We start from the raw sequence: 115,343 nt of genomic DNA on the forward strand, positions 1-115,343 counted from the left end.
GAGAACGAGGCCAACCTCGGTGCGCTGGCCGAGATCCGGCTGGGCGGGAGCGACGGACGGCCGGCGCCGCCACCGGACTTCGTGCATGTGTCGGCGGAGATCGGTATCGGCGCCGCGGTGGTCGTGGACGGTCAACTGCTGCGGGGGGCACGGGGGTTCGCCGGCGAGCTGGGGCATGTGCCGGTGCGTCCCGAGGGCCCGGTGTGCGACTGCGGCGGGCGGGGCTGCCTGGAGCAGTACGCCGGGGAGGAGGCCGTGCTGCGCGCGGTCGGACTGGCCCCCGGGCAGGCGGCGGCTCATCCCGGACCGGGGGCCCGTACCGGGCTGTTGGCGCGCCGTGCCGCCGAAGGGGACACGGCCGTCGTGCGGGCGCTGCACGAGGCGGGGACGGCGCTGGGCATCGCGCTCGCCGGGGCGGTGAATCTGCTGGATCCGCGGGCGGTGGTCCTCGGGGGCGCGCTGGCCGGGCTGGCGCCCTGGGTCCTGCCGTCCCTGGAGCGGGAGTTGGCGCTGCGGACGGCCGTGGCGGCGGATCCGGAGCGGGCCGGCGGGCCGTTGGTGACGGTGTCCCGCCTGGGTGCGGACGGGCCGCTGCTCGGGGCGGCGCACGCGGCGCTCCAGGCCGTGCTGGACGATCCCCTCCGTTCCTGCACCCCGGCACACTCTCCCCGGAATTGAACCCGCTAAACCTATCCATGGAACGGGAATTCCATGCCACCCCATCGAGCGATTGTGCCGATAAAAACCACACGACTACGGTCGGTTCGGCGGGTTGCCGCGGAGCTGCCGTGAAAGGGGGTTTCGGCGGCGGTCCGCATCGCACCCTCCGAAGAGACAGGTGGCATTGTGACGATTGCCGACGAATCGCTGCACGGCAGTGCGGAAGAGGCCCAGAATTCCAGTCTGAGCACCACCGCCGCGCGGAATTTGGCGACCACCACCAAGACCGCGCCGCAGATGCAGGGCATCACTTCCCGCTGGCTGCTGCGACTGCTGCCCTGGGTGCAGGTGTCCGGTGGCACCTACCGGGTGAACCGCCGGCTGACGTACACCCTCGGCGACGGGCGCATCGATTTCGACATCAGCGGCAGCGATGTCTCGATCATCCCCGACGAGCTGCGCGAGCTGCCGGCCCTGCGGGAATTCACCGATACCGAGGTACTGGCCGCGCTCGGCGACCGGTTCACCCAACAGGACTACGCCCCCGGTGAACTGATCGCCGAGGCCGGCACGCCGGGCGACCGGCTGGTGCTGATCGCACACGGTCGGGTGGACCGCATCGGCACCGGCAAATACGGCGAGGACGCGGTGCTGGAGGCCCTGGCCGGCGGCGACCACCTCGGCGACGCCCCGCTCACCGATGCCGACGGGACCTGGGAGTTCAGCTATCGCGCGGTGACCCGGGTGACGGTGATGGCGCTGCCCCGCCAGGCCCTGGAGGAGATCCTCGACCGTTCCCCCGGGCTGCGCGAGCATCTTGCGGCGGCCGGGCAGGACGCCGTGCAAGCGACGAACACCGCGGGGGAATCGGCGGTCTCCGTCGCCTCGGGGCACCACGGCGAGCCGTCCCTGCCCGGCACCTTCGTCGACTACGACCTGACGCCGCGGGAGTACGAACTCAGCGTCGCGCAGACGGTGTTGCGCACCCACAGCCGGGTCGGCGACCTCTACAGCGACCCGATGAACCAGGTCGAGGAGCAGCTGAAGCTGACCGTCCAGGCGCTGCGCGAGCGCCAGGAACACGAGCTGGTCAACAACGCGGAGTTCGGGCTGCTGAACAACGCCGATCTCAAGCAGCGCATCCGCACCCGCACCGGCCCGCCCACCCCCGACGACCTCGACGACCTGCTGGCGACGGTGTGGAAGGACCCGGGCTTCCTGCTCGCCCACCCCCTCACCATCGCCGCGATCGGCCGGGAGTGCAGTGCCCGCGGGCTCTACCCGACCGCGGTCGATTTCATGGGGCATTCGCTGCCGTCCTGGCGCGGGGTGCCGATTTTCCCGTGCAACAAGATTCCGGTGACCAAGGAGCGGACGAGTTCGATTCTGCTGATGCGGACCGGCGAGGAAAACCAGGGCGTGGTCGGCCTGCATCAGACCGGAATTCCCGACGAATACGAGCCGAGCCTCTCGGTGCGTTATATGGGCCTCGACGACCGGGCCGTACTCAAATATCTCGTCAGCGCCTACTATTCGGCGGCCATTCTCGTGCCGGACGCGCTGGGCGTTCTCGACGACGTACAGATCGGCCACTGACCGGCCCGCGAAGCGTGCGGCGCGCCCGAAAGCGGCCCGATCCCCGCCCGGGCGCGCCGCCCGTACCCCTTGCAGGCCCCCGTACGCACCGCACCGCACGCACCGACAAGAACAGGTGAACCTTCTCCATGACCACATCGGTGGATCCGACGTCCGGCCCGCAGCAGTCCGCGATCGAGCAGAGCCGGTCCAGCCTGGACACCGCGGCCGCCCGCAAGCTGGCGACCACGACCAAGACCGTGCCGCAGATGCAGGGGATCTCCTCCCGCTGGCTGCTGCGCATCCTGCCCTGGACCCAGGTCTCCGGCGGTACGTACCGCGTCAACCGCCGCCTCACCCACACCCTCGGTGACGGCCGGGTGGAGTTCACCTCGACCGGGTCCGCGGTCCGGGTGATCCCGGCCGAGCTGCGCGAACTGGCGCCGTTGCGCGGGTACACCGACGCCGCGACGCTGGAGGCGCTGGCGGACCGCTTCGTCCAGCGGGAGTTCGCGCCCGGCGAGGTGCTGGCCCGCACCGGCGCGCCCACGGACCGCGTCATCCTGATCGCCCACGGCAAGCTCGACCGGCTCGGGGCCGGCAAGTACGGCGACGAGACGGTGCTGGGGGTGCTGGCCGACGGTGACGCCGTCGGCGCCGCGGCGCTGCTGAGCCCGGACGCGCAGTGGGAGCACTCCGTGCGGGCGGTGACCCGGGTGACCGCGCTGACCCTCTACCGCAGCGACCTCGAAGAGGTGCTGGACCGGTCGGAGTCGCTGCGCACCCACCTGGCGGAGTTCCGCGAGGCGCTGGTCCCGGCGCAGAACAAGCACGGCGAGGCGGCCATCGAACTGGCCGCGGGCCATGTCGGCGAGCCGGCCCTGCCGGGTACCTTCGTCGACTACGACCTGGCGCCGCGGGAGTACGAACTCAGCGTCGCCCAGACCGTGTTGAAGATCCATTCGCGGGTCGCCGACCTCTACAACGACCCGATGAACCAGCTGGACCAGCAGCTGCGGCTGACCGTGGAGGCGCTGCGCGAGCGCCAGGAACACGAGATGATCAACAACCCCGGGTTCGGGCTGCTGCACAACGCCGATCTCAAGCAGCGCATCCACACCCGCAGCGGCCCGCCGACCCCCGACGACCTGGACGAGCTGATCTCCCGGCGCCGCAAGACCCAGTTCCTGCTGGCCCACCCGCGCACCATCGCGGCGATCGGGCGGGAGTGGAACGCCCGGGGGATCTACCCCACCACCGCGGAGTGCGAGGGCACGGCCGTCCGGGCCTGGCGGGGCATCCCGCTGCTGCCCTGCAACAAGATCCCCATCACCCCGGAGCAGACCAGCTCGATTCTGGCGCTGCGGGTGGGCGAGGAGAACCAGGGCGTAGTGGGGCTGCACCAGACCGGCATCCCGGACGAGTACCGGCCGGGGCTGTCGGTGCGCTTCATGGGGATCAATGACCAGGCCGTCATCAATTACCTGGTCAGCGCCTACTATTCGGCGGCCGTGCTGGTGCCGGACGCGCTGGGCATCCTGGAGGACGTGGAAATCGGTCACTGACCGGCCCGTCCCCGGCCCGGGTGCCACGTCCACGAGCGGCCGTCAGGGCCGCGGACATGGCACCCGGGTGACGACCGATCAGGTATCTCCGCTCTCCTGACCTGCGCCGTTTCCGCCTTTGGTCGAGCCATTGGCGAAGCGGCCATTCCCTTGGCAGGGCGTGCCCTGTTGCGCATCATGAACGCACCGCAGGTGTGTGACATGTACGCGACCATGCCCCCACGGTCCTTGTCAGGAGTGCCCATGGAGCCCGACCACCGCCGCCCGGACCGCCGCCGTCTGCTCACCGGCGCGGCCGCGCTCGCCGCGTCCGCCGCACTCGCTCCCCTCACCACGGCCAGGGCCGGTGCCACATCGCGCCCGCAGGCTCCGCGCGGCGGCGCCTACCCCCCGCACCGGTGGGTGCCGGCCAGCCGGTCCAACTTCACCGCGGCCAACCGCCCGACGAAGTACCCGGTCGAGATGGTCGTGGTGCATGTGACCCAGGAGACCTACAAGGACACCCTCAAGCTGTTCAAGAACCCCCGGCACAAGGCGGCCGCGCACTACGTCGTACGGTCCGTCGACGGCGCGCTCGCCCAGTGCGTCCGCGAGCGGGACATCGCCTGGCACGCCGGCAACTGGGACTACAACACCCGCAGCATCGGCATCGAGCACGAGGGCTGGATCGACGACCCGACGTGGTTCACCGACGCGCTCTACGAGCGGTCCGCGCAGCTCACCGCCGCCATCTGCGACCGCTACCGGATCCCCAAGGACCGCGAGCACATCGTCGGCCATGTCGAGGTGCCCGGCACCGACCACACCGACCCCGGGGAGTTCTGGGACTGGGCCCGCTATCTGCAGCTGGTCCACGAAGCCTCCTGGGGGAGCGCCGGATGACACGACGGCCGTTCCGCGGGTGTACCGATTCATGACATCTCCGGGCCATAGTGAGCATCTTCGGCACCTGGGACAGTTGGCACGACGTCAGGGGGGATCGTGAAGCGGCGATTCGGTCGAGTACGGGCGATGCTCACGGTGCTGGTGGCGTGGGGTGCGCTGGCCGGCGGAGGACTGGCGGGCGGGCCGCAGGCCACCGCGGCGGGCACCGCCCTCCAGCGTTTCGGCGCCGGGCCGGTGGCGCCCGGCGTGGCGTACGGCGAATTCCGGATGACGGTGCCGCGCGGCATCGTGCACGGGCACCTGCTGACGGTCGACCTGGCCGATCCGCGGGTCTCGGCCGATCTGCTGTACCCCGGGGCGGTCGGCGCGCGGTCACCGGTGTCCCAACTGGCCGCCGACCGCGGCGCGGTGGGGGCCGTCAACGGCGACTTCTTCAACATCACCGAGACCCAGCACCCGGGCGTCGAGGCGACCGGTGCCTCGGTCGGCCCCGCGGTGGCCTCCGGGCGGCAGCTGAAGGGCGCGGTGCCCGACGGCCAGCGGTTCGGGCCGGTCATGCCGCCGGGCGCGACCACCGAGGACGTCATCGGCGTCGGCTACGACCGCCGGGCCCGGCTGGACCGGCTCACGCTGCGCGGCGCGGTGCTGACCCCCGAGGGGGCGCTGCCGCTGCGCGGGCTGAACCAGTACGCGCTCCCCGTCGGCGGCATCGGTGCCTACACCCCGCAGTGGGGCCCGGCATCGAGGCTGCGCGCCACCTGCGGCACCGACACCGACCGGGCGGCGCCGTGCAGCACGGACACCACGGAGGTGACCGTCCGGCGCGGCCGGGTGACGGCGGTGACGGACGCCCCGGGCGGCGGCGGGGTGCCGGCGGGCAGCGTGGTGCTGGTGGGCCGGGAGGACGGGGCGCGCCAGCTGCGGATGCTGGACATCGGCGAGCCGGTGCAGGTCGACGCGCGCCTCGCGGGCCGGGGGCCCGTGCCCCTGCGGTTCGCGGTGGGCGGCTTCCCGATCGTGCGGGACGACGCGCCGGTGGCCGGACTGGACGGCGTCGCGGTGGCGGTGCGCACGTCCGCGGGGATCGGGGACGGCGGGCGGCTGCTGTACCTCATGGCGCTGGACGGGGCCCCGGGCCAGACCGGGCTGACGGTGCGCGAACTGGCGGACCTCATGGTGGAGTTGGGTGCACGGGACGCGATGGACCTGGACGGCGGCGGGTCCTCGACACTGGTCACGGGCGACGCGTACGGGGCAACGGTCCGCAACCATCCCTCGGGCGGCGCGGAGCGGCCGGTACCCAACGCGATCGGGGTGTTCTCGTCGGGGTGAGCGGGCCGGGCGGCCGGCGGCGCGGCGCCCGGCCGCGGGCCGGCTCCGTCACGGGCGGACGCTGCTCACCACATCGGCGGCGCCGGACAGTCCCTGGTGGATGTCCGGGGCGAGGCTGCTGTTCGCCAGGTAGAAGCCGAGCAGCGCGCACACCAGGGCGTGCGAGATCTTGAGCTTGCCGCTGCGCAGGAAGATCACGGTGAGGACCACCAGCAGCAGGACGACCGAGATGGAAATGGCCATGGGACGCACACCTCCTCAGCTGCCGCCCGAACGGGCAGCAAGGGGTGGCCAGTTTGGCGTATTTCGGGGTATGTCAGGTTCTCGTCCGGGTGCTCCGATCAGGTGATCACTGCGGGTCACCGGGCGGGCGATTGCGGGACATAGCGGGTCGGCGGCCGACCTGGGGCCGGGGCCCCCGCCGAGCCGGAACGAGGAGGGCGCCTCCGCCACCGGCCGGCCGTCGCCGATCCGCCCCTCACCTGCACGCGGCCGGCCGCACGGAACGAATCACCCATATCACCGCAAGCGGCGGGCGTCGCCCCGCGACACACCCTGCGGCTCGCGGAGCCACCGCCCGATGTGGCGTGGATCACGTCACTCCCTGCAACGGAGTGTGGCGATCCGCCGTCTTAGCGGCCGACAGCGTCGCCCCCTCGCCCGTACCGCAGACGGAAGCCCCCGACATGAACCAGCCACTCCCCCGCCGCCGACGGCCCTTCCGGCCGCGGCGTGCCGTGTTCGCGCTGGTCCCGGTGATCGGTATGGGCACGCTCTCCGCGTGCGGGACGGGCGCGGATCCGGCACCCCAGGGCGAGCCCGTGAAGGTGGCACTGGACGCGGCGAGCGGGGCCCGGACCGTGCGGGCCGGCGACCGTCTCCGGGTGACCGCGCGGGGCGGGGTGCTGACCGAGGTGCGGGTCACCGACCCGCGCGGACGGCAGCTGCCCGGCGGCCTGGCCCGCGGCGGGCGGAGCTGGACATCCAGGGCGAAGGCCGCACCCGGCACCAAGTACTCCATCCTCGCCAGGACCGAGAACGCCCAGGGCGGCGCCGGCGCGGCCACGGAGTCGCTGACCACCGCGCAGACCGCCCGGCTCAACACGATGTCGCTCGATCCCCGCTCGCCGGGCGCGGCGGCCGGTGCCGGCCGGTCCCTCAGGATCGTCTTCGGCTTCCCGGTCACCGACCGGGCCGCGGTGGAGCGGCGGCTGAGCGTCAGCACCGACAGCCGGCCGGCCGGCTCGTGGGACTGGGGGGAGGGCCCCGGCGGCGGCGAGCGGGTGGACTGGCGGCCCGCACGGCCCTGGAAGCCGGGCACCGAGGTCACGCTGCGGGCGGACCTCGGCGGGGTCGACTCCGGGGGCGGCCGCTACTTCGCCGACGACTACGACCTGAACTTCACCGTCGGCCGGAGCTGCCCGGACTCGGACATGGGACGGGATTGTGGCAAGGTCCACGTGGGTGACCCCCCAGAGGTCACCGCACCCTCCGAACGAGGGGAAGACAACAGGGCCATCGGGATCGGAGACTGGAATGACGGCTGATCCCCGTGGCAGCGAACCAGCGCCCGCGCGTCGAGCAGCTGAACCCTTTCAGAGCCTAGTGTGACGGAATGAGCACCGTGCAGGACCAGGATCAACTCACGGGGTGGCAGCGCTTCCGGCGCCGCGTCCCCAACGGCTTCGCCATCATCTTCAGCCTGTTGGGGCTCTTCTGTGCCCTGATGGCGCTGATCGGGCCCCTCCGGCGCGGACTCCACCCGGTGATCTACTGGCTGGACACGCTCACCATCCCGGTGGTGCCGAACTTCGCGTACGCGGTGTTCCTCTTCCTCCTGGCCGCGGCGATGACCGCCCGCAAACGGGTGGCGCTGTGGTTCGTGGTGACCTACATGGTGCTGGTCACCCTCGCCGACGCGCTGTTCCTGGCCGGCGGGTACTGGGAGTACGCCTTCTCCCTGGTGCTGTGCGCCGGGGCGCTGGTGCTGCTGCTCGTCTCGCACCGCGAGTTCTACGCGATCACCCGGCGCGGCGCGTTCCTGCGCGCGATCCTGGTGCTGATCGGCGGGCTCGCCGCGGCGGTGCTGATCGGCTGGGGGCTGGTGTCGCTGGCCCCCGGAACGCTGGAGCCCGGCGCCGCCAACCGGCTGCTGTGGGCCGCCAACCGCGTCTGCGGCGGACTCGTCGGCGGCCGCCTGATCGAGGGCCATCCGCCGCACTGGACCAGCGCCGTCCTCGGCCTGCTCGGCGCGCTGGCGCTGCTGAACGCCGCGGCCACCCTGTTCCGTTCGCAGCGCATGGAGGCCGCGCTGCACGGCGACGAGGAGGCCCGCATCCGGGCGCTGCTGGACCGCTACGGCAGCCAGGACTCGCTCGGCTACTTCGCCTCCCGCCGCGACAAGGCCGTGGTCTTCTCCCCCAGCGGCAAGGCCGCCGTCACCTACCGCGTCGAGGCCGGCGTCTGCCTGGCCAGCGGTGATCCGGTCGGTGACCGGGAGGCGTGGACCCAGGCCATCGAGGCGTGGCTGGAGGTCGCCGGACGGTACGGCTGGCAGCCCGCCGTCATGGGCGCCAGCGAGAACGGCGCCAAGGCGTTCGCCCGCTGCGGCCTCGGCGCGCTGCAGCTCGGCGACGAGGCGATCCTGCACGTGAAGGACTTCGACCTGGACGGCCGGGAGATGCGGGTGACCCGCCAGGCCGTCAACCGCGTCGAGCGGACCGGCGCGACGTTCCGCGTACGGCGCCACTCCGCGCTCACCGACGAGGAGATGCAGGAGGTCATCCACCGGGCCGACGCCTGGCGGGACACCGAGACCGAGCGCGGCTTCTCGATGGCGCTGGACCGGCTGGGCGACCCGGAGGACGGGGACTGCCTGCTGGCCGAGGCGTTCGACGGCGACGGCAACATGATCGCCCTGCTGTCCTTCGTGCCGTGGGGCAAGGAGGGCATCTCGCTGGACGTCATGCGCCGCGACCGCACCGCGCCCAACGGCGTCATGGAGTTCATGGTGGCCCGGCTCTGCGCCCAGGCCGGGGCGATGGGCGTGCGGCGGATCTCGCTGAACTTCGCGGTGTTCCGGTCCGCGTTCGAGGAGGGCGGCCGGATCGGTGCCGGTCCGGTGCTGAAGTTCTGGCGCCGGCTGCTGCTGTTCTTCTCCAAGTGGTGGCAGCTGGAGGCCCTCTACCGCTCCAACGCCAAGTACAACCCGGAGTGGTACCCGCGGTTCCTGTGCTACGCGGACGCCGGCGCGCTGGCCCGAATCGGTCTGGCCTCCGGTATCGCCGAGGGCTTCGTGGCCGTGCCGAGCCTGGGCAAGCTGTGGGGCAAGGGCCACAAGAAGCGGGTGCTGGCCCCGGCCAGCACCGCGGGCCTGCCGTCGCTGGACGAACTCGGCCTGGTGCAGACCGGACCGGCCACCGAGGAGGAGCTGCACGAGCGGGAACTGGCCGCGCTGCCCGAGCAGGTGCGGGTGCGCCACCGGAAGCTGGAGCGGCTGCGGGAGGCGGGCACCGACCCGTATCCGGTGGGCGTGGAGCGTACCCACACCCTGGCCGAGGTCCGTGACGAGCACCCGGACCTGACGCCCGGCGCGCGCACCGGCAAGACCGTCAGCATCGCCGGGCGGGTGCTGCTCACCCGCGACCACGGCGGGGTGCTCTTCGCGGTGCTGCGGGACTGGTCGGGCGATCTGCAGATCGCGCTGACCCGGGACGGCAGCGGCAAGGAGCTGCTGGAGCGCTTCGGTACGGACATCGACCTCGGTGACCATGTCGAGGCGGAGGGCGAGGTCGGCACCAGCGACCGCGGCGAGCTGACGGTCTTCGTCACCGGGTGGCGGCTGACGGCCAAGTGCCTGCGGCCGCTGCCGGACAAGCGGCGCGGGCTGTCCGACCCGGAGGCCAAGGTCCGCCAGCGCTATGTGGACCTGGTCGTCTCGCCGGACGCGCGGGACAACGTCCGGGCGCGCAGCACGGCCGTACAGGCGCTGCGCCAGGGGCTGATCGAGCGCGGCTACCTCGAGGTCGAGACGCCGATGCTGCAGCAGATCCACGGCGGCGCCAACGCCCGCCCGTTCCAGACCCACATCAACGCCTACGACCTCGACCTGTATCTGCGCATCGCGCCGGAGCTGTACCTCAAGCGGCTGTGCGTGGGCGGTATGGAGAAGGTCTTCGAGATGGGGCGGACCTTCCGCAACGAGGGCATCTCCTACAAGCACAACCCCGAGTTCACGATGCTGGAGGCGTACCAGGCGTTCGCCGACTACGACGTGATGCTCGATCTGACCCGGGAGCTGATCCAGGGGGCGGCGATCTCCGCGTTCGGCAGCGCCACCGCCCGCAAGGCGGACGAGAAGGGCCGGCTGGTCGAGCACGACATCTCGGGGATCTGGCCGGTGAAGACCGTCTACGGCGCGATCTCCGAGGCGCTCGGCGAGGAGGTCGACGCGGACACCGGAGCGGATGCGCTGCGCCGGCTGTGCGCCGCCTCGTCGGTGCCGGTGAAGCCGGAGATGGGCCGGGGCGACATCGTGCTGGAGATGTACGAGCGGCTGGTGGAGGAGCGCACCCAGCTCCCGACGTTCTACAAGGACTTCCCCACCGATGTCTCGCCGCTGACCCGTCAGCACCGCCGGGACCCGCGGCTCGCCGAACGCTGGGACCTGGTCGCGTTCGGCACCGAGCTGGGCACCGCCTACTCGGAGCTGACCGACCCGGTGGAGCAGCGGCGCCGGCTCACCGCCCAGTCGCTGCTGGCGGCCGGCGGTGACCCGGAGGCGATGGAGCTGGACGAGGACTTCCTGCAGGCCCTGGAGTACGCGATGCCGCCGACCGGTGGTCTGGGCATCGGCGTGGACCGGCTGGTCATGTTCCTCACGGGGCTGTCGATCCGCGAGACGCTGCCGTTCCCGCTGGTGCGGCGCCGCTGACGGCACCGCGGCGCCCGCTCGCCGCGGACCGGACGGCGGAGGCCGCCCCACCGTACGGTGGGGCGGCCTCCGCCGTTGGCGGGCGACTGCCACGGTCGGCGTCCGGGATGCCGGCGGGCCGACGGGGGTTTCCCGTCCGCGGGGTCAGCCCGCTGCGCCGGCCGGGCAGCCGGCCGGGGTGGCCGCCGCCTGCCGGGAGTACTTCCACTCCGGGTCGAGCAGCTCCTTCTTGAGCTGCCCGGCCGCGGCCGGGCTCTCGACGATGTAGCCGAAGTCCTGCAGCCAGGCCGGGTAGAGGTTCTTGGAACCGATGTAGAACGCCGAGTCGTCCACCGAGACCAGCTTGTGGTGCAGTGCGTACGGCTTGCCGTCGGCCCAGGTACCGCTGTCGGAGCTGCGGAACGGGGCGAGCTGCAGGTTGCCGCACAGCGCCCGTGACGCCTTCTCGTTGTCGCCGGTGAGGGCCACGAGACGCTTGCGGAGGGTGTCGCTGATCTCGTCCAGGGACTTGATCTGCGAGTAGCCCCCGCTGCCGACGGCGCCGCGGTTGGCGGGATCACTGACGACGATGCGGACCTTCACCCCGGCGGCCAGCTTCCCCGCGAGGGTGTCGTAGGTCCGGATGTCGTAGCGCGGCAGCGGCGGGCAGGTGGCGTTGAGGTCCTGCTGGGAGATCTCGACGTGGCTGCGCGCACTGGCGATGAGCGAACGCAGGGCGTTCTCCTCGGGGTTGACCGTGTCGTAGTCGCGGTCGGCGTTGGTGTTGTCGTGCAGCCCCACGGTGCATTTGGTGTCCGGGGCCGTCGGCAGGTCCGGGTGGTACCCCGAGGAAGGGTCGGACTCCTTGATGCCCACGCCGAGACCGCCGACCGCGATGACGGGGACGTCCCCGGCCGGTTCGGCGGGGGCGGAGGCCGCGTCCTTCTCCAGCGACGGCATGCAGGAGGCGCCGTTCGACGTGGCGAGCCACACCTTGGCCGGGTCGGACGCGTTGCGGCAGGTCCAGTCCCACAGCGTGTCCAGGTACTTCCCCGCCGAGCGGGCGGCCGGCCCGCTGAGCGCCATGTCCACGTCCGACACCGGGTGGGCGGTGTCGAGGTAGTCGTCCTTCCAGCCGTTGATCCCGCCCGTGAGGGCCGTCTTCCCGTCGACCACGAGGAGCTTGGAGTGGTTCCACGAGAGCGACGTCTTGGACGTGGTCATCGACGCGACGTTGAGCGTGACCTTGCCCGCCGCCGCGCCGAGCTTGCCGATCAGCTCGTCCCGGTAGCGGGACGGCACCACATTGAGGTGGTAGATCGGGGCGGCGCCGACCAGGATGCGCACCCGCGGGGAGTGCCCCGCCTCGACGGACGCCTTGAGACCGGCGACGACGGCGTCCTCGAACCCGCCGTTGGGGAAGGGCGCCAGCGAGGAGATGTCCACGGTGTGCCGGGCGTCGGCGATGTTGCGGGTCATCTTGTCGAGCAGCCGCCGGGTGCCCGCGCGGTCCTTGCAGCCGGCGTCGCCCCAGCAGCCGGGGGTCTGCAGCAGCCAGCCGGAAGGGTCGCCGGCCGGGGCGTCCAGGCGGTTGCCGTCCGTGCGCTGCCACACCGAGCCTTCGAGGCCGGGTGAGGTGTCGCGCAGCGACCGCTCGATGGCGTCCAGATGAGGGGTGGGCGGGGTGTCCGCGGCGTACGCCGTCGAGGTCGGCAGTGCCGCGCACACGGTCGTCAGGGCTACGGACGCCGGTATCAGGCGGTGGAGTCGGTGAGGAGCCAAGAGCTTGCCTTCGTGCGTGGGGAGGCGAGCCGGGCGCTGATCACGGGTCAGGGACCACGAGCCCGGCTCCGGTTGCGACGAGAAAATACCGGCTCCCTCCTGCTTCCCCGGCGCAGAAGACGATCTTGGCTACAACTGCTGTTCCCGCGCGGCGTCCGCGGTCCCCTGCCGCGGACGCGGCGCGTCCTCAGAACCAGTCGACGGTGAGCGGGAAGGAGGCGGTCGCCGTCGCGCCCGTGGAGTCGGTGACGGTGGCGGTGACCGGGAAGGTGCCGGTCCCCCAGGGCCTGCCGCCGATCAGGCCGGCGGCGTCGGCGCTCAGGCCCAGTGGCAGGCCGGTGGCGTGGTAGGTGAGCGGGGGCGTGCCCCCGGTGGCGGTGAGCCGGACGGTGCACTCCTGGAGGAAGCGGCAGGTCTGCGGGCCGGGGGCGGTGAGCTTCAGGTCGCCGCCGGGCGGCTCGCCGCCGGTGTCGAACACCGCGGTGACGGGGGTGGCGGTGGCGGCATTGCCCGCATGGCCGGTGCCGTACATGTCCTCGACGGTCCGCAGCAGGCTGTAGTGGTTGTACGCGCCGCTGACGGTGCCCTGCCGGACGTGGGCCCCGTGGAAGACGGTCGCGATCCTGTTGGAGCCGAAGTAGTTGTCCTCGTCCCAGGTCACCATCAGCAGGCTGTTGTGGTCCTCGGCCCACCGGGCGTAGGAGTCGAGGTGGTTCCTGAGCCAGGTGTCCCCGCTGCCGACGGCGCAGTCGTGCATGTCGTTGCACATGTCGGGGACGACGAAGGACACGGTCGGCAGCCGGCTGAAGTCGTCCTGGGGGAACTGGGCGAAGGTCCGGCCGGTGTTCACGGGCACGTTGCGGAAGGCGAACCACGGGTTGTGCTTCTGGGCGTAGCGGCCGCTGGAGCAGGTCGTGGAACCCTCGTCCGGCAGGCCCTCGTTGTAGCTGGCGAAGGTCTTGCCGACAGCGATGAGTTCCTGGCCGAGGTTGGGCGCGGTCATCGACTGCGGGGTGTAGCAGCCGTCGCCGGTGATCCCCTGGGTGGCGCCGGAGAAGAGGTTGAAGTAGTTCGGCTGGCTGGGGTGGGTCAGCGCCTTCATGTCCGTCAGACTTGCCCCGCCTTGGGCGAGTTCGTTGAGGTAGGGGGCGTCGCGGTTGCCGATGATCTCGCCGTACTGCTTGTTCTCGAAGACGACGATCACCACATGGTCGTAGGTCGGCAGCACGGTGCGGGTGCCGCCCGGGTGCACGGCGGTGCCCACGGGGACGGGGCGGGCGTCGGCGGTGGTGGCGGCGAGGATCAGGCCGAACGCGCCGAGCACCGCCACGAGGGCTCTGCGCAGACGGACCGCTGTACGGGTCATCGGGTCTCCCTCCTTGCCCGGGACGCGGCGTCCTCGTCCGGGCTGCCGGGCTCCTTGCCCGGGATGCTTCGGGGTCAGCCTTCGCGGCGGGCCGCGGCCGCGAGGGTGATCCTCAGTACGCGGGGAACCGGCAGGTCCCGGCGGCGGAAGGACGCGACGGCGGCGGCCCGGACGGCTGCGCGCCGGTGCGCGGGCACCAGCAACAGCACGCTGCGGCCCGGGCGGCTGCCCGGCCACCAGGCGGACCGGGCACCGGCGCCCAGGACGGCACGGACCGCCGCGGCGAGGCCCGGGGCCCCTGCGGAGGGGGCGGCCGCGGCGGCATTACCCGCCTCCGGGTCCGTGCCCGTGGGGAGGCGGGCCGTCAGGAGCAGCAGGCAGGGGTCCGGGGCGCCGTCGAGGGCGCGCAGCGGCCGGTGGGTGCTGCCGTCGGCCGCGAGGAGGTGGCCGGCCCGGGCGAAGAGCACGGCCCGGCGCAGCCCGTCGTCACCGGGAACGGCGGCGTCCAGGAGGGCTGCCAGCCGGGTGCGGCTCGGGGCGCCCGGGCCCCGGCCGGTGTGCGCGTCCGCGACGGCCAGGGCGACCGCGCACTCCAGCGGTTCGGCGACGGGCAGCCCCACGGCCTCGGGCAGGGGCGCGTTGAGGTGAAGATCGGCGCCGCCGCGTCCGCATCCGGCGGCGGCGAGGGCGCGCAGCGCTGCATACGGGCGGGCGGCCCAGTCGGGGGCGCGGCCGGCCGGGCCGGTGAGCGGGAGCTCGGCGGCCTCGGCCGGGTGGTTGAGCGAGGCGCAGCGCAGCACCCCGTCGGCGCGCGGGGCGACGGCCACATCGACGTAGTGGCCGGCTGCCGCGCACCAGTCGGCCCGTGGCGCCGTACCGGTGGCCTCCGGGCCGGGCGGGACGGCGGGGGCGCCGGCGCGGAAGGCGTACGGGGCCCGCCACACCGCCTCGGGCGGGCGGGCGTACGTCGTCGCGAAGCCGTGGGAGAGCAGGCGCAGCAGCGGGTCCGCCGTGGTGCGGCGGGCCAGGTCCGCGCCGCTCACCCCAGCTCCTTGCGGGCGAGCAGCCGGTAGGCGTTGCCGCCGTCGGTGACCCGGGCCACGGCGGTGCGCAGGCCGTCGAGGGCGAGCGCGGCGGCGTAGCAGGGCACCGCCAGGGCCTGGACGGCGCTTCGGGCGGCGCGGCGGGCCGGGGTGTCGGGGACGGTGGCCCAGGGGGCCCGCGGGTCGGGGGCGAGGCCGTTGGCGGCGAGGGCGACGGCGCCGAGGAAGTCGCCGTTGGGCTGGTGGGCGGCGCCGTGCTCCTCGGCGAGGACGGTGAACCCCCGTGCGACCAGGGCCTGTTTGAGGTTGCCGACGGGCATGAGGTGCTGGTGCTGGGGCTGGAACCAGGGCAGCCAGTAGCGGCCGAGCAGCCGGCCGACGCGGGACTCGGGGTCGGGGAGTTCGATCAGCAGGTGGCCGCCCGGGGCCAGGACCTTGACGGCGGCGTCGAGTTCGGCGAAGGGGTCCCGGGTGTGTTCGAGGTAGTGGTGCATGCTCACCGTGTCGTAGCGGCCGGTGAGCCGGTCGGCGAGCTCGGGAAACTGGCCCTGGTGGCCGGTGTCGATCCAGCCCCGGCGTGCGGCGGCGTGCACCCCCTCGCCCATGTCCAGTCCGTCGAAGCGGGTGTCGGGCCATACGGCGCGCGCGACGTTGCAGAAGTGGGCGGCGGCGGTTCCGACGTCGAGCCAGGCCCGGGGAGTGGTGAACGGCCGGAGCATTTCGGCGCGGTCGCGGTAGGTGCCGCTCATCCGGCCCAGGACCAGGGCGGCGCCGTCGCCGCCGAGGCCTTCGTAGAAGTCGCGGTAGTAGAAGTCGAGTCCTTCCGGGGTGAGCCGGGGGTTTTGGAAGATGTGGCCGCAGTGGCGGCACTCCTCCAGGGTGAACCGGCCGGGCTTGCCCTGGAGCAGGTCGGGGGTGCGGATCCGGACGGCGGGGCCGGGAGCCGAGCACCAGGGGCAGTCGGGGCGGCGGGGTTCGAAGAACCGGTCCGTGCCAGCCGCGAGTTCCCTGCTGTAGGCGGCCCGGCGGGCCGCCTCGCCGGCGGGGTCGGGCTTCTCGGCGGCGGGGGTGGCGAGGGTCCGCAGCGCGGTCGAGGCGGCGCGCAGCGGGCGGGAGGCGGTGGCCCGGGCGAGACCGGTGGGGCGCGGTCCGCGGACCGGCCCCAGGACGAGCGCGGGCTGCAGCCAGTACAGGGCGGTCGCCGCCGCGCCCCAACGCGGCGCCGAGAGCAGGCACTTCACCAGCAGGGCGAGGCCGGCGAGCTGGGCGGCGGAGAGCAGGGCGGGCGGCAGGCCGCGGGCGCGGAGCTCCTCGGCGTGCCGCGCGGGGTCGGCGGGCGGCACGGCCAGCCCGGGGGCGAGGGCCCAGCCGGTGGCGTCGGGGGCGTACTCCTTGAGGGTGCGGACGAGGCGGAACAGGTCGGCCGGGGCACCCGGCGCCGGCCCGGTGTCGAGCCCGGCCCGCCGGTGCACGTCGTCGGCCACCAGCAGGGCGTGGCCCGCGCCGTGTCCCGGGGCGCACCGGTCGGTGCGGTGGGCCGCGGGGTCGAGGAGCCGGAGCAGACCGAGGGTGCTCTCGGCGTCCAGGCGCGCCGGGACGAGGTCCACGACGCGCAGTCCCTCGCGTACGGCGTGGTCGGCCGCGGCGCGCAGGGTCGCCGCGTCGACGGTGACGCCGGGCGCGGTGATCAGGTGCCAGCCGGGGAGCGGCGGCCGCGGGGCGTCCTGGGCGGGGGAGGGGTCGAGGACCGGCAGCGCGGCGAGCCGGCGGCGGGCGCGCACGGTGCCCGCCCCCAGGGCCGTCACGGCGGCGGCCGCCACCCAGCGGGTGCGGGCTCCCGAACGGTGCGCTCGCGTCATCGGGCTCACGGTCCCTTCTCGTTCTCGGTGGGGGCGGTGCCGGGTACGGGCGGGGCCGGGTGGCCCGTGGCGCCGGCCGACAGCTTCTCCAGGCGGTCGGCCGCGGCGCGGGCGCCGCCCGCCGCGGCGAAGGACGCCTGGATCCGGCGGGCCGCACGGCGGTGGGCCGGGTCGTCCAGTACGGCGGCCAGCGCCCGGTGCAGTTCGTCCGCTCGGGCCCGGCCGAAGCGCACCCGCACCCCCGCACCGGCCGCGGTCACCTGCCCGGCGACGATCGGCTGGTCGTCGCGGACCGGCGCCACGACCAGCGGCAGGCCGTGGGCGAGCGCCTCGCACACGGTGTTGTGGCCGCCGTGGCACAGCACGGCGTCCAGGTGCGGCAGCAGGGCGAGCTGCGGGACGTACTCCTGGTGGATCAGGTGCGGCGGGACGTCCCCGGCGAACTCCCGGGGGGCGGCCAGGATCAGCTGCGCCCGGTCGGCGAGCGCGTCGGCGGCGCGCAGCACCGCGGGGTAGAAGCGGGTGCCCGCCTCACGGTTGAGGGTGCCGAGGGAGACCAGCACCCGCGCCCGCCCGGGGTCCAGCCGGTGCCAGGGGAAATCCCCGGTGGAGGGGCGGGCGCCGAAGGCGGGCCCGACGAAGGCGTAATGGGGCGGATACCACCGGTCCCCGGGGCGGGCCGCGGTCCCCGTTCCGGCGGCGGCCGCCGCCGGGCGCGCCCCGTCGCCGGCCGGCGCGCCGTCCCCGATGAGCGCGGGGGTGGAGAAGACCAGGACGAGGTGCGGGGAGAAGCGGGGGTCCCAGCCGCTGGGCGCGCCGCACTGGGCGAGCAGGGCGGCGATGCGCTGCGCCACCCACTCCCCCACCTTGGGGACCCCGTCGAAGGGGTGGGCGAACTCCGCCGACGTGGTCGCCGAGGTCGCCCAGGGCAGACCGTGCCGGCGCGCCACCAGCGGCCCGGCCAGGGCCTGTTGGTCGGCCACCACCACATCGGGCGCGAAGGCTTCGACGGCGGCGTGCACCCCGGGCAGCATCGCGCGGGCGAGCGGGAGGAGCACCTCCGCCCACAGGAAGCGCAGGGCCGCCACCCCCCGCAGATCGCGCCACCGCCCGTGCAGTGCGTCGGTGCCCTCGCCCCCGCCGGGGTCCCCCGCCGGGTACAGCACGCAGCCCGCGGGGAGCAGGGGCGACAGGGCCGCGGCGGGGCCGGTCCAGGCGACCCGGTGCCCGCGCGCGGTGAGTTCGGCGGCGACCGCGATCGTCGGATTGACGTGGCCGACCAGCGGCGGGACGACGAAGAGCACTCTCATCGGGCCACCGCCCCGGCCCGCGCGCCGAGCCGCTCCAGCACGGCGGCGCAGAGTCCGTCGGTGGCCTCGTTGAGCACGGTGTGTCCCACGCCGGGCAGCACACGCAGCGCGCAGTCCGGCGCCCCGGCCGCGAGGTCCCGCGCTCCGGGCAGGAGTTCGGAGTGCTCTCCGTACACGGCGAGGACCGGGCGGCGCAGCCGGGCGAAGTCGCGGGCGGTGAAGGCGGCGCCGGCCGCGAGGTCCTCGATCAGGGTGGTGCGGTTGAGCAGGGCGTCGGCGCCCGCGGTCAGCCGGGCCTCCTTGCGCCGGCCCAGCGCCGCGAGCTGCTCGGGCAGCCGGCGGTGTTCGAGGCCGAGGGCCGCGACGGAGAGGGTGTCGGTCATCTTCTCGACCCAGTCGCCGGTCAGTTGGGCGTCGATCAGCACCAGAGAGGCGACGAGGTCGGGGCGGACCAGCGCGGTGTGCAGGGCGAGCACACCGCCGTAGCTGTTGCCGACCAGGTGCACCGGGCGGCGGTCGAGGCCGAGGGCGGCGAGCAGGGCGGCGAGGTCGGCCACCGCGGTGTCCCGGTCGTAGCCGCCGGGCGGACGGTCGCTGCGGCCGTGTCCGCGCTGGTCGTAGAGGAGCACGGGGTGGCCGGCGCGGGAGACGGGGCCGGCGAGGGTGCAGTAGAAGCTCGACAGGTTGTCCATCACCAGGCCGTGGAGGAAGACGACCGTGGACCCGTCGTCGCGGCCCGGCAGCCACTGGGTGTGCAGGCGCAGCCCGCCTGCGGGGGTCAGGGCCATGGTGGGCTCAGCCCGCGCAGGCCTGGTCGGCGACGGTGACCTCGTCGATGTGGACGGCGAGTTCGCCGACCGTCATGGCCAGGATCTGGTCGATGTCCTTCTCCGCGAGCAGGCCGAGGAGGTCCACGGCGGCTCCGTAGCGCTGGTGCAGCAGCTCGGCGAGGGCGACGAACTCGATGCTCTCCAGGGCCAGATCGTCGTTGAAGGTGGTCGCGGGCGTGACCTCGCCCACGACGAGGAGTTCGTCGCCGACGACGCTCACCAGCATGTCGGTGATCTCGGCCAGGATCGCCCCGGTGCGCTCGGGGAGCGGGTCAGCTGCCATGGGTGGCCTCCGTGGAAGTGGGGGTGACGGTGCCCGTGCGGTCCTCGGGCGGCGGCCCGGTCCAGGCGACGACATGGCGCGCGGACAGGTCGTGGACGGAGTCGAGGTGGACGAGGTGGGGCCGGCCGGCCGGGGAGAGGACCCGCAGCGCGCCGCCCGGCGCGGACGTCACGGCCCACTCCAGCGGCCGCCCGCCCAGGCCGCTGCCCGCCGCCTTCGCCGCGGCCTCCTTGGCGCACCACAGCGCGGTGAGCCAGTAGGCACGGCCGGTGCTTCCGGTGGTCTCCCGGGCCTGGAGGACGTCCGCCAGGCGGCGTTCGGCCGGGGTGAGGGCGATCCGTTCGAGGGCCTGCGGATCGTCGGTGACCGGTTCGATGTCGATGCCGACGGGGCCCGACCGGTGGGCGAGGGCGACGGCGACGTGGTCCTTGTGCGCGAGTGAGAGGTGGAGACCGGCGGCGAGCGGGCCCTCGGCCCGGGGGCGGCCGTCGTGGTCGTTGCCGACGGCGACCTCGGCGGGGAAGACCGGACCGGCACCCGACTCCCACAGCAGCTCACGGACCGCGTCCTTGGCGGCGATCCGGCCCAGCAGCCAGGCCGTGCGGGCGCGCGGCGCGCAGCGTTCGTAACGGGCGCGTTCGGCGGCGCCCAGATAGCGGCGCATGACCAGCTCCTGCGAGGCCGGATCGGTCCAGCGGCGCCGGGCCAGGCACCAGCCGCCCGGCCGGGGTTCGCCGATCCCGCACACCTCCGGCGTGAACTTCATGGGCCACACCCGTTCGTCGGCACCGAACCGCCGGTACGTCCAGTTCTCCAGCCGCGCCCGGACACCGCCGTCGGCGCCGCACAGCTCCACGTCGCCGCGTACCGTGCCGGGGCGTACCTCGCGGATCCGGGCGGTGGCCGCGAGCAGTGCGCCCTCGCGGGGCGGGGGCCCGTAGAGCCGTACGCGCTCCAGGGTCGCGGGGAAGACCAGCCGGTCACCGGTGAGTTGCAGCTGCATCCAGTGGCCGAGGAGCTGGCCCGCGGCGTCCAGGAGGGCGCCGGGCGCGGGCAGTGCGCGCAGCGTTCCGCTGATGCCGTCGGCGGCGAGCGTGCCGACCTCGTGGACCCCGGCGAACGCCGGCCCGTGGAACATCCACCGGTCCCGGTAGAGGGCCTCGGCGCTCACCGGCGCCGGCCGGCCGGACGCCAGCGCCGGGAGGCCGGGCGGCGGCGGAGGCGGCAGGTGCGCCCCGAGGTGGACGGTGACCACGGCGTGGTCCCCGAGGGCCACCCGCACGCGGCCGTCGCCGACGGGGGTGGCGGTGACGGGCAGGTCGACGGGCGGGGCGACGGGCAGCCAGCGCAGGGCCCGGACGTCGGAGTACCCGGTGACGACCTGCCCCGGCCGCACCTCACGGGCCGCCTCGGCCGCCAGCTCCAGCAGCGTGGTCATCGGAACGACGGGAAACCGGTCGGCCGGCTCCGGCCAGTCGTCGGGCTGGAGGTAGACGCAGTGGTCGCGGACGTAGGGGACGGTGGCGAGGGAGAGGTGACGGGTGGTGCGGTGGGAGGTGAGGGCGGGGCCGGGCACTGGGGTTGGGGGCTGAGGGGCGGTGGGGACGGAGTGGGGTGCCGGGGCGGGATGGGCGGTACGGGCGGAGGCGGGCGCTGGGGCCGAACGGGCTTTGTGCCCAGTGCCGGATGGCGGGGCCGGAGGCGGCGCGGTGCGGCCGGAGCCGGGCGCCGGGGCCGGGGGCGCGAGGTGGGCGGAAGCGGACGCCGGAGCCGGGCGGCCGTAGTGGGCAGGGCCGGTCGCCGGGGCCGGGCCGGCAGCCGCGGCGGCGACCGTGCGGGTGGCGGCCCGGGCTTCGGCGAGGAGGGCGTCCAGGGCGTGCCGGACGGGGTCGGCGGCGGGCGGCGGCGGGTGCGGCAGCGCTCCCCCGCCCCCTCCCCCTCCTCCCCCTTCGGGGGAGGGGGCGGGGGGTGGGTTCGGGGGTGGGGGAGGGACCGCGGGCGCGAAAAACCGCCCGCCCGGCACCGCGTCGCCGAGGCGGACAAAGGGCGAGCCGAGATCGAGCCGGCCCGGTGCACCGGGCCCCTCCGGGCGGGTGGAGCGGTCCGCCGCCAGGGCGGTGGCACGGCCCGCCGCCGGGCTGGTGGCGCGGTCCGCCGCCGGGCCGACGGCGTGGTCCACGACCGGGGCAGTGGCGCGGTCGGCCGCCGGGCTGGTGGCACGGTCCCCGGCCGGACCGGCGACGCCGTCCACCAGCGCGCCGGTGGCCGCGCGCCCCACGTCCCCGACCGCACCGTCCCGAGCCGCCAGACGCTCCCAGCGCGGGTTCAGGCCCTCGGTCCACAACGCGGCGACCGTCCTGCGCAGTTGCGCGCAGGCGTCGCCGCGGGTGTCGGCCGCCGCCACGGCCAACTGGTCCGCACCGTGGAGGGTGTCGCCGACGAAGCCGGTGAGGCTGCCGGCTCCGAGCTGGACGAAGGCGCGGACCCCCGTCTCGTGCAGCCGTCTGGTCAGTTGCTGGAAGCGGACCGGTTCCAGGAGGTGCCGCAGCACCAGCGCACGGACGGCCGACGGGTCCTCGGGGAAGGGCGCGACGGTCGTCGCCGACCATACGGGGAGCCGCGGGTCCCGCAGCGGCAGGGCGTCGAACGCGGCCCGGACCTGGTCGAGGTAGGGCGCCCACATCGGTGTGTGGAAACCGGAGCGGAAGGGCATCTCCTGGGCCCGTACGCCCTGCCCGGCGAGTCGGCGCACGGCCTCGGCGAGCGGCTGCGGGGCGCCGCAGATCACCGACTGGTGCGGGCAGTTGTCGTGGCTGACCGTGACCCGGTCCAGTCCTTCCAGCGCCGCTTCCGCCTGTGCGGCGCCGCAGCCCAGGGCCGCGTAGACCAGGTCGGGTACGGCGAGCGAGCCGGGCCGCAGCGAGTCGAGGAAGGTGTCGACGGCCCCCGGCGGATACATTCCGGCGACCACCATGGCCGTCCACTCGCCGAGGCTGTGGCCGGTCAGCAGGTCGGGGGCGATGCCCAGTTCTGCCAGGACGCGGGCGAGGAAGCGACCGACGGCGAGCGTGTCGACGGCCCTCTCCACCAGGCCGCTGCCGCCCGATACCGGAGGGCGGGGCAGGGACATCAGGTCGGCCAGGTCGTCCACCCGGGGCGGCGGATCGGCCTCCAGGCCCGGGAAGACGAAGGCGAGCCGAGCCCCCGCTTCCCGGGCGTGCGGCCCGAAGAAGGGGCTCGGGGTGAACCACACGTCGCCGCGTCCCCGCCAGGGCAGTTGGCGGGCAAGGATCTTGGCGGCCAGGGCACGGCGCTGCGGGGTGGGGCCGAGGAGGGCGAGACGGCAGGGACCGTCGGCCGAGCGGGCGCCCGCGTCCCCGCCCGCACCCGCGGCTGCGCCCACGAGTCCGGCCCCGTACCCGTCCGCGGGGCCGTCCCGGTACCCGCCCGCGGCTCCGCCCCCGCTCCCGTCGCCGCACGCGGTCCCGGCCCCCTCACCCACGTCCCGTAACTTCTCCGCCAGTTCATCGGGAGATCCCGCTGCGAGCCGGACGAGGCGCTCCGGCTCCGCCGTCCGCAGCGGGGAGGGGCGGGGGACGGGCGGCGCGGCGGCGGGGCTCCGGTGCCCGGGGGCCTCCTCCAGGATGACGTGGGCGTTGATCCCGCCGAAGCCGAAGGCGTTCACGCCGGCCCGTAGGGCTGCGGGTCCGGCGTCCCAGGGTTCGGCCTCGGTGAGCGGACGCATCCGGGTCCGCGCCAGGCCCTCGTGCGGCTCCTCCAGGTGCAGGGTCGGCGGCAGGGTGCGGTGATGGACGGCGAGCGCGGCCTTGATCAGCCCGGCGATGCCGGCGGCCTGCATGGTGTGGCCCAGCATCGACTTCACCGAGCCCAGGCCGACGGGCGTGCGGCCCGCGCCGGGCGGCCCGAACACCCGGGCCAGGGTGGCCAGTTCGGCGTCGTCGCCGACCGGGGTCCCGGTGCCGTGCGCCTCCAGCAGGCCGAGTGCGGCGGGGTGCCGCGGGTCGAGGCCGGCGCTCTCCCAGGCCTGCTCCAGCGCCCGGATCTGGCCCTCGGTCCGGGGGTTCATCAGGCTGGAGGCGCGGCCGTCCCCCGACACACCCGTCCCGCGGAGGACCGCGTACACCCGGTCCCCGTCGCGTTCGGCGTCGGCGAGGCGTTTGAGGAGGACGACGCCGGTGCCCTCGGAGAGCAGGGTGCCGTCGGCCCGGCGGTCGAAGGGGCGGATGCACTGGGTGGGGCTGAGGGCACGCAGTTGGGTGAAGACGCTCCACAGGGTGGCGATATGGCAGTGGTGCACGGCGCCGGCGATCACACTGTCGCAGCGCCCGGCGGCCAGCAGATCGACGGCCTGGGCCACGGCCAGCAGCGAGGAGGCGCAGGCCGCGTCGAGGGTGTAGGCGGGCCCGCGGAAGTCCAGCCGGTTGGCGGTCCGGGCGGCGGTGAAGCTGGGCACCAGTCCGATGGAGGCTTCCGGCCGTTCGGGGCCCAGGCTCTCCTGGAAGGCGGCGCGCACCGCGGAGATCTTCGACTCCCCCAGCTCCGGGGCGAGTTCGCGCAGGGTGACGGCGAGCTGGTGGGCCGTGCGGACCCGCTGGTCGAGCCGGGCGGTGGCCACGCCCATGAAGCCGCCCCGCCCGAGGACGACACCGATCCGGGAGCGGTCGGCGGGCAGCCGCTCCGGCCCGCCGGCGTCGGCGACGGCGTCGGCGATGACGCGCAGCGCGAGGAGTTGGTCGGGCTCGGCGCCCGGGACGGTGGCGGGCATGATGCCGAAGCGGGTGGGGTCGAAGGCGGCCTGCTCGTCGAGGAAGCCGCCCCGCCGGCAGTAGAAGCGGTCGCTGCGGGCGGGGCCCTCGGCGCCGTGCGGGTCGTAGTAGATCGCGGGGTCCCAGCGGGCGGGCGGCACGTCCGTGATGCAGTCCGTGCCGGCCAGCAGGTTGCGCCAGTAGGCGTCGAGGCCGTCGGCGCCGGGGAAGAGCGCCCCCATGCCGACGATCGCGGCATCCGTGGGGCGGGGGCCGGTCTCAGGCATCGCCCGCCGCCTCTCCGTCCGCCTCCGCCGCCAGGACGACCTGGGGCGAGGTGCCGCGGGCCAGTTCGGCCAGCAGGGCGTCGGCCGCGGCCGCGGGGTCCAGGAGCGGGATGCCGCGGCGGGCGTAGGCGCGCTCCAGCTCCGGGGTGACCATGCCGCCGCCGTCGGCCGCCCAGGGCCCCCAGTCGACGGCGAGGACGCGCCCGGCCGTACGGGCCGACCAGGCCCTGGCGAGGGTGTCCAGGGCGTCGTTGGCGGCGGCGTAGTCGGCCTGGCCGCGGTTGCCGAAGACCCCGGCGACGCTGCCGAAGAGGACGAGGAATCCGGTGTCGTCGCCGGCGGCCTCCAGGAGGTGGCGGGCGCCGTCGACCTTGGTGGCGAAGACCCGCGCGAAGGACGCCGGGTCCTTGTCCCGCAGCAGCTTGTCCTCCAGGGTGCCCGCGCCGTGCACGATCCCGTCGAGGCGGCCGTGCCGGCGCCGGATGTCGTCCACCACGGCGCGCACGGCGGCCGGGTCGGTGACATCGGCCGCGTGGTAGCGCACGGAGGCGGCCAGCGGTGCCAGGGCGGCGAGGGTGGCGGTGATCTCGCGGCGGGCCAGGACCCGGGTGGCCGCCGCCTCGATCTGCGCCGGCCGGCGCAGCCCTTGGGCGATGAGCGCGGCGCGCAGCGCGATGCGGTCGTGGGCGTGCGCGAGCGCCGGTTCCTCGGGGTGCTCCTCCAGGGGCGTGCGCCCGAGGAGTTCGAGGTGGCAGCCGTGGGCGCGGGCCAGGGCGTGCGCCGTACGGGCGGTGATGCCGCGCGCGCCGCCGGTCAGCAGCACCACCGAGCCGGCGTCGAGCGGCGGGCGGCCGGTGGCCGGCCGGTCGTGGGGCAGCGGCGCGGGGACGGTGCGCAAAGTGGTACGGGTGCCGTTGGTGCGGCCGACGACGACCGGTTCGCCGGGCGCGCACAGTTCGGCGAGGAGGTGGGCCGCGATGCGTTCGGGGCGGTCCTTGGGGTCGATGTCCACGGCGCGGATCAGGACGCCGGGGTATTCGAGGGCCGCCGTACGGGCGAAGCCGCGCAGCCCGGCGCCGGGCAGCGGGTCGGGAGCGTCCTCGGCGGCGTCCTGGCCGAAGGTGCCGCCGGCCGCGGTGGCCAGCAGCAGCCACCGGGCACCGCCGGTCAGTGCGGTGCGCAGCCCCGCGTACTGTCCGGGAAGTACGGCGCCGCGGCCCGCCCGCAGGGCGCTGAGGTCCACCAGCCCGCCCACCCCGTCGGCGGCGGCCTCGGCCAGCCGCTCGGCGGGAACGGTACGGACCCGCGCCCCATGGCTCTCCAGGAGGGCGGCGAGGGCGAGCGCCACGCCCTGTCCGTCCTCCACCACGGTGAAGTCACTGCCCGCCACCACCTCGGCGGGCGGTCTGCTGTCCGGCGGGCCGAGGGGCGCGACCTCGACGAGGGAGCGGGAGGGCGGCCGCGGCATCAGGGCGCCGTCGGCTCCGGCTCCGGCAGGTGGAGTCGGAACGATGGGTGGAGTTGCGGGGGTGATGGGAGGGGCGACGCCGGGTGGCTCGGGGACGGGTACGGCGGGCCGCGACGGCGGGGCCGGGGCGGGCCCGGACAGCCCGGGAAGCCCGGACAGCTCGTGCGGCTCGGACGAGGCAAGGGCCCGTGCGGCCTCCGCCGCCGGAGCCACCGCAGGATCGGCCCCCGCCGGAACCACCGCGGGCCCGGCCGCGGCCGGCGTCACCGGCACGGGTGCCCCCGCCCCCGGCTCGCTGCGGGCCGCGGCGATCCAGTCGACGATGCCGCTGATGGTCTTGACCCGGGCGAGCTGCTCCACCGCCGACTCCATGGCCCCGTCGGCGTCCTGTGGCAGTCCGATCCGGTCGGCCAGCGCACCGATGATCTCCACCCGCTTGATGGAGTCGACCGAGAGGTCGGCCTCCAGATCGAGCCCGGCGTCGAGCATCTCGTGCGGATAGCCGGTGCGGGTGTGGATGATCTCCCGTACGGCATCGAGGAGTTCGGCGGGAGTCAGCGGCGGTGCCGCGGCGGCGGGCACCTGTCCATGGGCGGCGCCCCCGCCCTCGTACCCGGCCCCGGCAGGTACGGGGTCCGACGAGGCGACGGCCGGCTCGGCGCCGGACACCGGCGACACGACCGCGGCGCCCTGCCCCCACTCCCCCGCCTCGCCCGCTTCAGCCGGCCCACCCCGCCACGAGGGCCGCCCCGTCTCCCCCAAGTACCGCAGCACGACGTCCCGTTGGGCGGCCACCAGTTCCCGCGACGCCCGCAGGTACTCCAGCACCGTGGCCTGCCGGTCGGCGTCACGGGAGGCGGTGCCGCTCCCGGGCACCGGCCCTTCGCCGTCCGGCCGGGTGTCCACGCGTCGCGCCGGGCGCAGCCCGCCCGGCAGGCAGGCGCCGTCGGCGGTGCGCACCAGGTGCCCGTCGACCAGCCATCCCGGGCGGCGCGGCGGGGCCGCGGGCAGGGGCTCGGTGCGCCCGCGGAACAGCGGCTCCGGGTCGATCGGGACCCCGGCCGCGGCGAGCCGGGCCAGGACGTGCGGCAGCCGGGCCAGTCCCGGCTCGCCGGGGACGTCCAGCGGCACGGCCGTGTGCGGGCGGCCGTCCAGGATGCGGCCGACGAGGCCGGTGAGGACCCGGCCGGGCCCGGCCTCCACGAAGGTGCGCACCCCGGCGGCGTGCATGTCCTCGATCTGCTCCACGAAGCGCACGGGCGCGGCGACCTGGCCCGCCAGGGTGTCGCGTACCGCGGACGCCTCGCGGTCGTACGGGCGCGCGGTGGCGCCGGACCAGACCGGGAAGGCGGGCACGGACACCTGCGCCGCGGACAGTTCGGCGGCGAGGGCGTCGCGGGCGGGGGCGAGTTGCGGGCTGTGGAAGGCGCAGGCCACCGGCAGGCGGCGCGCGTCGAGGCCGGCCGCGCGCAGTGCCGCCACGGCCGCTTCCACGGCGTCGGTGGCCCCGGAGATCACGCTCTGTTCGGGCGCGTTGTGGTTGGCGACGACGGCCCCGGAGCCGTGGACGAGGTCCCTGACGCGCGCCGGAGCGGCCGCGACGGCGGCCATCGCCCCGGGATCCGCACCGGCCGCCGCGAGGATGGCCTCGCCGCGGCGGGCGCTGAGCCGGAGCAGCGTCGCGGTGTCATAGGCGCCGGCGGCCCACAGCGCGGTCAGCTCGCCGTACGAGTGCCCCGCCGTGCAGTCGGGGCGCACGCCGAGCGTGGTGAGCAGCCGGTGGGCGGCGGCGGAGGCGAGACCGAGGGCGGGCTGGGCGACGCGGGTGTCGGTGAGGGCGGCCTGCTGGGCGGCGCGTTGCTCGGCGGTGAAGGCGGTGGGCGGGAACATGGCCGCGACGCAGTCCGGGTCGGCGTCGTCCAGCAGGCCGCGCAGGGCGGGGAAGGCGAGGAACAACTCGCCCATCATTCCGGTGCGTTGGCTGCCCTGGCCGGGGAAGAGGAAGGCGACCTGCCCGGGGTCGGCGTCCGGCCGTCGGGGATGGACGCCCTCGGTGGTCTCGAACCGGCGGGCCGTCGCCAGTTTGCCGGCGAGGTCGTCGAGGTCGTCGGCCACCACGCAGATCTGGACCGGTCCCTGCGCCGTCGCGGTGTCGGCGGCCAGGTCGCGCAGCGGCCAGGGCCGCCCGGCGGCGTCGTTGTCGGCCAGTCGCGCGGCGAGGCGCTCCATGGCGCGTACGGCGGCGGACCGGTCGGCGCCGCGGAAGCAGAAGAGCTCGGCGGGCCAGTGCGTCAGGGTGTGGGCGGGTTCGGGCGCGCCGTCGTAACCGGCCAGCACGGCGTGGTAGTTGGTGCCGCCGAAGCCGAAGGCGCTCACCCCGGCGATGCGCCGTCCCACGGGGACGGGCCAGGGTCCGGCGCTGCCCGCGTCGAACCGGAACGGTCCGGTGTCCGCGGCCGGCCGGGTCAGATGCAGGGTCGGCGGGCGGACGCCGGTGTGCACGGCGCGCGCGGCCTTGATGAGGCCGGCCAGGCCGGCCGCGCACTTGGTGTGCCCGATCTGCGATTTGACCGAGCCCAGTGCGCAGCTGCCGGGGGTGGCTCCCGCGGCCTCGAACACCTCGGTGAGGACGCCGAGTTCGGCGGTGTCCCCGACGACGGTGCCGGTGCCGTGGGCTTCGAGGAGCCCGACCTGGGCGGGGCTGATCCCGGCGCGCCGGTAGGCGCGGTCGAGGGCCCGCCGCTGGCCCTCGGGCCGGGGCGCGGTGAGTCCGAGGGACCGCCCGTCGCTGGAGGTGCCGACCGCCTTGACGACCGCGTAGATCCGGTCGCCGTCGCGCTCGGCGTCCGCGAGCCGCTTGAGGACCAGGGCGCCGACGCCCTCGCCGAGCGCGATGCCGTCGGCGGCCGCGTCGAAGGGGCGGCAGCGGCCGGTGGGCGACAGGGCCCGCACGGAGGCGAACATCAGGTAGTCGTTGATGCCGTTGTGCACGTCGGCGCCGCCGCACAGCGCCATGTCGGCGTCGTGGTCGCGCAGTTGGCGGCAGGCCAGGTCGAGGGCGGCGAGCGAGGAGGCGCAGGCGGCGTCCACGGTGCAGTTGGCGCCGCCCAGGTCGAGCCGGCCGGCGATGCGTCCGGCGATGACGTTGGCGAGGACGCCGGGGAAGGAGTCCTCGCTCAGGCGGGGCAGTTCGGCGTCGAGTGCGGGCGGCAGGTCGCCCAGGTAGGCCGGGTGGAGCGCGCGCAGGCCGTAGGCGCCGGCCAGTTCGGTGCCCGCCTCGGCGCCGAAGACGACGCTGGTGCGGGCGCGGTCGAAGTCGCGCTCGGCGTATCCGGCGTCCGCCAGGGCCTTGGCGGCGGCCTCCAGGGCGAGCAGCTGCACCGGTTCGATGGCGGTGAGCGAGGCCGGGGGGATGCCGTGGGCGAGGGCGTCGAAGGGGACGGCGGGCAGGAAGCCGCCCCAGCGCGAGGGGGTGCGTTCGCCGGCCCGCGCGGGGTCCGGGTCGTGGTAGGTGCCGGCGTCCCAGCGCTCGGCGGGGACCTCGGTGACGGAGTCGACGCCGGCGACGACGTTGGACCAGAAGCGGGCGGCGTCGGGGGCCCCGGGGTAGCAGCACGCCATCCCGACGATGGCGATGTCCAGCGGCTCCGCGGCCGGCCCCTGGCCCCGGTCCGGCCGGCCGTCGGGGGTCGGGAACTTTGCCGCCCGTGCCGCGAGCTGCGCGGTGGCGCCGTCGGTGACGGCGGTGTGCAGGGCGGCGACGGTGGTGGTGGCGCTGCGGGCGGTGGCGGCCTGTCCCAGCATGTAGAGGCCCTCGCGGCGCTGTTCGCGCTCCCCCACGGGTGCGGGCCGCCCGTCGTCCGTGTGGCGCAGGCCCTTGCTCGCCAGGCGCAGGCGGCCGAGGTTGCGCCGCTCCAGCTCCTCCCACCGGGCCCGCGGGTCCGTGCCCCGGGCGGCGAGGCGCCGCTCGGCGGCGGCGAACTCCTCGGTGTAGGCCGTCTCGGCGCAGCGTGTGGCGTGGCCCGGCGCGGTCCGCAGCAGTACGGTCCGGTCGCAGGCCAGGGCGGTGTCCTGGAAGCCGGGGAGGACGGCGCCGGTGGCCACGGCCTCCTGGGTGAAGAGGTAGGCGGTGCCCATCAGGACACCGATGCGGGCGCCCCGTTCGGCGAGCGGGGCCGCGGCGGCGGCCGCCATGGCGGCGGTGCGGGCGTCGTGGATGCCGCCCGCGAAGAGCAGGTCCAGGTCCTCGGCCGTGCCGCCGTGCGTCCCGGCGTGCGCGGTCAGCCGCTCGATCTGCTCCTCCCACAGCGGGAAGCTGGCGCGGGGGCCGATGTGACCGCCGCACTCCTGCCCCTCGAAGACGAACCTGCGGGCGCCTTCGGCGAGGTAGCGCTCCAGCAGGCCGGGCGCCGGGACGTGGAGGTAGGTCCGGGTCCCGGCCGCTTCGAGCGGCGCGGCCTGGGCGGGCCGGCCCCCGGCGATCAGCGCGTACGCGGGCGCGAACTCGGCGACGGCGGCGAGCTGTTCACGCCGGAGCTCGGGCGGTGCGAAGCCCAGCAGGCCGACGCCCCAGGGCCGCTCGCCCAGCCGTCCGGCGGTCTCGGCCAGCAGCCGGCGCACCTGCCCGCCGTCCATGACGGCGAGCGCGAGGAAGGGCAGCGCGCCCCCGGCGGCCACGGCTTCGGCGAAGGCGGACTCGTCGCTGACCCGGGTCATCGGTCCCTGGGCCACCGGCAGATGGCGGGCTCCGGGGCGCGGCGCGAGCGGCCGGGTGCGGGCCGCCGCGGCGAGGTGCCCGGTGACGGCGGAGCGCACGGCCTGGACAACGCCGCCGGTGGTGCGGTGCCGGGCGGCGAGGCGGGCGGCGAACGCCCCGTCCTGGCCGATGGGGAGGAGCTGGGTCCGCAGGTCCCGGGCGCCGAGGAGGGCGGTGACGCGGTCGGGGCCGGTGTCCGTCCCGGCGCCCGAGGCGTCGTCCCCTCCGGTGTCCGCGGCCGCCGCGGAGGCGGCGAGGTCCGGGCGGGTGAGGACGCGGTGGCCGGCGACGAGGGTGGTCTCGCTGCCGTCCATGGCCCGGATCGCGGCGGCGACCGCGCCGGGCAGCCGGGCCGCTCCCTCGGTGGTGAGCGCGAGTTGGGAGTCGAGCAGCACCCCGGCCGCGCCGCCGGCGACGGCCGCGGCGGCGGTGTGCGGGCCGATTCCCCCGGCGGCGAGCACGGGGACCGTCACGGACGGGTCGGCCAGGACGCGGGACAGCAGGACGCAGGTGGTGAGGTCGCCGACCCGGCCGCCCGACTCGTGGCCCCGGGCGACCAGTGCGGTGGCGCCCGCTGCACACGCCGCCGCGGCCTCCTCGGGGCTGATGATCTCGGCCCAGACGCGGCGCCGTCCGCCGCCGGCCCAGTCGTCAGGACCGGGGACCGCGCCGCGGCCGGTGGCGGCGTACGCCCGCGGGTCGGCGAGCAGGACGGTGTCGGTCCCCTCGGGCAGGTCGGCGGGCGTGAGCGGGCACCCGGCCGGCACGCGCACCCCGTGGCGTAATCGCCCGAGGCGGGCGAGCGCGTCGCGCGCGGCACCGGCGTCCCGGCCCAGATCCAGCAGGCCGAGCGCGCCCGCGCGTTCGGCCGCCACGACGATCCGGTCCGCCGGTTCCTCGAAGGGCGAGAGCGCGACGACGACGTCGCGGCCGGTGGGCTCCGGGCGAGGGGGCGCGGCAGCGGCGGGGTCCGGCCCGGCGGAACCGGCGGCCTGCCCGGCCGCAGCGGCGACGGGCCGGGCGGTGGTGCCGGGGGTGGAACCGGTGGTGCCGGGGGTGGAGCCGGTGGGGCCGGAACCGGGGTCGCCGGAGCCGGAGAGGGGGGTGCCGGCGAGAGGGGGCCAGGGGGCCACGGGCGCTCCTTCTGCTGGGGGCGGACACGCTCTACCACTGCCACCTGCGGTAACCAGCGGTAGGCCGTCGGCCGCGCCCGCTGATGCCGCGTTGCATGGTGGAGCCACTCCCATGCACTGTCAACGCACGTGCCTCAGGCGGTAGTTGATTCCGCCAAGGTCACCTTGGTGCCGCGCCGGCCGTGCCGCCACCCCGTCACCTGGGCGGATGCGCTCCCGAGGACGGGCTCCCGGCATCGCGGCCGGCCGGAAATACACCAGGGTTGGCACAGTGCACCAGCGGCTCGCCGCGCAGATAGCGGCCGACCTCGGCGGCGACGATCCGTGCGGCCTTGTGCGCGACTTCCTGGCTGCCGCCCGCGATGTGCGGGGTGAGGACGACGCCCGGCGCGGTCAGCAGCCGGGAGCCGGCGGGCAGCGGCTCCTCGGGGAAGACGTCGAAGCCGGCCCCGGACAGCTGCCCGGAGTCCAGGGCGTCGCAGACCGCGTCGTAGTCGAGGAGCGCGCCGCGGGCGCAGTTGACCAGGATCGCGCCGCGGGGCAGCGCGGCGATCTCCTTGCGCCCGATCATGCCGGTGGTCTCCTCGGTGACCCGGGCGTGCAGCGAGACGATGCGGGAGCGGCGCAACAGGGCGTCGAGCGGGACCTGTTCGGCGAGGCCGGCCAGCGCCTCGGGGCGGACGTAGGGGTCGTGGACGAGGACCTCGGCCCCCATGGCGGCGAGGACCTTCGCGACCCGGCTGCCGATGGCGCCGAAGCCGATCAGCCCGACGGTGGCGCCGTCGATCTCGATGCCGCAGTTGTCGTAGTCGTAGTAGTCGCCGCGCCAGACGCCGCGGCGCAGGGCGGTGTGGGTGTCGCCGACGCCGCGGGCGGCGGCCAGCAGCAGGGTGAGGGTGTGCTCCGCGGTCGCGGTGGCGTTGCGGCCGGGGGCGTAGCAGACCGCGACCCGGTGCCGGGTGGCGGCTTCGACGTTGACGTTGACCGGGCCGCCGCGGCTGGTGCAGAAGAGCTTCAGGTCGGGGCAGTGGGCCAGGATCCGCTCGGTGAGCGGGCCGTGCTCGGTCACGCAGATCTCGACGCCCTGGAGGGCCTCGATCATCTCGTCCTCGCTGCCGGAGGCCTCGATGACCTCGGCCACCGGGCCGAAGGGCGTGTGCGGCCAGTCGAAGCGGAGTTCGCGCACGTCCAGCGGGGCGTCCCCGGCGGCGTCGTGCACGGCGCGGGTGAACAGGTCCGGGTGGATGAAGTGGTTGCCGGCGGCGAGGACTGTGGTGGTCATGAGGGCTCTTCCTGACGAAGGGAGTGCGGGGCGGGGGCCGGCGGGTCAGTGGAGGGCGGGGGCCTGGGACGGGGCCGGGGTGTTGAAGCTGAGCAGGGCGGTGCGCCCGTCCTCGATGCGGATCTCGGTGAGGGCGCCGTTGTGCAGCAGGGGGAAGACCCGGCGGTAGTCGGCGAGCGGGATGCCCAGCAGCCGGCAGAGCAGGACCCGCAGGAGGGTGGAGTGCGCGACGACGAGGATCCTGCCGCGGGGCTGCTCGCGGGCGAGCTCGGCGAGGCAGTCGGCGGCGCGTTCGGCGGCGAGCCGCGGGTCCTCCCCGTCGGGCAGATGGTGCTCGACGGGGTCGGTGAGGAAGGCGGCCAGCCGCTCCGGGAAGCGCCGGCGCATCTCCTCCCTGGTCAGGCCCTCGCCCTGGCCGAAGTCGAGTTCCGAGAGCCGCTCGTCGGTGCCTGCGGCCAGGCCGCAGGCGGCGGCCGCGGGGGCGGCGGTGAGACGGGCGCGGGAGAGCGGGGAGCTCCGGACGGCGGTCAGACCGGCGGTGGCGGCCCAGGCGGCGAGGGCGGCGGCCTGCTCGCGGCCGCGGTCGGTGAGGGGCACATCGGTGCGGCCGGCGTAGCGGTTCTCCGCATGCCAGACGGTCTCGCCGTGGCGTACGAGGAGGAAGTCGGTCACGGTGCTGCCCTCCTGCGGGCGTGGTCGGCCACGGCCCGGCCGAGCCGGCCGCGGCGGGTGAGTGCGTCGATGAAGCGGAGGTAGAGGGGGGTGTAGCGGGCGGTGCGGGCAGGTGCGGGCGCGAGTTCCCGGTCGATGCGGACCATGGCGGCGGCCGTTTCCCCGAGTCCGGCGCCGGAGGTGGCGGCAGCGGCGAGGACGGCCATGCCCAGGGCGCCCTCGGCCTGCCGCGGCAGCCGTACGGAGCGGCCGAGGACATCGGCGCGCAACTGGCACCAGTAGGCGTTGCGGGCGCCTCCGCCGGTGAGGGTGAGCGGCCCGTCGACGGGTGCGCCGAGGTGGTCGAGGTAGTCGAAGCAGAGCCGTTCGAGGCAGGCGACGCCGAGCAGGCAGGCATGGAACTCGGCGGCCCGGTCGGTGATGTCGCCCAGGACGAAGGGTTCGGCGTCCGGGGCGCGGAAGGGGAAGCGTTCGCCGCGGCCGCCGGCCAGGGGGTAGACGACCGCGTCCGGGTCCAGGGCCGCGGCCCGCGCGGTGAGCGCGTCCAGGTCCTCGCCGGAAAAGCGCCGGGAGAGGATCCCGGCGCCGCTGCTGGAGGCGCCGCCCGGCAGCCAGTTGCCGCCCGGTCCGCGGTGGCAGTAGACGACGCCCGCCGGGTCGCGGACGAGGTGCGGGCTGCTGCCCTTGAGGACGAGGGTGGTGCCGAGCACGGAGTTCCAGGCGCCCGGCGCGAGCGCCCCGGCCCCGATCTGCGCGGCGCAGCCGTCGGTCATCCCGGCGACGATCGTGGTCCCCGCGGGAATGCCGGTGGCCTCGGCGGCAGCAGCGCATACGGTGCCGAGCACACTGCCGGGGCGTACGACCTCGGGCAGCAGTCCCCCGGGCACGCCGAGTTCCGCCATCACCCGGTGCGGCCAGCGCTCCTCGACGAGGTGGTAGCCGGTCTTGAGGGCATGGCTGGCGTCGGCGGCGACCTGGTGGCCCGCCAGCCGCCAGGTCACCAGGTCGACCTGGTGCAGCAGCCGGACGCCGGGCCGGCGGGCGGGGGCGCCCTCCAGCAGGGCGACGAGTTTGGGCAGCGCCCAGGACGGCTGCATGCTGCGGTAGCCCAGCTCCTGCCAGACCGTCTCCCCGGCGGCGTTGACGGCTTCGGCCTGCGCGGCGGCGCGCCCGTCGTCGTACATCACTCCGGGGGTGAGCGGCGTGCCGTGGGCGTCGGCGAGCAGGATCGTGCCGGAGGTCCCGTCGATCGCCAGGCCGCGGATGCGCCGGGTGTCGACGTGCCGTGTGGCCTCCCGGCAGGCGGCGGTCAGTGCGCTCCACCACTCCTCGGGGTCCTGCTCGTGGCGGTTTCCGTCACGCCGGCCGGTGAGCGGGCGGGCGGCGGTGGCGAGGACCTGCCCGGTGCCGTCGACGGCGACGCAGCGCGCGCTCTGGGTGCCCAGGTCGAGGCCGAGCCAGACGCCGTCGAGGCCGGGGGCGGGGGTGCCGCGGTTCCGGCGCGGGTCAGTCACGGGGGTCTCCAGGGGTGGTGCCGGTGGTTTCGGTCGGCCGGCCGGGCGCCTCGGCCCGGCGGCGGGTGCTCCCGCGCCAGACCGCGCCGCCGCGCCAGCCGGCCTCCCGGGCGCGCGCCCGCCAGCCGAGGAAGTCCTCGTACAGCGCGGCATAGAACTCCGTACGCTCCGGGTCGGGCTCCCAACTGCGCTGCATCCGGACGTACTTGGCGGCGGCGCTGTGCATGCTGGTCTCGGCGCCGGTGCGGACCAGGCCGGTGAGGAAGGCGCCCTTGGCGCCGAGTTCGGTGTCGCCGGAGCGGGCGGTGGGCACCCCCGTCGCATCGGCGATCAGCGCGCACCAGGCGTCGCTGTTGGCGCCGCCGCCGCACAGCCGCAGCTCGCTGACGTCGGTACGGGCGGCGGCCAGCGAGTCCCGCAGGACCAGCGAGAGCCCGTCGAAGACGGCGCGCGCCAGATCGGCGGGGGTGTGCTCCAGGGACAGGCCCCAGAAGGTGCCCCGGGCACCCGGGTCGAGGAAGGGCGCCCGCTCTCCGGCCGGGGAGAGGTACGGCAGGAACATCAGCCCACGGGCGCCCGGCTCCGACTCGAAGGCCAGTTGCGCCAGCTCCGGCGGTCCGGGCAGGTGGAGCAGCCGGGCCGCCCACCCGAGGACCTCGGCGCCGTTGAGCGTGGGGAAGGCGCGCAGCACCCGCTCGCGGCCCCGGTAGGCGATGTGGATGCCGGACGGTTCCCCGCCGGTGTCGACGTCGGTCCGGACGATCTCGGTGCACAGGGTGGTGCCGAGGATGCTGCAGGCCTGGCCGGGGTTGACGACGCCGACGCCGCGGGCGGTCGCGGCGATGTCGTAGGGGGACATCACGACCGGGAGCCCGGCCGGCAGCCCCAGTTCGTCCGCGGCCTCGCCGGTGATCTCGGCGATCCGCTGCGTCTCCCCCAGGACGGTGGGCAGCAGCCGCTCGTACGGGCCGAGGCCGAACAGCTCCAGGAGGTACGGGTCGTAGTCACCGGTGGCGTGGTCGAGGAACGGGGCCGAGGCGTCGGACTCGTCGCTGGCCCGCACGCCGGTGAAGCGCAGGAAGAGCCAGCCGGCGGCGGTGAGCGAGGTGGCGGAGCGGGCCAGCCGGTCCGGGTCGTGTGCGGCGAGCCAGCTGAAGAGCGCATTGGGCATCCCCGCGCAGGTCAGCGAGCCGTTGCGGCGGAAGGCCGCCTCCAGGAGGCCGTCGCGCTGCCAGCCGGTGAGCAGGTCCCCGGCCCGGCCGTCGGACCACAGGAGGGCGGGTCCGGTGGGGCGGCCGCGGTCGTCGACGAGCCAGGCGCCGTCGCCCTGGGCGGTGAAGGACACCAGCCACACCGGGTCGGCGAGCCCGTCGAGGACGGTGCGGACGGTGTGGACGACGGCGTCCCAGACGGCGTCCATGTCCTGTTCCGCCCAGCCGGGGTGCGGGCGCAGGACCTCGGTGGCGCGGCGGGCGACGGAGATCTCGGTGCCCTGGTCGTCGAAGACGACGGACTTGATCACCGTGGTGCCGACGTCGATGGTCAGTACGGACATCAGTGGGGTCCTCTCACGCCGGGGAGGGGGCGGCGCCGGCCGCGGTGTCCTCCGGGGCGTCGCCGCGCCGTGCGGCGGCGCCGCGTGCCTCGGCCGCGCCCGGCTCGTCCGGCAGCTTCAGGAAGTGGGCGAGCACACAACTGACCGCGTACATCCCCGCGAAGATCCAGACCACCCCTTCGACGCCGAGCGGTCCGACGAAGGCCGCGACCACGGCCGGGCCGACGAAGGTGCTGGCTCCCGCGCCCAGGTTGAGGGCGGCGAGCGCCTGCCCCTGGTGCGTCGGCTCCAGAGTGGGCACCAGTGCCGATATCGGTACATAACCTGCCAGCGTAGCGCCGTAGAACGCGGCGACCAGGAGGGCGAGCGGGAAGTTGGGGCCCGCCGCGTCCGGGACGTAGAAGAGCAGCAGGGTGCTGAGCGTGCAGCCGGCGCCGCCGAACCAGGCGATGGTGCGGCGCCAGCCGAACCGGTCACCGACCACGCCGAACAGCAGGTTGGCGAAGATGTTGGTGGCGAACATCGCGCTGAGCAGATGCAGCCACTGGGTGAGGCCGAAGCCCACCGTCCTGGTGAAGTGGATCGGCATGATCACGAAGAAGCCGAACTGCGAGGCCGTGTTGATCACCCGGACCACCGAACCGACCCCGACCCTGGGGTTGCGCCACAGGATCGTGACGCTGCCGACCAGCGTGGCCACCGGCCCCTCCCCCGTGCCGCGGGCCCGCCGCGCGCCGCGGTCGTCACGCACCAGCAGCAGCGCGATCAGCCCGCCCGCGGCCACCAGCGCCAGCGCGGCCCACAGCGTGGCGTAGGCGCCGATGTGCGGGATCAGCCCGCCGGCGACCAGCGAGCCGAGCGTGGGCAGGCCGCCGGTGAAGGCGAACCAGAACCACCCCATGGCCGTACCGAGCCGGGCGCGCGGCGTCACCCCCGCGACCCAGACCAGGAACCCGTACGCGAACAGCGGATACCCCAGCCCGCGCAGCCCGTAGGCGAGCATCATCATCGGGTAGCTGGTCAACGGGATGGCGGCGAGCAGGAAGAGCAGCTGGAAGACGCCCCAGATGCCCAGGCCGGTCCACATGACGCGGCGCGGACCCCACAGCTCGGACAGCACACCGGAGAGCCAGGCGGCGAGGCCCGCCGCGATCCCGTAGACGGTGAACAGCAGCGCGACCCGGGACTCGGGGATGCCCTGGTCGGCGAGGTAGGGCGACAGATAGCCGGACTCGACCCCGTCTCCGATCATGAAGAGGAGGAGGCCGAGGTATCCCCAGGCGAGGGTCGGCGGGATACCCAGGCGTGTGATCAGCGAACGCGGAGGAGAGTTCGTCATCGAATCTCCCTTTCTGCGGCGGCGGGCAGGAGGGGTGAACGCAGCGATGGAACCGCCGGGCGGAAACGGGCGTCAATGGCCGCCGGAATCTTCGCATCGGGGCCGCGACCTGCCATGTTGCGTCGTACCGGAACCGCATGTGGCCGCCATGGTCACCGCGCGCTCCATGTGAAGTCCGTGCGAACATAACGCGGCGAATTCACGCGGCGGAGCCCGGGCGGCCCGGCCGCGGCCGCCCGCCGCACGGCCGCGCGGGAACCGGAAGGGAGCGGAGCGATGGACCGGGTCGAAGCCCAGGAGGAGCGGCGCCGCCGCATGCGGGATGCCGTCATCGCCCGGGGATTCGCGCGCACCGCGGACCTCGCCGAGGAGTTCGGCATCAGCCTGATGACCGCGCACCGCGATCTGGACGCCCTGCAGGCACAGGGCTGGCTGCGCAAGGTGCGCGGGGGCGCGACGGGGCTGCCGTCGGCACAGTTCCACGGCAGCGTCGCGGAGCGGATGGCCACCATGGCGCAGACCAAGCAGCAGCTGGCACGGGCCGCCGCCACCCTGCTGGTCCCCGGCCAGTCGGTACTCCTCGACGACAGCACGACCTGTCTCCTGCTGGCCCACCAGGTCGCCGAGCACACCCCGCTGACGGTGATCACCAACTCCCTGCCGGCCATCACCACCCTCGCCAAGGAGTCCGGCATCTCACTGATCACGCTGGGCGGCACGTACTTCCCGGCGTACGACGCCTTCATGGGCCCGCACACCGCGGAGGCGGTACGGGCCTTCCGCGCCGATGTGCTCTTCCTGTCCACCACGGCCGTCACCAACGGCCGCTGCTACCACACCTCGCCGGAGACCGTGCAGGTCAAGCGCGCCATGATGGAGAGCGCCGGCCGCCGCGTCCTGCTCGCCGACCACACCAAGTTCACCAAGGGCGGCCTCTACGCCCTGGCCCCGCTCACCGACTTCGACCTGCTGATCGTCGACGACGGCCTCCCGGCGGACCAGGTACGGGACATCCGGTCGGCGGGCACCGAGGTGTTGGTGGTCTCCTCGCTGGGCCAGGGCCGCTGACCCGGCACACCGCCCGCACACGCCCTCCCCCGCCGCCGACTCCGCCCGGCGGGCACGGACGTCACCGTGACGGGCGGGACGGAACCCCTCGTCCGGGACGCGCCCGCCGGCTCGGTCAGCCTCCCTCTCCCCCGCCATCGGGGCCCGGTGCGCCCTGCCGCTGCCGCCGGGCCCAGAAGGGGTGGTCGGTCCAGCGGGTCTCCTGGGCGTGGACGGTGCGGTGGCCCTGGCGGTAGGCGGCGCGGGCCGTGGTGACCTGCGCCGCGTAACGGGGCAGGGCCGCACGGTCGCCTTGCAGTCGGGCGTGGACCGCACGGCCCGCGCTCAGGCCGGTGTAGAGGGCGGTGAGGATGCCCTGGGAGCTGAGCGGGTCGAAGGCGGCCGCCGCGTCTCCGGCGGCCGTCCAGCCGTCGCCGTGCACCCGGTCCAGGTGGGCGCTGTGCGCGGGGGCGCGGCGGGGCGGGCGCGCGGGGGTGAGGCCGTGCGGGCGGGCCCGGCGGGAGAGGTGCCGGGTGGCCAGCAGGCGCGCACGGAACTGCTCCGCGCCGCGCGCCGCGGCGGCGGGCAGGTCGGCGTCGGTGAAGTAGGCGACCAGGCGGTGCCCGGAGGGCAGCAGGGCGGTGTACCACCAGCCGTCCCGGTCGGACTCGACCAGCGAACGGCCGTCGGCCGGGGCGGACGGGGCCGGGTCGAGGGTGAGGTGGAAGGCGGTGAGCCGGTCGCCGGTGCGCCGCCGGGCACCGGAGCGCACCGCGATCGCGGCGCCCCGCCCGGTGGCGTCCACCACCCAGCGGCAGCGGACCGTCCGCTCCCCGCCGCCGGCGCTCTCGCGCAGGACGAGGCGCCAGGTGCCGTCCGGCTGCCGGGCGGGGCGCCGTACGCCGGTGTGCCCGGCGACCTCGGCACCCGCCGCACGGGCGGCCGCCCGCAGCCGCCGGTCGAAGAGCGGCCGGTCCAGGTGCCAGCCGTGGCCGTACGGGTCGTGGAGGGCGTCCACGGCGTGCAGTTCGGCCGAGCCCCACGCGGACAGGGTGCCGTGGCAGGGCAGATGGCCGCTGCCGAGGACCGGCCGTTCGACGCCGAGGTCGGCCAGCAGCAGCCGGCCCGCGGACACCAGCGTCTCGCCGGCCTTGGGCGGGCCGGTGCCCGCGTCGGCCAGCAGGACGGTGCGCCCGGCCCGTACCAGGGCGAGCGCGGCGGCGCAGCCGGCCGGGCCGCCGCCCGCGACCACGACGTCGTAGTCCGGTACGGGGCTCACCGGGCGCCATGGAGGGGGTCGAGCTTCTCCAGGTACCCCGCGGCGATCGCCGCTTCGTCCCGGCCGGTCGCCTCCTTGACCTCCTCGACCGCCTGCTGCACCAGCATCGACTCGACGGCCCGGGCCGGGACCTCACCGGTCCAGGAGTCGGCCGCACCGGCGAGTTGGGGCACGCCCGCCTCGGGCACCTGGATGTTGATCAGGTTGGTGTGGTCGGGGACGGGCGGATAGCCGGGCTCGGACTCCACCTGGAGGTAGCGCGGGAACTTCGCGTCGCCCACGGTGTATTCGTGCGGCTCGACGATGCCGAACCGGAACCAGTCGTCGATCATCTGCCGGCGCTGCTTGTTGAAGTCGGTGCCCTTCAGGCCGCGCAGCCATACCGCGCGGTTCTCGAAGGCCTTCTCCCGGACGCTGTCGTCGGAGCCGGTGGGCGGGGTGTTGACGGTGGTGAAGTCCGCGTGCTTCAGCACGTGGTTGGGGACCTGCGCGGGCCAGAAGGTGGGCAGGTAGGGGCTGTAGCGGGGGCCGAGCCCGGACCGTACCTGGTAGCCGGAGCGGCAGCTCGCGGCGTCGCACTGCCAGGGGGCGGCCATCCAGCGGGTGAGGTCGCCGGGGCCCTGTGCGAACAGCGGGCCGTTCTTGCCCAGGGCGTCCTGGACCGTGAGCGCGTCGCCGTAGTCGCGTTCCGGGTTGTCCGGCCCGCGGTGCAGGATGCGGAACGGCTCGGAGTACAGGGTTTTGTGCCGCATCGGCCAGGTGACCTCGCAACCGGGGTGGAAGGCGTCGGCGGCGCAGTTCTCCAGCGCGGCCCGGTCCAGCAGGCCGGGCTGTTCGGCGGGCGGTGCGTCGTCCACGACCGGGAATCCCGTACGGGGCGGCCCGGAGGTGAAGTGGCCGTCGGCCCATTGGGCCAGCATCCGGTCCTGGGCCGGGGTGAGGGTGAGGTGCTGGCGGACGGAGGTGGGTTTGCCGCTGGACATGGCGTCGCCGTAGAGCCACGGCCAGGGCACCGGGGAGGTGCCGTCCCGGTCGAGGTCGCGCATCTGGACGTAGACCTGACGGCGCAGCTCCTGGGCCGCCTCGCCCGGGTCGGCGAGCCGTCGGCGCAGGTCCGGGTCGAGGAAGTGGTACGGGCCGGCCCAGCCGAACTGGGTGGCGAAGCCGTGGTTGACCCACTGCAGATCGCAGAACCGGCGCAGGAGCGGCTCGATGTGGTCCGGGTAGGAGACCCGCTGTACGTCGGGCAGGGTGTGCTCGGTGACGAACAGGTCGGACAGGAGGTCGTAGAGGGTGCGTACGGTCTTCACGCCGGGTGCGTAGTGCGGCGGGGCGACCACGGCCCAGGCCGGGGTCGCCGTCTTGGTGACGCCGCGGAGGGTGACCTCCGCCGTGACCGGGCCGTCGGCGACATCGTCGTACCAGGTGTCGTTGTTGGCGACGCCCGAGATCGGCTTCTCGGGCATGGCGTAGGAGGCCGACCGTCCGGCGCCGCCGACGACCAGCAGGCGGCCGTCGGTCTGGGTGGACATCGAGCCCAGGGCGACCGCCCGGCTCATGATCTTGCCGGCGAAGGCGGCGGTCTCGTGCCGGGAGGCGCGGACGGTCTGGCGGCCGGGGTCGATGACGAGCTTCTTGCGCTCCGCTCCCCTGACGTCGAAGTTGCGGCGCCGCCGCTGGGCCTCCGTCAGGCCGCCGGCCTCGGGGATGTCGAGCGGGAGGTGGAACTGGTACCAGGCGGCCTTCTTGTTGGCCAGGTGCACCGACCAGGTGATCTCGGTGACGTCCTCGTCGCCCAGTTTGAGTTCCCTGACCACCTCGCCGGCCTGGTTGTAGCCGTAGACCCGGAAGCGGGCGGCCTGCCGGATGATCTTCCCCGAGCTGTCCTTGTAGGAGCCGGGCGGCAGCGGCGGCTGGTCGGGGGACTCCGGGCCGGTGAAGGGCTGTCTGTCGCTGTTGCCGACCCGGGCGATGCCGATGGCGGGGTGGATCTTCACCTGTGCGATCTGCGTGTCCATCGAGGAGCCTTTCCCAGGGCAGGTGCGGATGCCCCCGAAGACCTCAAACGTAGGAGCGGAGCCGGTCGCGCGGTGCGGCCGGGGGCGTCACCTGGGTGCACCGGTTCACTCGTCCGGGAGGACGGGGGCGGTGCCGGCGCGGGTGCTGGTCATGACCGGGTCTCCTGGTTCCGCTCGTCGGCGCTGGCGTGCTCCAGGGCGTCGAGGACCGCGAGCTGCTTGCGGTCGCGCTCCCCGGTGAGGTCGCGGTACGAGCGGGAGCCGTACGCGTCCTCCACGGCCCTGATCAGCCGTTCGGTCTGCTCCGGGGTCTGCTCGGCGCCGCCGGAGGAGTCCCCCAGCCGCCGCATCGCCGGGCCGAGGTGCTCGGCCATGTGCCGGTAGCCGCCGGGGCCGCCGCCCAGGTGGGCGCCGAGGAAGGGACCCACCGTGGACCAGCGCAGGCCCAGCGAGTTCACCATGATCGTGTCGAGTTCGGCCGGCCCGACCACGCCCTGTTCCACCAGGTGGACGGCCTCCCGGCTGAGGGCGTTCTGCAGGCGGTTGCCGACGAAGCCGGGGATCTCCTTGCGCTCCACCACCGGGACCCGCCCCACCGAGCGGTAGAACCCCACCGCCCGGGTGACGGCGTCCTCGTGGGTGCGCCGGCCGGGCACCACCTCCACCAGCGGCACGAGGTGCGGCGGATTGAAGGGATGGCCGATCAGGATGCGTCCGGCGTCGTCGATCCCGTCGGTGAACGTGGTGGCGGGGAGGGCGGAGGAGGAGCTGAGCAGGAGTGCGTGGGAGGGGGCTTCGCGGACCAGCCGGGCGAAGAGCTCGCGCTTGAAGCCGGTGTCCTCCGGGCCGCTCTCCTGGACCACATCGGCGTGCCGGACGGCCTCGGTGACCTCGCCGGCGAGCTGGACCCGGTCGGCCAGGCCGGCGGTGTCCAGACCCTGCCGGGCCAGCTGCGGGGCGGCCTCGGCCAATGCCGCGCCGACGGCTTCGGCGAGGTCGGGGCGCGGATCGGTGACCCGTACCCGCAGTCCGTGCCCGGCGAACAGGGCGGCCCACGACAGTCCGATGGTCCCGGCGCCGATCACGGCCACGGTGGGGCGGGTGGTGCTCATGGCAGATGCTTCTTTCCGTGCGCGGTGTCAGCGCGCGAGGTAGTCGTGCACCGGCGTGGCCGGTGCCAGGGTGAGGTCGGTGAGGAGGTGGCCGGCCGAGACGATCTCGCGGACCGGGAGGTCGGCCAGCGGGGCCAGCACATGCGCGTGCAACTGCAGCCGGGCGGGGCCGGTCCAGGCGCCCTTGACGGTCACCTCGCTGATCTGGGTGCGGACCAGCTGCGCCACCTGCGGCGTTCCGTCGTGGCCCGGTACCAGCTTGAGCATGAAGGTGGGCACGGTGAGCTGTGCGGCCGCCTCTTCGGGGTCCAGCTCATGGTGCTTGTAGCCCATGGTGGCGGTCGCCACCCGGACCGTGCCGTAGTCGAGGACGCCGACGAGCGCGCCGTGGTCCACGTAGAGGGCGGGCGAGCCGATGGTCTTCGGGTAGGCGCTCGCCTCGCGCCCGGAGGCGGTGGCCGCGAAGTTGTCGAGGTACATGGCGTGCAGGTATTCGCCGCGTTCGCCGCCGAGACGGACCGGAATCGCCTGGCCGGATTCGGTGTACGGCCCGTATCCGGTGACATCGCCCATCCGCATCACCTCGAAGCGCACCAGCGGTTCGTCGATCTCCAGCGGTTCGGGCACCACCGCGCGCAGGGCGTCGTAGTCGGTGCGGTAGACGACGTTGAGGTACTCGCGGTGGGTGAAGCGCGGAACGACGGGGGGATACGCCGGATTGAGCAGGGGGGTGGCATGGTGCCGGGTGACTTCGTGCTGCTTCACGGGAGTTGCTCCTCTACTTTCCCTGCCAGACGGGGGCCCGGCGCTCGGCGAAGGCCGTCATGCCTTCTCGTACGTCGGCCGACGCGGCGAGGGCGGCCATCTCGGTGCGCTGGGCGGCGAAGGCGGCCGGCTCGGGCGTGCCGTCGGCGGCGTGGGCGATCTTCTTCACCGCGGCGAGGGCGAGCGGGGCGTTCGCCGCGAGGGACACGGCCCACTCCAGCGCCGTGGGAACCGTTTCGCCGGCCGGGACGACCCGGTTGGCGATGCCGAGCAGGCCGGCCCGCTCGCCGGAGACCGGCTCACCGGTCAGCAGCAGCTCCATGGCCAGGTGGTACGGGATCCGCTTGGGCAGCCGGATCGCCCCGCCGCCGGCCGCGACGAGCCCGCGCTTGACCTCCGGCAGGCCGAACCGGGCATCGTCCGCGGCGACGATGAGGTCGCAGGCCAGGGCGAGTTCGAAGCCGCCGCCCATGGCCCAGCCCTCGACGGCGGCGATCAGCGGCTTGGTCGTCACGGTCTCGGTCAGTCCGCCGAAGCCCCGGCCGGGGATCTCGGGCGATTCACCGGCCAACGCGGCCTTGAGGTCCATTCCGGCGCTGAAGGTGCCGCCGGCGCCGGTGAGAACACCGGCCCGCAGTGCGGGATCGTCCGCCAACTCATCGAGTGCGGCGGCTAGTTGGGCGGCGACGGCCGCGTTCACCGCGTTGCGGGCACGGGGCCGGTCGAGGGTGATGAGGAGGGACGTGCCGATCCTCTCGGTGCGGACCTCGGGGGCGTCCGCGGGGCGGGGCGGGGCAGGGGTGGCGTCGGGTGTGCTGGGCATGGCCCGGTCCTTCGGTGGTGGGCGTGCGGGGTGGCGGGAGGCGGCGTCGGCGTGACGGGGTGTCGGTGCGGCTCGCCAGGACGGACGACGGCGGGCACGACCCGCCGGCACCGGTCCGGATCGGCGACACGACGTGGCGTCAGGACCGCCTCGCGGCGAGCTCGTCGAAGACCTCGTCGGTGTGCTGCCCGGGCAACGGGGCGAGCCGCCGGACCGAGGCCGGGGTGGCGGAGTAGCGCACGGGGATGCCGACCGAACGGATCGGGCCCTCACTCGGGTGCTCGACCAGGTCGAGAAGGTGCCCGTCGCGGACGTACGGGTCGTCGGCCGCCCGGTCCAGCTCCAGCACGGGCGCCATGGGGATGCTGTGCTTGGCGCAGATCTCCTCCCACTCCTCGGTGCTCAGCCCCGGCGCGCAGCGGGCCACCAGTTCCATCAACGGGTCGACGTCGGCGTCGTCGATGGCCGGCCCGGCCACCCTGGGGTCCTCGGCGAGGTCGGGGCGGCCGGCGGCGGCGAAGAAGTCGCGGTAGTTCTGCGGGGAGTACGGCACGATGCAGGCGAGCCCGTCGGCCGTGTGCACGGCCCGGTGGCCGCGCTTCATGGACAGCGGGAAGCCGGTGGCGCCCTCCGCGGGCTCGTAGACATGGCCCGCGAGGTGCTCGACGAGGTTGAAGGCGAGCAGGGTGTCCGTCATGGGGACTTCGATGTGCTGGCCGCTCCCCGTGCGGTCGCGGTGCACCAGTGCGGCGAGCACCGCGTAGACGATGGTCAGCGCGGCAACCTTGTCCCCGATGATGGTCGGCAGGTAGACGGGCCGGCCCAGCGCACGGTGGGCCACGTCCACCAGACCGGAGGACGCCTGCACCGTCTCGTCGTAGGCAGCGTGGCCGGCGCGGGCCGAGTCGCTGCGGAAACCCTGGGCGTGGGCGTAGACCAGGCGGGGGTGGCGCTCGGCGAGGTCGGCGTAGGTCAGGCCGAGCCGGGTCAGGGCGCCGGGGCGCATATTGGTGATCAGCACGTCGGCGGTGGCGATGAGCGCCAGGGCGCGTTCGCGGTCGGCGTCGTCCTTGAGGTTCAGGGACACGCTGCGCTTGTTGCGGTTGACGTTCAGGTTGAGCGGCGTCATCCCGGGGGTGTTCCGGTAGCGGCCCGACCGTACGGTGTCCGACGGCGACTCGATCTTGATGACGTCGGCGCCGAGGTCTCCGAGGATCTGGGCGGCGTAGGGACCCATCACCACCGTGGACAGATCGATCACCCGTACGCCGTCCAGCGGGCCGTCGGCGGTTTCGGTCGTGGCGTCCATTCTCGCTCCTGCGGAAGTAGCTGTACTGCGAATGTTTCCGTCTCCGACGGTAGGCGGGATGGCGCGGAATGAGAACGATCAAGAAACGAAGAAGGGCATGACCGCTGTGGTCATGCCCTTCTTCTCGGTGCGGCGCGTGCGGATCAGGCGAAGAGTTCGTCGGCGAAGATGCGCCGGGCCGCGGCGACCAGCTCGGTCAGATCGCCGCCGGACTCCGCCCGGTCCTTGCGGAAGAGCAGGCCGGTGGCGAGTTCCGGCCGGAAATCCACCACCGGCACCACCTTCACGTTCTCCAGCCGGTAGGAATGCATCGGGCTTTCCGGCGACAGCATCGTCATCGAAAAGGCGAGGCCGCCGGACACCAGTTCCGAGGTGCCCGCATAATCGGAGCTGTTGATGCGAATTCTCTTCTTCAGTCCCGCGGAATTCAGCCGGGCATCGATTTCGTCGAAGTAGGCGGGCATCGCCTCGGCGGCGGTGGCCACATAGGGCAACTGCCTCAGCTCGTCCAGGGTGACCGACTCCCGGCCCTCGAACCGGTCGGCGGGGACCGCCGCCCCGAGCCGTTCCCGCATGACCCCGATGACGCCGAGCGCGGGATCCGCGACCGGCAGCCGGGCCAGTGCGAGCGCCAGCCGGCCGTCGCGGACCGCCTCGGCCAGGCTGGTGGACCGGCCCGGCCAGCGCTTGAGTTCGTACGCCTCTGTGCAGGCGCCCTCCAGTTCCCCGACCCGGGCGCGCAGGGCCGGGTGGACCCCGGAGGGCATCCCGATGAGCAGGGTCGTGCGCTGCGGACGGACGGCCTCGCGCAGCCGCCAGGGAATGGCGTTGACGCGCTCCAGGACGTCGCGCGCCATCGGCAGCAACGCGGCGCCGGCCGGAGTCAGCTCCACGTGATGCGTGGTGCGCTCGAAGAGCGTCTGGTCCAGCTCCCGCTCGAGGTCCTTGATCCGCTGGCTCAGCGGAGAAGCCGCCATGTGCAACTTGCGCGCCGCCTGCGAGAAATTCAACTCTTCGGCAACCGCCACGAAGTAACGCAGGTGCAGCATGTCCACACGGCCACACTACCGGGAGCGGATACCGCGCTGCGCGGTGCGCGGTGGCGCCCGCGAACCGTGAACGGCGCCCGTCAGGGGCTGCCCGTCTTCAGTCTCAGGTTCCACTTGGCCAGGGCCTCGCCGACCGGCTGGAAAATGGTGATGGTGGGACCGCCGAAGTTGCCGCAGGTGGCGGCGCCGCCCCCGGAGTGCACGCCGATCGCCATCGGGGCGTTGGGCTGGGTGACGTACGAGCCGCCCGAATCACCGGCCGCCGAGCAGGCGTTGGTGAACGACAGGCCCTCGATGACCGTGTTGCCGTAGTCCACGGTCTGGTCGACCCGGGTGATCTCCCCGCAGTGCCAGCCGCTGCTCTGCCCGGAGCGGCAGATCGACATGCCCACCAGGCCCTCCTGGACGCCGGTGACGGTGACCGGCAGGCCGCCCTGGCCCGCCACGTACGAGCTGACGGTCCAACCGGGCCGGTCGACCTCCACCAGCCCGAAGTCGCCCTCGCGGTCGTTGATGCTGTGGCCGCCGCCCTGGTTGGAGGTCCCCATACGGCTGCCGTCCTTGCCGTACGCGGCCTGGTCGGGAGTGAGGGTGCAGTGACCGGCCGTCAGGAATCCCTGGAAGCCGCCCGGCCCGGTCACCGAGAAACCGATCGAGCAGATCCCCTCGCTGCCGGGCATCCACCGTTCGCCGCCCACCACCGAACCGCCCTGCTGGCGCGGCCCGCGGTCGGTGCGCTCGACGGTGACGGGGATCTTCGCGGGTGCCGCGAGGCCGCGCACGGCCGTCTCGAAGGCATCGGCCCTGGCGGTGTGCCGGGTGCGGTCGAAGCGGATCACGACGCCGTTGGCGCGCTCGTCCACGCCCCATCCCGTGACGCCCGGTACGCCCTGGCCGGCCCGCCCGCTGATCTGCCGCACCAGCGCGGTGAGCGCGGCGCGGCTGTGCGGCACGGTCTTGGGCACCGCCCCCGCGGCCCGTACCAGCTCCGCATCGTCGGCGCCGGTGACCGCGACGACGAGCTTGCCGGTCGCCTTGTCGAACCACATCCCGGCGGGCGGCGCGGCGAGCACCCGGCGCACCGTGGCCGCGGCGCGGTGCGCATCGGCCTCCTGCGCGAGCCGGGTGCGCACCTGTTCCGCCGTCAGTCCGAGGTCCCGGCGCATCGCGTCGAGCATGGCGCGCGGCGAGGGCTGGGGCGACGGATCGGACCGCGGCACGGCACGCGCCTGGCCGAGCGGCACGGCAGCCGCCAGGACGGCGGCGACGGTCGCGCCCCAGAGAGCTGCCTTGCGAAAGCGGCGGTCCATCGGCGATCTCCTCGCGGTGTCGGGTGACGTCGGATCCGATTCGTCGAGCCTGCGCGACACCGCGGCAGGCGGCATGAGGGAGATCGCCTGCATCATGACCGGATGACCCGTGACCCCGGCCGTCAAATCCCCGGCCCCCATGGCGCGGTAGCCCTCCGGTCGCTGCCGGAGGAGCTGCGCAAGGTGACCTACTCGGGCGCCCGCCATCCGGGAGCACCGACACCTGAATGCCCGTCATGCGTGCCGGACGGGGCAGCCGACGCCTCCGGCAGCACCGCACCTGACACTTTCGCCGACCTGGCCGGGGGCGCGAACTGCCAGCGCTACGCCTATGCCGTACTGCGCCACTTCGGCCTGCTGATACCGCCGTTGCGCTCGGCGGAACTCTGGGCGGACGACCGCGCGACCCGGCGGGCCGCCCGACCGCAACCGCTGGACCTGGTGCTGTTCGACGCCGGGCCGGCCGAGGGGCGGCCACCGGGGTACGGCGCGCATGTCGGCGTGCACCTCGGGCCCGACCAGGTCCTGCACCTGTGCCGGGAGATCGGCCGGCCCGCCGTGTGGCGCTATGCGGACTTCGCGGCCCGCCCGCGCTACCGGCGCTTCCTCGGCGCCAAGCGGGCGGTGGGCGCGCGGAACGCCGAGGGGCGGTGAAGACGGCGGGCCGCTGAGCGGGCCGCGGGGGAAGGCCCGGCGGTCACCGAGCGGGGCCGGGCGGGGCGGGGAGCACCCCCTCAGATGCGGCGGGTCGGGGCGGGGAGCTCCCCCTCAGATGCGTGGCGGGCTCGGGCCCTCGGACGCTCGGCTCCGCCGCGTCGTGGCGCGCCCCGCGCCGTCCAGCCCATGCCGCTCGCCGCGCCGCTCGTCCCGCCCTCAGAATCCGCCCCCGAAGCCCCCGTCACCCCCGCCGCCGAAGCCGCCCCCGTCGAAGCCGCCGCCGTCGCCGAAGCCGCCCCCGAAGTCGTCGGAGTTGAAGTCGGCCCCGGAGGAGTCGCCGCCCTCGGCGCCCCCCGCACCGCCGAAGTCGGCGCCGTAGGCGTCGGTGGAGAACATCACGTTGCCGAGCAGGGTGCCCACCAGGAGGCCGGGCAGCAGGCCGCCGCCGAAGTAGCCGCCGGCCCAGGGGCCGTAGGCCGGGCCCGCGTCCCAGTAGGGGCGGTCGCCGCTCGCGGTGCGGACCGTACGGGCCAGCGGCTCCCGGCCGTCGTCCAGGCGGCTCTTGTCCGCGGCGCAGACCGGAACGGTGCGCTCCGCGCCGCCCGCGGGCGCCCAGGCGGCATCGGCGACGGACGGACCGTGCCGCGGGTCGAAGAAGCAGGGCAGCCGGCGCTCGGGCAGCGGCCTGCCCTCGCGGCGCGCGGCGAGGGTGGCCAGCGAGAACCGGCCGTCTTCCAGGGCCTGGGTCACGGCCCGCACCTCGCGCGGGTGCCCGGCCGCCGCCATCGACGTCTTGGCGTTCTCGTACGCGTCCAGCGCATGGCTGTAGTCCGCGCGCATCGCGTCGTCCGCGCCGGGCTCGCCGGGGTGGAAGTCGAGGCGGTCCAGCTCCTCGCCGAAGGCGGTGATGTCCTCGTCGACGACGACCCGCAGGTCCTCCAGCGCCGCTCGCTCCTCCTCGGCCCGCCTCCTGCGGTTGCGGCGGGCGATGGCGTACGCGCCGCCACCGCCGACGGCGACCAGCACACCGAGGCCGATCGCCGTGCCGGTGTCGAAGCCGGAGCCGCCGGAGCCGCCCCAGGAGGAGGGGGCGTGGCCGTGCGCGGACTTGAGGGCGGTGTCGACGAAGCTGTTCAGGCGGGCGCCGACGTCGGAGTACTGGGAGCGCTTGACCGATCCGACGAGGTTCTGCACCGCGCTGTGCGGCATCACCCGCGGGTCGGCACCGGCGTTGAAACCGTTGCCGAGCTCGACGGCGTAGACGCCGCTGATCCCGGTCTTGGTGCGCAGGTCCCGCAGCAGCGTGCCGGGCGGGTATTCGGCGGCCCGTGGCAGCACGGCGACGAAGACCGGCTTGTCCGCGTCCTTGATCTTCTTGGCCAGCGCGTCCGCTTCGGCCTTGGGGAACTGGCCCGCCATGCGGGGATCCACGTAGACCGGGCCCTTGGCGAGGGCCGTCGCGGCCGTGTCGAGTCCGCCGGCGGCACGGGCGCCCGGTGCCGTCGCGGCGACCACCGCCAGGAGCGCTGCCACCAGCAGCAGTACGGGTCCGATCAGGGCACGGCGTATTGCGGTCCTCATGTGTCCGACGCTACCTGAACCGTACTTTCCAGACATCACCGGTGCCGGGGTCGATTCTGCCCGCATCGGGGGATTTTCCTCCGCCGGCTCAGGCCTGTCGCGCCGGGGCTGTCCATCCAGGTGATCGCTCCGCGCGTCGTTTTTGATGATCGGAGTGCCGGGGATGTTCGGCTCGCCACTCCCCCGAGGAAACGAGGAGACGATGTGCAGGGCCACCTCGATGGCCACCAATCTGGCCGTCGCCGTCGCCGCCACCGCCGTCGGATGCATGGTGGTGATCTCGCTGACGCCGTCGCTCCCGGACGCCGCCGGGAACCGGCCCTCGGGCGGCGCGACGCGGGCCGCCGCGTCCGGCCACGGGGGCTCGGCCGCGCGGGCCGCCATCTCCGCCCTCCACACGACCGCGGCCGGCGCGGACCCCGGGAAGGCCGGGGATTCCGGGGAGTTCGACGCGTCGCCGACGGGGCGGATCGAGGTGACCGAGCCGGCGCCGGGGGTCGACTACAAGGCGAACGGCAGCTTCACCGTGGCCTGGAAGAACAGCACGGGCGAGCCGGTGGACGTCTGGCTGCGGGCGGCGACGGGGCACGACCGGTCGCAGCGGGTGGCCCTGGTGGTGCCCCGGTCCGGCGCCGGACCGGCCGGTGAGGCGATCGTGACGCTGCCCAAGGTGCCACCGGGCCCCCACTACTTCCTGGAGGTGTCGACCGCCGGTGATGCCGCGGTCGGCGGCCTCAGCCGGACCTTCGCCATCACCGAGTGACCGCGCCCACCGGACCGGAGAACAGACCTACGGGGCGTCGAGGGCGACCAGACCCGCCAGTGCCGCCCGGTGCCGCCCCGGCGAGCCGAGGGCCAGTTCGTCGCTCTTGGCCCGCTTGAGGAACAGATGGGCCGGGTGTTCCCAGGTCATGCCGATGCCGCCGTGCAACTGGACGCATTCCTGGGCGGCCCGGACCGCCACCGGTGCGCAGTACGCCTGGGCGACGGCCACCGCCACCGGGGCGTCGGGGCTGCCGGTGGCCAGGGCGTCCGCGGCATTACGGGCGGCCGCGCGGGCCGAGGCCACCTCCAGCCAGAGCGCGGCCATCCGGTGCTTGAGCGCCTGGAACGAGCCGACGGGGCGGCCGAACTGGGTGCGCTCGGCCGTGTAGCGCACGGTTTCGGCCAGGCACCATTCGGCGACGCCCAGCTGCTCCGAGGCGAGCAGTCCGGCGCCGGCGAGCAGGGCACCGTCGACGGCGGCGCGGGCCCGTTCCCCGGAGGCCAGGAGCGTGCCGCGGGCGCCGTCGAAGGTGAGGTGGCCCAGGGGGCGGGTGAGGTCGAGCGGGGTGACGGAGCCGGTGCGGACACCGTCCGCCGCGGCCTCCACGGCGTAGAGGGCCGGACCGTCGGGGCCCTGGGCCGGCACCAGCAGGAGGGCGGCGCCCGCGGCGTCGGCGACCGAGGTCACCCTGCCGGTCAGGGTGCCGTCCGCCGCGGCCCGGACGGCCGGTTCGGCCGCCCCGCCCGGAGCGGTGGGCCACGGGACGGCGAGCACACCGACGTGTCGGCCCCCGGCGAGCGCGGCGAGCGGCGCGGCGACCTCCTCCCGGTCACGGTCGCAGCCGAGCAGGGCGGTCACCGCGATGACCGCGCTGGTCAGGTAGGGGACGGGCGCGACACAGCGGCCCGCCTCCTCCAGCACCACGGCGGCCTCCCGCGCGCTCGCGCCCGCGCCGCCGAGCTTCTCGGGCACCAGCAGGCCCGCGGCGCCGATGTCCGTGGCGAGCGCGCGCCACAGCCCGGTGTCGTGGGCGACCGCCGACTCCAGGCCCGCGAGCACCGTGGCCGGAGCGCTGCGGTCGGCGAACAGCGACCGCACGGCGGCGCGCAGCGCGTCCTCTTCCTCGGAGTACAGCAGGTCGGGGTCGGCTGCCGGGCTGCCGGCCGGGGCTGTCCCGTCGTTCATCGGGGGAGGTCCTTCCACGCGACGTCCTTGTCGGTGCGCGGCTCGGGCGGCAGGCCCAGCACGCGTTCGGCGACGATGTTGAGCAGCACTTCCGAGGTGCCTCCTTCGATGGAGTTCCCTTTGGCGCGCAGATAGCGGTAGCCGGCCTCGCGGCCGGTGAAGTCGACGCCGTCGGGGCGGCGCATCGTCCAGTCGTCGTAGGTCAGCCCGTCCTCGGCGAGGAACTCCACCTCCCAGCCGCTGATCTCCTGGGCGAGCCGGGCGAAGGCCAGCTTCATCCCGCTGCCCTCGGGGCCCGGCTGGCCCTTGGTCAGCTGCTGGCGCAGGCGCTCGCCGGTGAGACGGGCGACCTCGGCCTCCACCCACAGCGTCAGCAGCCGCTGGTGCAGGTCGTGGGTGCGCAGGTCGGGCCGCGCGCGCCAGTCGGCGGCGGCCACGCCGATCATGCCGCCCTCGCGGGGGATGCGGCTGCCGCCGATGGCGACCCGCTCGTTCATCAGCGTGGTCTGGGCGACCTTCCAGCCCTCGCCGACCGCGCCGAGGCGCCGGCTGTCGGGGATGCGGACGCCGGTGAGGAACACCTCGTTGAACTCGGCCTCGCCGGTGATCTGCCGCAGCGGACGGACCTCGACGCCGGGGTCGGTCATATCGCAGATGAAGTAGCTGATGCCGCGGTGTTTGGGCAGGTCGGGGTCCGTACGGGCGATGAGGATCGCCCAGCGGGCCAGATGTGCGCTGGACGTCCAGACCTTCTGGCCGTCGACGATCCAGTCGCCGCCGCTCCCCGCCTCGTCCCCGCCCTCGCGGACCGCGCGGGTGGCCAGTGCCGCCAGGTCGGAGCCGGCGCCGGGCTCGCTGAACAGCTGGCACCACACCTCCTCGCCGGTCCACAGCGGGCGCAGCAGACGCTGCTTCTGTTCGTCGGTGCCGAAGCGGAGGAGGGTGGGCGCGGCCATGCCGAGGCCGATGCCGATGCGGCCGGGGTCGTTGTCGGGGGCGCCGGCGGCCGTCAGCTCCGCGTCCACGACCGCCTGGAGGGAGCGCGGCGCGTCCAGCCCGCCGAGCCCCTCGGGGAAGTGGACCCAGGCCAGCCCGGCGTCGAAGCGGGCGCGCAGGAAGTCCAGCCGTTCCGTCTCGGACCAGAGGCGCGGGCCCGCAGGGCCCTCGTTCGAGGGTGGTGGTGGGAGACGGGTGGGCGGATGGGCGGCGAGCAGCTCGGCGGTGCGCCGGCGCAGGTCCTCGGCGTCGGTCATCGGGTCTCCTCCGCGGCGGGCAGGACGACGAGCCGGCCGGTGGACGTGCCGTCGGCGACCCGCTGGACGGCTTCGGCGGCGCCCTGCAGCGGGAACCTGCCGCCGATGAGCGGCTTGACGGCGCCCTGGGCGGCGAGCATGGCCAGCTCCTCGTGGCAGGCGTCGACCGCGGCCGGGTCCTTGGTGTTGTACAGGCCCCAGTGGAGGCCCAGGATCGCGTAGTTCTTCACCAGCGCGTGGTTGAGGGCCGGGGTGGGGATGGCGCCGCCGGCGAAGCCGACGACGACGATCCGGCCCTCGAAGGCGATGCACTTGACGGACTTGGCGTAGGCCTCGCCGCCCACCGGGTCGTAGACCACGTCCGCGCCGCGGCCGCCGGTGGCCTCCTTCACGGCGCCGACGAGGTCGTCGTGGCGTCGGTCGAGGACGAGGTCGCAGCCCAGTTCGCGGGCGGCCTCGGCCTTGTCCTCGCCGCCCACGACACCGATGACCCGCGCGCCGGCGGCCTTGCCGAGCTGGACGGCGGCGCTGCCGACGCCCCCGGCGGCGGCGTGCACGAGCAGGGTCTCGCCCGCCTGGAGCCGGGCCCTGCGGTGCAGTCCGAACCAGCCGGTCTGGTAGCCGATGTGCAGCGCGGCGGCCTCGGCGTCGTCCAGCGCCTCGGGGGCGGGGCGCACCGCCGCCGCGTCGACGACGGCGAGTTCGGCGAAGCCGCCGTCGGGCAGCGGCGGCTGGGCCAGCACCCGGGCCCCGATCTCTCCGGCCGCCCCCTCGCCCGCGGCGAGCACCTCGCCGCAGATCTCCACGCCGGGGGTGAACGGCAGCGGCGGCCGCACCTGGTACTGGCCGCGGCAGAGCAGGGCGTCGGGGAAGTTGACGTTGGCGGCCCGCACCCGCAGCAGCAGCTGACCCGGTCCCGGCTGGGGGTCCGGCACCTCCTCCAGCCGCATCACTTCACGCGGCTCGCCGTTCGCGTGTACGCGCCATGCCTTCACCTGGTGCCTCCACTGACCTTGGATACGCGGGTGGGGCGGCAGGCGCAGCGGCGCCACCGCCAGCGACATACTAAGCGGTCGGTATCCCGCAGGGAACAGTCTCCGCCACATCGCGGCGGCACCCCGGCACCGCCGGCCGGGTCCGGGACCCTGCCCCCGGCAGGGTCAGGCTCGCGGCCGCCCGATACCGCAGACTGGCCGGCATGGACGCACCCGTCACGGACTCCCCCGCCGCGCTGGGCGACTTCCTGCGCACCCGCCGCGCCCGGCTGCAGCCGGCGGACGTCGGGCTGGTCTCCTACGGGGCGCGGCGCCGCGTCCCCGGCCTGCGCCGCGAGGAGCTGGCCCAGCTGGCCGGTGTCAGCGTCGCCTACTACACCCGCCTCGAACAGGGCCAGAGCCACCAGGCCTCACCAGGGGTGCTGGACGCCCTGGCCCGTGCGCTGCGCCTGACCGACGACGAGCGGGCCCACCTGCGTGCGCTGGCCCGCCCGGCCACGGCACGCCGCCGCCCCGCGGCGCGGCACGCCACGGCCCGCGCCGGGGTACGGCAGTTGCTCACCGCGGTCGCGGACGTACCGGCCCTCGCCCTCGGACCGCGCTTCGAGATCCTGGCGTGGAACCGCCTGGGGCACGCGCTGATCGCCGGGCACCTCGCCCCCGGCAGCCCCGGCCGCCCGCAGGACCGCCCCAACCTCCAGCGGCTGCTGTTCCTCGACCCGCACACCCGCGAGCTGTACCCGGACCGCGACGAGGAGGTCCGACGGGCCGTCTCCTCCTTGCGGGTGGCCGCGGGCCAGCACCCCGACGATCCGCAACTGGCCGCACTGATCGGCGAGTTGTCGATGAAGAGCGCCGAGTTCAGCGCCCTGTGGTCCCGGCACGCCGTCCGCAACTGCGCCTTCGGGACCAAGCGGCTGCACCATCCCCTGGTGGGCGAACTGGAGCTGGACTTCGAGGTGCTGCAGACGCCGGACGGCTCCGGGCAGGGCGTGCTGATGTACACCGCGGCGCCGGACTCACCGTCCGAGGCGGCGCTGCGGCTGCTCGCCGCGGAGCACGGCCCGGAGGCCCGGGCCCTCGAACCCGAGCGCTCCTAGATCCGCGTCCTGCGGTCGGGCGCTCCCCGTCGAGGGAGTGCCGCGCGGATGGCCTCAGGTCCGGCCGGCCTGCTGCTGGGCGTCCCGCAGGGTGTCGGACGGCATCGCCCAGCGCGCCCGTATCACGGGGTAGCCGGCCTTCTCGCAGGCGTCGCAGACGAGTTCGTCGTCGTCGACGACATGGCGGACCTCGCGGCCGCGGGCGATCCGGCGCAGGATCTCCAGCTTGGTGTGCCGGGCCGGGCGCCGGTCGCTGTCCGGGCGCATCCACAGCCGGCCCTCGGGCAGCCCGTGCCGGGCGAGCCAGGCCAGCGTGTCGCGGCGGCACCGTTCCGGGCGGCCGGTCAGGTAGACGACCTCGCACTCCTCGGTGCTGCGCAGGGCCAGGGCGACCCCTTCGGGGAGCGGAGGGTCCTCGGGGGCGGCCGCGAAGAAGGCCTTCCAGTCGCGCGGGGCGCGCTGCAGGTGGTGCTGCCGGTGGGTGGAGTCGGCGAGCGTGCCGTCCAGGTCGAAGACCGCCAGGGGGCGCGTCGTCATGCCGTTGCCGTCCTCGTGTGCCGCTGCCGCCGGCCGGCCGCCTCGGGCGGGGTGACCGCGATCCGGCCGGATTCGATTCCCTGCGCGAGGGAGAGGCGATCGTACGCGATCTCGGCGCAGGTCGCGGTGTCCATCCGCAGGACGACGTCGGGGCGTTCGGCGGGGCCGTCCGCATAGCCGGGCCCGCCGGCCGCACCGTCGGCGCCCGGGTCGCCGTCCCCCGTCCCGTCGCCTCCGAGGACGACATGGAACTCGCCCTCGTCGAGGGCGATGCCGACCACCTCGACGCCCTCGGGGAAGTGCCGGGCCAGCCGGGCGACGAGGGGCAGCGCGAACCAGTGGGCCCGCACGGCGTCGGTGGGGCGCTTCTCGTCGAGGGCGGGGGCGCCCCAGTCGGCGAGGGCGGCGAGCGCGGGCAGCAGCGCACGGCCGCGCGGGGTGAGTTCGTAGACGAAGGCGGCGGTGGGCGGGGCGAGCCGGCGGCGGGTGACCAGCGCTTCCCGCTCCATGTCCTTGAGCCGGGAGGCGAGCATGTCGGTGCTGACGCCCGGCAGGTCGGCGTGCAGATCGGTGTAGCGCCGGGGGCCGCCCAGCAGCTCCCGGACGATCAGGAGCGTCCAGCGGTCGCCCACGGCGTCGAGGGCTCGGGCAACGGCGCAGTACTGGTCATAACTTCGGCGCGGCATGACACCAGCATAGACAGAAGTTGGACTTTCCAAGTCCCAGCTTGGTAAAACCAAGTACGTTGTGACGAATGCTGCCGCACCGCGCGGTGAGCGAGGTACCGGGAGGCCGCCGCATGCAGTTCAAGCAGTCGAGCAAGATGGCCGACGTCTGCTACGAGATCCGCGGCCCGGTGATCGAGCACGCGGACGCACTGGAGGAGGCCGGCCACAGCGTGCTGCGGCTGAACACCGGCAATCCGGCGCTGTTCGGCTTCGAGTGCCCGGACGAGATCCTGCAGGACATGATGCGCAACCTCTCCCGTGCGCACGGCTACACGGAGTCCCAGGGCATCCTCTCGGCACGCCGCGCGGTGGCCCAGCGCTACCAGGAGAGCGGACTGCCGGACGTCGGCGTGGACGACGTCTACCTCGGCAACGGCGTCTCCGAACTCGTCTCCATGGCGGTGCAGGCGCTGCTCGACGACGGCGACGAGGTCCTCATCCCGGCCCCCGACTTCCCCCTGTGGACGGCGGTCACCACGCTCGCGGGCGGCAAGGCCGTGCACTACCTCTGCGACGAGTCGGCGGACTGGCTGCCGGACCTCGACGACCTCGCCTCGAAGATCACCGACCGCACCCGGGCGCTGGTCATCATCAACCCCAACAACCCGACCGGCGCGGTCTATCCGCGCGAACTGCTGGAGGGCATGCTCGATCTCGCCCGGCGCCACGGGCTGATGGTCTTCGCCGACGAGATCTACGACCGGATCCTGTACGACGACGAGGTCCACCACCACGCCGCGGTGCTCGCCCCCGATCTGGTCTGCCTCACCTTCAGCGGCCTGTCCAAGTCCTACCGCGTGGCCGGCTTCCGCTCCGGCTGGCTGGTGGTCTCCGGCCCCCGGCAGCACGCCGCCGACTACCTGGAGGGCCTGGGCACCCTCGCGTCCATGCGGCTGTGCCCGAACGCGCCCGCCCAGTACGCCATCCAGGCCGCGCTCGGCGGCCGGCAGAGCATCGAGGACCTGGTGCTGCCCGGCGGCCGGCTGCGCGAGCAGCGCGACCGGGCCTGGGAGCGGCTGAACGAGATCCCGGGCGTCTCCTGCGTCAAGCCCAAGGGCGCGCTCTACGCCTTCCCCCGCCTCGACCCCGCGGTCCACAAGATCCACGACGACGAGAAGTTCGTCCTCGACCTCCTGCTGCGGGAGAAGATCCAGGTCGTCCAGGGCACCGGTTTCAACTGGCCGCACCCCGACCACTTCCGCATCCTCACCCTCCCCCGCGCCGACGACCTCGACGCGGCGATCAGCCGGATCGGGCGCTTCCTGGCGGGCTATCGCCAGTGACACCGGGCGGCGGGCGCGCCGTGCCGCCGCGGCGGCAAAACAGGCCCCACCCGGCACTCACTCGAACGGCCGTACCCCTCTCCCGCCCCCGTCCGCCGCCCGCCGGGCCGGTCCGCGCTCCCGGCGGCGGGCGGGAAGGCCGTTCCGGCGCCGGGAGGGCGCCGTGGCACCGTCCGGTGGTCTCCCGGTCCGGACGGCCGCCCCGCGCCGTGGCGGCCCGTACCGCCGACCTCGGCGCGAAAGCGCCCTTGAGCGCATCGCCCGCAGCAGATTAGGTGGAGGGCGGCAATCCTGCCGCCACCCACCAGGGAGAGGGATTCCATGCCCGTACGGCCTGCGGAAACAGAAGCGGAGCTGGAAGCTCACCTGCGCGGAATATGCTTCAAGACCGGCCCGCCGAGCCGGCTCGGGGTCGAGATCGAATGGCTGGTCCACGACGCGCGCAACCCCCGATGTCCCGTCGAACCGGCCCGGCTCCACAGCGCGGCCACCACGCTGCGCGCCCTTCCCCTCACCTCCCTGCTGACGTTCGAGCCCGGCGGCCAGCTGGAGCTCAGCTCGCTGCCCGCCGACTCCCTCACCGAGTGCATCGACGCGGTCAGCGCCGATCTGGCACTGGTCCGCCCCGCCATGCTGGCCATGGGGCTGGGCATGGCCGGCCACGGTCACAATCCGTGGCACCGTCCTCAGCGGGTGCTGACCGCCCCCCGCTACGACGCCATGGAGGCCTACTTCGACCGTTGGGGCTCCGCCGGGCGGTCCATGATGTGCGCCACCGCGTCCGTGCAGGTGTGCGTGGACGCCGGGTACGAGGAGCCGGGGCCGCTCGGGCACGGCAGGCGCTGGCTGCTGGCCCATCTGCTGGGCGCGGTGCTGGCCGCTGCCTTCGCCAACTCGCCCACCAGCGAGGGCTGCCCCACCGGCTACCGCACCACCCGTCAGGTCGTCTGGTCGCAGCTCGACCCGGCCCGTACCCTCGCCCCGCCGCAGGGACCCGATCCGCGCACCGCCTGGGTGGACTACGTCATGGACGCCCCGGTGATGTGCCTGCGCGCCGAGGACGGCCCCTGGCACGCACCGGAGGGGCTCACCTTCCGCGAATGGGTCCGCACCGGCGTGCCCAGACCGCCCACCCAGGAGGATCTGGACTATCACGTCACCACCCTCTTCCCGCCGGTACGGCCGCGCGGCCATCTCGAACTGCGCATGATCGACGCGCAGTCGGGCGAGGCCGGCTGGGTCGTGCCGCTGGCCGTCACGGCCGCGCTGTTCGACGACCCGGAGGCCGCGGAGCGGGCGTACCGCATCGTCAAGCCCCTCGCGGAGACGGCGGGCTCCCGCCCGGCTCCGCGCAATCCGCTCTGGCGGCGGGCCGCCCGCGGGGCGCTGACCGATCCGGAGCTGCACGCGGCGGCGGTGGCCTGCTTCGCCGCCGCGCAGGAGGCGCTGCCCCGGCTCGGCGCCTCCCCCGAGGTGCTCGCCGCGGTCGCGGAGTTCACCGAACGTTATGTGGACCGCGGCCGCTGCCCCGCGGACGATCATCTCGACGCCCTGTACGCCGCGGAGGGCGATCTCATCCTTGGGAAGGACAGCCAGTGACCCCCGATCCCGAGCTCCTCCGTGAGCGCGCTGCCTCGGCCCTGCTCGCCGCCCGCGACCGCACCCGCCTGCTGACCACCTGTGTCGAGAAACCCGATCTCGTCGCGCAGCACTCCCCGCTGATGTCCCCGCTGGTGTGGGACCTGGCGCACATAGGCAACCAGGAGGAGCAGTGGCTGCTGCGCACCGTCGGCGGCCGTGACGCCCTGCGCCCGGACATCGACTCCGTCTACGACGCGTTCGAGCACCCCCGCGCCCAGCGCCCCTCCCTGCCGCTGCTCGCCCCCGACGAGGCGCACGGCTATGTCGACGAGGTCCGCGGCCGGGTGCTGGACATCCTGGAGCACGCCCCGCTGCACGGCGGTCCGCTGCTCGACTCCGGATTCGCCTTCGGCATGATCGCGCAGCACGAGCAGCAGCACGACGAGACCATGCTCATCACGCACCAGCTGCGAGCCGGGCCGCCGGTGCTCACCGACGCCGAGCCGCCGCCCGCCCCCGACGACGTGCTCCCCGCTGAAGTGCTCGTGCCCGGCGGGCCGTTCACCATGGGCACCTCCACCGAGCCCTGGGCGCTGGACAACGAGCGGCCCGCGCACCACCGGCTGGTGCCCGCCTTCCTGATCGACACCACCCCCGTCAGCAACGGCGCCTACCAGCGGTTCATCGAGGCCGGCGGCTACGAGGAGGCGCGCTGGTGGGCCCCCGAGGGCTGGGCCCAGGTCCAGGAGCACGCACTGCGGGCACCACTGTTCTGGAAGCGCGACGGCGGCCAGTGGCTGCGCCGGAGGTTCGGGGTGACCGAACCGGTGCCGCCGGACGAGCCCGTGCTGCATGTGAGCTGGTACGAGGCCGACGCCTATGCGCGCTGGGCCGGCCGGCGGCTGCCGAGCGAGGCCGAGTGGGAGAAGGCCGCCCGGCACGACCCGGCGACCGGGCGCGCCCGCCGCTACCCCTGGGGCGACGAGGACCCCACGCCGGCGCACGCCAACCTCGGCCAGCGGCACCTGCGGCCCGCCCCGGTCGGCAGCTACCCGGACGGGCAGTCGCCGCTGGGCGTACGGCAGCTGATGGGCGATGTGTGGGAGTGGACGGCGAGCGACTTCCTGCCGTATCCGGGCTTCGCCGCCTTCCCCTACCGGGAGTACTCGGAGGTGTTCTTCGGCGACGAGTACAAGGTGCTGCGCGGCGGTTCGTTCGCGGTCGCCCCGGTGGCCTGCCGGGGCACCTTCCGCAACTGGGACCTGCCGATCCGCCGGCAGATCTTCTCCGGGTTCCGTACCGCCCGGGACGCCGACCCGGCGGCGGACGCATGACGCCCGCGGCCCCGCCGGCCCGGGAGGCCGATGCCTGATGTGCCGTCATCTTGCCTATCTGGGGCCCGAGATCCCCCTCGGCCAGGTGGTCCTGGCCCCGCCGCACAGCCTCTACCGGCAGTCGTGGGAGCCGCGCCGGCAGCGGCACGGGACGGTCAACGCGGACGGGTTCGGCGTCGGCTGGTACGCGCCGGACGATCCGCTGCCCGCCCGCTACCGGCGGGCCGGGCCGATCTGGGGCGACGACCTGCTGCCCGATCTGGGGCGGGTGGTGCGCACCGGCGCACTGCTCGCCGCCGTACGCGACGCCACCGTGGCCGGTGCGGACGCCGAGGCCGCGGCCGCGCCGTACGCCGAGGGGCGCTATCTCTTCAGCCACAACGGCGCGGTGTCCGGCTGGCCGGAGTCGCTCGCCCCGCTGGCGGCCGAACTGCCCCCGGGGGAGCTGCTGCGGCTGCCGGCCCGCTGCGACGCGGCGTTCCTGTGGGCGCTCGTCCGGCACCGGCTGACCCGCGGCGACGAGCCCGGCGAGGCGCTGGCCGGCACCGTCGCTGCGGTCGCGGCGGCCGCGCCCGGCTCCCGGCTCAATCTGCTGCTGACCGACGGCACCACCATCGCCGCCACCACCTGGGGCGACACGCTGTGCCACCTGGCCCGTCCCGGAGGCGGCACGGTCGTCGCCTCCGAACCGTACGACGATTCCCCCCACTGGACCGACGTCCCGGACCGCACCCTGCTGCGCGCCACCCGGACCGAGGTCCACCTCACCCCGCTCAAGGAGCCCGCCACGTGAGCCCGCTCAGCATCACCCGCACCCTTCCTGCCGACGCCACCGCGGCCGCGCTGCGCGCCGATGTCGCCCAGGGCCTGGCCCGTACCCCCAAACAACTGCCGCCCAAGTGGTTCTACGACGCCCGCGGCAGCGAGCTGTTCGAGGACATCACCAAGCTGCCCGACTACTACCCGACCCGCGCCGAGCGGGAGATCCTGCTCACCCGCGCCGACCACATCGCCGCGGCCACCCGGGCGCGCACCCTGATCGAGCTGGGGTCGGGCTCCTCCGACAAGACCCGCCACCTCATCGGCGCCCTGGACGAACTGCACAGCTATCTGCCCGTCGACGTCAGCGAATCGGCGCTGGCCGCGGCGGGCGAGACGCTGCTCACCGAGCACCCCGGCCTCACCGTGCACGCGCTGGTCGCCGACTTCCAGCAGGGCATCGAGCTCCCCGACACCCCGGGCCCGCGGCTGCTCGCCTTCCTCGGCGGCACCATCGGCAATCTGCTCCCCGAGGAGCGCGCCGCGTTCCTGCGGTCCGTGCACGACATGCTCTCCCCGGGCGACGCGCTGCTGCTCGGCACCGACCTGGTCAAGGACGAGGCCACCCTCGTCGCCGCCTACGACGACCCGCAGGGCGTGACGGCCGCGTTCAACAAGAACGTCCTGGAGGTCATCAACCGCGAGCTGGGCGGCGACTTCGACCCCGCGGACTTCGACCACGTCGCGCTGTGGAACACCGAGCGCGAGTGGATCGAGATGCGACTGCGGGCCCGCAAGGACCTGACCGTCAAGGTCCCCGGAGTGGACCTGGCGGTGACCTTCACCGCGGGCGAGGAGCTGCGGACCGAGGTCTCGGCCAAGTTCCGCCGGGAGGGCGTGCGGGCCGAACTCGCCTCCGCAGGGCTCGAATTGGACAGCTGGTGGACCGACAGCGCGGACCGGTTCGCGCTGTCGCTGTCCTTCCGCGTCTGATATCCGCCCTTTCCCGGCCGGCGTGACCCTCCGGTCCGCCGGCCGGGTGCCGCCCGCGCGCTCCTTGTGGTTCGATGCCCCGATCGCAGGTGCGCGCCGGGGCTGTTGCCGCGCGCCCACGCAGACTCGACGACAGGGGAAGCGGCATGGGGCTGGGACTGGATCGGCGCAACTTCCTCCGGGGCGCGGCCGGGCTGTCGGCCGCCGGGGTGCTGGCGGGCTTCGGCAGCGGGCAGTTCACGGCGGACGCGGCCCAGCGCCGGGCCGGACTGTCCGTGCAGGACTGGATGTCGGCGCTCGGCGACGCCACCCCCGTCCAGCGGCTGACGATCCCCGGCACCCACGACTCGGGCGCCCGGGTGGGCGGCCCCTGGGTCGCCTGCCAGAACACCCCCGTCGACGCCCAGCTCAACAGCGGCATCCGCTTCCTGGACGTCCGCTGCCGGGCCATCGACAACGTCTTCGCCATCCATCACGGCGCCTTCTACCAGGAGCTGATGTTCGGTGATGTGCTCAACGCCTGCCGGGCGTTCCTGCGGGCGCACCCTTCCGAGACGGTCCTGATGCGGGTCAAGCAGGAGTACTCGGAGGTCGGCGCCGAGGAGTTCCGCCGGATCTTCGGCATCTACCTGGACGACAAGGGCTACCGGTCCCTGTTCCGGCTGGACGCCGGCCTGCCGACGCTGGGCCAGGCCCGCGGCCGGGTGGTGCTGCTGGCGGACTCCGACGGCCTGGGCGGCGTCCGCTACGCCGATCCGCAGCTGTTCGACATCCAGGACGACTACATGGCGGAGCCGTTCGGCAAGTACCCCAAGATCGAGGCCCAGTTCCGCAAGGCCGTCGCCCAGCCCGGCAAGCTCTTCGTCAACTATGTGAGCACCGCCGCCCTGCTCCCGCCCCGCTCCAACGCGGACCGCCTCAACCCCCAGGTCAAGCGGCTGCTGGAGGGCTCGGAAGGGAGCGGCTGGACGGGCCTGGGGATCGTCCCGATGGACTTCCCGAACGAGACCGGCCTGGCGGAGACGCTGATCCGGCACAACCTCGCGGGGCAGGGCGTGCGGCTGACGGCCTGAGCGGGAGCGGCGGGGCGCGCGCCGCACCACCGGGGTCCCGGACCGGTTCGGCCGGGGCCCCGCGCGGGTCACCCGACCGGCCCAACGCGGCGCGGTCCGGCGGCGCGGCCGCCGCCGCCCGCCGCGGCCTGTCCGACGGGCCCCTCGGACGGCGGGTCCGCCGGGTTTCCGAGCCCCGGTTCCTTTCCGTGATCTTCGCCTTCCGAGCGGAATGATGCGCCAAGTGACCGAACCATGGGACGGATCCGTGCATCAGACTGGGTGAAATGTCTGGTTCCGGTGACGTCCCCGCATCCGACGGGGTAAAGCGCCGGCTGATGCGGCGAGGCGGGCTGTTGGTGGAGACGAGCGAACGCGGGACCGAGCCGGCGGACCACGCCGGCGGGGCGGACCGGGCGGCCGGGGCACCGGCGGCCGAGGACTGCCTCGGTCCCCGCGGCCCGGCCTGCACCGGCCGCGGCCGGCCCGGCGTTCCGCTGCGGGTCACCCTCGTGCTCGGGGTGCTCACCGTGGCCGTGGGCAGCACGGCACTGGTGCTGGGAGCCCCCGCCCGCGATCCGTTCCTGGCCGCCGGGGACACCACCACCGGCTCCTACCTCGCGACCCGCGCCGACGGCGACCGGGCCGCCGCCGCACTGCTCGCCGGCCCCTACCAGGAGCGTCCCGGGCCGCCGGTGACGGCACGCTACGGCGGCGGGCGGGCGGCCCCGCTGGCGGTGTCCCGGCCCCTGCGGGCGGCCCCGGCGGCGCCCGCACCGGCGATCGGCGCGCTCTTCTCCCCCGACGACGACGGCGACCCGGTCCACCACTGCACGGCAAGCGTGGTGCACGCCCCCGGGGGCGACCTCATCGTCACCGCGGCGCACTGTGTGCACGACGACGGCTTCCGCACCCGGCTGGTGTTCGCGCCCGGCCTGCACGACGGGATCGCGCCGTACGGCCTGTGGGTGCCCACCCGGATCCAGGTCGATCCGCGCTGGATCCGCGACCGGGACCCCGACCACGACGTGGCCTTCCTGCGGGTGCGCCGGGCAGGAAGGGGCGGCGGCCGGATAGAGGACGTCACCGGCGCCGAACGCATCCGCTTCGGCACACCGGCCGGACGTCCCGCGCAGCTGGTCGGCTACCCCGAGGACCAGGACGCGCCGGTCAGCTGCCGCAACCGCACCGACGCCCCGAGCCCGACCCAACTCCGCTTCGACTGCCCGGGGTTCCCCAACGGGACGAGCGGCGGGCCGATGCTCACCGACCTCGACCCGGCCACCGGCACCGGGTCGCTGATCGGCGTGATAGGCGGCCTGGACGGGGGCGGAGACGACTACGTCTCGTACAGCAGCCGGTTCGGCGCGGACGTGGCCGCGCTCTACCGGCGGGCGGCCGCGGAGCCCGACCCGCGGGCCGCGCAGCCCGGCTCCGGGACCGCCGCCCTCGGCGTCATGCCCCGCGCGGCACCACGGTCTTGAGGACGGACGGCAGCGGGTACCAGTCGGCGGTGGCGAAGCTCGCGTGCGCCGCGGCGAGCCGCCGGACCCGGGCCAGCGCCTCCGCCTCGGTCGGGTGCGTACCGTCGATGACCGGCGGCACGTTGTGGGCGTCGGTCATGATGAGCAGGTAGTGGCGGGTGTCGTACCAGGAGGTGTCGATACTGCCGTTGAGATACGTCGCGGCGTCGCCGTCGAAGACCACGAACCAGGGGCGCAGCGCCGGGTCGGCGTAGCGCTCGCGGGGGTCGCCGGGAGCCGCTCCGTGCACCGCGGGGAACGCCGTCGACTGCGCCAGCTTCCCTTGCGCCGCAAGGTCCTTGAGGTGGCCGGCGTACTCGACGTCGGTCCACAGCTTGTCGAACGGGTTCTTCTCCTCGACCGTGCCGGGTATCAGCTCGAACAGGAACTTGCCGGCCAGGTCGGCGCGCGAGGGCCACCCGCCGGCCCGCACCGCCTCGTCGGCGGTGGCGTGCCCGCCGGTGAGGTCCCCGGGGCCGTAGACCGCGTCGCCCAGCTTCTGCCGGACCAGTGCGTCGAACTCGGCGGGGCCGCGGCCGCCCTTGGCGTTGAAGCCGTCCTTCATCTCGACCTTGAGCAGGATCGGGCGGTGGCCGGGGTGGGCGTCGTGCCAGGCCTTCATGTCGGCCAGACAGCCGGCGAAGTCCTGGTCGCGGCTCTTGGTGCGCAGCTCCGAGGCGTTGGCGGCACCCTCGCAGTTGCTGTTGTTCCCGAGCGGGTTGCTGTGCGAGACCCGCCAGGACCGGCCCAGGGCATTGGACCAGAGGTCGAGTTCGAGCAGTGCGGCGCCGGAGTCCAGGGCGTCCGCGAAGTAGCGGTACTTGTCCTTCTCATAGGCGTTGTGGACGCCCACGGACGTGCTGGTGCCGTATGTCGTGGCGGCCGGCTCGGCGCCCGCCGGTCCGCTCACCGCGATCACTGCCGCCGCCGCGGCGGCGACCGTCCCCACACACCGCTTCCCGTTCATGTGCCCCGCTTTCCCCTAGGTCGTCGGCCGTCGGTCCTGCTCCCGAACGCCGCCCCGACCGGTCGGTCGTCCGGTCGATCGGGGAGCAGCGTACGGGAGTTCGGCAGATGAGGGACCATGAGGGCCGCAACAGAGAAGGAAACAAAGAATGACAGGAACCGCCGGGGAGGGCGCATGACCGACAGACACCCCACCGACCGCACGCCACGTACCGGACTGCCGCTGGCGGCGGCCGTCCTCACGGGGACGGTCGCGCTCCTCATCTCGCTCGTGGCCTTCGGCAACATCACCGACTTCGGCACCAACCAGGCCTTCGTCCGTCATGTCCTGGCCATGGACACCACGTTCAAGGACCCGGACCTGATGTGGCGGGCCCTCACCTCGCACGGGCTCCAGGACGCCGCGTATCTGGCGATCATCGCCTGGGAGACGGTGGCCGCGGTGGTGCTGCTCGCGGGCACCGCGCTGTGGGTGGTCGGTGCGCGGCGCGGCGGCTTCGCCCGCGCCCGGCGGATAAGCACGCTCGGGCTGCTGATGGTGGTGCTGCTGTTCGGGGTGGGCTTCCTCGCGATCGGCGGCGAGTGGTTCGCGATGTGGCAGTCGAAGGACTGGAACGGGCTGGAGGCCGCGACCCGCAACCTCACCGTCGCCGGGATCGCCCTGCTGGTGGTCCATCTGCCCGGCGCGGCCGGAAAGCCGGTGAGCGCGGAGTAGCCGGGGGCGGCGGGCGCGGGGGCGCCGCCGCTCCCGGCCCCCCGGCGGGCCGGAGATCCGGTCCGCCGGGGGCGGGACGCCGGGTCTCAGCCCGCCGCGTACACGTCCTCGATGTAGCGGCCGGAGGCGGTCAGCTCCCGCAGCCAGGCCTCGGACTCCTGGGGCGAGGCGCCGGTGGAGGCGCCGTGCAGCTCGCGGAAGGCGGCCCGTACCCCGGGGGCCATCCGGCTGCCGTCACCGCAGACGTACACCCGCGCGCCGGCCTGCAGCAGCTCCCACACCTCGGCCGCCTCGGCGGCGATCCGGTGCTGGACGAAGCGGTGGCCGTGCTCGGGGCGCTCGCTGAAGACGGGGCGCATCGCGATGACGCCGGCGGCTTCGGCGGCGGCGAACTCGTCGGCGTGCAGGAAGTCGGCGGTGGGGTCGTCGCAGCCGAAGTAGAGCCGGGCGGGGGCCTGCTGGCCCGCGGCGAGGCGGTCGGCCACGGCGCCGCGGAAGGGCGCGAGGCCGGTGCCGGCCGCGATCAGGATGACCGGGGTGCCATCGGCCGCGTCGAGGCGGAAGGCCTCGCGGCAGGGCTGGACCCGGGCCAGGACGGTGTCGCCGGACCGCAGGGAGTGCAGATGGGTCGAGCCGGTGCCGCCGGGCAGCAGCGAGACCATCAGATCGGCGTGCCGGGGGTCGGCCGCGGGCGAGGACGACAGGGAGTAGTGCCGGACGCGCAGCGGCGGCAGCAGCTCCAGGACCGCAGGCCAGGGCAGCGCGCCGCGCAGCGCCGGATGGGCCTCGATCAGGTCGATCACGGTGCGCGGGTCGTCCTCGGCGAGGTTCTCCAGGGCGTGGCGCTCGGGCGGGCAGGGGTTGTGCGCGGCGAGCTGCGCCACCTGGGCGGCCGTTGGGCGGACGCCCAGCTCCAGGTGGTGGGTGAGCAGGTCACGGACCGTCAGGGGGCGGTCGACGGGCAGGGTGTCGCGGCTCGCGCGGCGGCCGCAGTGCAGCGCGAGGACGGTGTCGAGGTCGGCGCCGAGGGCCCGGGCGGCCCGCTCGACGGCGGCCGGGCCGTTGGCCGGCAGCACCGCGAGGTGGTCGGCGGTGCGGTAGCCGACGCCGTCCGGCAGCGCGATGCGCAGGAAGCGCTTGGGCCGCGGCCAGCCCTCGGCGGTGAGGTCACGGGCCTCGGTGACGGTCATCGGGACGAGGCCGTGACGGGCGGCGAGCGCGTCCAGCGGGCCGCCGGTGACCTCGGTGACGGTGTAGCCGGTGTCCTCGTCGTCCGGTGCGCTCGCGCCGACGCTCGCCGGGTCGCCGTAGCGCGTCAGCAGTTGGGTGCGCAGCGCCGCGGTGAACTCCTTGACGGTGCCGCCCAGGTCGCCGGAGGCGTCGGCCTCGGCGCGCGGCAGCAGCCGGTCGGCGCCGAGTGCGGCGAGGCGGTCGTCGATGAGGGTCGGTATGTGCTGGTAGGTGGCGGCCCAGTTGCGGTCGCCGACACCGAGGACGGCGAACGGGAGGCCGGTGGCGGCCCCGTCCTGCGCGGTGTTCAGCCAGCTCACGAAGGCGGCCGCGTCGTCGGTGGGCCGGCCGTTGTAGGAGGCGGCGACGATGACGACGGGCCGGTCGGCGGGTAGCGCGCCGGCGTACGCGTCCAGCGGCGCCACGTCGGCGGCGAAGCCGAGGCCGGTGGCCTCGTCGGCGAGCCGCTCGGCGAACTCCCGGCAGGTGCCGTAGTTGCTGCCGTGCAGCAACAGCAGGCCGGTGCCCTGGACGGCACGGGTGGGCAGCCCGTCGTCGGGCGCGGTGTCGTCCGCGGTGCCGGCACCGCCGCCGGGGAGCACGGCCAGCGCGGCGCGGACCGCGGCCCGGTCGGCGGGCGTGCGGGCGGCGAGGGTGAGGGTGAACCCGTCGGGCTTGAGGGTCAGCGTCTCCTTGATGCGCAGCCGGTAGTCGCCGTGGTCGGTCAGGCGGTAGCGGTGGGCGAGGAGGGCGAGCAGCATGGTCGCCTCGTGGAGCGCGAACTGCCGTCCGATGCAGGCGCGTTCACCGGTCCCGAACGGCTTGTAGGCGTGCGGCGAGCGGGCCGCCTCGGCCTCCGGGCTGAAGCGGGACGGGTCGAACAGCTCGGGGTTGTCGCCCCAGGCGGGGTCGCGGTGCAGCATCGGGGTGAGCACCGTGACCAGCTCACCGGCCTTGACCGGGTAGCGGCCGCCGAGCAGCGTGTCCTCACGGGCCTGCCGGGTGAAGGCGGCGGCGGTGGGCCACAGCCGCAGCGCCTCGTTGAGGACCTGGCGGGTGAACGGCAGCCGGCCGATGTCCTCGAACGAGGGGTCGGGGTCGCTCCGGTCGCCCCACAGCTCGTCGGCCTCGCGCTGGACCATGCGCAGCGCGAGCGGGTCCTTGAGCAGGTGGTAGAGGGCGAAGGAGAGCGCGCCGGAGGTGGTCTCGTGACCGGCGATCAGGAAGGTGATGACCTGGTTGCGGATGTTGGCGAGGTCGAGGGCCGGCGTGCCGTCGCCCCGGCCGCCGGCGCCGAGCATCAGGCCCAGCAGGTCGTCGTCCCCGGTCTCGCCGCTCTCGGTCCGGGCGGTGATGACCTCGTCGACGACCGACGCGAGGTAGTCGGCGTCGGCCTGGAACGCCGCGTCCGCGGCGGAGTGGTCCGCCTCGGGGTCGCGGGAGAACTTCGTCATGCTCCATTCGAGGCAGCGCACCATCGCCTCGACGAACGGGTGCGCGCTGTCGCCGCGGGAGAACGACTCGAAGTCGAAGCCGAAGCCGGCGAGCCCGATGGTGTCCAGCGTCATCCGGGTCATGTCCTCGGCGACCTGGACGGGCGTGCCGTCGGCGACCCGCCGGTCCCAGGCGGCCATCACCCGGCGGGCGACCTTGAGCATCGCGGGGTGGTAGGTGCGCATCGAGCCGAGCGCGAAGGCCGGCATCAGGACCTCGTGCGCCTTGGCCCAGTTCGGCTCGTCGTTGTAGGCGGTGAACAGACCGTCACCGGCGAACTCTCTGACGTTCTCCAGGACGACCGACACGCCCTTGGTGAAGCGTGACTCGTCGGCGACCTCGGTGACCAGGTCCAGCGAGGAGAGGAAGAGCGTCTCGCGTTCGCCGAACTTGCGCTTGAAGACCGGGCCGTGGAGCCGGGCGAGGTCCATGGACTGCTGGATGGGCGTGTGGGTGAGCCCGGCGTCCGTGAGGTCGGCCACCGGAATGCCGTCATCGGCGGCGCGTTCGTCGCTGTGGAGCGCGATGGTGTCGGTCATGTCTCCAGCGTGCAGGGCCCCACGTGCAGGTCACGCCCGGACAACTGCATGATTGTGCAGTGGTTTTTCGGTGCTCGCTCTTGCGCACGGACCTGAGAAGGGGAAATGGACAACGGGACTGCCGACGGAACGCCGGACGCGGACGGAGAGGGCAAGGCGCCCTGTGAGCGCGGCTACGTCGACCCGGCCGGGCCGTACGCGGGTGGCCCGTGGCGCAACTACTTCCTGATCCTGCTGGACCGCATCCCCACGCCGATCGCGGTGTGCCGGGCCCACGGCGAGGTGCTGATCGCCAATCCGGCGATGGCCGAGCAGTGGGGCGCGGCCCCGGGACAACTGCGCGGCCGCAACCTGCTGGACCTCTTCGAGCCGCGCGCCAAGGCCCAGCTCGACCGCCTCACCGAGGCCCTGCGCCTGGGGCGCCGTTCCCGCTATCCGGTCGAGGTGCGCTGGCGCGCCGGGTCGGACGGGACCGAGCGGGAAGGGGAGCTGACCATCGACCCGGTGGGCGACCCCTCGGTGCACCCGCCCGCCCTGCTGGCGCTGCTGCGGGTCGGCGAGAGCGCCCCGCGGCCGGCGCCGCGCGGGTCGGCGAGCCCGGTGGAGGCCCGGATCCTGGCGCTGGCCGCGGGCGGCGCCACCACCGCGGCGATCGGTACGGCGCTGGGGCTGACGGTCGACGGGGTGAACTATCACCTCACCCGGCTGGCCCGCCGCTGGCGGGTGCAGGGCCGTACCGCGCTGGTCGCCCGCGCCTACGTGCTGGGCGTGCTGTCCCCGGACAGCTGGCCGCCGGCCCCCGCCTGAGCGCACCCGCCCCCGCGGCGGGGCCTGCGGGGCGGGCCCGGCGCTCCGCCGGCACGCATGTGCGGATAACCTCCCTGGTGTGGAGGACAACGCAGCCGCGCCGTTCGAGCGCGGAACGGACGGCCCGAAGGTCATCGTCGTCGGCGTCGACGGCTCCGACTCGTCGTGGCGTGCCGCCTCGTACGCGGCGGGGCTGGCCAGGCGCCAGTCCTCGAAGCTGGTGCTGGTCTACGTCCAGCCGGTGCTGCCGGCCGGAGCGGCGATGGGCGCCCCGGTCGCCGACGCGACCGACGAGGTCGCCGAGGAGCTGATGGCCGAGATCCGCCGGGCGACCGAGCGGCTCGAAGGGATATACAGCCTGCGCTGGGAGTTCCACACCCTGCGGGGCGACCCGTACAACGGCATGGTGCAGATGGCCGACGACCTCACGGCGGACGCCGTGGTGGTCGGCGCCTCGGAGCAGGCCGGGCACCGCATCATGGGCTCGGTCGCGGTACGCCTGGTGAAGGCCGGCCGCTGGCCGGTCACCGTCGTCCCCTGAGCCGCGCGCCCCAGGGGCCGCCCGGACGCTCCGCTGGTGGGGCGGGCCGCCCTGAGGCACGGTGGACAGTGCACGGGCGGAGCGCCGCCCCGGGCGAGGGAGACCACCGTGACCGACCGCACGTATCGCGTGACCGAGATCGTCGGTACGTCCCAGCAGAGCGTGGACGCCGCGATCCGCAATGGCATCAAGCGCGCCTCGCAGACCCTGCGCAACCTCGACTGGTTCGAGATCAGCCAGGTCCGCGGGCATATCGTCGACGGCGAGATCGACCACTACCAGGTCGGCCTGAAGGTCGGATTCCGGCTGGAGGACGCCGATTGACCCCCCTCCCGTGTACGTCTCCCGGCGAGTCCCCGCAGTACTAGGGAGTCGCCTTCCCTCGTCGCCTCCGAAGGTCCATGATGATCCGCCGTCGGACCACGACGGAGCGTACGGAGGGATGACGTATGGGGCTGCGCGCGGGACAGGGCATTTTGCGCCGTAAACCGATCGAACACATCCAGGAGACGGAAGGCACCGCGAGCGAGCAGCTCACCCGGGAGCTCGGCCTGTGGCAGCTGACGGCCATCGGTGTCGGCGGCATCATCGGCGCGGGGATCTTCACACTGGCCGGCACCGTCGCGAACGGAAAGGCCGGGCCCGCGGTACTGATCTCCTTCCTCATCGCGGGCATCGCCAGCGCCGCGGCCGCGTTCTCGTACGCCGAGTTCGCCGGCCTGATCCCGAAGGCGGGCTCGGCCTACACCTACGGCTACGCGGTCCTCGGGGAGGTCGCGGGCTGGTTCATCGGCTGGGACCTGCTGCTGGAGTACACCGCGATCGTGGCGGTGGTCGCGATCGGCATCTCGGGCTACTTCGGCTTCCTGCTCAGCGACTTGGGCGTCGATCTGCCCGCCTGGATGCTCGGCGCGCCGGGGACGGGCCCGGGGCACCAGGTGGACCTCTTCGCTGCGGTGCTCTGTCTGCTGATCGCCTTCCTGCTGACCCTGGGCATCAAGAACGCCGCGCGCTTCGAGACGATCGTGGTGGCCCTGAAGGTCATCGTGGTCATCGTCGTGATCGCGGTCGGCTTCTTCCACATCAAGACCTCGAACTACACACCGTTCTTCCCGTTCGGGGTGAGCGGCGCCTTCACCGGTGCGGCCACCGTCTTCTTCGCCGTCTTCGGCTACGACGCGATGAGCACCGCGGCCGAGGAGTCCAAGGACGCCCAGCGCCACATGCCGAAGGCGATCATCTATTCGCTGGCCATCTCGATGGTGCTGTACATCCTGGCCTGCCTGGTGCTGACGGGTATGCAGAACTACAAGGACATCGACCCGGAGAGCGGCTTCTCGTCGGCCTTCAAGTCGGTGGGCCTGAGCAGCCTGGCGGACGTCATCGCGGTCGGCGCGATCATCGGCATCCTGACGGTCATGTTCACCTTCATGCTCGGGGTGACCCGGGTGTGGTTCTCGATGAGCCGGGACGGCCTGCTGCCGAAGTGGTTCGCCAAGACCAGCCCCAAGCACCATGTGCCGACCCGGGTGACCTGGATCGTCGGCGTCGTCTCCGCGGTCATCGCGGGCTTCTTGCCGATCGGTGAGGCCGCCGAGCTGACGAACATCGGCATTCTGCTGGCGTTCGTGGTCGTCTGCATCGCGGTGATCGTGCTCCGCTACAAGCGCCCCGACCTGCCGCGGACGTTCCGCACCCCGGGCATGCCGGTGGTACCGGCGATCGGTGTGTGCTTCTCGCTCTGGCTGATCACGTTCCTGGAGTGGCAGACCTGGGTGCGGTTCGTGATCTGGTTCCTGATCGGCATGGTCGTCTACTTCGGGTACTCCTACCGCCGGTCGAACCTGGCACGGGTGGAGCGGCAGAGGGCGGGCGGCGGGACCGGCGGGAACCAGCTGTGAGCCGCGGCGGCTGACGGACGGGCGGGACCGGCGGACGACTGCCGCCGGTCCCGCCCGTCCGCGGTATCAGAAGACGAACGGTCCCGGGGACTGCGGCGACGTGGCGTTGCAGGTGGCCGTGATGCCGAACACCACGACCTTCAGGGACGTGGCCGCCAGCTTGTCGCCCGCGGCGACCGTGCCGCGGAGCGGGCCGGTGGAGACCTGGCTGCCGGCCGGGATCGCCGGGTTGGAGCTGCCGGTGAACGTGGTGGTCCCGGAGCCGTTCTTGGTGAGGGTGAGGGTGGAGGCGACCGAGTTCGCGCCGATGGGTATCGGCGAGGTGATCGCCGACGTGGCCAGGCTGATGGTCGCGGCCGTGCCGTTCTGGGTCGCGGTGAGCGTCGCCGTGCCGGAGCCGAATGCGCCGCAGTCGAACGAGACGGTGGCGGTGCCGGGGGTCACCGCGGCGGCGGCCGGTGCCATCGCCAGTGTGCCGGCCGCGGCGACGGCGACGGCGAGCGCCGTACCGAATCTGAGCGTGCCTGATCTGAGGTGTCTCATGGGGGAGTACCGCCTTCTCGAGGGGGGTGCAGGCCCATGGCACGGCGTCGCGGGGTGTGCGAGGGAACGACAGGCGGCCACGCGGGGCCCGCGGTCGGGACCCGGCCGACCACCGTCCAGATCTGACGGATGGTCAGCGACCTGAATCGCTGACCATTGAGACACGCCCCCCTGAAGAGAGCAAGGCGGACAGCTCATGATTTTCGGGACGGTTGGCGTGCGCCGGACGACCGCATGACCTCGCGACAGGAGCCGGAAGCACCGGAGTTGGCGCCGCACCCCCTCTTGACGCGCACCTGACCGGAGCCAAGAATGAGCGCGCCCTGACAACGTTGTCGGCCGGTGGACCGGGTGGCGTCCCCGCACGCCCGACGGGCCGCTCGGCGGCGCACCGATCCCGGAGGTCCGGATCCATGCCCTGGCTCAGTCGCACCCGGCGGCGCACCGCGGTCGCGGTGCTGGCGGCCGCCCTCCTCACCGGCGCGCTCACGGCCCCCGCAGCACAGGCCGAGCCGCCCGGCGGCCCGCTCACCGACCTGGTCAACCCGTTCATCGGCACCCGCAACGACGGCAACACCTACCCGGGCGCGGCCGTCCCCTTCGGCATGGTGCAGCTCTCCCCCGACACCGGTCACACCACCGGCTACGGCTACGACGACGACCACATCCGGGGCTTCGGCTCGGTGCACATCTCCGGCGTCGGCTGCGGCCTCGGCGGAGATCTGCCGGTGCTGCCCACCACCGGCGACATCACCGAGACCGACAATGCGAAGTACGCCGCCGGCTACGGCCATGACGACGAATCGGCCCGGCCGGGCTACTACCGCGTCGGCCTGACGTCCTACGGCGGCATCACCGCCGAGCTGACCGCCACCGCCCGCACCGGCAGACAGCGCTACACCTTCCCGGCCACCGACAAGGCCAATGTGCTGCTCAACGCGGGCCAGTCGCTGCACCGGACCGTCTCGACCCGGGTCGAGGTACTGGACTCCCGCACCATCCGCACCGCCATCACCGGCCGCGGCTTCTGCCAGGACACCGCGCCCTACACCGTCTACACCCTCACCCGCTTCGACCGGCCGTTCACGTCGTACGGAACCTGGGACGGCGACAAGGTCACGGCCGGCTCCCGGGACTCCACCGCCACCGGCCGGCACGGCGCCTACGCCCGCTTCGACACCCGCACGGACCGCACCGTCGAGGCGACCACCGCCCTGAGCTATGTGGACGCGGCGGGCGCGGCGCGCAACCTGCGGGCGGAGGGCGGCGGTTCCTTCGACCGCGCGAAGGCGGCGGCCGACGCCGCATGGGAGCGGCGGCTGGGTCTGGTGCGGGCCGGGGGCGGCGACCGGACGCTGCGGCGCACCTTCTACTCCGCCCTCTACCGGTCCTTCCTCGCACCGAACATCGGCAGCGACGTGGACGGCCGCTACACCGGCTGGGACCGGCGGACCCATCGCGCCAGGGGCTTCACCTACTACCAGAACTGGTCGCTGTGGGACACCTACCGCACCCAGGCACAGTTGCTGGCGCTGCTGGCGCCGCGGGAGTCCCGCGACATGGCACTGTCGGTCCTGCGCATCGACAAGGAGAGCGGCTGGCTGCCCAAGTGGGGCTACGGCACGGTCGAGACGAACATCATGACCGGCGATCCGGTCACCCCGTTCCTCACCAACGCCTATCAGCAGGGGCTGCTGCGGGGGCACGAGGAGGAGGCGTACGCGGCGCTGAAGAAGAACGCCGACGGTGTGCCGCCGGCCGGTTCGCCGGCCGTCGGGCGGGAGGCCAACGCGCCCTACCTGAAGAACGGGTTCGCCCCGTACATCAAGGGCCGTCCGCACCCCAAGCCCGGCGACTCCGACTTCGACCACGGCGCCTCGGCCACCCTCGAATACGCCCTGTCGGACGCGATGCTGGCCCAGATGGCGCGCGATCTGGGACACGACGGGGACGCCGACCGGTACGCGGCCCGCGCCCGGAACTACCGCAGGATCTTCGACGCCTCGACCGGCTTCTTCCGGGCCCGCGACGCGCAGGGCGCCTTCACCGGGCCCGCCGACCCGGCCAAGAGCGAGGGCTTCCACGAGGGCACGTCCTGGCAGTACCAGTGGCTGGTCCCGCAGGACCTGCCGGGGATGCTGAAGCTGATCGGCGGCAGGGCCAGGGCGGAGGAGCGTCTCGACGCGTTCTTCGCCTACCCGAAGCTGCTGCGGGACCCGGAGAGGACGGCCCGTGAGGTGTGGGTCAACGGGCCGTACGACTACTACAACGCGGACAAGTACAACCCGCAGAACGAGCCCGATCTCATCGCGCCGTACACCTACCTCTCCACCGGCCACCCCTGGAAGACCACGGACGTGGTGCACGCCGCGCTGACGCTGTTCACCGACGCTCCCACCGGCATGACCGGGAACGACGACCTGGGGACGATGTCGGCGTGGATGGTGCTCTCCTCGATCGGGGTGTTCCCGGTACAGCCCGGCACCGACACCTGGGGGCTGAGCACCCCCGTCTTCGACCGGGTGGACCTGACCCTGGACCGCCGCTACTACCCGGCCGGCCACTTCACCGTCACCGCCCCCGGCACATCCGCCACCCACCGCTACGCACAGTCGGTACGCCTGGACGGCACCGCCCACGACCGCACCTACCTCACCACCGACGAACTCCGCACCAGCCGCGAACTCGCCTTCACCGTGGGCACCGCCCCGTCCGGCTGGGGCACCGGCGAGCATGCCGCACCACCGCCGGTGGGCGTCTCAGACGCGCAGCAGCAGGTGGGCCGCCAGCGCTGAGACCACCACGGCGGAGAGCACCGCGGTGACGACCCGCCCACGCGGTCCGGTGAGCACCCGGCCCAGTACGGTGCCGCCGGCGGCCAGGAACAGTTGCCAGCTCGCGGAGGCGAGGGTCACCGCCACCACGAAGGCGGCGGGGCCGGCGGCACCGGCGCCGGGGGTGCCCGCACCCCCGGCGAGCACCAGCGCGGAGAAGTAGAGCACGGCCCAGGGGTTGACCAACGTCAGCCCCAGGAAGGCGAGATAGGCCCGGCCGGGGCGCCCCAGGGCGTTCCGTTCCGGGCCGTCGTCCTGTGTGCCGCGGTGGCGCAGCGCCCGGACGGCGGTGCGCAGTGCCATGGCGAGCAGGAGGGCGGCGGCGAGCGCGCGCAGGGGGCCCGCGACCGGTGCGACGGCGCGGGAGAGGGCGGCGCCACCGGCCACCGCGGCCAGCGCGTAGAGGCCGTCGGCGGTGGCCACGCCGAGCGCCGCCGAGGCGCCGAGGCGGAACGAGGTCCGGGCGGTCACGCTCACCAGCAGCACGGCCAGTGCGCCGACGGGAACGGCCAGCGCATAGCCCGCCCAAAGGCCCGGCAGAAAGGCATCGGTCAGGATCTCGGTCATGCCGTCCGGCGTCGGGCCCGGCGATCATTCGAGTCCATCGAAAGTTTCCGCAGGAAACCGTGCGGCATCTCCACATGGTCGGTCTCCCGGGGGCGTCTCCCCCAGCGGGGCGGGTCAGGGCCGCACCCCCTAGGCTCCCGGCCATGATCGATCCCCGGCTCCGGACCCTGCGCGTCCTGCACGAACAGGGCACCGTCACCGCCACCGCCGCGGCCCTGCACCTGACGCCGTCGACGGTCTCCCAGCAGTTGCGTCAGCTGTCGGACCGGCTCGGGCTGGAACTCCTGGAGCCGGCGGGCCGCAGGGTGCGCCTGACGCCTGCGGCGCTGGCGCTGGTGGAGCACGCCGATGCGCTCTTCCTGCGCTGGGAGGAGGCCCGCGCGGATCTGGCGGGGTACGCGGACGGGGTGGCTGGGCGGCTGCGGATCACGGGGGTGGCGACGGCGATCACCGGGGTGATCGCGCCGGCGGCGGCCCGCCTGCGCGCGGAGCTGCCGCGGCTGGCGGTGGACATCGGGGAGGATCCGGACACCGACCGCTTCGAACTGCTGCTGGCCGGCCGGGCGGACATCGCCGTGGTGATCGTGGCGGAGGGCATGCCGCCGTCGGACGATGCGCGCTTCCTGCAGCAACCGGTGCTGCAGGAGCCGCAGGATCTGCTGGTACCTGCCGGGCACCGCTTCGCCGGGTGTGCGGCGCAGGGGGTGGCGCTGGCCGAGGCCGACGGGGAGAGCTGGATCGGTGCCGGCGATCCGGCCGATCAGCACCGGCTGCTGCTGACCGCCTGCGCCTCGGCGGGCTTCACCCCGCGGGTGCGCCACCACGCGGTCGACTGGTCCGCGGTCGCGGCGCTGGTCGCGCACGGCTTCGGGATCTGCCTGGTGCCGCGGCTGGCCCCCCTCCCGGAGCGGTACCCGGTCGTCCGGGTACCGCTGCGCGGGGAACATCTGCCCGTGCGGCGGTTCGTGGCGGCCGTGCGGCGCGGGAGCGAGCGGCAGCCCCCGATCGCCCGCGGGCTGGTGGCGCTGCGCGCGGCCGCGGGCGAACCGGGGGCGAAGGGGGTGTGAGAAGGGCGGGGTGCGGACGTCAGTCCTGCAGGGCCTGCCAGAACTCGTCGAAGGACATCCGGCCGTCGCTGTCGGTGTCCTTGGCCCTGATGACCGCCTCGGCGACCGGGCCGGTGACGAACGGGTCGCCCATCTCGGCCATCGCGTGCTTGAACTCCTCCGGCGTGACCTGGCCGTCGCCGTCCGCGTCGAACCGGGCGAACGCCGCCCTGGCCTTCTCGATGTCTGCCATGAGAGATGCCCCCTCCGTGGTGCTGCGCAGTGCTGCGCGGTGCTGATGACTGCTGATCTGACCTGCGTACATTAGCGGACCGTCAAGAGGCGTCCGGCCGCGCCCTCCGCCGTGCCAGGTAGGGCGCGGTACGGCTGAGCGGTGCCGCCGCGACCTCGGCCGGGGTGCCGGCCGCCACGATCCGGCCGCCGTCCGCGCCGCCGCCCGGGCCGAGGTCGATGACGTGGTCGGCGCCCGCGACCACCCCCATGTCGTGCTCGACGACCACGACGGTGTGCCCGGCGTCGACCAGGCCGTGCAGCTGGCGCAGCAGTACCTCGGTGTCGGCGGGGTGCAGACCGGTGGTGGGCTCGTCGAGGAGGTAGAGGGTGTGACCGCGGCGGGTGCGCTGGAGTTCGGTGGCGAGCTTGATGCGCTGTGCCTCGCCGCCGGACAGTTCGGTCGCGGGCTGGCCGAGCCGCAGGTAGCCCAGGCCCACGTCCTGGAGGGTGCGCAGGCTGCGGGCCGCGGCGGGGACGTCGGCCAGGAACGCCGTGGCGGTGTCCACGGTCATCGCCAGGACGTCGGCGACGGTCCGGTCCCGGTAGGTGATCTCCAGGGTTTCGGGGCGGTAGCGGGCGCCGTGGCAGGCGGTGCAGGGTGCGTACGTGCCGGGCAGGAAGAGCAGCTCGACGGCGACGAAGCCCTCGCCCTGGCAGGTCTCGCAGCGCCCGCCCGCGACGTTGAAGGAGAACCGGCCCGCCGTGTAACCGCGGGCGCGGGCCTCGTCGGTGGCGGCGAAGACCTTGCGCACCGCGTCGAACAGCCCGGTGTAGGTGGCGAGGTTGGAGCGCGGGGTGCGGCCGATCGGCTTCTGGTCGACGCGGACCAGCCGGTCGATCGCCCCCAGGCCCTCCGCCCCGGCCAGTTGTGCCCGTGCCTCCGGTCCGGTGGCGTCGCCGTCTGCGGTGTCCGGCGGCTCCTCGCCCGTGCCGAGGTGGTCGCGTACGGCGTCCGCGAGGACGCGGGTGACCAGCGTCGACTTGCCCGATCCCGAGACGCCAGTGACGGCGGTGAAGACGCCGAGCGGGAAGGCCGCGTCCAGGCCGCGCAGGTTGTGCAGGGTGACGCCGCGCAGCGTCAGGGTGCCCGAGGGGCGGCGCACGGTGCGCTCGGCGGGCGGTGCGGCGTCGAAGAGGAAGCGGCGGGTGGCGGAGTCGGGGGCGTTGGCGAGCGCGGCGACGGGGCCGCTGTGGAGTACCTGTCCGCCGTGTTCCCCGGCGCGCGGGCCGACGTCCACGATCCAGTCGGCGCGGCGCACCACGTCCATGTCGTGCTCGACGACGAACAGCGAGTTGCCCGCTTCCTTGAGCCGCTTCAGCACGGTGAGCAGGGACTCGGTGTCGGCGGGGTGGAGGCCGGCGGACGGCTCGTCCAGGACGTAGACGACGCCGAAGAGGCCGGAGCGCAGCTGGGTGGCCAGCCGCAGCCGCTGGAGTTCGCCGGTCGACAGGGTGGGCGCGGGCCGGTCCATGCTCAGGTAGCCCAGGCCGAGTTCGGTGAGGACGCCGATGCGGGCCACCAGGTCGCGGGCCAGGACCGGTGCCACCTCGTCGTCCGGGCGCTCGGCGGTGGACCGCAGCAGTTCGGCGAGGGCGCTCAGCGGGCGGCCGGCGAGGGTGGCGATGTCGTGGCCCTCGAAGGTGACGGCCAGCGCCTCCGGGCGCAGCCGCCGCCCGTGGCACACCGGGCAGGGCTCGGCGACCATGAACCCCTGGACGCGCCGGCGCAGGGTCTCGCTCTTGGAGTCGGCGAAGGTGTGCAGGACATAGCGCCGGGCGCTCATGTACTGGCCCTTGTAGGGGCGTTGGATCCGTCCCACGTCGCGGACCGGGTGCACGGTGACGACGGGCTGTTCGTCGGTGAACAGGATCCAGTCCCGGTCGGCCTGCGGCAGCTCGCGCCAGGGCCGGTCGACGTCGTGCCCGAGGGCGTCGAGGATGTCGCGGAGGTTCTTGCCCTGCCAGGCCCCGGGCCAGGCGGCGACGGCGCCCTCGCGCACCGAGAGCGCGGGGTCGGGGACGAGGGACTCCTCGGTGACGCGGTGGACGGTGCCCAGTCCGTGGCACTCCTGGCAGGCGCCGGCCGCGGTGTTGGGCGAGAAGGCGTCGGAGTCGAGCCGCTCCGTGGCCCCCTCGGGGTAGTCGCCGGCGCGGGAGAAGAGCATGCGCAGGGTGTTGGAGAGGGTGGTGACGGTGCCGACCGAGGAGCGGGAGGTGGGCGCGGAGCGCCGTTGTTCCAGGGCGACGGCGGGCGGCAGTCCGGTGATGTCCTCGACCTTGGGCGCGCCGACCTGGTGGATCAGCCGCCGGGCGTAGGGGGCCACGGACTCGAAGTAGCGGCGCTGCGCCTCGGCGTAGAGGGTGCCGAAGGCGAGGGAGGACTTGCCCGATCCGGACACCCCGGTGAACGCGACCAGCGCGTCCCTCGGGATGTCCACATCGACGGTGCGGAGGTTGTGCTCACGGGCGCCGCGCACCCGTACGTACGAGTCGGCCATCCCTCCATGATCGGGCACGGCCGCCCGTGCGCCGTCAGCCGGGCGCCGTGGCGGCGGCGATCCGCTCGCGTGCCTCCTCCCAGGGCAGCGGAGCGGCGACGACCGCGCGCAGCGCCCGGACCTGGCGGGGCGGGAGCCCGGCCATGAGCACGCCGACGGCACTGCCGTCCCGGCCGTAGAGCGCCAGGACGCGCCGCTCGGCCCGGTCCACGACGGTGGTCTCGACCCGGTCGGCGCCCGCCGTCAGGCCGTATGCCTGGATCTTGACGTCGTACTGGTCGGACCAGAAGTACGGCACGGGGGCGAACGGGCGGCGCTCCTGGGCGGGGGCCGCCTCCTCGGCCCCCGCGGGGGCGGGCGCCGCGGAGGCCAGTTCGGCCAGGAGGTTGCGGGCGGCGGCCATGCCCTGTTCGGTGGCGTTCATCCGGTGCTCGAAGCGCAGCGGGCGGCCGTGGACCGGATGGTCCCAGCGGGCCACGTCGCCCGCCGCGTAGATGCCGGGGGCGGCGGCGCAGTACGCGTCGCAGCGCAGCCCGTCGCCGGTGTCCAGGGCCGGATCGTCCAGCCACTCGACGGCGGGCCGGGAGCCGATCGCGACCAGCACGAGGTCCGCCGGCAGCCGGCTGCCTCCCCCTCCCCCGGCGGCCGCGCCCCCACTGCCGGGGGTACCCCCGCCGGGGGTGGTCCCCTCGGCCAGTCGGACGGCGGTGACCCGCGGGGCGCCGCCGCCGGCCGGGTCCGCGGGCGCCGTCTCGAAGCCGTCCACCGCTCCGGTGAGCAGCCGGACGCCCCGGGCGCGGTGCTCCTCGGCGAGCAGCTCGCCGACCTCGGTGCCGACGGCCGCGGCCATCGGTGTCGACTCGATGCCGACGAGGGTGACGTCGTGCCCCAGGTCCCGTGCCACCGCGGCGGCTTCACAGCCCAGGACCCCGTTTCCGACGATCACCAGGCGAAGGCCGCCTCCCCCTCCCCCGGCGGCCGCGCCCTCACCGGCGGGGGCACCCCCACCGGCCAGCCGGCTTCGCAGGGCCAGGGCGTCGTCGAGGGTGCGCAGGGTGTGCACTCCGTCGATGCGGTCGGCGCCGGGCAGGGTACGGGCCGCGACCCCGGTCGCGATGATCACGCCGGCGCAGGCGAGCTCCGCGCCGTCGTCGAGGGTGAGGGTGCGGGTGGCCACGTCGAGGCCGGTGGCGCGGGTGCCGAGCCGCAGGTCCAGGTCGAGCGGGGCGAGCTGGTCGGTGGTGCGCAGCAGCAGCTTCTCCGGCGCCCAGGCGCCGTGCAGCAGCTGTTTGGACAACGGCGGCCGGTCGTACGGGAGATGGGGTTCGTCGCCGATGAGGGTGAGCGGACCGCGCCAGCCGGAGCGGCGCAGCGTCTCGGCCGCGGCGAGACCGGCCGCCGAGGCGCCGACGACGGCGATCGGCAGGCCGGTCATGCGTGGACCTCGATCACGGCGGCGGGGCAGAGGGCGGCCGCCTCCTGCACCACGGCGTGGTGCGCGGCGGGCGGTTCGGCGTCGAGCAGCACGACCACGCCGTCCTCGTCGCGCTGGTCGAAGACCTCGGGGGCGATCAGCACGCACTGGCCGGCGCCGCAGCACTTGTCGGCGTCAAGGGTGATCTTCATGTCGGTGGGCTCCGTGGGCTTGTTGTGGTGTGTGGGGGAAACGTCCGGGCCGCGGCACAGGTGCCCGGCAGGCGGGTTCACCAGGTGACGGGCAGGCGTGGCAGCCGCCAGGTCCGTGCGGAAGGCGATCTCGTCGCGGGGCACCGCGGGCCGCATCGTGGGAAGCGGCGCAGCAAGGCGCCGAGGGCCACCTGGAGTTCGACGCGGGCGAGCGCCCGGGCCGCCGCTCCCCCGGCCCACCGGCCACCCGTCCCCCACCCACCGATCCGCAACCACGCTGCGCCCGTGCCCTCCGCCCAGGCCCCTCCGCGAGCGGTACGCGCTGCTCGCCGGGGAACCGGACGAGGCCCCCCGGCTGCTCGCCTGGTCGGCAGGCTCCACGCGGACGTCACGCCCCGTACGCCCCGCCGGCCACCCGGCGGATCTCCTCCAGCGGATACGGGGTCGCTCGGCTCTCCTTCTGCACCTTGCGGAAGAACTCCGCCATCACCGCGGCGAGCGGCGCATGCCGGGCGATGAGCTCCGCGGCCCGCCCCGGGATCCCCGAGGGACGCTCGCCGGCGGCGCATGCGCGCACCCACGCGTCACGCTCGTCCCTGCCGTACCCGTAGACCTCGGTGACCAGCCGGTGCACCAGCTGCGTGACGGTGTAGCAACGGTCGTAGGTCCGGTGCCGCTCGAAGAAGCCGGCCTCCTCCCGCGACAGTGCGAACCGGGAGGAGACCGCGAGGCCGTAGTCCGTGAAGAAGAGGCGCCGGCCGTCGGTCAGGATGTTCTCGAAGTGGGCGTCGAAGTGCAGGAGCCCGCGCGCGTTCATGAACGACACGCCGGCGTGCAGCTCCCGTTCCACCATGTCGCAGGCCCGGTCGGCCGCCTCGTCACCGGCGCCGAGCCGAACGCCCAGCCACTCGTGCAGGTTCTGCGGGATGTACTCCAGGAACAGCGCGACGGTCGCCGAGGACCGCCGCAGCGCCTCGATCCGGCGGCGCACCTCCGGGCCGCCGCCCCAGTAGGCGACGGCCCGTTCCACGTCCGCCAGTTCCTCGGGAAGCGGCGTCGCCGTGGCGGGCAGCACCCGCCAGTGGTGCAGCAGCGGGAAGCCCTCGTACTCCCCCGCGAGCACCCAGTTCGTCGTCATGAGGTGCGCGGCCAGTTCCCGCCAGGCCCCGAAGCCCGGCCCGCCGACGCCGTACTGGCAGAAGGCCGGCAGCCCGAAGACGTTCGCCGTGGACCGGAGGTGGTCCGGCTGCCGCTCCAGGTCGGTGAGGGGCACCTGCTTCACGAAGACCGGGGTGCCGGCGACGTCCAGCAGCGACGGCTTCCCGCCGAAGCCGGAACCGAGCGGCGCGGATGCGTCCACGAGCTCGCGCAGCCCGCGATCGCCGCACAGGGCCAGGGTCGTGGAGACGGCGCTGTGATCGGCCAGCCGTGCGCGGCGGGACCTGTCGTGACCTTCCACTCTTTCCTCCAGCCCGGCCGGTGCCGGGTTCGGTTGCCCTGGGGCACGGTCCCCACCGGGGCCCGCGAACGACACTTCCTAGGCGACCTCGATGCCGTACTCCTGCACCAGCGCTTCCAGCCCCCCGGGGAAGCCCTTGCCTCCGAGTACGAAGTCCCAGTCGCCGCCCGAGCGTTGGCGGAACGAGCCGAGGACCAGGGCGGTCTCGCCGCGGCGTCCGTCCGAGACCTCCAGGCAGCCGAGCTCCTCCCCCGACGCGTCCAGCAGACGGATCCGGGCGTCGGTGAAGCCGGACAGGTCGGCGTCGGGGTCGGCCTGGGGGTCGATGGCTGCGACCAGGACCAGCCGGTCGGCGGCCGGCGGCAGCGCCTCGAACCGGACCTGCATCGCGGCCCGGTCGGGGGCGAAGCCGGGCAGCATCCGCACCGCGCCGTCCGGGCTGCGCGGGTTGTTGTAGAAGACGAAGTGATCGTCGCTGAGCACGCTGGTCCCCTTGCACACCAGGGCGCAGACGTCGAGGGCGACCTCGCCGGACCAGTTCATGCCGAGGATGTTGTGGTCGGGCGTCTCCTCCGCGGCGGCGGCACCGGCCGGGGCCGCCCCGCCGAGCCGTCCGCGCAGCCCGTAGCGGCCGAGCAGATCGACGAGTTCGGGGCCGGCGATGAGGCTGAGCGGTTTGCCGTTGGCGAAGGTGTGGGCGCCGGGGCCGAACCGGGAGGTGGTCACCAGCACCCCCTTGTTGGCGCCTTCGGACTGGACGGTGCCGTAGAGGTCGCGGACCGCGGTCGGCGGGACGGTGTTGCGGTAGCGCTTGACCTGCACGATGATCTTGCCGCCGCGGATCGGGTCGGGGTCCAGAGCGTCGACGTCGACGCCGCCGTCGCCGGACCGCTGCGTGGTCACGGCCTGCATGCCCATGGCCCGGAAGAGCTCGGCGATGAGGTTCTCGAAGGCTATCGGGTCCATCTCGTACAGGTCCGGTTCGCTCTCCGTGCCGTGCGAGACGACCCCGCCGCCGGCATCGCCCGGAAGGCGCTCCGGGCGTACGGCGGTGCGCTGGTCGGGGCGGGCGGCGAGCTGTCCGCGCAGCCCTTCGGTCAGGCACTCCACCGCGCCGACCTGTTCGAGGCGGAAGGAGTCGAAGGCGCTGCGGGGCGCCATGACCGTCGCGAGGTACACCTGGGCCGGACGGCCGGTCGCCGGGTCCACGTCGTCGACGAAGCCGTTCAGCGCCACCGAGTCGAGCGTGCCGTAGCCGTCGGCGGCGAAGAGGTCGCGCAGCACCAGCAGCATGCTCTGGGCCAGCACGTCGCGGTAGAGCGCCCGGCGCTGCGCGGCCGGCCGGGCGGTCTCCTTCTCCTGGTCGGCGGTGGGCATATAGCGGACGGACTTGGTCTCCGGGACGATGTCGTAGCCCGGGAGCTCCCAGTCCAGGACGAGCTGGCGGGCCGTCGGGTCGTAGGCGGCCGCGATCTGCCGGGGGAAGCCCTCCGGCCAGGCGGTGGAGGAGTACAGCGCCGCGGAGAAGTACTCGACGGCCGCGTCCGCGTCACCGGCTCGCAGCCCGGAGAGCAACTCCTCGATTCCGGAGTTGTGCTGCCGGATCTCGGCGAGGGCGCCGGCCGCCCACTGGTCGTACTGCTGCCGGTAGGCGTCGAGTTGGGCCTGCCGCCGGCTCTCCGCGGCCTGCGCGGTGAACCAGTCCTGCTCGTAGCGTGCGCGGGCCTCTTCCTGGGCCCGGTCGCGGCGGGCGCCGAGGTGCCAGCCGCCCGTCGGCGCGTGGTAGCGGGCCGGGTCGGGCATCGGCACCGGGGTGGCGAGGGCTCCCGGCGCGAACTCGGCTATCCGCTCCGAGCGCAGCAGCGCGGCGGCGGAGAACGCGGGGGCGCGGCAGCCGTCGGCGAGCAGGCCGGTCAGTGCGGCGACCCGGGCGTCCAGCTCCTCGGTCCGCCGCCGTGCGTCGGCCTCGCGTTGCTGCCGGTAGGCGGCCTGCCGCTCGCGGTGCATCCGCGCCATGGCGCGCTCGGCGTCCCGCGCCTGCCGTTCCTGGTCGCGCTGCTGCTGTGCTCGCGCGCGGCGCTGGGCTTCCTGCTGGCGCTGCTGCTGGCGCTGCGCCTCGGCCCAGACGGCCATTAATCCGTGGGAACGGCGGCTCATGTCGCTCAGTGTCCTCCCCCGGGGCGGCTGCCCCCCGAACCCTGTGAAAGCGGTTTCACCTGCGCTGTTGGTGAAACTTTAGCGGGGGAGCAGGACGCCGGTCAGGCCGGTACGCAGTTTTCGCCCGCTTCGTACGGGGCCGCGCCGGCCACCGTCACGGACCGGCCACGGGCGCACCCCGGCCGCCGCGGGCACACCGCCTCCTGGGACGTCATCCGGCTGCCGCCGCCTCCCGCACCTTCGCCGCCGTCCCGGCCGGGTCGTAACCATCGGGCACCCCGGGCACCAGCACCACATCGCCCTCGATGTGCCGCGTACGCAACGGCAGGATCTCCGCATAGGCAGGCGATCCGTACCACCCCCGCGCCCGAGCCAGATCAGGAAACCCGATGACGACAACGAAACCGGGCCACCTGCCCTCGACCACCTCCACCTCGGCGCCGTGCACGAGAAACCGCCCACCGAACGGATCCAGGGTCGGCTGGATCCTCTCCATGTACTCGATGACCTCCGGATGCGGCACGGCGGGCCGAAGGTGCGCAATGGCGTACGCGGTCATGGGGCTGCCCTTCCTGCGGGGGTGGCTGGTGCGTCGGTCTCCACTTCCACCTCCACGTTTCCAGGCGGGGCGGTACGGGGCGATTACCTCCGGGGTAAGGCGCCTCTGGGCGGGGGCCGGGGAAGAGGAGGGCGAGGGCGCACCGTGACCGGGAGACCGGGCCCGTCACCGGTTGGGCCGCGAGAGCCGGTCAGCGGCTGTGTACCGGCGCTGGAGCCTCGACGAACCGGGCGCAATCCGTGTTCTCCAGCGTCAGCCGGACCCCGGTGGAAAGCGTCACGCGTGCCCCACAGGTAGCTGCATGCGTTACGGATCCGACACGAAGACAACTTGTTGCTCGCTCAACCTTCACACTTCCCTCACAATGGCCATGTCGTGCAGTCAACTTGGGGGAAACCATGACCTATAGCCCGAACCCGTACGTCAACTCGCCGTTCACCCCGGCCCGGCCGCGTATGTTCGGCTCGACCCTCGCCCAGGTGATCTGGACGCTCGTGCCACTGGTCAGTTTCAGTCTGTTCGCCGCAGTGCCGTTCGTCGTGGCCGCCGTGAAGGGCGTCATCAAGCCGTGGCTGGCGGCCGTCTACGTGGTGGTCGAGGTCGGCATCTTCGTCTTCTCCACCGCCGTGTCCGGCAATGACCCGAAGAACTGGACCGGGCTGCTGCTCGTTCTTCTGATGGTTGTCGCGACGACGCACACCGCTTTGCTCGACAGCGAGAAGATCCACATCGGCAAGTAGCCACGAAAGGAACATGCCCATGCGGCTGCGCTGGCGCATCCCGTTTCCCGGCCCGTTGTCCATCGGCGGCAGCATTCCACTGAGCGGCGGACGGCGGCGCAGCAACGGCGGCGGAGCCGGCTGCGTCACCGCGCCGTTCATGTTGCTGTGGTGGTGCCTCGTCTTCGAGGTGTGGGCGGGTTGGTGGCTCCTCAAGCCGGTCTACATCGTCGGGGTGCTGGTGCACCGGAAAGCAACGGGGCGGTACACACCGATCTGGCGCAGTCGCGACGGCTGGTGGTGACCGACGGGCAGCCGAGACGAGCGACGAGACTCAGGCCGCGCCGCCGAGCGCCGGGCTATGGAACGGCCAACACGCCGGGCCCACCGGGCGCGAGGCCGCGGGCCCTGCCCACGTGGGCGGCAAGCCGCCAGATCACGGGTGAGGCACGCATGGTGGCCTGGCCCTGAGTCCAAGCGAAACACCAAAGCCGGATAGCGCCTCGTGAGTTCAAAGGAACCATGACGTGGACGAAACAACTGAAGTCACCTCCGAGATGCCGCCGATGCCGCCAGTCCCGCCGTCTTCGCCCTCCTCCACGCGCAGGCGTCCCGTGATCGGGGCGATCGTGGGGGCCATGATCATCGCGGCGATCTCCTCCGGCACCACCGCAATGCTCCTCTCCGGCTCTGGCGGCGAGGCCGCGGCCCCCAAGTCAACGTCGGCCACGTCGGCGCATGCGGCGCCCTCCGAGGGCCCCACAGAGTCGACCGAAGAGGCCGAGGAGACCTACAACGACAGCCCCACATTGAATGACTTCGCGCTGTTCATGAAAACCACGAAGAAGCAGTGCTTCGGCAGTGCCGGGTGCAACATCACGGTGGAACCGAACCTGTCGTATGTCAGCGCAACGTCACTGGACCCGAAGAAGACCCTCTCCATCACCTACGAGATCGACGGCGACGAGAGTGGACCCGTCATCCAGACGATGGAGCTGTCCGACCGAGACCAGCTCACCTACGACTCGGTCTCCCTTACCACCGCCGGCCGTTCGACGAAGGTGACCGCCAAGATCACCGACGTCACCGTGTCCTCATAGGCGTACGGTCCGGGCGGAAGCAGCAGGACAACCCCCTCAGATCCGCCCCTCCCGCCCCGCCCAGTACGGGTCCCTCAGCTGCCGCTTGAAGAGCTTTCCCGACTCGTCGCGGGGCAGGAGTTCTTCGAAGACGACGGCGCGGGGGACCTTGTAGCCGGCGAGGCGTTCGGCGACATGGGTGCGGACCTGCTCGGCGCTGAGGAGTACGCCGGGTTCGGTTTGGAGATGGGCGGCGAGGACCTCGCCGAATTCCTCGTCGGGGATGCCGAAGACCGCCACGTCGCGGACGCCGTCGAGGGCGAGCAGGCAGCCTTCGATCTCCGCGGGGTAGATGTTGACGCCGCCGGAGATGACCATGTCGTTCCGGCGGTCGCTGAGGTAGAGGTAGCCGTCGGTGTCGAGGTGGCCGATGTCCCCTATGGTGACGTATCCGGGCAGGCCGGGGGTTTCCATGGCGGCGCGCCGGTCCGGGTCGCCGAGGTAGGTGAAGCGGGGCCAGCCGTCGCCCGGTTTGAGGTAGATGTCGCCGGTGGCGCCGGCCGGCAGCGGCTCCTTGCCGGGGCCGAGGACCGCGACGTCGCTGGTGTCGGTGGCGCGTCCGACGGTGCCGGGGTGGGCCAGCCACTCCGCGCTGTCGCACCAGGTCACGGCGCCCGTCTCGCTGCCGCCGTAGTACTCCCGCAGCACCGGTCCCAGCCAGTCGATCATGGCGTGTTTGACGTGCGGCGGACAGGGCGCCGCGGCGTGCACGACGGAGGTGAGCGAGGACAGGTCGTAGCGCTCGCGCACGTCCTTGGGCAGGCGCAGCAGCCGGACGAACATCGTGGGCACGACCTGCACCTGCTCGATGCGGTGGTGGGCGATCAGCCGCAGGAACTCCTCGGCGTCGAAGCGCGGCATGAGGGTGATGTCCAGGCCGGCCGCGAGGGCGAGGACGGCGTGCTGGCTGGGAGAGGCGTGGTAGAGCGGGGCGGGGATGAGGGTGCGTCCGCCGGGGGCGACGGCGAAGCGCTCCAGGAACAGCCGTACCCCTTCGTCGAGTTGCTCGGGGGTGACGGGTTCGCGCAGCACGCCCTTGGGCAGCCCGGTGGTTCCCGAGCTGTAGATGACGGTGGGGGGCCGTTCCCCGGCGGGCCCGTCCAGCGGGGCGTGCTCCTCCAGCCACGGGTCCAGCAGCGGGTGCTCTCCGGTGACGGGCGGGACGCCGATCCCGCAGGCGGCCGCGACACCGGCGGGGACGGCGGCCTCGACGATCCGTACGCCGTCGGGGAGCACGGCGGTCACCGCTTCCAGCAGGTCGCTGTGCGCGAAGACGACCTTGCTGCCGCTGTCGGTGAGCACATGCCGCAGGTCGTCGTGGCGGAAGTGCCAGTTGACGGGGACCGCCGAGGCGCCCAGCAGGGCGGCCCCGGCGGTGATCTCCAGGTGGGCGGGCTCGTTGCGCATCACGACCGCGATCCGGTCGCCGGGCTCGACTCCCGCCGCACGCAGTCCGGTGGCGATCCGCGCCGCACGGTCGAGGAAGGACGGATAGTCGCGTTCATGACCCGCGCAGCGAATGGCCGGGGCGCCGGCGGCGGGCGGGACGACGGCTTCCATGGTGCCTCCAGTGAGTGCGACCGGAGGGCTCATTGAACCGGCAAGTGCGCGGAGACGCCAGGGTGCTGATGCCGCGTCAGCGATCTCCGGCCATAGGAGGCGGCGCGGCTCCGACCGCTCCCCCGAGGCCGCACTGAGATCCGAGGTTTCCGTCCTCTCACCCCGCTCTCACCCCCAACTCCCGGCCACTTTCCGCCCGGTGCTCCGATGTTTGTCGCGTCCTGGGTCTTCCGGTCCCGGAGCCGGAGCTGCACCATGCGGGATGGCACAGGAGGCACGTACGTGACCAACTGACCCGAGGAGCGAGCGATGCACAGCCGCACCAGACCGTTCCGGCTGCTGGGACTCATGGGGGTGCTGGGCACCCTGCTGCTGGCCGCCGGCGGCCCCGTGGCCGCCGCGAAGCCCCCGCCGCGGCCCGCCGCGGGACCCGGGACCAACCACGCCACCGACGATCCCTTCACCTCGTCGCGCACCGCGTGGTGGCGCCAGGACCGGTTCGGGATGTTCATCCACTTCGGCGCGTACTCGAACCTGGAGGGCGAGTACACCCGGCCCGACGGCACGGTGTGCCGCAACGCGGAGTGGATCAAGCGCGAGTGCCGGATCCCGGACGAGGAGTACGAGAAGCAGGCCGCCGCCTTCAACCCGTCCGCCTTCGACGCCGAGGCGATCGTCCGGGCGGCCAAGGACGCCGGGCAGCGCTACCTCGTCATCACGTCCAAGCACCACGACGGCTATGCGATGTGGCCGACCCGGCAGAACACCTGGAACCTGCGCGACCACTCCTCCTTCGACCCGCACCGCGACATCCTCGCCGAGCTGAAGAAGGCCGCCGACGCCGCCGGGATCAAACTCGGCTTCTACTACTCGATCTGGGACTGGCACGACCCGGACTTCGCCGACCCGGCGACCTTCCCGCGCTACAAGAAGCGGATGTACGCCCAGCTCAAGGAACTCGTCGAGCACTATGACCCGGCGCTGTTGTGGTTCGACGGGGAGTGGGACACGGACAACCCCACCAACCGCTGGTCCCGCCGGGACGGCGCCGATCTCCAGGCGTATCTGCACGGCCTCGACCCCCGCCTGATCGTCAACAACCGGGTCGGCAAGCGCGATGTGGTCGACGGCGACTTCGGCACCCCTGAACAGGAGATCCCCGCGGAGCCGGTCGACGGGCAGCTGTGGGAGAGCTGTATGACGCTCAACGACCACTGGGGCTTCGCCCGGTACGACACCCACTGGAAGCCGGCGGCGACCGTGGTGCGCAACCTGCTGGAGGTGACGAGCCGCGGCGGCAACTACCTGCTCAACGTGGGCCCCGACAAATACGGGCGCATCCCGCAGCCGTCCGTCGACCGGCTGCGCGAGACCGGCCGGTGGCTGGCCGCGCACGGCCAGGGCGATGCGGTCTACGGGGCCGGGCACACGGGGCTGGTGGCGGACCCGCCCTGGGGGACGGTCTCCCGGCGGGGCGACGTCCTGTACGCCGCGGTCACCTCCTGGCCGGCCGCCGGCGCGCCCCTGCACCTCACCGCCAAGGGGCGGTTCGAGATCACCGCGGCCCGGGTGCTGGGCAGCTCCCAGCAGGTCACGGTCGCCCGCGCCGGTGACGGCTTCGATCTCACCCCGTCCGGGGGCGCCCCCGGGCCGCTCGCCGGCGTCATCCGGCTCACCATCGAACCGCCCGCCGCGGCACCCGCCGGCACCGGCACCGGGCTGACGGCACAGAGCTGGGCGAACGACTCCTTCAGCGGGCCGCCCGCGGTGACCACCGTCGATCCGACGGTGAACAAGGCCTACCGCTTCGACGGATCGCCGCACCCGTCGATCCCCGCCGACCACTTCAGCACCCGCTGGACCGGCACCGTCCAGCCGCGCTTCGACGAGACCTACACCTTCACCACCGTCTCCGACGACACCGTGCGACTGTGGATCGACGGCAAGCCGGTGATCGACAGCACCACCCCGCACGGCCCCAAGGTCGACAAGGGGACCGTCACCCTACGGGCCGGCCACCGGCACAGCATCCGGATCGACTACACGGAACGGACCGGCGAGGCCCATATGAAGCTGCTCTGGTCCAGCCCGAGCCAGCCCCAGCAGATCGTGCCGAGGCGCCGGCTCTACGCCGAGTGACCACGGCCGCGGCGTGCCGACCGGCGGGCGGGCAGGAAGGCGGCAAGACCCCCGCCCCCGGTTGGGCCGTTCGGGTCACCGCAGGGCCGGGGACGGGCTTCCCGGGGCACCGGGCGTGCGCCGGAGCGCCGTTGTCCGTGCCCGCTCCTAGTCTCGGCAGCATGGACAACGACGAGATCCTGCGGACCCACGGCGAGGCCCTGGCGCTCTTCGGGAGCCGGGTGCATGCGATCCGCGCCGACCAGTGGGGCGCCCCGACACCGTGTGCGCAGTGGTCGGTGCGCGATCTGGTGAACCACCTCACCGCCGAGCAGTTGTGGGTGCCCCGCCTGGTGCGGGACGGCGCGACGGTCGCCGAGGTGGGGGCGGAGTACGACGGCGATCTGCTCGGGGAGGATCCGGCCGGGGTCTGGGACCGCGCGGCGGTGGCCGCCGTGGCGGCGTTCACGGAGCGCGGGGCGCTGGACCGCACGGTCCGGCTCTCGTACGGCCCCGGCCCGGCCGGCGCCTACTGCACCCAGATGACGGCCGACGCCGTGGTGCACGCCTGGGACCTGTCCCGTGCGATCGGCGCCGAGGAGCGACTGCCGGGGCACCTCGCGCGGGCGGCGCTGCGCGAGGTGGAGCCGTACGCCGCCGGGCTCGGTGCCTCGGGGCTGTTCGCTCCCGCGGTGGAGCCGCCGGCGGACGCCGACGACCTCACCCGGCTGCTGTGCCTGCTCGGGCGCCGGCCCTGACCCAGGAAAAGAAAGCCCACGGGTCAGGGCCGGTGCCCGAGTGATCGGTGATTCAGTCGATGCCGCGGAAGATATACGGCTCGGCGGGATCGTCATCGCAGCCGGCGAGGCGCACGGGGGCGCAGCGGTCCCAGATTTCCAGATTGCGGACTTCCTTGATCCGTCCGGGCCGCTCACCCTGCTTCAAACGGGGCTGCTTGTGTTGAGCCTTGTGCAATGCCACCACGCGCTCCTTCATCAGAGGTATTGGTCCGACGCGGTGGCGCCTTGTTCACAAACCGGGAGGTCGGCCAAGGTTTGTGGCGTTCCCGCGACGGGCCAATGGTGTTGGCGTCTCCCAGAAAGGTCGTCCGTCGCCCCTCAGAGTAACGACGCCGCACTCCGCGCGCTCGGCGTTTTGACGCCGCGATGACACCTCATCGGAAGGTGCGGATACGACCCCGCTCAGCGACGGGGAATTCGGGTCGGATATGTGACGCACATCACTCACTCCAATGGCCCTCAGGTTGCTGCATTCGCCCCGTTCCCTACGCTTGAAGAGTGAGCGGTGGATCCGCTCCGGGTCGCCGCGTGCCGCGGTGCGGCGTACGCGACGGCAGTGCTACCCATGGGCGGGTGGCATGGTTCTCGGATTCCGGTTACTGGCTGGGGCGGCTGGTCTTCCAGCGCGTGCTGGCCGTCCTCTACCTGGTCGCGTTCCTCGCGGCGGCCCGGCAGTTCCGGGCGCTCATCGGCGCGGGCGGCATGCTGCCGGTGCCCGCGTTCGTGGCGCGGGTGCCGTTCCGGGCGGCGCCCTCGGTCTTCCACTGGCGGTTCTCGGACCGCTTCTTCGCCCTCTGGTCCTGGAGCGGGGCGCTGCTGGCCGCCGCGGTCGCGGCGGGGGCCGCGGATGCCGTGCCGCTGTGGGCGGCGATGGTGCTCTGGGCCGTGCTGTGGGCGATGTACCTGTCCATCGTGAACGTCGGACAGACCTGGTACAGCTTCGGCTGGGAGTCGCTGCTGCTGGAGGCGGGCTCCCTCGCGGTGTTCCTCGGGAACACCGCGATCGCTCCCCCGGTGCCGGTCATGTGGCTGCTGCGCTGGCTGCTGTTCCGGGTGGAGTTCGGGGCCGGGCTGATCAAGATGCGCGGCGACCACTGCTGGCGGGACCTGACCTGCCTGTACTACCACCACGAGACCCAGCCGATGCCCGGCCCGTTGAGCTGGTTCTTCCACCATCTGCCGGGGCCCCTCCACCGGGTCGAGGTGGCCGCCAACCATGTCGCCCAACTCGCCGTACCCGTGCTGCTGTTCACCCCGCAGCCGATCGCCGGATGGGCCGCGGTGGCCATGGTCGTCACCCAGTTGTGGCTGGTGCTGTCCGGCAACTTCGCCTGGCTGAACTGGGTGACCATCGCGCTCGCCCTGTCGGCCGCGGCCCCGCTGTGGGGCGGGCCGGCCGCGCCGCTGCCCGCGCCCCCCGTGTGGTTCGAGGTCCTGGCCCTCGCCGCCACGGCCGGGGTCCTCGCCCTCAGCTACCGCCCCGCGCGCAATCTGCTGACCCGGCAGCAGATGATGAACACGTCCTACGAGTCGCTGCATCTGGTCAATTCGTACGGCGCATTCGGGAGTATCACGCGGGTGCGCCGGGAGATCGTCGTGGAGGGGACCGCGGACGCGGTGACCGGGCCGGAAACCACCTGGCTGCCGTACGAATTCCGCGGCAAGCCGGGCGAGGTCCGGCGGCTGCCGCGGCAATTCGCGCCGTATCACCTCCGGCTGGACTGGCTGATGTGGTTCGCCGCGCTGTCCCCGGCCTATGCGCGGTCGTGGTTCGTGCCGTTCGTCGCACGGCTGCTGGAGAACGACCGGGACACGCTGCGGCTGTTGCACCGCAATCCGTTCCCCGATCTGCCGCCGGCCCGGATCAGGGCACGGGTGTTCCGTTACCGGTTCACGACCTGGCGGGAACTGCGGGAGACCCGGGCGTGGTGGCATCGCACCGAGGAGCGGGAGTTTCTGGCGCCGGTGGCGCGGTCAGCTCTGCACGGAAGGCGATGACCATGTCGCGGGCGTGGCGCAGTCCGATGCGGGTGAAGTCGGCTTCCAGTGCGGCGAGTTCGGCCAGTGTCTCGTCCCGGTCGCGGCCGAGGCGGGAGCGGGACTTGGCCAGGCCGAGCCGGGAGAGCGCCTCCCCGCGGGGCTCCTGCATCTCGCGGAACTCCCCCAGCGCGAGGATGTACATCTCGCGCGCCGACTCGTAACGGCCCGCGCGGAAGAAGACGTTGGCGCGCATCTTGTGGTTGTACGCGAGCGCGCTGGCCAGGTCCATCGTGCGGCAGATGGCCTCCGCCTCGGACAGCAGGGTGAGCGCCCGCTCCGTCTCGCCCTGCACGGACAGGACGTCGGCGACGCCGCGCAGCGACCAGGCGCGGCCGCGGAAGTCGTCCGCCTCGGCGGCGATGCGGGCGGATTCCTCGAAGAGCTCCAGGGCCTTGTCGTAGCCGCCGGTGTTGCGGTGCATCTGGGCTATGCCGGACATCGCCCAGACCATGTGCCGGGCCTCGCCGTGCGCCCGGCCCTGTGCGAGCAGCTGCTCGTGGAGTTCGGCGACCGCTTCGTAGTCGCCCTGTATGCGGCCGGTCTCGGCGAGGCCGGCGAGGGAGTAGCCGTGGGCGAGACGGTCGCCGCTGCCGTCGGCCAGCGTCACGGCGTGGGTGAGCAGCCGGCGGGCGAGCGGCAGGGACCCGCACTGGCGGGCCAGGGTGCCGCCGCTCCACAGCGCCCAGGCCATGGCGCCCCGGTCACCGGCGCTGCGGCCGCTGCGGTAGCTCTGCCGCCAGGCGTCGCCCGCCTGCGTCACCCGGCCGAGCCGCCGGTTGGCCTCGGCGACCGCGAGCGCGGCCCGGGACCGCTCCAGGGCTGTGCCGGCTTCGGCGTGCGCGCGGCTCGCCGTCGCCAGCACCTCCTCGTAAGAGGAGTTCACGCCCAGTGCCGTGCCCAACTCGCCCTGGTATTCCGGGGCGAATGCCTTGCCGTACATAGATATCCGTGGCCTCTCGGTCATCTCGGTTCCTTGATCAACAAACTACGAGCCGCAGGGGGTGCGGCGAATCCGCCCGCGTATGGGTTGTGCTGTACGACTCGAGTGCTACGCGAGGGGGTCATGGTCATCACGGGGATGTACGGGATCGTCAGGGTTACCCGAGCCGGCCCGGGGTCCGTCCCCGGCGCGGCACCCCGCGCCGGACGCGTGCGTCACTTGCCGCGGCGCGCGGGAGGAGCCACCCTGCTGGCACGACCTCCCGATCACGGACCACCGACCGCCGAACACCGAGGTGTGGGATGAGCGCAGCGCGTACGGGACCGCAGACCGGGCCGTGGATCGGCCGCAGACGCTTCCTCGGCGTCGCGGCGGGGCTGGCCGCGGCGGGCGGGGCGGGGCAGCTGACGGGGGACCCGGCGCCCGCGCCCGCCGACCGGCACGCTCCTGAGCACCGCCCGCGGCGCGACCGGCCGCTCTTCCTGGGGACGTACACCTCGGCCCCGGGCGGCGGCACCGGCGTCGGCTTCGGGACGTACGACACCACGACCGGCCGGATCACCGCCACCGGCAGCGTGGCGGGCGTCGCCGACCCCTCCTACCTCGCCCTGGCGCCGTCCGGCCGCACCCTCTACGCGGTCGACGAGCAGCAGCAGGGCGGGGTCACCGCGATGGCGCTGCCGCCGGACGGGCCGCCCAGGCCGCTGGGCACCCGCTCCACGGGCGGCGCCGGCCCCTGTCATCTGTCGGTGCACCCCGGCGGCCGCTGGCTGCTCAGCGCCAACTACCTCTCGGGCAGCGTCGCCGTGCACCCGGTCGACCGCGCCACCGGCGCCCTGGGCGAGCGCACGCACCTGGTCACGCACTCCCACCCGCCGCCCGGCCCCGGCCAGGACGGCCCGCACGCCCACCAGATCGTCACCGCCCCGGACGGCCGCCATGTGCTGGCCGTCGACCTCGGCAACGACACCGTCTACACCTACCGGCTGGACGAGTCGGCCGGCGCACTCACCGAGGTGTCGTACGCGACGCTGCGGCCCGGCGCCGGTCCCCGGCATCTGACGTTCCACCCGTCGGGCGCCTTCGCCTACCTGGCGAACGAGGTCGACAACACGGTCGTGGTCTGCCGCTACGACCGGCGCAGCGGGCGGCTGACGCCCGGTGCGCCGCAATCCACCGGGACCGGCCCCGGCACCAGCTATCCGGCGCAGTTCCTGGTCACCCGCGGGGGCCGCTTCGCCTACCTCGCCAACCGCGGTCACGACAGCCTCACCCGCTATGCCGTGGAAGCGGCCGGGGCGCGGCTGCGGCTGCTGGACACCGTGCCGGTGGGCGGGGACTTCCCTCGGCAGATCGCCTTCTCGCCGGACCAGCGGTGGCTGTTCGCGGCGAACCAGAAGTCGGGGTCGGTGACGGTGTTCGCGGTGGACGCCCGCACCGGGGCGCTCCGGCGCACGGGCGAGCCGTTCGCGGCGCCGGTCCCGGTGTGCGTCCTGCCGCTGTGAGCACGGGCACGGCCCGCCGCGGCACGCGCCCCGGACGCCGACACACTGCCGCAACACGGCTGCATGGTTGGCCGGTTAGCGTCGCCTGCCATGAGCACGGGAACGGTACGGGACGACGGCACGACACGGACCGGGGCGGCGACGGGGCCGGCCGGTCTGCGGCAGGGGCTGCAACGCCGCCATATGCAGCTGATCGCGCTGGGCGGGGTCATCGGGGCCGGGCTGTTCGTCGGCAGCGGGGTGGTCATCCGGTCCGCCGGTCCGGCCGCCGTGCTGTCCTTCCTGGCGGCCGGTGCGCTGACCGTACTGATCATGCGGATGCTGGCCGAGATGACGGTCGCCCGCCCGGCGCTGGGGTCCTTCTACGCCCATGTCCGCGAGACCCTGGGGCTCCGTGCGGGGTTCACGGTCGGCTGGCTGTACTGGTACTTCTTTGTGATCGTGGTCGCCGTCGAGGCGGTGGCCGGCGGCCGGATCGTCCAGCTGTGGCTGCCCGGCGCACCGTTGTGGGCGGTCAGCCTGGTGCTGATGACGCTGCTGACCGCGACCAACCTGGTCTCCGCCCGCTCCTACGGTGAGTTCGAGTACTGGTTCTCGTCCGTCAAGGTCCTGGCGATCGTGGTGTTCCTCTTCCTCGGCGCCCTGTTCGTGCTGGGCCTGTGGCCGCACTCCCCCGGCGGGCTGGGCAATCTGACCGCCCACGGCGGGTTCGCGCCCGAGGGCGTCGGCGCGGTGCTGGCGGCCGTCGTGCCCTGCATCGGGTTCTTCACCGGCGCGGAGATCGTCACGATCGCGGCCGCCGAGTCGGCCGAGCCGGAGCGGGCGGTGGCGGACGCGATCCGTTCGATCGTGCTGCGGGTGGTGGCCTTCTACGTGCTGTCGGTCTTCCTCGTCGTCGCGGTGGTGCCGTGGACGTCGAGGGCGATCGAGGTGAGTCCGTACGCGGCGGTGCTGGACCGGCTCGCGGTGCCCGCGGCCGGTACGGTCATGAACGCCCTGGTGCTGATCGCCGTGCTGTCCTGCCTGAACTCCGCGCTCTACACGTCCTCCCGGATGCTGTTCGCGCTCACCCGGCACGGGGACGCGCCCCGTGGCTTCACCGCGGTCAGCGAGAGCGGGGTGCCGCGCCGGGCGCTGCTGGCCGGGACCTCGGTCGGCTATCTGTCGGTCGTCGCCGCCTGGATCTCGCCCGATGTCGTCTTCGAGTTCCTGATCAACTCCTACGGCGCGATCGCCCTGTTCGTCTATCTGGCGATCGCCGTCGCGCAGGTGCGGATGCGGCGGAAGCTGGAGCGCACCGAGCCGGAGCGGCTGACGCTGAAGATGTGGCTGTTCCCGTGGTTGAGCTGGGTGACCGTGGCGCTGATGGCGTCGGTGATCGGTGCGATGGCGTTCCTGCCGGACAGCCGCGCGCAGTTCTGGCTGAGCCTGCTGACGGTGGCCGTGGTGCTGGCCGGCTACGAGGTGCGCCGCAGGAAGGGCCCGGCCGCCGCGCCGCGGACGCCGGACGGGCCGGGAGCGTGACGGGCTGACGGCTGGGGGTCCGGCGGGCTGACGGCTCGGGGTCCGATGGCCTGACGGTTCGGTGCCGGGCGGCCCGGCGGCCCGGCGGCCCGGCGGTGCGGCGGCCCGGCGGTGCGGCGGCCCGGCGGTGCGGCGGCTTCCCGGCCGGACCCGAGGAGGTCACCCGGTCGGCCGGGCGGTCTCCCCGTCGGCCAGGTACTGCCGCAGCAGCGTGCGCAGCTCGGTCTCGAACTCCGCGTATTTCCGGCGCAGTCGGTCGCCGGGCCAGTCGTCGGGCAGCAGCCCGGCGGGCAGCAGCGGGTCGGCGAGGAGATGGCGGAGCGCGGCCGCCGCGATGGTGAAGCGGTCCGCGGGGGCGCCGGCGCGGTCGAGTGCGTCGGTCAGGGCGTCGGCGTGGCGCGCCCAGCCGGTCAGGTCCCACAGCCGGGCGGCGAGCGCGGCCGGGTCGCCGTCCGGGGTGCCGGTGAGCCAGGTGCACTGCGCGGTGACGACGGCGGGGCGGGACCGGTCGAGGTTGGCGGGGCGCAGCCAGCTGCCCTCGCGGAGTTCGGCCAGCCGCAGCGCGGCCATCGCCTGGCGCAGCGCGGTGCGCTCGGCCGGGGTGCGGCCTTCCGCCGTGGCGACCACGGCGATCTCCCAGTCCCCGTCCCAGTGCCGCGTCCGCGGTGCGCGGCTCTCGTCCTGCCGGGCCTGGCGCGCCAGGAGGCGGGTGGTGAGGGCGTACGAGCCGTCGGCCTGGTGCAGGTCGCCGGCGGCCACCATGCGGGAGAGGGCGACCCGGACGGTGCCCTCGGCGATGCCGAAGAGCTCGCCGACCCGTACCAGGGCGCGGGCGGGCAGCCGCGGCGGGTGATGGCCGAGGAGGGTGCTCAGCACGATCGAGCGTGCGGTGAGCGGCCGCAGCGCGAGGGCGGCGGCCCCGGTGCGGTCGGGAGTGCCGGTGTCGTCGTCGTTCATATGTGCACGAAATCCTAGCGAGCCGGGCAGGGGCATTACAGTCTTCCCACGGCTGTTCTGATTCTGTAACGTCAGGGTATGACCGTCACCCATGAAGTCGTGAATCAGGCCCCGCCGCTGACCGGGTTCAGCGCGGCGGACGAGCCGGCCCTCCTGGAGGCGCTGGTCCGGGACGGCGCCGAGTGGGGCACCGGGGAAGTGGCGGAGCTGGGCGCGCTGGCCGGTTCCGCCGCGGTACAGGACCAGGCGCGCTGGGCGGAGGAGCAGCCGCCCCGGCTGCACACCCATGACCGGTTCGGGCACCGCATCGACGAGGTCGCCTTCCACCCGGCCTGGCACCAGCTGATGACCGTCGCGGTGGAGCACGGTCTGCACGCCGCGCCCTGGGCCGACGACCGCCCCGGGGCGCATCTGGTGCGCGCCGCGAAGTTCTACGTCTGGTCGCAGGCCGAGGCGGGGCACGGCTGCCCGGTCTCGATGACGTACGCCGCCGTCCCCGCGCTGCGCGCCGCACCGGAACTCGCCGCGCAGTACGAGCCGTTGCTCGCGGCCCGCAGCTACGACTTCGGGCTGCGGGCGCCGCTGACCAAGTCGGGCCTGATCGCGGGCATGTCGATGACGGAGAAGCAGGGCGGCTCCGACGTACGGGCCAACACCACCCGCGCGGTGCCGGCCGGCGACGGCAGCTACCGCCTCACCGGCCACAAGTGGTTCACCTCGGCGCCGATGAGCGATGTCTTCCTGGCGCTGGCGCAGACCGAGGAGGGGCTCGGCTGCTTCCTGGTGCCGCGGGTGCTGCCGGACGGCACCCTCAACGGCATGCGGCTGATGCGGCTCAAGGACAAGCTGGGCAACCGCTCGAACGCGTCCTCCGAGATCGAGTACGACGAGGCGGTGGCCTGGCCGGTGGGCGAGCCGGGCCGCGGGGTGCGGACGATCGTCGAGATGGTGAACATGACCCGGCTGGACTGTGTGCTGGGGTCGGCGGCCGGGATGCGGGCGGGGCTGCGGCAGGCGCTGCACCACACCGCGCACCGGCAGGCCTTCGGGCGGAAGCTGGACCGGCAGCCGCTGATGCGCTCGGTGCTCGCCGATCTGGCGGTCGAGTCGGAGGCGGCGACGCTGCTGGGGATGCGGCTGGCGAGCGCGGTGGACCGGTCGCAGGCCGGGGACGCCGGGGAGACGGCGCTGCGGCGGCTGGCGCTGGCGGCCGGGAAGTACTGGGTGTGCAAGCGGGGCAGCACCCACGCCGCGGAGGCGCTGGAGTGCCTGGGCGGCAATGGCTACGTCGAGGACTCCGGTATGCCGCGGCTCTACCGGGAGGCGCCGCTGCTGTCCATCTGGGAGGGCTCGGGGAACGTCGCCGCGCTCGATGTGCTGCGGGCGCTGGGCAAGGAGCCCGCCGCGCTGGAGGCGTTCCTCGCGGAGGTGGAGACCGCGGCGGGTGCCGACCGCCGGCTGGACGCGGCGGTGGCCGGGGTCCGCAAGATGCTCGGCGGGCTCGGCGATCCGGAGCGGGCGCAGCTGATGGCGCGGTCGCTGGCGGAACGGCTGGCGCTGGTGCTGCAGGGGTCATTGCTGGTGCGGTACAGCCACCCGGCGGTCGCCGACGCGTTCTGCGCCTCGCGGCTCGACGGCGAGTGGGGCAATGCCTTCGGCACCCTGCCGGCCGGCGCGGACTTGGCCGCGATCCTGGAACGCAGCCGCCCGGCGGCCGCGGCCGGGAGCGGGGCCTGATGTCCGTACGGGTGGAGCGCGCGGGGCCGGTGACCACGGTGGTGCTGTCCCGGCCGGCGTCGCGCAATGCGGTGGACGGCGCGACGGCCGCCCGGCTCGCCGACGCCTTCCGGGAGTTCGACGCCGACGACGGTGCCCGGGTCGCGGTGCTGTGGGGCGAGGGCGGCACGTTCTGCTCCGGCGCCGACCTGAAGGCGATCGGCACCGAGCGCGGCAACCGGGTGGCGCCGGACGGGGACGGGCCGATGGGACCGACCCGGATGCGGCTCGGCAAGCCGGTGATCGCGGCGGTCGCCGGCCATGCGGTGGCCGGCGGACTGGAGCTGGCGCTGTGGTGCGATCTGCGGGTGGCGGAGGAGGACGCCGTCTTCGGGGTGTTCTGCCGGCGCTGGGGAGTGCCGCTGGTCGACGGCGGCACGGTGCGGCTGCCGCGGCTGATCGGCGCGAGCCGGGCGATGGACCTGGTGCTGACGGGGCGTCCGGTCGCGGCCGCCGAGGCGCTGGACATCGGCCTCGTCCACCGCGTGGTGCCGGCCGGGACGGCTCGCGCGGAGGCCGAGCTGCTGGCGGCGGAGATCGCCCGCTTCCCGCAGGCGTGCCTGCGCAGCGACCGCGCCTCCCTGCTGGACCAGGAGGGCAGGGACGAGCGGTCGGCGCTGGCCGCGGAGCTCCGGCACGGCCAGGGGGTGCTGGCCGAGTCGAGGGAGGGCGCGGCCCGGTTCGCCGCGGGAGCGGGACGGCACGGGGCACCGGACGGCGGCCCGGACGCCCCTTAGGGACCGTCCCCCAGGGCCCTCCCCCAGGGCCGTCCCCCCTCAGGGACCGCCGGCGGGCTCCGCGGGCGGGCGGGGTGCGTCCGCGGGCGGAGGCGATCGCTTACGGTTCTCCGGACACCCTCGCCTCCCTTGCCCGCCCGAGGAGCGCATCCCATGAGCGATCTGAACTACCCCGAGCGGGGCGGCACTCGGCACTCCCCGCTGCCGGCCGGCTACCACCACCTCCATGAGGAGCTGCCGCTCGGCCACGGCAGGGCGGTTCTGGCCGCGGCCGGCGAGGCGATCACCACCTTCCGGATGCACCGCGCGGCCGGCACCCGCATCCGGGCCGGCGCGCCGCGGGCCGCGCCGGGCGTGGGCGTCGAGGTCTCGCTGGGTCTCGGCCCGCTGCGGCTGCGGGCGCCGTGCACCGTGGTGTGGACGGTGGACGAGGCGGACCGCATCGGCTTCGGCTACGGGGCCCGGGAGGGCCATCCCGAGTGCGGCGAGGAGGCGTTCGTCGCCGAGCTGCGCGGTGACGGCTCGGTGTGGTTCACCGTGACCGCCTTCAGCCGCCCCGCGCGAGCGCTCACCCGCCTCGCCGGCCCGCTGGTCCCCGTCTTCCAGCGCCAGTACGTCCGCCATCTCGGCCGGACGCTCCGCCGCCTCGCGAACCCCCGGTGACGGCGGCGGGCCACACCGGCAGCGACCGGCCCGCCGGACGGGCACGAGCGACGGAACGGGTGCCGCCGGCGCACGCCGTCGCCGCCCGGTCCGGCGATCCGCTCACCGTCCGACGACCCCTGGAACACGCTTTGTTACCGATGCGTAGCGGCGTGGCGTGCGATCGCCGGACGTCCACCCCGGCTTCATCATTTCGTCACCATCACCTCTGTCGATCGTGAAAGAAATCCAGGCATGTGTGAAGACGAACTGATCCCGCCGCAGGCGGACATGACCGAGCAGGAGTGGCTGCGGACCGGATCGGCGGCGACGGCCGGGGGGCCGCCGCCGCGTACGACGGGGCGCGTGCCGCAGTGGGTGAACCGGCGGACGCTGCTGGGCGGCGCCATGGCCGGTGCGGCGCTCGCGGTGCTGCCCTCGCCGGGCCAGTCGCCCGCGTCCGCCGCGCCCCGCCGCCAGGGCCCGGGAGCCTTCCCGTTCCCCGAACACCCCAACGGCAAGGGTGAGTTCGCGGTTCTGGTCACCGGCGACGCGGGGACCGGCGACGAGGCGCAGTACGCGGTGGCGGCGGCCGCACGGGACCTCTGCGAGGCCGAGGGCATCGACCTCGCCGTGGGGCTCGGCGACAACATCTACGAGAACGGCCCGGAGTCCGACGACGACTCGGAGTTCCAGGACAAGTTCGAGAAGCCGAACAGCGGCATCGACGTGCCGTGGCTGATGGTGCTCGGCAACCACGACTGCTCGGGCCTGATCCCCGGCAGCGGCGGCGACCCGTCGCGCGGTGACCGGGAGGTCGCCTACGCCGCCACGTCGCGGCGCTGGTACATGCCGGACCGCTACTACAGCGTGCCGCTGCCGGCCGCCGACCCGCTGGTGGAGTTCTTCGCGATCGACACCATCCCCTGGTCGTCGTACGTCGCCCAGCTCGATCCGCACTACCGGTGGGACGGGCCGTACATGCGCGAGCAGCGCAGCTGGCTGGAGGGCGCGCTGCGCGCCTCGCGGGCCCGCTGGAAGGTGGTGATCGGGCACCACCCGTACCTCAACAACGGCAAGCACGGCAGCGCCGGTTCCTACGACGGTTTCGAGATCGGGAACTACACCAGCGGCGTCCATCTGAAGGACATGTACGAGAAGGTGGTGTGCGGGCGGGCCGACCTGATCCTGTCCGGTCACGACCACACGCTGCAGATCCTGGAGCCGACGGCCCGTACGGGCGGCACCCGCCAGGTGGTGTGCGGCGCGTCGGCCAAGACGGAGGACGGGGTGGCGCACTTCGGTCACCCGGCGGCCTGGCAGAACTTCTCCGACCACGGGTTCATGGTGCTGAAGGTGTCCGGCGCGCGGCTGACCATCGACGCCTACACCGTCGATGTGGCCACGCGGAAGGCGACCCTGCGGCACCGGGCCCGCCAGACCCGTCCGGTCGCGGGGGCGGCACCGGCACACGCCTGACGGCGGGGTGGAGCCTGCGGGGCCGCGCGGTCAGCGGCAGCACCCGGCGAGGTCAGGGGCGACGGACAACCGCGCCAGGCCCGGGTCGGTCCGCCCGGCGGGCAGGTCGTCGTCGGTGTCGCCGGAGCGGGCGGGGTCGGAAGTGCCCATGGGGTTGCGGACGAAGCCGGGACCGATGCCCTTGACCGGGTCGAAGAGCCTGGTCAGCGTGGCGTCGCGGGTGGCCTCGGGGAGTGTGCCGCTGCTCTTCTGCAGCGAGGCGGCGGTGTCGGTGAAGGACGCGCTGCCGCCCTCGGAACGCTGGTGGGCCCGCGCGTCGTCGACGGTGACGCCGCCGGCCCGGCCCGGCCCGGCCCGGGACGAAGGGCAGCGGGGTCTGCTTCTCCAGCCCCTTGACGACCTGCCGGCCGCCGGGGTCGGAGGTGGTCGTGAGGTAGACCTGCATCCGCTCCGGCCCGGCGGGGTACGGGGCGGCCGTCCACACCACGACGAGCAGGGCCACGGCCGCCCCCAGCGCGCCGGTCGGGCAGCGCCGGACCGTTCGGGATCTCATGGTGGGGGTGCCTTCCCGTAGGAAGGGCGGGCCGCGGCGCCCGCCGGACGTCCGCCCCGGGGGCCGGTGGGGTCACGCCCTGCTGATGCTGCCGGCCGGTGGGGTCGCACCGGCGGTCCGGCCCGTCGGCCCGGATCGTGCACGTACCGCGTCAAGCGCCCCGCCCGGCCGGGGAGTTATCAGGGCTTGACGAGCGGATGCGAATCGGCTCGGGGGGTGCGCAGCCCGCGGCATCCGGCATCGGACAGCGCCGGACGGGTGACGGCTCCGCGGTCCCGCCGCCCCCGTCACCCGTCCTCCGTACCCCCGGACGGCGTCCGGAGTACCGGACATGCGGGGCCTGCGGCCCGCGCCTAGGGTGAGCGCATGGCCGCGTTCCGGTGGATATCGGCCCCGGTCAACGGCCCGCGACCGTGGGCACGAGGCAGGCTCGGCCCGGCGACGCCGGCCGCGCCGCCGCGCTGCCCTCGCCCCCCGCGGGCGCCCGTCCCGCACCGCGCGGCCACGAGGCCCGGCACGCCATGACCGACGTACCCCCCGACCCGTTCGACGAGGAGTACGACCCCCGGGCAGGCCGGGACTGGCGCCTCGTCGAGGAGGACGCGCCCGGGGTGTCGCACGGTCAGCCGATCGGCCTGCGCGAGCGGCTCTCGCTCAACCGGATGGGCACCTTCGACTGGGATCTGGACCGCGGTGCCATGGACCTGGACCCCGGCGCCATGGACGTCTTCGACCTGCGCCCGGACGAATACGACGGCGTACGGGCGTCCCTGGTCACCCGGGTACCGCCCGAGGAGTGCCGCCGGCTGGACGAGGCCCTGTCGCAGGCCCTGCTGGACGGCCACTCCTCCTCCGGGGCCTACTTCCGGGTCCAGTGCCGTGACGGGACCCAGCGCTGGACCCACGCCCAGGGACGGATCCTGCACACCGCGGACGGGGTGCCGTACCGGGTCATCGGCATCGTCAGGGAGGCGACCAGCGAGCTGGCGGACTCCGCGCTGCTGCGCTCGCTCCAGCAGGAGCGGCAGCGGCAGACCGTGATGGTGCAGCAGACCACCGCCGCGCTGGCCCGTGCGCTGTCCGTCAAGGACGTGACCCGGGTGCTCACCGGAAGCGGCGGCGCCCGGCGGTTCGGCGCGGACGGTCTGGTCCTCGGCCTGGTCGAGAACGACGAGTTCGAGGTCATCGCCACCGCCGGGCTGGAGGGCGAGGTGCCCGACGACATGATGACCTCGCGGCTCGACGACACCCTGCCGCTGGCGGACGCGGCACGCGGGCGCCGCGCCGTCTTCCTCGGCACCCGCGGCGAGCTGATCGCCCGCTATCCCCGGCTGCGTCCGTACACCGAGGTGCTGCCGGCGGGCAGCGCGGCGTTCCTGCCGCTGATCGCACAGGACACCGTGATCGGGGCGCTGGGGCTGTTCACCGCCGAGCCCGCGGTGCAGTCGCCGGAGGCCAGGAACCTGGCGCTGGCGCTGGCCGGTGTCGTCGCGCAGTCGGTGCAGCGGGCGACCCTCTTCGACCAGGAGCGGGAGTTCGCGACGGGGCTGCAGGCGACGATGCTGCCGCGCCGGCTCCCGCCCATCGAGGGCGGCGCGGTCACCGTCCGCTACCACCCGGCGAGCGTCGGCCGGGACATCGGCGGCGACTGGTACGACGTGATCGCCCTGCCCCAGGGGCGGACCGGGCTGGTGGTGGGCGACGTACAGGGCCATGACACCCATGCGGCGGCCGTGATGGGCCAGCTGCGGATCGCCCTGCGGGCCTACGCCAGCGAGGGGCACTCGCCGGAGACGGTGCTGGTGCGGGCGTCCCGGTTCCTGGCGGAGCTGGACACCGAACGGTTCGCGACCTGCACCTACGTCCAGGCCGACATGGAATCGGGGGCACTGCACCTGGCGCGGGCCGGCCACCTCGGCCCGTTGATCAGCAACAGCTCCCGGCACATCGACTGGCCCGAGGTCCGCGGTGGGCTGCCGCTCGGCCTGGCCACGGTCTTCGGGCACGACCACTTCCCGGAGACCCAGCTGTTCCTGGAGCCCGGGTCGACCCTGCTGCTGTGCACCGACGGCCTGGTCGAACAGCCTGGCCAGGACATCACCGCCGGGATCGAGGCGCTGTCCGCGGCGGTGCGCACCGGGCCCACGGAGCTGGAGGCGCTCGCCGACCGGCTCTCGGACCACCTGTGGGCCGACCCCGGCTCGGAGGACGACATGGCCCTCCTGCTGCTGCACCGGCTGCCGGTCTCCGGGACCGTCGCCACCCCGCGGCTGCGGCTGCACGTCCACCAGGCGGACCCGTCGGGCACCGCGGAGGTCCGCTCCGCGGTGCGCCGCACCCTGGACCAGTGGCGGGCGGGCACCGTCGTGCACAACATCGAGGTCGCCGCCTCCGAGCTGATCGCCAATGCGCTGACCCACACCGAGAGCGGCGCCCTGGTCTCCATGGAGCTGCTGCCCGGCACCCCGCGCCGGATCCGGCTGGAGGTCGAGGACCGCTCCAGCCGGTGGCCGCGGCGGCGCAGTCCCGGCGAGACCGCCACCTCGGGCCGCGGGCTGATGCTGGTCGAGGCGCTCGCCGACGAGTGGGGCGCCGAGCCGCGCGGCGCGGGCAAGGCCCTGTGGTGCGAGTTCGCGGTTCCGGACGGGCAGGAGGCGGCGCGGCCGGGGTGATGTCCCGTCACCGCGGCCGGGGTGACGTCCCGTCACTTCCTGGGAGGAGGCGGTGAGCGACCTGTCCGACTCATCCGCCACGCCTGGCGACGGCCCGTCAACTGACCTACGGAAGAAGGCGGATGCCTCCGTGCGCCCCGGGAGCAGCAAGGGCCGAGCCGACCAACCTGGCCGTTGGCCGGCTCGACCTGACCGGAACGTACACCCTCACATCCGTCACGGAAACCGCCCTGGCGCATGCGCGCACCGGCAGCGCTTCTTTCCGGCCCGGTTCAGTCCTCCGGGCCGTACCACAGGGTCGTCATGTTGCAGAACTCCCGGATGCCGTGCCCGGAGAGCTCCCGCCCGTAGCCCGAGCGCTTGACGCCGCCGAAGGGGATGCCCGGGTGGGAGGCGGTCATCCCGTTGAAGAAGACACCGCCGGCCTGCACGTCACGGGCGAGACGCTGCTGTTCGTCGGGGTCGCGGGTCCAGGCGTTGGAACCGAGCCCGAACGGGGTGTCGTTGGCCAGCCGCACCGCCTCGTCGAGATCGGCGACGCGGTAGAGCGTGGCGACCGGGCCGAACGCCTCCTCGCGGTGGATGCGCATCCCCTCGGTGATGCCGGACAGCACCGTCGGCTCGTAGAACCAGCCCGCGCCGTGCTCGGGCGGCCGCCGGCCGCCGCACAGTGCGGTGGCGCCCTGGTGGACCGCGTCGTCGACGAGTTCCTCCAGGTCGGAGCGGCCCTGTTCGCTGGAGAGCGGCCCGATGTCGGTGTGTTCGTCCATCGGGTCGCCGACGGTCAGCGCGGCCATGCGGGCCGTGAACCGCTCGGCGAAGGCGTCATGGACGTCCTGGTGCACCAGGAACCGCTTGGCCGCGATGCACGACTGCCCGTTGTTCTGGACGCGTGCGGTGACCCCGACGCGGACCGCCTTGTCGAGGTCGGCGGAGGGCAGGACGATGAACGGGTCGCTGCCGCCGAGTTCGAGGACGGTCTTCTTGACCTCGTCACCGGCGGTGGAGGCCACCGCACGGCCGGCCGGCTCGCTGCCGGTGAGCGTGGCGGCGACCACCCGCGGGTCGCGCAGGATGTCCTCGACCGCCCCGGACCCGATCAGCAGGGTCTGGAAACAGCCCTCGGGGAAACCGGCGCGGCGGAAGAGCTCCTCCAGATAGAGCGCGGTCTGCGGCACGTTGGAGGCGTGCTTGAGCAGCCCGGTGTTGCCCGCCATCAGGGCGGGCGCGGCGAACCGTACGACCTGCCAGAGCGGGAAGTTCCAGGGCATCACCGCAAGGACGGGGCCGAGGGGGCGGTAGCGCACCACGGCACGGATCGCACCGGAGTCGCTGACGTCGGCCGGATCGGGGTGCTCGTCGGCGAGCAGTTCCTCTGCGTGGTGGGCGTACCAGCGCATGGTCTTGGCGCACTTCGCCGCCTCCGCGCGCGCCTGGGCCAGCGGTTTGCCCATCTCGGTGGTCATGGTGCGGGCGATGCCGTCCTGGTCGGCGTCGAGCAGGTCGGCGGCCGCGAGCATCCGCTCCTTGCGGTACTCGAAGCTGGTGGTGCGGTGCTCCTGGAAGGCCTGGTCCGCCCGGACCAGGTGATCTTCGATCTCGCCCGCGTTGAGGGCGTCGAAGGTCTTCAGGGTCTCGCCGGTGGCCGGGTTGACCGTGGCGATGGCCATGATCAGCACCTCCTCGGTGGTGGGGAAGCGGAGTGCCCCCTGGTCGAGGGGGCGAAGGGCCCGGGCGGCTCCTAGGAGAGCGGCGACGGTTGCGGGGACGGCTCCGGGACCGGGTCGGGATCGGGTCCGGGCGGACGGGGTATCGGCGAGGGTTCCGGCGGTATGGGATCCGGCGGCCCGGGCGGGCTCGGCGGGCCGGGAAGCGGGTCCGGGACGGGCGGCGGGCCTCCCGGATCCGGGGGCGTGGGCTGCGGATCGCGGTCGAGCGTGCGCTCACTGCGCGTTTGCGGTTGCCGCTGCACTGCGGGCCTCCAGACTGAGACGGCTAGTGGCACATGAGCCCCCGTACCCGAGTTTCGCCCGTCCATGGCCCCGGCGCACGGCGGACTGCCGCGGACGGGTTGCGCACGGGCCTCGGACGTCGTATATGACCTGAACGGGCGGCGCCGGACGGGCCGGGCGCGCCCTACATTGCGGTCATGCCCATGACGCGTACAGGGACGACGACGCACCCGGCGGCGGCCGGGACCACGACCGCGGACGGGCGCCCGGTCCGGGCGGCCGGGGCGGCCGCCGCGGCCCGGGCCGTGGTCCGGGGCCGAACCGCGGCCCGGGGCCGGGCCGCCGCGCTGGTCTCGGCGGCCGCCGTGGCGCTGCTTGCGCTCGCCGCGCCCGCCCCGGCGGCCCCCGTGCCCGCCGGCGCTCCCGTGCACCGCCTCCCCCTCCCCCTCCGCATGGCCGACACCGGCGGCGGCGACCAGCTGATCACCGCCCTGGCGCCCACGGCGGACGCCACCACCGGGACCGTGCGGTGGTGGCAGCGGCGCAACGGCCGCTGGCGGCAGGTGGGATGGGCGCCCGCCCGCTTCGGCTCCGGCGGGCTGACCGAGGGCGGCACCCGGGTGCAGGGCACCTCCACCACCCCCACCGGGCTGTACGACCTGCCGTTCGCCTTCGGGATCCTCCCGCCGCCGGCCGGCACCGCCGTCCCGTACCGCAGGGTCGGCGCGGACTCCTGGTGGTGCGAGGACAACGCCGCCGCCTCCTACAACCGCTGGGTGGCGCCACTGCCGCCGGACTGCGCGCCCGGCGAGTCCGAACGGCTGGCGGACTACCCCGCGCAGTACGCCCGTGCCCTGGTCATCGGCTTCAACTACCACCGTCCGGTGCACGGCCGCGGGGCCGGGATCTTCCTCCATGTCAACGGGAAGGGCGCCACGGCCGGCTGTGTCTCCGTACCGGCCGCAGCGGTGGCCCGGATCCTGTCCTGGGTACGGCCGTCCGCACACCCGCACATCGCCATCGGCACGGCGCACGGGCCGACCGCCCTCACCCGCTACTGACGGCTCCCCCGGCGAGCCGGCCCGCGGCCGCCGGGCCCGCCCCCGGTCCGCCCCACGGAAGGTGCGCCCCATGGCCCCGGCCACCGGGGCACCGGGCCACCGGCTCCGCATCGGCACCGCGCATTCGGCATCGGCATCGGCATCGGCGGAAGGGCCATCGGGTCCAGCAGGTTCAGACCTACGGCTGCGGATCCCGCGCGTCGTAGCGGGCGAAGGCGCGGCGCCCCAGGCCCAGCCCGGTCACCACCAGGACACAGGCGAGGCCGCCGCCGATCACCGCGGTGGCCGGGGAGGTCAGATCGGCGACCGAGCCGGCGAGGAAGTCTCCCAGCCGCGGGCCGCCGGCGACCACGACGATGAAGACGCCCTGGAGCCGGCCGCGCATCGCGTCCGGCGTCGCGGCCTGCAGCATGGTGCTGCGGAACACCATCGAGATGGTGTCCGCGCAGCCGGCCACGGCCAGGAAGAACAGGCCGAGCCACAGGTGCCGGGAGAGTCCGAAGCAGGCGATGGCCGCACCCCAGGCGGCCACCGCGATCAGGATGGCCAGGCCGTGCCGGCGGATGCCGCCGAGCCAGCCGGAGAACAGCCCGCCCAGTACGGCGCCCACCGCGGGCGCGGCCACCAGGAGCCCGACGGTCTTGGCGTCCCCGGCGAACCAGAGCACCGCGATCGCGGGGAACAGCGCGCGCGGCTGGGCCAGCACCATGGCCGCCAGGTCGGAGAAGAACGTCATCCGCAGGTTCGGGCGGGTGGCGAGAAAGCGCAGGCCGTCCAGGACGGAGGCCCGGCGCCGCGGCCCCTCCCCCTGCTCGGGACGCATGGACGGCAGGCGCCACATCGCGTACAGCGCGGCGCCGAAGGCCACCACGTCGATCAGGTACGCCGCCTGGTAGCCCCACAGGCCGACGATGACACCGCCCAGCATCGGCCCGCCCATCAGACCGAGGTTGCTGGTCAGGGAGTTGAGGGCATTGGCGGCCGGCAGCTGTTCGGGCGGCAGCAGCCGCGGGATCATCGACGAGCGGGCCGGCGAGTTCATCGCGAAGCAGACGGCCTGGAGGGCGACGACGGTGTAGAGCAGCCAGACCCGGTGGTATCCGGCCACCGCGGCGGCGGCCAGCGTGACGGACATCGCGGTGGCCCCGGCGGCGCTGTAGAGGCCCAGGGTGCGCCGGTCGACGGTGTCGGCGATGGCGCCGCCGTACAGCCCGAAGACCACCAGGGGCACCAGGGAGCACAGGCCCACCAGGCCGACCGCGAAGGTGGAGTGGGTGAGGGCGTAGACCTGCAGGGAGACCGCGAGGGCGGTCATCTGCTGGCCCATCCAGGAAATGGTGTTGCCGCACCACAGGCGGCGGTAGTCCGGGGAGAGGCGCAGCGGGGTCAGGTCGGCGAATATCCGGGAGCGCAGGGGTATTTCGCTCTTCTCGGGGGTCGTTGTAGGGGCCACGCGGCGCAGTAAAGCATGCCGCGGGGCCGCGGCGGGCGGCAGGGCGGGAAGTGGCGCTCGCGCCGGTCACCCCTTACGGGCGGAGCGGCCGACGCCCTCGGCCTCCGCTCACCACGCCCGGTCGCCCACACCCCTGGTGGCCCACGCCCCCGATCACCTACGGGCCGGCGGGCTGGTGAGCGACAGCGCCAAGCACCTTCCGGAGCCGAGGCGGTGCAGCCCACGGGCCGGGTTTCACAGCCACCGCTTGGTTGCCTCGACGCTGTCACCGCCGCTGGTGTTGAACGCGATCGCGGCCCCTGGGGCATGCTGTCGGACCAGGTTCACGACCTGCTCGAAGAACGTCACAAGGGCTTCCGGCTTGCGTATCCCGCCCCCGATGACGACGACGTCCCAGTCTCGTTCGGACAGCGCCGCGACCACCACGGACTCGGCCGATTCATCCGGCGCGATCAGCGTCATGGACGCATCGATGGCATGTTCGCCAAAGCGGGCGAGTTCCTCGTCGAGGACCGCGCGCACGGCGTCCCCGTCCATCCCGGGCACTTCATGCGGGTCGAAACCAAGAACGAGAGCGGAAGGCATGCTCTGCATGACGATCGGCCGACCGTGCCGGTTCCCGCCGCACGAGACTGCCACCCGGGTAGCCACATCACGTGACCACCGGGGCCCGCCCGAGGGCGCGGCGACAACCCCGCGTGAGACGCGACCACTTCGGTCACCGGCTCGTAAGTCGGCCGGGCCCCGTCACCGGCTCGTAAGTCGGCCGGGCCCCGTCACCGGCCGCCCGCTCGCACGCACGTCCCGGCCGCCCTCGCCCCCTCACCCACCCTCCAGCCCGTACACCCTCCGCGCGTTCTCCGCCGCGATCATCGCGCCGACCCGCCGGGCGTCCTCGGCGGACCAGGCCCCGGAGGACACCCAGTCGCCGAGGACGGTGCCCAGCGCGTTCCGGAAGAGGGCGCTGCCGACGACGTACAGCTCCGGGAGGCCGTAGGCGTCGGTGGAGAAGAGCAGTTTGCCGAACGGCGCGAGTTCCAGGAACTCGGCGAGCACGGCCGCGGCGCGCGGGCCGGTGTGGGTGAGCGTCAGCCCGATGTCGGCGTGGACGTGCGGGAACACGGCGGCCAGGTAGGCGGCCTGGCGGTGGTACGGGTAGCAGTGCAGCAGCACGAGGTCCGTGCCGGTGTCCGCGGTGGCGCGGACCAGGTCGGTCAGCAGCGCCGGGTCGGCGTGGTCGATCCGGAGGTCGGGGTCGCCGAAACCGGTGTGGAGCTGGAGGGGGCGGCCGGTGGCGACGGCCAGTTGGACGAGGTGGCGCAGCAGGACCGGGTCGGTGAGCCGGGGCGCGCCCGCGGCCAGCCACGAGCGGGCCGCGGTGTGCACCGCGCCCGCGGCGGGCGGCGAGGGGTCCAGGGCGAGTCCGTGGCGGTAGGCGACGACGGACTTGAAAGCGACGGCGGTGCGCGCCGCGTCCCGGACCGCACGGGCGAGGGCGTCGGTGAACTCCTCGGCGTCATGGGTGCCGGCCGCGAGCCGCTCGGCGAGCGTCTCCAGCCGTACGACCTCGAACCCGGTGCCGCCGCCGTCCTCGGCGGTCTCGGCCGGGCCGGTCAGGTCGCCGGGCAGCCCGGTGTCGAGGAGGTAGGTGCCGATGCCGGTGGCCCGCAGCAGACGGCGGCGGGTCTCGGCGGGGCCCAGTTCGGCGCGGCGGGCCAGGTAGCGGT

Annotated in this window: 87 protein-coding genes (2 of these 87 running past the window's edge); 39 read left to right on the forward strand and 48 right to left on the reverse strand. The window is 74.0% G+C overall.

Annotated elements, in window-relative coordinates:
* The 5 genes from AB0411_RS00640 to AB0411_RS00660 all read left to right on the forward strand — a co-directional run.
* Positions 1-678: the 3' portion of an ROK family transcriptional regulator gene (locus AB0411_RS00640; RefSeq protein ID WP_366414989.1), read on the forward strand. The gene continues 597 nt to the left of window position 1, outside the view; 678 of the gene's 1,275 nt are visible here — the last part of the coding sequence; its start codon lies off the left edge, out of view; it ends in the stop codon at positions 676-678.
* A 165-nt stretch (positions 679-843) separates the two neighbouring features.
* Positions 844-2,256: a family 2B encapsulin nanocompartment shell protein gene (locus AB0411_RS00645; RefSeq protein ID WP_366415598.1), complete on the forward strand. Its 1,413-nt coding sequence runs from the start codon at positions 844-846 to the stop codon at positions 2,254-2,256.
* A 128-nt stretch (positions 2,257-2,384) separates the two neighbouring features.
* Positions 2,385-3,800, forward strand: coding sequence for a family 2B encapsulin nanocompartment shell protein (locus AB0411_RS00650; protein WP_366414990.1), 1,416 nt, complete (start codon positions 2,385-2,387; stop codon positions 3,798-3,800).
* A 243-nt stretch (positions 3,801-4,043) separates the two neighbouring features.
* Complete coding sequence (locus AB0411_RS00655; protein WP_366414991.1) at positions 4,044-4,682, forward strand: N-acetylmuramoyl-L-alanine amidase; 639 nt, start codon at positions 4,044-4,046, stop codon at positions 4,680-4,682.
* 129 nt (positions 4,683-4,811) lie between these two features.
* Positions 4,812-6,017 (forward strand): phosphodiester glycosidase family protein, encoded by a 1,206-nt coding sequence (locus tag AB0411_RS00660; RefSeq protein WP_366415599.1) that lies wholly within the window; start codon positions 4,812-4,814, stop codon positions 6,015-6,017.
* A 48-nt stretch (positions 6,018-6,065) separates the two neighbouring features.
* Here the strand turns inward: AB0411_RS00660 and AB0411_RS00665 are convergent, their stop codons facing one another.
* Positions 6,066-6,260 carry a hypothetical protein gene (locus AB0411_RS00665; protein ID WP_086718035.1) on the reverse strand — a complete coding sequence of 65 codons (195 nt, stop codon included), beginning with the start codon at positions 6,258-6,260 and terminating at the stop codon, positions 6,066-6,068.
* Positions 6,261-6,703: 443 nt separating this feature from the next.
* On the opposite strand from AB0411_RS00665, the gene AB0411_RS00670 reads away from it, so the two are divergent.
* Positions 6,704-7,564 (forward strand): Ig-like domain-containing protein, encoded by an 861-nt coding sequence (locus AB0411_RS00670; protein WP_366414992.1) that lies wholly within the window; start codon positions 6,704-6,706, stop codon positions 7,562-7,564.
* A 68-nt stretch (positions 7,565-7,632) separates the two neighbouring features.
* Positions 7,633-10,950, forward strand: a complete 3,318-nt coding sequence (lysX, locus tag AB0411_RS00675) for a bifunctional lysylphosphatidylglycerol synthetase/lysine--tRNA ligase LysX (protein WP_366414993.1) — start codon at positions 7,633-7,635, stop codon at positions 10,948-10,950.
* A gap of 144 nt (positions 10,951-11,094) precedes the next feature.
* Here the strand turns inward: lysX and AB0411_RS00680 are convergent, their stop codons facing one another.
* The 14 genes from AB0411_RS00680 to AB0411_RS00745 form a co-directional block, all read right to left on the reverse strand.
* A complete protein-coding gene (locus tag AB0411_RS00680) occupies positions 11,095-12,711 on the reverse strand; it encodes a phospholipase (RefSeq protein WP_366414994.1) in 1,617 nt (538 codons plus the stop codon).
* Positions 12,712-12,898: 187 nt separating this feature from the next.
* Entirely contained in the window at positions 12,899-14,077 is a 1,179-nt protein-coding gene (locus tag AB0411_RS00685; RefSeq protein WP_366414995.1) for an alkaline phosphatase family protein, read from the reverse strand.
* A gap of 74 nt (positions 14,078-14,151) precedes the next feature.
* Positions 14,152-15,120, reverse strand: a complete 969-nt coding sequence (locus AB0411_RS00690; RefSeq protein WP_366414996.1) for a galactokinase — start codon at positions 15,118-15,120, stop codon at positions 14,152-14,154.
* The gene (locus tag AB0411_RS00695; protein WP_366414997.1) at positions 15,117-16,979 is read right to left on the reverse strand and encodes a class I SAM-dependent methyltransferase; all 1,863 of its coding nucleotides are present in this window, start codon (positions 16,977-16,979) and stop codon (positions 15,117-15,119) included. Before AB0411_RS00695 ends, AB0411_RS00690 begins: the two co-directional genes overlap by 4 nt.
* A 5-nt stretch (positions 16,980-16,984) precedes the next feature.
* Positions 16,985-18,289 (reverse strand): glycosyltransferase, encoded by a 1,305-nt coding sequence (locus AB0411_RS00700; protein WP_366414998.1) that lies wholly within the window; start codon positions 18,287-18,289, stop codon positions 16,985-16,987.
* Positions 18,286-19,077 (reverse strand): alpha/beta fold hydrolase, encoded by a 792-nt coding sequence (locus AB0411_RS00705; RefSeq protein ID WP_366414999.1) that lies wholly within the window; start codon positions 19,075-19,077, stop codon positions 18,286-18,288. The genes AB0411_RS00700 and AB0411_RS00705 overlap by 4 nt, the downstream gene beginning before the upstream one ends.
* Positions 19,078-19,084: 7 nt before the next feature.
* Positions 19,085-19,402 carry an acyl carrier protein gene (locus tag AB0411_RS00710; RefSeq protein ID WP_366415000.1) on the reverse strand — a complete coding sequence of 106 codons (318 nt, stop codon included), beginning with the start codon at positions 19,400-19,402 and terminating at the stop codon, positions 19,085-19,087.
* On the reverse strand, positions 19,392-24,455 hold the full coding sequence (locus tag AB0411_RS00715) for a beta-ketoacyl synthase N-terminal-like domain-containing protein (RefSeq protein WP_366415001.1): 5,064 nt from the start codon (positions 24,453-24,455) through the stop codon (positions 19,392-19,394). The genes AB0411_RS00710 and AB0411_RS00715 overlap by 11 nt, the downstream gene beginning before the upstream one ends.
* Positions 24,448-31,812 (reverse strand): SDR family NAD(P)-dependent oxidoreductase, encoded by a 7,365-nt coding sequence (locus AB0411_RS00720; protein WP_366415002.1) that lies wholly within the window; start codon positions 31,810-31,812, stop codon positions 24,448-24,450. The genes AB0411_RS00715 and AB0411_RS00720 overlap by 8 nt, the downstream gene beginning before the upstream one ends.
* A gap of 196 nt (positions 31,813-32,008) precedes the next feature.
* Positions 32,009-33,094, reverse strand: a complete 1,086-nt coding sequence (locus tag AB0411_RS00725; protein WP_366415003.1) for a 2-hydroxyacid dehydrogenase — start codon at positions 33,092-33,094, stop codon at positions 32,009-32,011.
* 45 nt (positions 33,095-33,139) lie between these two features.
* Positions 33,140-33,766 carry a histidine phosphatase family protein gene (locus AB0411_RS00730; protein ID WP_366415004.1) on the reverse strand — a complete coding sequence of 209 codons (627 nt, stop codon included), beginning with the start codon at positions 33,764-33,766 and terminating at the stop codon, positions 33,140-33,142.
* Entirely contained in the window at positions 33,763-35,280 is a 1,518-nt protein-coding gene (locus AB0411_RS00735; protein WP_366415005.1) for an FGGY-family carbohydrate kinase, read from the reverse strand. Before AB0411_RS00735 ends, AB0411_RS00730 begins: the two co-directional genes overlap by 4 nt.
* On the reverse strand, positions 35,273-36,835 hold the full coding sequence (locus AB0411_RS00740) for an FGGY-family carbohydrate kinase (RefSeq protein WP_366415006.1): 1,563 nt from the start codon (positions 36,833-36,835) through the stop codon (positions 35,273-35,275). The genes AB0411_RS00735 and AB0411_RS00740 overlap by 8 nt, the downstream gene beginning before the upstream one ends.
* 13 nt (positions 36,836-36,848) lie before the next feature.
* Positions 36,849-38,174 carry an MFS transporter gene (locus AB0411_RS00745; RefSeq protein ID WP_366415007.1) on the reverse strand — a complete coding sequence of 442 codons (1,326 nt, stop codon included), beginning with the start codon at positions 38,172-38,174 and terminating at the stop codon, positions 36,849-36,851.
* 276 nt (positions 38,175-38,450) lie between these two features.
* Between AB0411_RS00745 and AB0411_RS00750 the strand changes: the two genes are divergently transcribed.
* On the forward strand, positions 38,451-39,242 hold the full coding sequence (locus AB0411_RS00750) for a DeoR/GlpR family DNA-binding transcription regulator (RefSeq protein WP_366415008.1): 792 nt from the start codon (positions 38,451-38,453) through the stop codon (positions 39,240-39,242).
* A 115-nt stretch (positions 39,243-39,357) separates the two neighbouring features.
* On the opposite strand, the gene AB0411_RS00755 is transcribed toward AB0411_RS00750, so the two are convergent.
* From AB0411_RS00755 to AB0411_RS00790, 8 genes are all read right to left on the reverse strand, one after another.
* The gene (locus tag AB0411_RS00755) at positions 39,358-40,500 is read right to left on the reverse strand and encodes an NAD(P)/FAD-dependent oxidoreductase (protein WP_366415009.1); all 1,143 of its coding nucleotides are present in this window, start codon (positions 40,498-40,500) and stop codon (positions 39,358-39,360) included.
* Positions 40,497-42,518 carry a LodA/GoxA family CTQ-dependent oxidase gene (locus tag AB0411_RS00760; protein WP_366415010.1) on the reverse strand — a complete coding sequence of 674 codons (2,022 nt, stop codon included), beginning with the start codon at positions 42,516-42,518 and terminating at the stop codon, positions 40,497-40,499. The genes AB0411_RS00755 and AB0411_RS00760 overlap by 4 nt, the downstream gene beginning before the upstream one ends.
* A 149-nt stretch (positions 42,519-42,667) precedes the next feature.
* Entirely contained in the window at positions 42,668-43,630 is a 963-nt protein-coding gene (locus AB0411_RS00765; RefSeq protein ID WP_366415011.1) for a 3-hydroxyacyl-CoA dehydrogenase NAD-binding domain-containing protein, read from the reverse strand.
* A gap of 27 nt (positions 43,631-43,657) precedes the next feature.
* Complete coding sequence (locus AB0411_RS00770) at positions 43,658-44,395, reverse strand: acetoacetate decarboxylase (RefSeq protein ID WP_366415012.1); 738 nt, start codon at positions 44,393-44,395, stop codon at positions 43,658-43,660.
* A 13-nt stretch (positions 44,396-44,408) separates the two neighbouring features.
* Complete coding sequence (locus tag AB0411_RS00775) at positions 44,409-45,218, reverse strand: crotonase/enoyl-CoA hydratase family protein (RefSeq protein WP_366415013.1); 810 nt, start codon at positions 45,216-45,218, stop codon at positions 44,409-44,411.
* A 139-nt stretch (positions 45,219-45,357) separates the two neighbouring features.
* Positions 45,358-46,527 carry a CaiB/BaiF CoA transferase family protein gene (locus tag AB0411_RS00780; protein ID WP_366415014.1) on the reverse strand — a complete coding sequence of 390 codons (1,170 nt, stop codon included), beginning with the start codon at positions 46,525-46,527 and terminating at the stop codon, positions 45,358-45,360.
* A gap of 143 nt (positions 46,528-46,670) precedes the next feature.
* The gene (locus tag AB0411_RS00785) at positions 46,671-47,576 is read right to left on the reverse strand and encodes a LysR family transcriptional regulator (RefSeq protein WP_366415600.1); all 906 of its coding nucleotides are present in this window, start codon (positions 47,574-47,576) and stop codon (positions 46,671-46,673) included.
* An 80-nt stretch (positions 47,577-47,656) separates the two neighbouring features.
* A complete protein-coding gene (locus tag AB0411_RS00790) occupies positions 47,657-48,886 on the reverse strand; it encodes a S1 family peptidase (protein WP_366415015.1) in 1,230 nt (409 codons plus the stop codon).
* Positions 48,887-48,988: 102 nt separating this feature from the next.
* Here AB0411_RS00790 and AB0411_RS00795 point away from each other — a divergent pair, with 102 nt between their 5' ends.
* Positions 48,989-49,540 carry a cell wall hydrolase gene (locus AB0411_RS00795; RefSeq protein WP_366415016.1) on the forward strand — a complete coding sequence of 184 codons (552 nt, stop codon included), beginning with the start codon at positions 48,989-48,991 and terminating at the stop codon, positions 49,538-49,540.
* Between the two features lie 219 nt (positions 49,541-49,759).
* On the opposite strand, the gene AB0411_RS00800 is transcribed toward AB0411_RS00795, so the two are convergent.
* Positions 49,760-51,124, reverse strand: coding sequence for a hypothetical protein (locus tag AB0411_RS00800; RefSeq protein WP_366415017.1), 1,365 nt, complete (start codon positions 51,122-51,124; stop codon positions 49,760-49,762).
* A 202-nt stretch (positions 51,125-51,326) separates the two neighbouring features.
* On the opposite strand from AB0411_RS00800, the gene AB0411_RS00805 reads away from it, so the two are divergent.
* A complete protein-coding gene (locus tag AB0411_RS00805; RefSeq protein ID WP_366415018.1) occupies positions 51,327-51,887 on the forward strand; it encodes a hypothetical protein in 561 nt (186 codons plus the stop codon).
* A gap of 27 nt (positions 51,888-51,914) precedes the next feature.
* Here AB0411_RS00805 and AB0411_RS00810 read toward each other — a convergent pair whose 3' ends face one another.
* From AB0411_RS00810 to AB0411_RS00820, 3 genes are read right to left on the reverse strand one after another with little or no spacing between them, the layout of a single operon-like run.
* Entirely contained in the window at positions 51,915-53,075 is a 1,161-nt protein-coding gene (locus AB0411_RS00810; RefSeq protein ID WP_366415019.1) for an acyl-CoA dehydrogenase family protein, read from the reverse strand.
* On the reverse strand, positions 53,072-54,328 hold the full coding sequence (locus AB0411_RS00815) for an acyl-CoA dehydrogenase family protein (protein ID WP_366415020.1): 1,257 nt from the start codon (positions 54,326-54,328) through the stop codon (positions 53,072-53,074). Before AB0411_RS00815 ends, AB0411_RS00810 begins: the two co-directional genes overlap by 4 nt.
* Entirely contained in the window at positions 54,325-55,323 is a 999-nt protein-coding gene (locus AB0411_RS00820; RefSeq protein ID WP_366415021.1) for an NADPH:quinone oxidoreductase family protein, read from the reverse strand. The genes AB0411_RS00815 and AB0411_RS00820 overlap by 4 nt, the downstream gene beginning before the upstream one ends.
* A 203-nt stretch (positions 55,324-55,526) precedes the next feature.
* Here AB0411_RS00820 and AB0411_RS00825 point away from each other — a divergent pair, with 203 nt between their 5' ends.
* Positions 55,527-56,423 (forward strand): helix-turn-helix transcriptional regulator, encoded by an 897-nt coding sequence (locus AB0411_RS00825; protein WP_366415022.1) that lies wholly within the window; start codon positions 55,527-55,529, stop codon positions 56,421-56,423.
* A 54-nt stretch (positions 56,424-56,477) separates the two neighbouring features.
* Here AB0411_RS00825 and AB0411_RS00830 read toward each other — a convergent pair whose 3' ends face one another.
* Both AB0411_RS00830 and AB0411_RS00835 read right to left on the reverse strand, forming a co-directional pair.
* On the reverse strand, positions 56,478-56,960 hold the full coding sequence (locus AB0411_RS00830; RefSeq protein WP_366415023.1) for an LNS2 domain-containing protein: 483 nt from the start codon (positions 56,958-56,960) through the stop codon (positions 56,478-56,480).
* Positions 56,957-57,646, reverse strand: a complete 690-nt coding sequence (locus AB0411_RS00835) for a winged helix-turn-helix transcriptional regulator (protein ID WP_366415024.1) — start codon at positions 57,644-57,646, stop codon at positions 56,957-56,959. The genes AB0411_RS00830 and AB0411_RS00835 overlap by 4 nt, the downstream gene beginning before the upstream one ends.
* 113 nt (positions 57,647-57,759) lie before the next feature.
* Between AB0411_RS00835 and AB0411_RS00840 the strand changes: the two genes are divergently transcribed.
* The 7 genes from AB0411_RS00840 (at position 57,760) to AB0411_RS00870 (ending at position 66,174) form a co-directional block, all read left to right on the forward strand.
* On the forward strand, positions 57,760-58,971 hold the full coding sequence (locus tag AB0411_RS00840) for a pyridoxal phosphate-dependent aminotransferase (protein WP_366415601.1): 1,212 nt from the start codon (positions 57,760-57,762) through the stop codon (positions 58,969-58,971).
* 321 nt (positions 58,972-59,292) lie between these two features.
* Positions 59,293-60,570 (forward strand): ergothioneine biosynthesis glutamate--cysteine ligase EgtA, encoded by a 1,278-nt coding sequence (egtA, locus tag AB0411_RS00845; RefSeq protein WP_366415025.1) that lies wholly within the window; start codon positions 59,293-59,295, stop codon positions 60,568-60,570.
* Positions 60,567-61,886: an ergothioneine biosynthesis protein EgtB gene (gene egtB, locus AB0411_RS00850; protein ID WP_366415026.1), complete on the forward strand. Its 1,320-nt coding sequence runs from the start codon at positions 60,567-60,569 to the stop codon at positions 61,884-61,886. The genes egtA and egtB overlap by 4 nt, the downstream gene beginning before the upstream one ends.
* Before the next feature lie 37 nt (positions 61,887-61,923).
* Positions 61,924-62,679, forward strand: coding sequence for an ergothioneine biosynthesis protein EgtC (gene egtC, locus AB0411_RS00855; RefSeq protein WP_366415027.1), 756 nt, complete (start codon positions 61,924-61,926; stop codon positions 62,677-62,679).
* On the forward strand, positions 62,676-63,638 hold the full coding sequence (gene egtD, locus AB0411_RS00860) for an L-histidine N(alpha)-methyltransferase (RefSeq protein ID WP_366415028.1): 963 nt from the start codon (positions 62,676-62,678) through the stop codon (positions 63,636-63,638). The genes egtC and egtD overlap by 4 nt, the downstream gene beginning before the upstream one ends.
* Before the next feature lie 146 nt (positions 63,639-63,784).
* Positions 63,785-64,711: a phosphatidylinositol-specific phospholipase C gene (locus AB0411_RS00865; protein WP_366415029.1), complete on the forward strand. Its 927-nt coding sequence runs from the start codon at positions 63,785-63,787 to the stop codon at positions 64,709-64,711.
* A 266-nt stretch (positions 64,712-64,977) separates the two neighbouring features.
* On the forward strand, positions 64,978-66,174 hold the full coding sequence (locus tag AB0411_RS00870) for a trypsin-like serine peptidase (RefSeq protein WP_366415030.1): 1,197 nt from the start codon (positions 64,978-64,980) through the stop codon (positions 66,172-66,174).
* Here the strand turns inward: AB0411_RS00870 and AB0411_RS00875 are convergent.
* Positions 66,146-67,180: a phosphatidylinositol-specific phospholipase C domain-containing protein gene (locus AB0411_RS00875; RefSeq protein ID WP_366415031.1), complete on the reverse strand. Its 1,035-nt coding sequence runs from the start codon at positions 67,178-67,180 to the stop codon at positions 66,146-66,148. The genes AB0411_RS00870 and AB0411_RS00875 overlap by 29 nt on opposite strands.
* A 174-nt stretch (positions 67,181-67,354) precedes the next feature.
* Between AB0411_RS00875 and AB0411_RS00880 the strand changes: the two genes are divergently transcribed.
* Positions 67,355-67,894, forward strand: a complete 540-nt coding sequence (locus tag AB0411_RS00880) for a DUF2165 domain-containing protein (RefSeq protein WP_366415032.1) — start codon at positions 67,355-67,357, stop codon at positions 67,892-67,894.
* 86 nt (positions 67,895-67,980) lie between these two features.
* Here the strand turns inward: AB0411_RS00880 and AB0411_RS00885 are convergent, their stop codons facing one another.
* Positions 67,981-71,157 carry a bifunctional cytochrome P450/NADPH--P450 reductase gene (locus AB0411_RS00885; protein ID WP_366415033.1) on the reverse strand — a complete coding sequence of 1,059 codons (3,177 nt, stop codon included), beginning with the start codon at positions 71,155-71,157 and terminating at the stop codon, positions 67,981-67,983.
* 105 nt (positions 71,158-71,262) lie between these two features.
* On the opposite strand from AB0411_RS00885, the gene AB0411_RS00890 reads away from it, so the two are divergent.
* The 4 genes from AB0411_RS00890 (at position 71,263) to AB0411_RS00905 (ending at position 74,406) form a co-directional block, all read left to right on the forward strand.
* Positions 71,263-71,964: a PAS domain-containing protein gene (locus AB0411_RS00890; RefSeq protein WP_366415034.1), complete on the forward strand. Its 702-nt coding sequence runs from the start codon at positions 71,263-71,265 to the stop codon at positions 71,962-71,964.
* 79 nt (positions 71,965-72,043) lie between these two features.
* A complete protein-coding gene (locus tag AB0411_RS00895) occupies positions 72,044-72,505 on the forward strand; it encodes a universal stress protein (protein ID WP_366415035.1) in 462 nt (153 codons plus the stop codon).
* A 108-nt stretch (positions 72,506-72,613) separates the two neighbouring features.
* Positions 72,614-72,829, forward strand: coding sequence for a dodecin (locus tag AB0411_RS00900; RefSeq protein WP_086721526.1), 216 nt, complete (start codon positions 72,614-72,616; stop codon positions 72,827-72,829).
* Between the two features lie 125 nt (positions 72,830-72,954).
* Entirely contained in the window at positions 72,955-74,406 is a 1,452-nt protein-coding gene (locus AB0411_RS00905) for an amino acid permease (RefSeq protein ID WP_366415036.1), read from the forward strand.
* Positions 74,407-74,472: 66 nt separating this feature from the next.
* Here the strand turns inward: AB0411_RS00905 and AB0411_RS00910 are convergent, their stop codons facing one another.
* Positions 74,473-74,949, reverse strand: a complete 477-nt coding sequence (locus AB0411_RS00910; RefSeq protein WP_366415037.1) for a hypothetical protein — start codon at positions 74,947-74,949, stop codon at positions 74,473-74,475.
* 413 nt (positions 74,950-75,362) lie between these two features.
* On the opposite strand from AB0411_RS00910, the gene AB0411_RS00915 reads away from it, so the two are divergent.
* Positions 75,363-77,744, forward strand: coding sequence for a GH92 family glycosyl hydrolase (locus tag AB0411_RS00915; protein ID WP_366415038.1), 2,382 nt, complete (start codon positions 75,363-75,365; stop codon positions 77,742-77,744).
* Here the strand turns inward: AB0411_RS00915 and AB0411_RS00920 are convergent.
* Positions 77,709-78,350, reverse strand: coding sequence for a LysE family transporter (locus AB0411_RS00920; RefSeq protein WP_366415039.1), 642 nt, complete (start codon positions 78,348-78,350; stop codon positions 77,709-77,711). The two genes, AB0411_RS00915 and AB0411_RS00920, sit on opposite strands and share 36 nt — an antisense overlap.
* A 143-nt stretch (positions 78,351-78,493) precedes the next feature.
* Between AB0411_RS00920 and AB0411_RS00925 the strand changes: the two genes are divergently transcribed.
* Positions 78,494-79,417, forward strand: a complete 924-nt coding sequence (locus AB0411_RS00925; RefSeq protein ID WP_366415040.1) for a LysR family transcriptional regulator — start codon at positions 78,494-78,496, stop codon at positions 79,415-79,417.
* Between the two features lie 19 nt (positions 79,418-79,436).
* On the opposite strand, the gene AB0411_RS00930 is transcribed toward AB0411_RS00925, so the two are convergent.
* The 7 genes from AB0411_RS00930 to AB0411_RS00960 all read right to left on the reverse strand — a co-directional run bounded on the left by AB0411_RS00930 (position 79,437) and on the right by AB0411_RS00960 (position 87,989).
* The gene (locus AB0411_RS00930; RefSeq protein WP_086719256.1) at positions 79,437-79,649 is read right to left on the reverse strand and encodes an EF-hand domain-containing protein; all 213 of its coding nucleotides are present in this window, start codon (positions 79,647-79,649) and stop codon (positions 79,437-79,439) included.
* An 82-nt stretch (positions 79,650-79,731) separates the two neighbouring features.
* Complete coding sequence (gene uvrA / locus AB0411_RS00935; protein WP_366415041.1) at positions 79,732-82,188, reverse strand: excinuclease ABC subunit UvrA; 2,457 nt, start codon at positions 82,186-82,188, stop codon at positions 79,732-79,734.
* A 34-nt stretch (positions 82,189-82,222) separates the two neighbouring features.
* Positions 82,223-83,623 carry an NAD(P)/FAD-dependent oxidoreductase gene (locus AB0411_RS00940; RefSeq protein ID WP_366415042.1) on the reverse strand — a complete coding sequence of 467 codons (1,401 nt, stop codon included), beginning with the start codon at positions 83,621-83,623 and terminating at the stop codon, positions 82,223-82,225.
* Positions 83,620-83,814, reverse strand: coding sequence for a ferredoxin (locus AB0411_RS00945; RefSeq protein WP_366415043.1), 195 nt, complete (start codon positions 83,812-83,814; stop codon positions 83,620-83,622). The genes AB0411_RS00940 and AB0411_RS00945 overlap by 4 nt, the downstream gene beginning before the upstream one ends.
* Before the next feature lie 388 nt (positions 83,815-84,202).
* Positions 84,203-85,273 (reverse strand): protein kinase family protein, encoded by a 1,071-nt coding sequence (locus tag AB0411_RS00950; protein WP_366415044.1) that lies wholly within the window; start codon positions 85,271-85,273, stop codon positions 84,203-84,205.
* A gap of 78 nt (positions 85,274-85,351) precedes the next feature.
* Positions 85,352-87,430, reverse strand: coding sequence for a restriction endonuclease (locus tag AB0411_RS00955; RefSeq protein WP_366415045.1), 2,079 nt, complete (start codon positions 87,428-87,430; stop codon positions 85,352-85,354).
* A 211-nt stretch (positions 87,431-87,641) separates the two neighbouring features.
* Positions 87,642-87,989: a DUF1330 domain-containing protein gene (locus tag AB0411_RS00960; RefSeq protein WP_366415046.1), complete on the reverse strand. Its 348-nt coding sequence runs from the start codon at positions 87,987-87,989 to the stop codon at positions 87,642-87,644.
* Positions 87,990-88,387: 398 nt separating this feature from the next.
* Here AB0411_RS00960 and AB0411_RS00965 point away from each other — a divergent pair, with 398 nt between their 5' ends.
* From AB0411_RS00965 to AB0411_RS00975, 3 genes are all read left to right on the forward strand, one after another.
* Positions 88,388-88,729 carry a hypothetical protein gene (locus AB0411_RS00965; protein WP_366415047.1) on the forward strand — a complete coding sequence of 114 codons (342 nt, stop codon included), beginning with the start codon at positions 88,388-88,390 and terminating at the stop codon, positions 88,727-88,729.
* Positions 88,730-88,742: 13 nt separating this feature from the next.
* Positions 88,743-89,012, forward strand: coding sequence for a hypothetical protein (locus AB0411_RS00970; protein ID WP_366415048.1), 270 nt, complete (start codon positions 88,743-88,745; stop codon positions 89,010-89,012).
* 223 nt (positions 89,013-89,235) lie between these two features.
* On the forward strand, positions 89,236-89,808 hold the full coding sequence (locus tag AB0411_RS00975) for a hypothetical protein (protein ID WP_366415049.1): 573 nt from the start codon (positions 89,236-89,238) through the stop codon (positions 89,806-89,808).
* 36 nt (positions 89,809-89,844) lie between these two features.
* On the opposite strand, the gene AB0411_RS00980 is transcribed toward AB0411_RS00975, so the two are convergent.
* Positions 89,845-91,407: an AMP-binding protein gene (locus tag AB0411_RS00980; RefSeq protein ID WP_366415050.1), complete on the reverse strand. Its 1,563-nt coding sequence runs from the start codon at positions 91,405-91,407 to the stop codon at positions 89,845-89,847.
* Between the two features lie 309 nt (positions 91,408-91,716).
* Between AB0411_RS00980 and AB0411_RS00985 the strand changes: the two genes are divergently transcribed.
* Both AB0411_RS00985 and AB0411_RS00990 read left to right on the forward strand, forming a co-directional pair.
* Positions 91,717-93,546 carry an alpha-L-fucosidase gene (locus tag AB0411_RS00985; RefSeq protein ID WP_366415051.1) on the forward strand — a complete coding sequence of 610 codons (1,830 nt, stop codon included), beginning with the start codon at positions 91,717-91,719 and terminating at the stop codon, positions 93,544-93,546.
* A 161-nt stretch (positions 93,547-93,707) separates the two neighbouring features.
* Positions 93,708-94,283 (forward strand): TIGR03086 family metal-binding protein, encoded by a 576-nt coding sequence (locus tag AB0411_RS00990; RefSeq protein ID WP_366415052.1) that lies wholly within the window; start codon positions 93,708-93,710, stop codon positions 94,281-94,283.
* Positions 94,284-94,335: 52 nt separating this feature from the next.
* Here the strand turns inward: AB0411_RS00990 and AB0411_RS00995 are convergent, their stop codons facing one another.
* On the reverse strand, positions 94,336-94,506 hold the full coding sequence (locus AB0411_RS00995) for a hypothetical protein (RefSeq protein ID WP_158101079.1): 171 nt from the start codon (positions 94,504-94,506) through the stop codon (positions 94,336-94,338).
* A gap of 392 nt (positions 94,507-94,898) precedes the next feature.
* Here AB0411_RS00995 and AB0411_RS01000 point away from each other — a divergent pair, with 392 nt between their 5' ends.
* Positions 94,899-96,323 carry a lipase maturation factor family protein gene (locus tag AB0411_RS01000; RefSeq protein ID WP_366415053.1) on the forward strand — a complete coding sequence of 475 codons (1,425 nt, stop codon included), beginning with the start codon at positions 94,899-94,901 and terminating at the stop codon, positions 96,321-96,323.
* On the opposite strand, the gene AB0411_RS01005 is transcribed toward AB0411_RS01000, so the two are convergent.
* Entirely contained in the window at positions 96,217-97,305 is a 1,089-nt protein-coding gene (locus tag AB0411_RS01005) for a tetratricopeptide repeat protein (protein ID WP_366415602.1), read from the reverse strand. The two genes, AB0411_RS01000 and AB0411_RS01005, sit on opposite strands and share 107 nt — an antisense overlap.
* Before the next feature lie 302 nt (positions 97,306-97,607).
* Between AB0411_RS01005 and AB0411_RS01010 the strand changes: the two genes are divergently transcribed.
* Positions 97,608-98,810 (forward strand): lactonase family protein, encoded by a 1,203-nt coding sequence (locus AB0411_RS01010; protein WP_366415054.1) that lies wholly within the window; start codon positions 97,608-97,610, stop codon positions 98,808-98,810.
* Between the two features lie 90 nt (positions 98,811-98,900).
* Positions 98,901-100,334 carry an amino acid permease gene (locus AB0411_RS01015; RefSeq protein ID WP_366415055.1) on the forward strand — a complete coding sequence of 478 codons (1,434 nt, stop codon included), beginning with the start codon at positions 98,901-98,903 and terminating at the stop codon, positions 100,332-100,334.
* Positions 100,335-100,493: 159 nt separating this feature from the next.
* Here the strand turns inward: AB0411_RS01015 and AB0411_RS01020 are convergent, their stop codons facing one another.
* Entirely contained in the window at positions 100,494-101,291 is a 798-nt protein-coding gene (locus AB0411_RS01020; protein WP_366415056.1) for a PaaX family transcriptional regulator C-terminal domain-containing protein, read from the reverse strand.
* 78 nt (positions 101,292-101,369) lie between these two features.
* On the opposite strand from AB0411_RS01020, the gene AB0411_RS01025 reads away from it, so the two are divergent.
* From AB0411_RS01025 to AB0411_RS01045, 5 genes are all read left to right on the forward strand, one after another.
* Entirely contained in the window at positions 101,370-103,028 is a 1,659-nt protein-coding gene (locus AB0411_RS01025; RefSeq protein ID WP_366415057.1) for an acyl-CoA dehydrogenase family protein, read from the forward strand.
* The gene (locus AB0411_RS01030; RefSeq protein WP_366415058.1) at positions 103,028-103,804 is read left to right on the forward strand and encodes a crotonase/enoyl-CoA hydratase family protein; all 777 of its coding nucleotides are present in this window, start codon (positions 103,028-103,030) and stop codon (positions 103,802-103,804) included. The genes AB0411_RS01025 and AB0411_RS01030 overlap by 1 nt, the downstream gene beginning before the upstream one ends.
* A gap of 153 nt (positions 103,805-103,957) precedes the next feature.
* The gene (locus AB0411_RS01035; protein WP_366415059.1) at positions 103,958-104,467 is read left to right on the forward strand and encodes a DUF1990 family protein; all 510 of its coding nucleotides are present in this window, start codon (positions 103,958-103,960) and stop codon (positions 104,465-104,467) included.
* Between the two features lie 234 nt (positions 104,468-104,701).
* Complete coding sequence (locus AB0411_RS01040) at positions 104,702-105,925, forward strand: metallophosphoesterase (protein WP_366415060.1); 1,224 nt, start codon at positions 104,702-104,704, stop codon at positions 105,923-105,925.
* Positions 105,926-106,999: 1,074 nt separating this feature from the next.
* On the forward strand, positions 107,000-109,150 hold the full coding sequence (locus tag AB0411_RS01045) for a SpoIIE family protein phosphatase (protein WP_366415061.1): 2,151 nt from the start codon (positions 107,000-107,002) through the stop codon (positions 109,148-109,150).
* Positions 109,151-109,422: 272 nt separating this feature from the next.
* Here the strand turns inward: AB0411_RS01045 and AB0411_RS01050 are convergent, their stop codons facing one another.
* Positions 109,423-110,820, reverse strand: coding sequence for an NADP-dependent succinic semialdehyde dehydrogenase (locus AB0411_RS01050; protein ID WP_366415062.1), 1,398 nt, complete (start codon positions 110,818-110,820; stop codon positions 109,423-109,425).
* Positions 110,821-111,299: 479 nt separating this feature from the next.
* On the opposite strand from AB0411_RS01050, the gene AB0411_RS01055 reads away from it, so the two are divergent.
* Complete coding sequence (locus AB0411_RS01055; RefSeq protein ID WP_366415063.1) at positions 111,300-112,163, forward strand: L,D-transpeptidase family protein; 864 nt, start codon at positions 111,300-111,302, stop codon at positions 112,161-112,163.
* A 178-nt stretch (positions 112,164-112,341) separates the two neighbouring features.
* Here the strand turns inward: AB0411_RS01055 and AB0411_RS01060 are convergent, their stop codons facing one another.
* The 3 genes from AB0411_RS01060 to AB0411_RS01070 all read right to left on the reverse strand — a co-directional run.
* Positions 112,342-113,616 (reverse strand): MFS transporter, encoded by a 1,275-nt coding sequence (locus AB0411_RS01060; protein WP_366415064.1) that lies wholly within the window; start codon positions 113,614-113,616, stop codon positions 112,342-112,344.
* A 234-nt stretch (positions 113,617-113,850) separates the two neighbouring features.
* Positions 113,851-114,201: a hypothetical protein gene (locus AB0411_RS01065; RefSeq protein WP_366415065.1), complete on the reverse strand. Its 351-nt coding sequence runs from the start codon at positions 114,199-114,201 to the stop codon at positions 113,851-113,853.
* 237 nt (positions 114,202-114,438) lie between these two features.
* On the reverse strand, positions 114,439-115,343 hold the 3' portion of the coding sequence (locus AB0411_RS01070) for an amidohydrolase family protein (RefSeq protein ID WP_366415066.1). The gene runs 238 nt beyond the window's last position; the window shows 905 of its 1,143 coding nt (coding positions 239-1,143); its start codon lies off the right edge, out of view; its stop codon occupies positions 114,439-114,441.

Source organism: Streptomyces angustmyceticus (genome assembly GCF_040701845.1).
Lineage (GTDB): Bacteria > Actinomycetota > Actinomycetes > Streptomycetales > Streptomycetaceae > Streptomyces > Streptomyces angustmyceticus_A.

Coding starts and splice junctions, on each gene's coding strand:
- AB0411_RS00650 (WP_366414990.1), top strand. CDS start 2,385: ATGACCACATCGGTGGATCCGACGTCCGGCCCGCAGCAGTCCGCGATC.
- AB0411_RS00655 (WP_366414991.1), top strand. CDS start 4,044: ATGGAGCCCGACCACCGCCGCCCGGACCGCCGCCGTCTGCTCACCGGC.
- AB0411_RS00660 (WP_366415599.1), top strand. CDS start 4,812: ATGCTCACGGTGCTGGTGGCGTGGGGTGCGCTGGCCGGCGGAGGACTG.
- AB0411_RS00665 (WP_086718035.1), bottom strand. CDS start 6,260: ATGGCCATTTCCATCTCGGTCGTCCTGCTGCTGGTGGTCCTCACCGTG.
- AB0411_RS00670 (WP_366414992.1), top strand. CDS start 6,704: ATGAACCAGCCACTCCCCCGCCGCCGACGGCCCTTCCGGCCGCGGCGT.
- lysX (WP_366414993.1), top strand. CDS start 7,633: ATGAGCACCGTGCAGGACCAGGATCAACTCACGGGGTGGCAGCGCTTC.
- AB0411_RS00685 (WP_366414995.1), bottom strand. CDS start 14,077: ATGACCCGTACAGCGGTCCGTCTGCGCAGAGCCCTCGTGGCGGTGCTC.
- AB0411_RS00695 (WP_366414997.1), bottom strand. CDS start 16,979: ATGACGCGAGCGCACCGTTCGGGAGCCCGCACCCGCTGGGTGGCGGCC.
- AB0411_RS00700 (WP_366414998.1), bottom strand. CDS start 18,289: ATGAGAGTGCTCTTCGTCGTCCCGCCGCTGGTCGGCCACGTCAATCCG.
- AB0411_RS00705 (WP_366414999.1), bottom strand. CDS start 19,077: ATGGCCCTGACCCCCGCAGGCGGGCTGCGCCTGCACACCCAGTGGCTG.
- AB0411_RS00710 (WP_366415000.1), bottom strand. CDS start 19,402: ATGGCAGCTGACCCGCTCCCCGAGCGCACCGGGGCGATCCTGGCCGAG.
- AB0411_RS00715 (WP_366415001.1), bottom strand. CDS start 24,455: ATGCCTGAGACCGGCCCCCGCCCCACGGATGCCGCGATCGTCGGCATG.
- AB0411_RS00725 (WP_366415003.1), bottom strand. CDS start 33,094: ATGACCACCACAGTCCTCGCCGCCGGCAACCACTTCATCCACCCGGAC.
- AB0411_RS00740 (WP_366415006.1), bottom strand. CDS start 36,835: ATGTCCGTACTGACCATCGACGTCGGCACCACGGTGATCAAGTCCGTC.
- AB0411_RS00745 (WP_366415007.1), bottom strand. CDS start 38,174: ATGACGAACTCTCCTCCGCGTTCGCTGATCACACGCCTGGGTATCCCG.
- AB0411_RS00750 (WP_366415008.1), top strand. CDS start 38,451: ATGGACCGGGTCGAAGCCCAGGAGGAGCGGCGCCGCCGCATGCGGGAT.
- AB0411_RS00760 (WP_366415010.1), bottom strand. CDS start 42,518: ATGGACACGCAGATCGCACAGGTGAAGATCCACCCCGCCATCGGCATC.
- AB0411_RS00765 (WP_366415011.1), bottom strand. CDS start 43,630: ATGAGCACCACCCGCCCCACCGTGGCCGTGATCGGCGCCGGGACCATC.
- AB0411_RS00775 (WP_366415013.1), bottom strand. CDS start 45,218: ATGCCCAGCACACCCGACGCCACCCCTGCCCCGCCCCGCCCCGCGGAC.
- AB0411_RS00780 (WP_366415014.1), bottom strand. CDS start 46,527: ATGGACGCCACGACCGAAACCGCCGACGGCCCGCTGGACGGCGTACGG.
- AB0411_RS00785 (WP_366415600.1), bottom strand. CDS start 47,576: ATGCTGCACCTGCGTTACTTCGTGGCGGTTGCCGAAGAGTTGAATTTC.
- AB0411_RS00790 (WP_366415015.1), bottom strand. CDS start 48,886: ATGGACCGCCGCTTTCGCAAGGCAGCTCTCTGGGGCGCGACCGTCGCC.
- AB0411_RS00795 (WP_366415016.1), top strand. CDS start 48,989: ATGACCCGTGACCCCGGCCGTCAAATCCCCGGCCCCCATGGCGCGGTA.
- AB0411_RS00800 (WP_366415017.1), bottom strand. CDS start 51,124: ATGAGGACCGCAATACGCCGTGCCCTGATCGGACCCGTACTGCTGCTG.
- AB0411_RS00805 (WP_366415018.1), top strand. CDS start 51,327: ATGTGCAGGGCCACCTCGATGGCCACCAATCTGGCCGTCGCCGTCGCC.
- AB0411_RS00810 (WP_366415019.1), bottom strand. CDS start 53,075: ATGAACGACGGGACAGCCCCGGCCGGCAGCCCGGCAGCCGACCCCGAC.
- AB0411_RS00815 (WP_366415020.1), bottom strand. CDS start 54,328: ATGACCGACGCCGAGGACCTGCGCCGGCGCACCGCCGAGCTGCTCGCC.
- AB0411_RS00825 (WP_366415022.1), top strand. CDS start 55,527: ATGGACGCACCCGTCACGGACTCCCCCGCCGCGCTGGGCGACTTCCTG.
- AB0411_RS00830 (WP_366415023.1), bottom strand. CDS start 56,960: ATGACGACGCGCCCCCTGGCGGTCTTCGACCTGGACGGCACGCTCGCC.
- AB0411_RS00835 (WP_366415024.1), bottom strand. CDS start 57,646: ATGCCGCGCCGAAGTTATGACCAGTACTGCGCCGTTGCCCGAGCCCTC.
- AB0411_RS00840 (WP_366415601.1), top strand. CDS start 57,760: ATGCAGTTCAAGCAGTCGAGCAAGATGGCCGACGTCTGCTACGAGATC.
- egtA (WP_366415025.1), top strand. CDS start 59,293: ATGCCCGTACGGCCTGCGGAAACAGAAGCGGAGCTGGAAGCTCACCTG.
- egtC (WP_366415027.1), top strand. CDS start 61,924: ATGTGCCGTCATCTTGCCTATCTGGGGCCCGAGATCCCCCTCGGCCAG.
- AB0411_RS00865 (WP_366415029.1), top strand. CDS start 63,785: ATGGGGCTGGGACTGGATCGGCGCAACTTCCTCCGGGGCGCGGCCGGG.
- AB0411_RS00870 (WP_366415030.1), top strand. CDS start 64,978: ATGTCTGGTTCCGGTGACGTCCCCGCATCCGACGGGGTAAAGCGCCGG.
- AB0411_RS00875 (WP_366415031.1), bottom strand. CDS start 67,180: ATGAACGGGAAGCGGTGTGTGGGGACGGTCGCCGCCGCGGCGGCGGCA.
- AB0411_RS00880 (WP_366415032.1), top strand. CDS start 67,355: ATGACCGACAGACACCCCACCGACCGCACGCCACGTACCGGACTGCCG.
- AB0411_RS00885 (WP_366415033.1), bottom strand. CDS start 71,157: ATGACCGACACCATCGCGCTCCACAGCGACGAACGCGCCGCCGATGAC.
- AB0411_RS00890 (WP_366415034.1), top strand. CDS start 71,263: ATGGACAACGGGACTGCCGACGGAACGCCGGACGCGGACGGAGAGGGC.
- AB0411_RS00905 (WP_366415036.1), top strand. CDS start 72,955: ATGGGGCTGCGCGCGGGACAGGGCATTTTGCGCCGTAAACCGATCGAA.
- AB0411_RS00910 (WP_366415037.1), bottom strand. CDS start 74,949: ATGAGACACCTCAGATCAGGCACGCTCAGATTCGGTACGGCGCTCGCC.
- AB0411_RS00915 (WP_366415038.1), top strand. CDS start 75,363: ATGCCCTGGCTCAGTCGCACCCGGCGGCGCACCGCGGTCGCGGTGCTG.
- AB0411_RS00920 (WP_366415039.1), bottom strand. CDS start 78,350: ATGACCGAGATCCTGACCGATGCCTTTCTGCCGGGCCTTTGGGCGGGC.
- AB0411_RS00925 (WP_366415040.1), top strand. CDS start 78,494: ATGATCGATCCCCGGCTCCGGACCCTGCGCGTCCTGCACGAACAGGGC.
- AB0411_RS00930 (WP_086719256.1), bottom strand. CDS start 79,649: ATGGCAGACATCGAGAAGGCCAGGGCGGCGTTCGCCCGGTTCGACGCG.
- uvrA (WP_366415041.1), bottom strand. CDS start 82,188: ATGGCCGACTCGTACGTACGGGTGCGCGGCGCCCGTGAGCACAACCTC.
- AB0411_RS00940 (WP_366415042.1), bottom strand. CDS start 83,623: ATGACCGGCCTGCCGATCGCCGTCGTCGGCGCCTCGGCGGCCGGTCTC.
- AB0411_RS00945 (WP_366415043.1), bottom strand. CDS start 83,814: ATGAAGATCACCCTTGACGCCGACAAGTGCTGCGGCGCCGGCCAGTGC.
- AB0411_RS00955 (WP_366415045.1), bottom strand. CDS start 87,430: ATGAGCCGCCGTTCCCACGGATTAATGGCCGTCTGGGCCGAGGCGCAG.
- AB0411_RS00960 (WP_366415046.1), bottom strand. CDS start 87,989: ATGACCGCGTACGCCATTGCGCACCTTCGGCCCGCCGTGCCGCATCCG.
- AB0411_RS00965 (WP_366415047.1), top strand. CDS start 88,388: ATGACCTATAGCCCGAACCCGTACGTCAACTCGCCGTTCACCCCGGCC.
- AB0411_RS00970 (WP_366415048.1), top strand. CDS start 88,743: ATGCCCATGCGGCTGCGCTGGCGCATCCCGTTTCCCGGCCCGTTGTCC.
- AB0411_RS00980 (WP_366415050.1), bottom strand. CDS start 91,407: ATGGAAGCCGTCGTCCCGCCCGCCGCCGGCGCCCCGGCCATTCGCTGC.
- AB0411_RS00985 (WP_366415051.1), top strand. CDS start 91,717: ATGCACAGCCGCACCAGACCGTTCCGGCTGCTGGGACTCATGGGGGTG.
- AB0411_RS00990 (WP_366415052.1), top strand. CDS start 93,708: ATGGACAACGACGAGATCCTGCGGACCCACGGCGAGGCCCTGGCGCTC.
- AB0411_RS01005 (WP_366415602.1), bottom strand. CDS start 97,305: ATGTACGGCAAGGCATTCGCCCCGGAATACCAGGGCGAGTTGGGCACG.
- AB0411_RS01010 (WP_366415054.1), top strand. CDS start 97,608: ATGAGCGCAGCGCGTACGGGACCGCAGACCGGGCCGTGGATCGGCCGC.
- AB0411_RS01015 (WP_366415055.1), top strand. CDS start 98,901: ATGAGCACGGGAACGGTACGGGACGACGGCACGACACGGACCGGGGCG.
- AB0411_RS01020 (WP_366415056.1), bottom strand. CDS start 101,291: ATGAACGACGACGACACCGGCACTCCCGACCGCACCGGGGCCGCCGCC.
- AB0411_RS01025 (WP_366415057.1), top strand. CDS start 101,370: ATGACCGTCACCCATGAAGTCGTGAATCAGGCCCCGCCGCTGACCGGG.
- AB0411_RS01030 (WP_366415058.1), top strand. CDS start 103,028: ATGTCCGTACGGGTGGAGCGCGCGGGGCCGGTGACCACGGTGGTGCTG.
- AB0411_RS01035 (WP_366415059.1), top strand. CDS start 103,958: ATGAGCGATCTGAACTACCCCGAGCGGGGCGGCACTCGGCACTCCCCG.
- AB0411_RS01040 (WP_366415060.1), top strand. CDS start 104,702: ATGTGTGAAGACGAACTGATCCCGCCGCAGGCGGACATGACCGAGCAG.
- AB0411_RS01045 (WP_366415061.1), top strand. CDS start 107,000: ATGACCGACGTACCCCCCGACCCGTTCGACGAGGAGTACGACCCCCGG.
- AB0411_RS01050 (WP_366415062.1), bottom strand. CDS start 110,820: ATGGCCATCGCCACGGTCAACCCGGCCACCGGCGAGACCCTGAAGACC.
- AB0411_RS01055 (WP_366415063.1), top strand. CDS start 111,300: ATGCCCATGACGCGTACAGGGACGACGACGCACCCGGCGGCGGCCGGG.
- AB0411_RS01065 (WP_366415065.1), bottom strand. CDS start 114,201: ATGCCTTCCGCTCTCGTTCTTGGTTTCGACCCGCATGAAGTGCCCGGG.